This is a genomic window from Amycolatopsis sp. WAC 04169, from assembly GCF_003947535.1.
In the GTDB taxonomy this organism is placed as follows: domain Bacteria; phylum Actinomycetota; class Actinomycetes; order Mycobacteriales; family Pseudonocardiaceae; genus Amycolatopsis; species Amycolatopsis keratiniphila.
In genome coordinates, this window is sequence record NZ_QHJI01000004.1 from 335,794 (window position 1) to 451,136 (window position 115,343).

The window sequence follows — 115,343 nt, forward strand, 5'->3', positions numbered from 1 at the left end:
GCGACATAGCGTTCCTGCTGCACGTCCCACCGGCGCACCCAGTCCGCCGCGAGCTTCTCGTCCACCGGCCTCCCCTTCGTGATCTTGATCCTGTGTAGCACACGCCGGTCATGGGTTACCGTGTGCGCCACAACGTAAGAAGGTGCCCGTCGGGGGAAGCCGGTGTGAATCCGGCGCTGACCCGCAACCGTGAGCGGCCGTACGCCGTGAGCCGGACTGCCCGCCGGACACCGCCAACCCCAACTGTCGTGGAGTGCGGAGCGGGGTCCCGTTCACGTGCGGTCGCGCGCCCGGGACAGTGCTCGATGTCCCGGAGGTTCCTATGACGCGTCATCCGCTCACCCGTCGGAGACTGCTGGCGCTGGCCGCGCTCACGCCCCTGGCCGCCTGCGGGACCGCACCGGCGGCCACGGGCAGGCTGCGAGTGGCGTTCGCCGCGGGCGGGTCGAAGGAAACCCTCGATCCGGCCCAGGTTTCGCTCTTCGTCGATCAGGCGCGGGCCAAGGCGCTCTTCGACACGCTGGTCGCCTACAACGCCGACACCTCCTTGCGGCCACGGCTGGCCGAGTCCTGGGAGAGCGACGCCTCCGGTACGCGCTGGCGGATCCGGCTGCGGCAGGCGGCGTTCCACGACGGGCGTCCGGTCACCGCGGACGACGTGCTCTACACCTTCCGGCGGATCGCCGACCCCGCGCTGGCTTCCTCGTCGCGACAGTACTTCGCGAAGGTAGACTTCGCCCGCAGTAAAGCGTTGTCCCCCAAGGAAATCGAGCTAACACTGACCGCGCCCGACTTCGAATTCCCCTCGGGCTGGGGCGCTCCCGGCGCGGAGATCGTGCCCGCCGGGACGACGGATTTCACCGCGCCGGTCGGCTCGGGGCCGTTCCGTTTCGTCTCGTTCACGCCCGGCGGCCCGGCGGTGTTCCGCAAGAACGAGTCGCACTGGGACGGCGCGCCGAGCATCGACGAGCTGGAATTCGTGCCGGTCAGCGAAGAGACCGCGCGCGTCAACGCGTTGCTGTCCGGGCAGGTCGACTACGCCCACGACCTCGCGGCCGGAACCGCGGCCCGGCTCGCCGGTGACACACGTGTTTCGCTGCTCGAAGCCAAGGGAACGACGATGCAGGGCCTGATCCTGCGCCTGACCCAAGCCCCGTTCTCCGACCCCAGGCTGGTGCGCGCCGTACTGTCCGGAGTGGACAGAGAGGCTTTGAACCGCGTAGCGCTGGCCGGGCGCGGGGAGATCGGCAACGACCTGTTCGGCAAGGGACTTCGCGGGTATGCCGCGGACATCCCCCAGCGCCGTCGCGATGTGGACCTGGCCCGGTCGCTCGTCCGCGAGGCGGGCGCGGAGGGGCTGGCCTTCGCCGTCGAAACCAGCGACGTCGATCCGGGCTTCGCCACCGCGGCCACGGTGATTTCCCAGCAGCTCAAGGAGATCGGGCTCGCCGCCACGCCGAACACCCGCGGTTCGAGCACCTATTTCAGCGAGATCAAGACCAAGGGTGTCGCCGCGCTCACCCGCACGGCCACCCTGCCCGTCCCGACGTTCCTCAACCAGCGTTTCCGCACCCGCGGCTCGAACAACGTGAACGGCTTCGGCTCGCCGGAGTTCGACGCGCTGATGGATCGCGCCGCGGCCACCGCGGACGAACGCGCCAGGCTGGCGCTGTTCGGCGACGCGCAGCGGATCGTCCACGAATCCGGCGGGCTGCTCGCCTGGGGGTTCAGCACCTGGACGATCGCCGTGTCGAAGCGGGTTTCCGGGGTGGTGACCGCGCCACCGAACACCTTCGATTGGGCGCGGTTCGACCGCGCCCGGCTGTCCTGACGTGCGGGGGCACGCCGTCCGACGGCTGGGTTTCGCTGGGGTGCAGGCGCTGTTCGTGCTGGTCGCGACGTTCGCCGTGACCGCGTTGCTGCCCGGCGACGCGGCCTCGGTCGTACTCGGCGAACAGGCCACCGACGAGCAGGTGGCGACCGTCCGCCATCAGCTCGGGCTCGATCAGCCGCTCCTCGACCGGTTCGGGAACTGGCTTTCGGGGCTGGTCACCGGCGATCTCGGCCGGTCGCTCGTGACCGGCGCCCCGGTGGCCGACGAGATCGTCCGCCGCTTCGCCGCCACCGCGGTGCTCGCCGGGGTGACGCTGCTCGTGCTCGTACCGCTCGCGCTCGTCGTCGGGGTGGTCTGCGGGCTGCGCGAAGGATCGCGGATCGACCGCGTGCTCACGGCGGTCACGCTGTTCCTGCATTCGATCCCCGAGTTCGTCCTCGGGCTGCTGCTGGTCGCGGGTTTCGCCGTGCACACCGGACTGCTTCCGGCCACCGCGGCCGGAACGGACCCGACCGCGCGTCCCGAGGTGCTGGTGATGCCGGTGATCGTGCTGGTCGCCCGGCAGCTGTGCGACGTCGCCCGGCAGCTGCGGATCGGGATCGCCGAGCAGACCCGGGGGCCGGTGGCGGAGCATCTGCGCCTGCTCGGGCTGCCCGAACGCACCCTGGTGCTGCGGCACCTCCTGCCCGCCGCCGCGGCTCCCGCCGTGCAGCAGCTCGCCCGCGCCGTCGAAGGGCTGCTGACCGGCACGGTGATCGTCGAATCCCTGTTCGCGATCACCGGGCTCGGCACGGGTTTCGTCGAGGCCGTGCAAAACCGGGACATTCCGCAGGTGCAGGGCTACGTGCTGGTGTTCGCCGGCGTGGTCGTGCTCGGGAATCTCGCCGCCGATCTGGTCGCGCACCGGCTGACCCCGCGCCGGGAGCTGGTCACGTGGTGAGCCGGGCGCTCGGGTGGTCTCTGCTCGCGATACCGCTCCTGCTCGCGGTGGCCGGGCCGGTGCTCGCGGGTCCCGTCGTGTCGGTCGGCGCGCCCTGGCAGGCGCCGGACGCCGCGCATCCGCTCGGCACCGACGTCCTCGGCCGCGACGCGCTCACGGTGATCCTCGCGGGCGGGTTGCCCGTGATCGGCATGACCGTCGCCGCGCTCCTGCTCGCCTACCTGATCGGGGTTCCGCTCGGGCTCGTCGCGGCCGGGCGCGGACGGCGGGCCGACGAAACCGTGATGCGTTCCCTCGATCTCGTGCTGGCCTTCCCGTCGCTGCTGGTGCTCATGGTGCTCGCCGCGACCGGGCACCGCGGGCCCGGCGTGCTCATCCCGGCCGTGGCCGTCCTCCAGGTACCGGCGATCACCCGCGTGGTGCGCGCCGCGGCGCTGGCGCCCGGCTGCCGTACCGCCGTGGAAGCCCTGACCCTGCAAGGAAGATCGTGGTGGCGCATCCAGCTCGGATACGTCGCCCGGCACGTCACCGGGCCGGTCGCGACCGACGCCGGCACCAGGCTCGGCGTGGTGCTCTACCTGCTGGCGTCGGCGAACTTCCTCGGCCTCGGCCTGCCCGCCGACTCCCCGGACTGGGCCGTGGTCATCGAACGCAACAGCGAAGCCCTCTACACCGCGCCCGCGGTGGTCCTCGTGCCCGCCGCGCTGCTGATGGCGTTGTGCGTCGGCACGAACCTCGTCACCGACCGGCTGCTCGCCGCCCGGCGGGTGATCGCATGACCGTTCTGGAGATCACCGGGCTGTCCGCCCACGCCGGGGAAACCGTTCTGCTCGACGACGTCTCCGTGTCCCTCGAACCGGGAGGCGTCCTCGTCGTGCTCGGCGCGTCGGGTGCGGGCAAGACCACCCTGGGCCTCGCCGCGACCGGACGGGCGCGTCCGGGGATCACGCTGTCCGGTTCGGTCCGGACGGCCGGGGTCGTCGGCCATCTACCGCAGCAGCCGTCGGCGGTGCTGGACCCGGTCCGCCGCTGCGGACCGGTGCTGGCCGAACTCGCCGCGCTGCACCACCGTGGCCGCGCCGCGCGGCTGGCGGCGGCCCGCACCGCCCTGGCGGAGGCGGGACTGGAGCCGGAACTGTGGCGCCGGTTCCCGCATCAGCTGTCCGGTGGGCAGCAGCAGCGGATGGCGCTGGCCACCACCCTCGTGACCCGGCCCCGCCTGCTCGTGCTCGACGAGCCGACCAGTGGTCTCGACGAGGCGAACCGGGCCGTGCTCACCGCCAGGCTCATGGAGCTTTCCCGCTCCGGCACGGCGTTGCTGGTCCTGACCCACGACCTCACGCTGGCGCGTGCCCTGGACGGCGACGTCGCCGAACTCCGCGACCACCGGCTGCTGCCGTGTGAGGCCGTCCCCGACCACGCACGCCTCGACGAACCCGCGCCCGCCTCGCCGACGTCGCCGGTACTCGTCGTTCGCGGGCTCACGGTGCGCGCCGGGCGGACGCCGCTCATCGAGGACCTCGATCTGGAGCTGGCGGCGGGCAGCCGCACCATGCTCACCGGCGTCTCGGGAGCGGGCAAGACGACGCTCGGCCGCGCACTCGCCGGGTTGACCCCGCCGACCGCGGGCACGATCGAGGTCGACGGCGTGCGGCTCCCCCGCCTCGCCCGTCGCCGCGATCGCGCGCAACTGCGGGCTGTCCAGTACGTCCACCAGGACAGCCGCGCGTCCTTCGACGAGTTCCGCGGGGTGCTCGACCAAGTGGCCGACACCGCCCGGCTTCTTCGCGGACTCGGTCGCGAAGAAGCCCGGCTCGAAGCGACGGAGATCCTGGACGCCCTCGGCGTCGACCCGGCCGACCGCCGGCCCGGCCTGCTCTCCGGCGGCCAGCTCCAGCGCTGTGCCGTGGCCCGCGCGCTCCTGGCCCGTCCCAGGGTCCTCGTCTGCGACGAGCCGACGTCCGCCCTCGACGCGGCCAACCGCGCCCGGCTGTGGGAATTCGTGACCGCGACGGCACTCCGGCACGGCATCGCGCTGCTCGTGATCAGTCACGACACCGCGGCCGCGCCGTTCGTCGACGGCACGTTCACCATGGCCGGTGGACGTCTGGTCTGAGCCTTCGATCACGGCTGGGCGGGAAGGATGTGGCGTCCTTCGCGATCCGTGCTCAGGCACAACGAGCAGATCGTGCCGCCGGTCGCGGACGCGGCCACGTCGGGACGCTCGTAGGCCTCTCCGCAGACCTCGCAGTCGTAGTGGGTGCCGCTCGGATTGCCGTCTTCGTCCAGGATCGGTTCGGTGAGGCCGTCATCGGTGCGGCGCAGGTAGAAGCGCCCTCGGGTGAGGACCGCCATCAGCGGGGTCAGCACGATCGCGACCACCACCGCGACCAACGGCGAATACGGCCGGGGCCCGTCGCCGAAGAGTCCGAAGTAGACGGAGATGGACAGGAGCGAGGAACCCAGGAACGCGACGACACCGACCGGGTTGACCGCGAACAGCATGCCGCGCCGGAACTCCGGCTGTTTCGGCGAGAGCCCGAGCACGAACTTGTTGATCGCGATGTCGGTGGCGACGGTGACCACCCACGCCATCGCGCAGTTCGAGTAGAAACTCAAGATGCCGTTGAGGAAGCTGAACATGTCCGCCTCCATCAGGATCAGCGCGATGGCCAGGTTCACCAGCACGAACACCAGCCTGCCCGGATAGCGTTTCGTGATCCGGGTGAAGGAGTTCGTCCACGCCAGCGAGCCGGAATAGGCGTTGGTGACGTTGATCTTGACCTGGCTGAGCACCACCAGGACCAGTGCCAGCGGTACCACCAGCCACGACGGCATGACTTCGGTGAACACCCCGGTGAACTGCTCGATCGGCTCGACGGCCGCCGCCTTCCCGACCGCGTCGAGGATGTAGATCGCCATGAACACGCCGATCGCCTGCTTGATCGCGCCGAAGAACACCCATCCCGGCCCGGCCAGCACCATCGAGGTCCACCAGGCGCGCCGGTTCTCCGCCGTGCGCGGCGGCATGAAACGCAGGTAGTCGACCTGCTCGCCGATCTGCCCCATGAGCGAAAGACACACTCCGGCACCGAGCATGATCGCGGCCGTGCTCAGCCCGGCGCCGCCCTCCCCCTCGTAGGACAGCCACCGCTGGACCGAACCGGGATCCTTCACGACCAGGAACACCAGCGGGGCCACCATCAGCAGCAGCCACAACGGATTCGTCCAGCTCTGCAGCTTCGCCAGTACCTTCATGCCGTAGACGACCAGCGGGATGATGACCAGGGTGGACACGAGGTAGCCGAGCCACAAGGGCAGCGATATCGCGTACTTCAGGCCCTGCGCCATGATCGAGCCTTCGAGCGCGAAGAAGATGAAGGTGAAGCTGGCGAAGATGACGCTGGTGAGCACCGAACCGTAGTAGCCGAAACCGGAACCGCGGGTGATCAGGTCGAGGTCGATGTTGTATCGCGCGGCGTAGTAGGCCAGCGGGAACCCGGTCACGAAGATGATCACCGCCGCCAGGGCGATCGCCAGCAGCGCGTTGCCCGTGCCGTGGGTCAGGCCGATGCCGGCGCCGATCGAGAAGTCCGCCATGTAGGCGATCCCGCCCAAGGCGGAAGCGCCGACCACCGCCGGTGTCCAGCGACGGTACGTCCTCGGCGCGAATCGGAGGGTGTAGTCCTCGAGGGTTTCCTTCGTCGCGCCGAGGCCGACGGGCGCGGCACGGGTCTCCGATTCTTCGATGGTCATGGCCGAGGTCTCCTCCAGAGCGCCGGGGACGGAAGCCCGAAGCTACGAACGCCTCGTTTCCGACCGCCCGCCCGGTTGTGACGGCCGGGTTTCCGTGTGTTGCCGGATTTCGGCGCGGCCGTTAACAAACTCAGATCTGCGACTCGGCGAGCAGTTTCAGCGCGAGCGCTTTGAGTTCCGGGCTCGCCGTCGCGGCGTTGCCCGAGTCGAACGGCGGCCGCGGGTCGTATTCGACGGCGAGCTGGATACCGCGGGCGATCTCCTCACCGGCCAAAAGGGACGCGAGATGGAAAGCGAGGTCGATCCCGGCGGACACTCCCGCCGCGGTGACGACCTTGCCGACCTGAACGTAGCGCTCGGGCACGTAACGGACGCCGAAGGTCTTCTCCAGATAGTCCGCCGAAGCCCAGTACGTGGTGGCCCGCTCGCGGAGCAGCCCGGCCGCGCCGAGGATCAAGGATCCCGTGCACACCGACGTGGTCCAGGTCGTGTGCCGATGGATGCGGCGGATCCAGTCGAGCAGGACCGGGTTCTCCATGGCGGCGACCGTGCCGCGGTTGCCCGCGCCCGGAACCAGCAACACGTCCAGGCGGTGCACCTCGGCCACCGAGCGTTCCGCCAGCACCGCGACGTCACCGGTGTCCGTGCGCACCGGGCCCCGTTCCTGGGCGATCATCGTCACCGTGGCGCCGGGCAGCCGGGACAACACCTCGGCCGGCCCCGTCGGATCCAGCAGGCTGAACCCGTCGTAGAGCAGGATGCCGATCTTCGGTCCTTGGGTCTCCGCCTGAGCCGTGCCGGTGCCGAGGCCGAAGGCTGCGGCCGCCGCGACTCCGGCCAATACCGTCCTGCGTGTGGTCTTCGCACTGTCCATGCCGCGATTCTGGGGAGCTCAGGCGCCGATCGGGCGGGGCATGTCCTTCATCCTGCGAAGTGTGTCCCCGGTGATCCCGTAGTACTGGCGAAAAGCCGTCCGCAAGGTCTCCGACGAGGCGAATCCGCATCGCCGCGCGACCGCGGCCAGCGGCAACGCGGTGGACCGCACCAGCTGGGCGGCGGCTTCGGTCCGCGCCGTCCGCACGGTCCGGGCCGGGGTGCTGCCCAGCTGCGCGGTGAACAGCCGGTTGAGGTGCCGCGTGGTGACCCCGGCGCGGGCCGCCAGCGCCGACGGGCTCAGGTCTTCGGCGAGATGCGCGGCGATGTACCCCAAGAGGTCGCGCACGACCCGGTTGCCCGGCGGCGGGACGGCCAGGAACGTGCTGATCTGGGCCTGGTCCCCCGGGCGGTGCAGATAGGTCACCAGCTCGCGGGCGACCTCGCGGGCCAGCGTCGGACCGCAGTCGTCCTCGATCAGGGCGAGCGTGAGATCCAGCGCGCTGATGACCCCGGCCGAGGTGAACACGTTGCCGTCGCGGATGTAGAGCGGAGCCGAATCGACCGTCACCGCGGGGAACGTGGCGGCGAGCAATTCGCCGTATCCCCAATGCGTCGTGGCCCGCCGGTCGTCGAGCAGCCCGGCGGCCGCCAGCACGAAGGCGCCCGTGCACACCGAGGCGATCCGCCTGCTCCGCCCGGCCAGCCGCCGCACCTGGGTCAGCAGGCGCTCGTCCGCCGCGGCCGCGCCCGTTACCGCGCCGCCGACCACGATCACCGTGTCCACCCGCCCGGACACCTCGGCGAGCCGCCGGGCGCCCGCGAGCATGATCCCCGACGAACTCCGTGTCGTCCGCCCCTGAACCGTCGCCAGCTCGACGACATACGGTGGCGCGGCGCCGTGCGAGTTCGAGATCTCCAGTGCTCCGCTGGGACAGGCCACGTCCAGGATCTGCGCGTCGTCGAACGCGACGATCACCACCCGGCGCACCGCTTCCTTTTCGACCCCCACACGGAGAATCTACCCGGCTGCCCGCTTACCTCGGACGTAATCGACAGGGTGCCCCGTCTCGATGATCCTTTGGCCATGAAGGTTTCACGACTCTTGCCCGCCCTCGCTGCGGCCGTTCTGTCCTTTGTCGTTCTCGCGGCTCCTGCGAACGCCGGCTCCCTCGACCGGCCCGCGAACGTGGAGCGGTTCATGGACGCCTACCGCGCCTGGGGAAGGAACGCCCAGGATGTCGACGCGTACATGAACCTGTTCGTCCAAGACGGGACGGCGCGCTTGTGGGACAGCGGGCTCGAAACGCCGCGGGATTGGGCGGGCATCAGAAGCCAGATCGAAGGCGTGCTGAGATTGGTCCCGGACTACGTCTTCGTACCGGAGACCGTCGCCTCCGACCCCGACGGGAGGGTCGTGTTCATCGAGGCGCTGAACACCGGGACCGTCAAGGGGAAACCGGTCTCCTTCAGGACGATGCACCGGCTCGTCCTCGGCGATCCCGCCGCGGGCAAGGATCCGTCCCGGGTGCAGGAAGGCAGGCGGTTCTGGGACCAGGTCAACATGTTCCGCCCGGTCGAGGATCCGGCGAACCCGCTGCGGAACCTCTTCGCAGGGATCACCACGTCGGCGACCGACCCGATCCCGGCGATCCCCTTGCCGCCGCGGATCCGGCAACTGGCATGGAACCGGGAAGCGGCGGGGATCCTGGTCGCCGGGGTGGACGGCACGGCGACCCTGCTGGGTCCCGGCCTGACCGAGCCGATCTCCGGCCGCCGGGCGATGACCGAATACCTGGACCGGTTGTTCGGCGCCGTCCGCGACGTCGCGCTGGAGCAGCGCGCCACCGTGTCCGCGGACGGCACCGAATACCGGGAGTGGATCGGCACCGCGGTGGCACTGGGCGGCGCCGACCCGCGCACGATCTCCTTCAGCCTGGTCGAGCGGACGGTGAAGACGCCGACCGGCACGGCCTGGTCGCTGCATTTCGACACTTTGGACCTGATCGCTTCGGTCCAGACGGTGAAAGAACTGCGGGCCCGGATCTTCGGCTAGCTGTCAGAGATGGTCGGCCGGCGCGGTCACTGGCAACGCCCCATGCCACTGCCCGCGCCGGTGGATTCCAACGCCTCCTCGACCTCAAGCGCGGCCGGTCCAAGGGCTTCCGGCGCCGGTTCGTGTCACGCTGCCGCCCGGCGGCAGGTCGAGGACGTCGATCAGGGTCGGGTCTTCGTCGATGGCGTGGTGCAGGTGCCCGACCTTGCCGGTGCCGCCGTCCGCGTCGGAAGCACCGACGAGTTGCCACATCCCGTCGTCGGCGTCGTGCTGCACAAGCAGAATCGGCTCGCGGCGCTCGAATACCTCAACGGTCTGGACGCACAGGGTGCCCAGAAGCCAGTGCCGCATCCACCACGCCCGCCGATCGCGTCGCATGACCTCGTCGGCGACCGCCCAGACGAACGGCAGGTCCCCGTGGGCACGTGCCTCGTCCGCGGTCAGGTCCGGACCGCCCTGCGGTACCCGTTCGAACGGGTCACCGGTCAACGAGAACGCATGTCCGTCCTCGTGCGGGAAGATGACGGCGTGGAAGGTCCCGCCGCCGGGATTGCCCGCGCCGATCCCGACCGACAGGCAAGCGGCGTGCGGATCCGCGCCGGTGGTCCAGCCGAACGCGTACGAGGCCAGCTCGCCCCGCGGCCCGACGAACTCCCCGAACGCACGCCGGTCCGTCCCCTCGGTGGTTTCCGTCAGTACCAACGCACCCTCGTGCACCTGAATATCCACGTCCGCAAGGTAGGCGATGTCACCCGCTCACAGCGGTTCGGCCAGCAGCACGACCCGGTCGTGCTCCGGGTGGACCGGGCTTCCGTCTTCTTGCGTCATGAGAACCGGCTTTCCCAGCTCTCGGCCGATGCCCTGCCTGATCCCGTCGCCGTTTTCCGGCAACCGTCCGGGAATCACCTCTCGAAGCCGAGCCACGCGAACACGTCGCCATTTCCCGGCAACGGACTGGGCGGAGCGAACCGGAGAGCCGACCACGCACGACCGCCGCCGTCCGAACGGTTGCCGTTTCCCGGCAACGATCGCCCCACAAGCCCGCTCAAAACCCCAGAGTTCTTCCGCTCGATCTTCTCTGCCGCCTTGAGACGGAAGATTACGAGCCCCCTGGAACCGAACAGACCCGCAGCTCCACCAGCTCGGCATCGGGCTCGCGAAGGAGCACTTCGGCCGCTGAGGGCAAGGGCAGCGTCATGTCGCCCAGATCGATCCCGGCCGGATATCCCGGAGCAGCCATTTGATCGCGATCACCCGGACGCCGACCTGATCCGCCTTCATGTAACGGCTCCCCCAAACGCGACGACCTGCATGCAAGGTTCTCCCACGAAGGGGGCAGTGATGCGGCGACGGTGCTCACGAACGGCCTCTTTCGTGGTCGCCCTGGCGATCACTTGGACCACCGCGGGTTGCGACGACGAAACCGGGCAAGCCGTCGACCCCGGGTGCCCCGATGCCACGACCGGAAGCCGAGTTCCGTTGTCGATGATCGAAGGGCGGCCGCGGGACTTGTCCCAGCTGGTCATGTGCACCAACGCACGCGGAACCGCGATCTTCGTCGGCAACGGCACCAAGGTCGTCTGGCTGGTGCGGACGACCCCGAACGTCATGGCCGATCGACACGGCGGCGTACCCACGGACGTGCAACTCTTCCGCCTGTGGAGAGCGAAGAAGCTGTTATACGGAACGCCGCTCGAACCCGGCACCGCGTTGACCGTTCCCTTGCCTCCGGCACAGGTGACGCTCCAGATCGACGTCGTACTTCAACACCAGTGGGCGACGTTCGACATGCTGGGGAAAACGTTCTCGGCCGCCGGTGAAAACCTTCCCGAGTTGGTCAAGAACGACAAGTACAAGAACGCCGTGCGAAGTTGTCTCGAAGCCAGCACACGAATCGCCGACTACACCGCGGCGGCACGGTACGACACGGAGAAGTGGATCGATTCCCTTGGCTTGCTCACCGGCGGGGCCACTTGTGCCGCAGACCTCAAGCTCGCGGAGGACGAGCGGCAGCTCAAGGCCTGGCGCGAAGGTCGACGGCCGTTGCCGACGCTGAAACCGTCGACCTTCGCGCAAAACGCGAGATCGGTCTCGTCAGAATTCGACGACGTTCTCAAAGCGGTCGGCCAGATTCTGGCCAAGTAACAGGGGCGCCGTTGATCAATCCGGCGATCACGGCCATCTCCGCCGACGGGTCGACCACCGGCTGGATCACGATCTCACCGACCCCGGCTTCGGCCAATGCGGCCATGCGGAAGCGGAGGTCGTCCGGGGTCCCGACCAGGGTCAGGGTGTCCATCAGCGACGGCGTGATCAGGTCCCGGTCCGCCGGTGCGATGCGTTCGAGGTAGCCGGGGTAGAGCTTGGTGTACCGGTCCGGCGCGGTGGCCGTGGTGCCACGCCGGTCGAGCAGGCGGCGCACGGCGTCGCGTTCCTCGGCCCCGAGCCCACCGGCGACCGAAGGGGTGTCAGCGGCGAAGGCCAGCAACGACAACACGACGTGGCCCACCGCGTCCCGGGCCGGGTCGCCGTAGGGGTCGGCGCCGTCATCGAGGACGTGCAGCGCGGTCATCAGGTACGAGCCGGCCCGGGGTGTGCCTCCGCGAGCCGCGTGCAAGGCCCGCCAGGCCGCCGGATCGAGAAGTCCGAAAGAGACGAGGCCGGCATCGCGGCGGCCGGCGATCGCGGCGGCTTTCGGTCCCAGCGCGGCCACCACGAATTCGATCGGGTCGGCGGTGTTCACCGCCTGCCCGGCATGCAGGAACCGGACGTCGCGCACCCTGCCGCCCTCGCGGTACTCGACCGGGTGCCCGGCGCAGAGCCCTTGGAGCGCGGCGGTGAAAGCCTCCAGCTCGGCCGTCGTGGCCGGCGGCATGCCCAGGGTGCGCCGGGCGGTGTTCCCCGTGCCGACACCGCAGACGATCCGGCCCGGCGCCAGCGCGTTGAGGCTGGCGAACCCGCTCGCCGCGGCCAGCGCCGACCGCAACGCCGGTGACGTCACCCCGATACCGAGCTTGATGCGGCTGGTCACCCGCGCACACGAGCTCAGCACCACGAACGGATCACCGTGGACCATCGGCGTGTCGTACACCCAGAAGCTGCTGAACCCGAGTTCCTCGGCCCGCACGGCCAACTCCGCCACACCCGGATGAGCCGCGACCACGATTCCGGTCCGCACAGGACGCCCCCTTCCACCCGTGAATCCGAGCTTGCCAGAGATCGTCCCCGAATCGGTTACCGTGGCCTCATGCCCTCGCCTGATCGCCTCGCCGCTTTCGCGCTCGCGTCGTTCGTCCTGATCCTCATCCCGGGCCCCGCCGTGCTGTTCGCGATCAGCCGTGCCCTGGCCTACGGCCGCCGGACCGCGCTGATGACCGTGATCGGCGGGGCGCTCGGCAGCTTCGTCGCCGCCACGGCCGTCGCCATCGGGGTCGGCGCCATCATCCAGGCCTCCGCCGTGATCTACACCGTGATCAAGTTCGCCGGTGCCGCGTACCTGATCTACCTCGGCGTCCAGGCGATCCGGCACCGCCGGGCGCTACGGGAGGCTTTCGAGGCGCAAGCGGCCCCGATCAGCGGCGGGCGCACGCTGCTGCAGGGCTTCATCGTCGGCGTGACGAACCCGAAGGCGGTGGTGTTCTTCGCCGCGATCCTGCCCCAGTTCGTCGACCCCGCCGCCGGACAGGCCGGCCTTCAGATGGTGATCCTCGGCGCGGTGTTCGCCGTCATCGCCCTGGCGATGGACTCTGTCTGGGGTGTGGCGGCGGGAGCGGTCCGGTCCTGGTTCGCCCGCTCGGCACGGCGCCTGGACCTGGTCGGCGGAGCGGCCGGGCTCACCATGGTCGGGCTCGGCGTCGGCTTGGCCGTCAGCGGCCGCAAGGAGTCTTGACCTCCAGCGAACTGGAGATTCCATGCTGGACGCATGACGATCTGGATCTGTGGGACCTGCGGCGTCGAGCACCCCGACACCGCCGCACCTCCGGCCGGGATCTGCCGGATCTGCGCGGACGAACGCCAGTACGTCCGCGCCTCCGGCCAGTCCTGGACCACCGCGGAAGAGCTCGCCGCGGACCCGCACAAGCTGATCCACGAGCAGCCGGAGCCGGGCCTCCACCGCCTGCACCGCGAGCCGGAGTTCTCGATCGGCCAATGGACCTACGTCGTCCAGACGGATCAAGGCAATCTGCTGTGGGACCCGCCGAACGCCCTCGACGAGCCCCTGCTCGACAAGATCACCGAACTCGGCGGGGCGGCGGCGATCGTGGCGAGCCATCCGCATATGTACGGCTCGCAGGTGAGCCTGAGCCATCACCTCGGGAACGTTCCGGTCCTCGTGCATTCCGCCGACCGGGAGTGGGTGCGGCGGGAGGATTCGGTGATCCGCGAATGGCACGGCTCCGAAGAGATCCTGCCCGGCGTCACGCTCGTCGAAGCGGGCGGCCACTTCCCCGGTGCGGCGGTCGCCCACGTCGCCGCGAACGGCGGCTCGCTGCTCGTCGGCGACACCATCGTGCCGGTGGCCGCCGCGGGCTGGGTGACCTTCATGCGCAGTTATCCCAACCAGATCCCGCTCTCGGCCGGCCTGGTCGAGCGGCTCGTGGGCAGGCTGGAGCCCTACGAGTTCGACCGGCTCTACGCGCTGACAGGCGCCACTCTGCAGGCCGATGCGAAGGCCGCCGTGCGGCGCTCGGCCGAGCGCTACGTCGCGTGGGTCAGCGGGGCGAACGACCATCTCGGCTGAACGAATGCGATCCCGGCGGACGTCGGCGATGCTGTACGCGTGGAGTACGTGTCCCGAGTGCCGCGTCCGCCGCTGGACGGGCTGATCGACGACCTCTACTACCTGGAGGGAGCGCCGCCGTACGCCCGGCTGACGCTGCCTCCGTCGCCGTCGGCGTTGCTCATCGTCAACCTCGGTGACCCGTTTCGCATCCGCGCCGGCGCCGATATCGAGACGGCCGCGTACGCCGACGGCTGCGTGATCACCATGCCCACCCGTGCGTACGAGTTCGGCTACCCACACCGGACCACGTCCGTCGGCGTGCACTTCAAGCCGTGGGGGCCGTCGTCGTTCCTGGCGATGCCCGCGGCCGAACTGTGCGACCGGCCGGTGACGCTGGAGCAGGTTTGGGGACGGCCCGCCGTCGCCGGGCTGCGAGACCGGCTGGCCTCGGCGCCCGGCCCGCACGAGATGCTGGCGCTGCTGGAGGAGGAGCTGATACGACGGCTGCGCGAGACCTCCGGCCTGGAGCTGGTCCGCCATACGAGCGGCGTCATCGCGGCGACCGGGGGAACCGCGGCGATCGGCGACCTGAGCGCGGCGGCCGGGGTCAGCGGCACCCATCTGGCACAGCGGTTCAAGGAACTCGTCGGCGTCACGCCGAAACGGCTGGCCCGCACCCACCGCTTCACCGCCACCGTGTTCGGCATCGACCCCACCGGGCCGATCGACTGGGGCGAGGTCGCCAGTCACGCCGGCTACTTCGACCAAGCCCACTTCGGCCACGAGTTCCGGGCGTTCACCGGGCTCACGCCGACCCGGTACCTCGAAGTCAGGCGGCGGTTCCTGCTCGAACATCCCGGCCACGTGCTGGACGGCTGGCCACTCCCCGCCGATTGATTTCTTACAAGCGCGGCGGCCCGCGGCAGGCTAGTTTCGGCACCCTCGAAGCAGAGGAGGGCCCGTGGGCAAGGTGGTCATGTACAGCTCGGTGTCGGTCGACGGTTTCATCGCCGACGAGGACGACCAGCCGGGACCGCTGTTCGACTGGTTGACCAGTGGCGACGTCCCGTTGGACGACAGCGGTGTGCTCAAGGTGTCGCGCACGTCCTACGACCACACGCGGCCGTACTGGGACCGGATCGGCGTGACGATCGCCGGTCGCCGGGTCTTCGACCTGACGGACGGCTGGGACGGGAAGCCTCCGAGCGGGATCGACCACGTGATCGTCGTGACGCACCGGCCCGCCCCCGAAGGCTGGGACCCCGGCGCGCCCTTCCACTTCGTCGACGGCGTCGAGGCGGCCGTCGCCAAGGCGCGGGAGCTCGCGGGCGACCGTGTCGTCGAGATCGCGGCCGGCGACGTCGGTGGCCAGGCGCTCGCCGCGGGCCTGGTCGACGAGGTGCGCATGGACGTCGTACCCGTCGTCTTCGGCTCCGGCAGGCGCTTCTTCGGGTCGGTCCGCGCACAGCACCTGCTGGAGGACCCTGACGTGGCGATTCAGGGCAACCGGGTGCTTCACCTGAGCTACCGGGTGCGCCGCGACCACGAGGCGCGATAGGGGCCACGCCGGGTCGGTAGGGGTTGTCCGCCCGGACCGGCCGCCCGCACGCTCGGTGGGACGGGCGATCCGCCCGTCGCCGACGCAGGAGGTGGCCGGGTGGCGGACAACGACGAGGGACTCTGGGTACGCAGGTTCCATCCAGCGGACGACGCGCCCTACCGCGTCGTCTGTTTCCCGCACGCCGGGGGTTCCGCGAGCTATTTCTTCCCGGTCTCGCGGACGTTGAGCCCCGCTGCCGACGTACTCGCGATCCAGTACCCCGGACGCCAGGACCGGCGTCACGAACCGGGGCTCGCCACCATCGCCGAACTCGCCGACGGTGTCACCGAGGCGCTGCTGCCGTGGCTGGACCGGCCGACCGTCCTTTTCGGACACAGCATGGGCGCGTCCCTCGGCTTCGAGGTCGCCCGCCGGCTCGAAGCCGCTGATGTGCGACCGCACGCGTTGTTCGTCTCCGGCCGCGTGGCGCCCAGCCGCGCTCGCGACGAGACGGTCCACCGGCGCGACGACGCGGGACTCGTCGCCGCGGTGAAGGAACTCGGCGGCACCGACGCCCAGGTCTTCGAGGACGAAGCGATCCTGGAAATGGTGCTGCCCTCGATCCGGACGGACTACACCGCCGCGGAGACCTATCGATACACGCCGGGACCTCTGTTGCAGGCCCCGATTCACGCCCATCTCGGCGAAAACGACCCGAAAGCGACCGTCGGCGAGGTCCGCGACTGGGCCGCGCACACGTCCGGGCGGTTCACCCTGACCACGTATCCCGGCGGGCATTTCTATCTGAACACCCACGCCCCGGCCGTGATCCGGGCCATCTCGGACGCCTTGCGGCCGTCCGACCTCCATATCACCCAGTGAAAGGAGCCCTTCCGTGGTGCACATCAGAATCGATCCCACGGGATCCCGCGCGCGGTCGGCGGATCTGGAGTCCTACCAGAAGGTCGAAGACCTCACCCAGGACGTGAAGATCTGCGTCGACGGAGGCTACGAGCACTTTTCCCACGCCGGTGAGTTCCAAGAGGACGGTCATGAGGTCGTCGCCGTCTTCCGGTGGTCTGGCCGCACCAAGATCGCCGAGTGAGAGAAAGGGGAATCCCATGTCCGCGAGACTCTTCGCCCTCGATTCCTTGCAGACGTTCGACGAGCTCGAACACAGCGCGCTGGGGGTGGCGGAGTCCCTCCGGGAGCGCGGCGTGACACCCTCGACCAGGGTGATGCTGAAGGCCGGGAATTCGGCCGCCTACGTGACCACGCTGCTGGCCCTGATGCATGTCGGTGCGAGCATCGTCCTCGTCGACCAGCAGGAGAACGCCGCCGAGACCCAGCGGGTCTGCAACCAGGCCGGGGTCAAGATCAGCCTGGTCGACGAGGACGCGCCGTTGGTCACCGACGGCCCGCACACCCTGCTCTACGAATTGCTCGTCGCCGGGGCGTCACAGGCCACCCGCGATCCGGAGCTGCGGGTGGGCCCGTGGTGCGAGCTGCCGGACGGGCTGATCATGTACTCGTCCGGGTCGACCGGAGTGCCCAAGGGCGTGGTCAAGAACGGCGGGCGGTTCCTGAAGAACCTCCAGCGCAACGCCGACCAGGTCGGCCACCACTCGGGCGACGTGCTGATGCCGATGCTGCCCTTCTCCCATCAGTACGGCCTGTCGATGGTGCTGATCGCGTGGCTGGTGCGCTGTTCGCTCGTGGTTGCGCCGTACCGGCGGATCGACCGCGCGCTGCGGATGGCGGGCCAGTGCGGGGTGACCGTGACCGACGGCACGCCGTCGACCTACCAGAGCATCCTCAACATCGTGAAGCGCAATCCCCGCTACGGCCTCGATCTGGCTGGGGTGCGGATGTTCTGCAGTGGCGCCGCTCCCCTGGGCTCGACTCTCAGCGAAGACTACGTCGCCTGGTTCGGCCTGCCGTTGCTGGACAGCTACGGCAGCACGGAACTGGGCAATCTCGCGTTCGCGACGCCGGAGAACCCGGTCGGCTGCGGCCGCGCGCTCCCCGGGCACGAACTGCGGATCCTCGACGACGAAGGCAATCCGCTGCCCGCCGGGCAGACCGGCGAGATCGTGATGCACTGCCCCGACATGATGGCGGGCTACCTCGCCGCGGACGGCTCCCTGGAGCCGGCGGAGCAGGGCTGGCGGCACACCGGCGACTTCGGCTACCTGGACGAGAACGAGAACCTGTTCGTGGTGGGCCGCAAGTTCGCCGTGCACCGCAAGGGACACACGCTCTATCCGGAGATCATCGAGCACAAGGTCACCGAAGCGCTGTGCCCGGTCAAGATCATCGCGCTGCCGGACGAACGGCGTGGCTGCCAGCTGGCGTTCTTCGTCGAAGATCCGCTCGGCCACGACGGCAGGCACTGGCGTACGCGTATCGCCGAGGTGCTGCCGGAGTTCGAGCGACCGGACCGCATCCGGGTCGTCGAAAGTTTTCCGTTGAACCGCAACGGAAAACCCGACAAGAAGCGGATGACGGAACTGGCACTGACCGAATCGACCACATCGCCGAAAGCCGGCTGAGAACGTGACCGACGAACGCACCGCCCTGGTCTTCCCGGGTATGGCCCCCACGAGAAGCGGGGACGTGAGCCGGTTCCTGATGATCAACCGGAAGGCACGGGAACGGCTCGCCACGGCCGAGGACGTCCTCGGCCGTCGCCTGCTCGGCCCCGCCCGCGAAGACGGCGATGTGTACGACGAGGCCGCGCAGGTCGTCTTCATGCTGACGTGTCTTTCCCTCGCGGAGTGGGCCGAAGATGCCCTCGGGGTGAAACCCGAGCTATGCGCCGGGCCCAGTTTCGGTCAGAAGGCACTGACCGCGTACACGGGCGTGCTGCCGTTCGAGGAGACCGTCCGGCTCACCGCGGAGCTCTCGCGGTGCGAGGTGTCGTACTTCGAAAGCGACTATTCCGACGTCGTGACCCACTGTTTCGTCCGGACTCCGGAAGAGGGTTTCGCCGAGGTCCTGGCCGAGCTGAAGGACGAGTTCCACGACGTTTCGGGCGTCATCGACAAGGGCTTCTACCTGCTTTCGCTGCGGGAGAAGGACTTGGAGCGGGTGAAGGCACGGGTCCGGGCGATCGGCGGCTACTCGATGCACACCATGCGCCCGCCCGTGCACTCCACGTTCTTCGGTGGGTTGCGCCGGCGGGCCGAGGAGGAAGTGCTGTCCGGCTTCACTCTCCGCGATCCCGAACTTCCGGTGGTCGCGGATCAGGACGGTGCGCTCCTGGACTCGGCGGCGGGGGTGCGCCGGATGCTGCTCGACACCTTCGACCGGCCGATCGACTGGCCGTCGATGGTCGCGACCTTGGGGGAGCAGGGGGTGACCTCGTTGTGCTTCGCCGGGCCGGACAATCTCTTCCACCGGGTGGACAGCACGGTGGCGAATTTCGAGGTGCGGACGGTGACGCCGGGGATGGCTTTGAAGCCGCGGAGCCGCGTCTGAGGTTTTGTTGAGTGGGGAGGGTTTCGGACGTTGAGTGTCCGGAATCCTCCCCACTCGGCGTTTCGGGCTGAGGCCGGGGCAGCTTGATCAACGGAGGATCCGGGACGTTGAGTGTCCCCGATCCTCCGTTGATCAAGCTCCACGGCACACTCTCGCACCGGTCCTCACCACGGGGTTGCAGACGATGGCGCCGACTTCGATGTCGCCGGTGAACCCTCAGTTATCCTCGAACAGGCCTTTGAGACTGTGGTTCACATACGACGTCGGCGAATTGCCGTGGAAGTAGTCGGTGCCCACGATACTGGTCGTGGAGGATTTGGGACGTTGAACGTCCCAAATCCTCCACACTCGACTGTGCCGCGGGCGAAGGCTCCTTTCACCGCATCAGACGCGGCGAAGGGAGCCTTCAGCCCACCACCTGCTCAAGCGCGTGAAGGTCCCCTTCCCTCGGCTGAGCCGAGGGAAGGGGACCTTCACGCGCAGCCGTTACCCCAGCCACTCCCGGACGGCCTCGGCGGTCGTCCCGGCATGCCGCTCCAGCATCGTGAAGTGATCCCCCTCGACATCCACCGTGTCGTGCGGCAAGGCCCACCCGGACCGCCATTCGGCCCGGTCACGCCACGCTTCCAGCGGCTCCGATGCCCGCACGAGCAGGGTCGGCACATCGGTCGGCGCGGGCACGTAGTCGGCGAACAGGCGCAGGTAGGCGCCCATGGCAGTGAGCCGCGTGTCGTCCCCGAGGCCGCCGGTGAGCCGGTCACGGATGCCGTCCAACGCGTGCTCGTCCTGCGGGTAGACGTCGATCAGCACGAGCGCGCGCGGCGCGGAGCCCGCTTCCTCCAGGTGCCGAGCCAGCGCGTGGGCGAGCGGGCCGCCCGAGGAGTGGGCCACCAGGACCACCGGGTCAGCGCCTTCGCGGAGGATCGCGTCCGCCTGCGCGTGGAGAACCGCCTCGATCGAGTCCGGCAGCGGCTGCCCGTGGCCGAAACCGGGCACCGGAACGACGGAAACGTCCTGCACGTCCCGGAACGACGCCGCGAACCGCGCGTATTCGTGCGCCCCCGAGCCGGCCAGCAGGGAGGGGACGCAGACCAGTTCGGGGCCGGACGGGCCTTTCGCGAGCCGGACGGGTTGCAGGTTCTGTTCCCGTGCGGTTTCGACGGTGAACGACGGCCGGTAGCGCGAAGCCTGCGCGGCCAGCGCGACGAACTGCGCGACCTCGTCGAGTTCGATCGCGCGGACGAACATCGCGCCGAAGACGTCGGTGGCCGCGGGCGCCGGCTCGGCCTGGTCGGGGACCGAGAAATCACCGGAGATCCGTTCCGCGACGGCGAGCGGCGTCGGGTGGTCGAACACCAGCGACGGCGGGAGCCGCAGACCGGTCGAGGCCGCCAGCCGGTTGCGCAGGTCGACGGCCGTGAGCGAGTCGAAGCCGAGTTCGAGGAACGCGACGTCGGCGTCGATGGCGTCGGCACCGTCGTGGCCGAGGACGGCCGCGACCTGACCGCGCACCAGTTCCAGGATCTCCGCCTCGCGGCCCTCCGCGTCGAGTCCGGCGAGCCGTGCGCGGAACGCGCCGCCGCCGTCGGGCGCCCGCCGGGTACGAGCGCGGACGAGCCCGCGCAGCAACGGCGGCACCTCCTCGGCGCGGAGCGCGGCGAGGTCGAGCCGCATGGGGACGGTCAGCGTCCGCCCGGTGGCGAGCGCGGCGTCGAGCAGGTCGAGACCCTCCTCTGTGGACAGTCCGGTGAGTCCCGCCCTCGCCATCCGGTCGACGTCGGCGGAATCGGTCATGGCGCTGGTGGTCGCCCACAGGCCCCACGCCAGTGACGCCGCGGCGGCGCCGTCCGCCCGGCGGCGTTCCACCAGCGCGTCCACGAAAGCGTTGGCCGCGGCGTAACCGGACTGCCCCGGATTCCCGAAGACCCCGGCCGCCGAGGAGAACATCACGAACGGCGCGGCATCGGGCAAGAGTTCGTGCAGGTTCACCGCGGCGTCCACCTTCGGCGCGAGCACGCGGTCGAGCCGTTCGGCGGTCTGCGCGGTGATCAGCCCGTCGTCGAGGACACCGGCGGCGTGCACGACACCGGTCACCGGATGCGCGGCCAGCACCTGGCGCAGCGCCTCCCGATCGGCCGCGTCGCACGCGAGGATCCGGACCTCGGCACCCAGCCCGGTGAGTTCGCCCGCCAGCGCCGCCGCACCGGGCGCGGAAGCACCGGAACGGCTCAGCAGCACCAGCGAACGGACGCCGTGCGTCACCACCAGGTGTTTCGCGACGGCCGCGCCGAGGAGGCCGGTGCCGCCGGTGATCAGCACGACGTCGTCGTCGCTCCACGGCCGGGCCGGGCCGGGTTCCGGGACCCGGACGAGCCTCGGGACGAAGCCGACCCCGTCACGGACCACGACCTGCGGTTCCCCCGCGGGCAGCGCCGCCGGGACGTCGCCGTCCACGAGCACGAACCGCCCGGGGTGCTCGGACTGCGCCGAGCGCACGAGCCCCCACACCGCGGCCGTCACCGGATCCGGACGTTCGGTCGCGATCCCGCCTCGCGTGGCCACCACGAGCGGACCATCCCCTGGCTCGTCGAGCCACGTCCGGACACGTTCGAGCGCCGCACCCAGCACGGTGCGGAGATCCCCGGATTCGCAGTGCCACACCGTCGCGTCGTGGGGCTCGATCGCGCCCGCGGGCACCCAGTCCAGGCCGAACAGGGACTCGCGATACCCACCGAGACCGGACACGGACACCGGCCGCAGCAGCAGACCGTCCACGTCGGCGACCGGCAGGCCTTCACCGTCGGCGACGGTCAGCGCGACCCCGTCCGCCGCCGGCCGCAGCCGCACCCGCAGGGCAGTCGCGCCCCGCGACCACAAACGGACCCCGGAGAACGCGAACGGAAGCCGGAGTCCGTCCCCGTCTTCGGGAAGCACACCCAGCGCGATCCCGTGGAGCGCGCCGTCCAGCAACGCGGGATGCAGGCCGAAGGCCGGAGCGTCACCGGTCTGGGCTTCGGGCAGGTCGATCTCGGCGAAGACCTCGTTCTCGTGACGCCAAGCGGCGCGAAGTCCTTGGAACGCCGGGCCGTATTCGAGGCCCGCGTCCGCGAGTTCGTCGTACAGTGCCTCGACGCCGACGCGTTCCGCCCCGGCGGGCGGCCATTCCGCGAGCGGGGTGGGCACGCCGTCCGTATCGGGCAGCAGGACACCGGTGGCGTGCCGGGTCCACGGTTCGTCGCCGCGGCGGGAGTACACGCCCACCTCGCGACGGCCGTCGACGTCCGCGTCGCCGAGTTCGACCGAAAGCCGGACGTCCATACCTTCTTCGAGCACGAGCGGTGCTTCGAGGGTCAGTTCGTCGAGCAGCGCGCAGTCCACCTGAGCGCCGGCGCTCAGCGCGAGTTCCACGAAAGCGGTGCCGGGAACCAATACCGTCCCGGACACGGCGTGATCGGCGAGCCAGGGATGCGTCTCCAGCGAGATCCGGCCGGTGTACAGCAGCCCGCCGGTCCCGGGGACCGCGACGACGGCGCCGAGCAGCGGATGCTCCACGACCGTCTGCCCGAACGCCGACGCGTCCCCGGCGACGGTCCCGGCTTCCAGCCAGAACCGCTTGCGCTGGAACGGATACGTCGGCAGATCGACCCAGTCCGACGTCGGCAGGATCGAAGACCAAGCCGGGCTCAGGCCGTGCACATGGGCTTCGGCCAGCGACGCGACGAACCGCTCCGCACCACCCTCACCCCGACGCAAACTCCCCAACGCCACAGCATCTTCACTGATCCCAGGAACCAGCACCGGATGCGGACTCGTTTCCACGAAGAACCGGAACCCATCCTCCAGCAACCGATCCACCGTCCGCGCGAACTGCACCGTCCCGCGCAGATTCCGGAACCAATACCCAGCATCCAATTCCAGAAGCTCATCGGTCACCGTCGAATAAAACGGAATCACCGGCGCCTGCGGCGAAATACCCGCCAACGCAGACACCACATCCCGCTCGATCGCATCCACATGCGCCGAATGCGACGCGTAATCCACCGGAATCCGCTTCGCCCGCACATCCAGCAGCTCACACCGCTTGACCAGCGCCTCCAGACCCACGACATCACCCGACACCACCACCGCCGACGGGCCGTTCACCGCCGCCACCGACACACCCTCCGGCAACAACTCCCGAACACGATCCTCCGAGGCAGCCACCGACACCATGCCACCACGACCCGACAACGCCAGAATCGCTTTACTCCGCAAACACACCACACGCGCAGCGTCATCCAACGACAACGCACCCGCCACACACGCCGCAGCGATCTCACCCTGCGAATGACCCACCACGGCCGCGGGTTCGACTCCGCACGCCCGCCACAGGCGCGCCAACGACACCATCACCGCGAACAAAACCGGCTGCACCACATCAACCCGCTCCAACGCAGCCGCATCCGACAACACCTCGGACAACCGCCAGTCCACAAAGGACGACAAAGCCGCCTCACACTCAGCCATCGACTCCGCGAACACCGGAGCCGACAACAACAACCCCTCCGCCATCCCCACCCACTGCGAACCCTGACCCGGGAACACGAACACAGCCTTACCCGACTGCGCGGTGCCCTCGATCAGCAGGTTCGAGGGCTCTCCGGCGGCGAGCGCGTCCAGCGCGGCGCGCGGGTCACCGACGATGGCCGCCCGGTGCCCGAACAGCGGCCGCGCGGCCAGCGTGGCGGCGGCGCCCGGGAGATCCACAAAGGACCGAAGCTGCGCGGCCCTGGCACGCAAGGCCTCCGGCGTCCGCGCCGACAACAGCCACGGCGCCGCACCGGTCACCACCGGCTGCCGAGACTCGACCTCGGCCGCCGGGGCCGCTTCGAGGACGACGTGCGCGTTGGTCCCGCTGATCCCGAACGACGACACCGCGGCCCGGCGAGGACGGTCGAGTTCGGGCCACGGCCGTGCCTCGGCCAGCAACGAGACCGCGCCCGCGCTCCAGTCCACATGCGACGACGGGGTCTCCGCGTGCAGGCTCCGGGGCAGGGTCGCGCTTCGCAGTGCCTGCACCATCTTGATGATCCCGGCGACCCCGGCGGCGGCCTGTGTGTGCCCGAGGTTCGACTTGATCGACCCGAGCCACAGCGGCTGGTCCGACGGCCTGCCCTTGCCGTAGGTCGCGAGCAGCGCCTGCGCCTCGATCGGGTCGCCCAGGGTGGTGCCGGTTCCGTGCGCCTCGACGACGTCGACGTCCGCCGTCGTCAGCCGGGCGTCGGCGAGCGCCTCGCGGATCACCCGCTGCTGGGACGGGCCGTTCGGGGCGGTCAGGCCGTTCGACGCGCCGTCCTGGTTCACCGCCGACCCGCGCAGGACCGCCAGTACCGGATGACCGTTGCGCCGCGCGTCGGAAAGCCGTTCCACCAGCAGCATCCCGACACCCTCGGACCAGCCGGTGCCGTCCGCCTCTTCGGCGAACGGTTTGCAGCGGCCGTCCGGCGCCATACCGCGCTGGCGGCTGAACTCCACGAACGTTCCGGGAGTGAACATCACCGTCACCCCGCCGGATAGGGCGAGGTCGCACTCGCCCCGCCGCAGCGCCTGTGCGGCGAGGTGCAGGGTCACCAGCGACGACGAGCACGCGGTGTCCACGGTGAGCGCCGGACCTTCGAACCCGAAGGTGTACGACACCCGGCCGGAGGCGATGCTGCCGGAGTTGCCCGTGCCGAGGTAGCCGCCGACCTCGTCGGGGATCTCGGTCAGCCCGGAGACGTAGTCGTGGTACATCAGCCCCGCGAACACCCCGGTCCGGCTGCCCTTCAGCGAGCCCGGATCGATACCCGCCCGCTCGATGGCCTCCCACGACGTCTCCAGCAGGAGCCGCTGCTGCGGATCCATCGCCAGCGCCTCGCGCGGCGAGATCCCGAAGAACGCCGGGTCGAACTCGGCGACGTCGTGGAGGAAACCGCCCTGCGAGACGTAGCTCGTGCCCTGCTTGTCCGGGTCCGGGTCGTACAGCGCCTCGAGGTCCCAGCCGCGATCGACCGGGAATCCGCTGATCCCGTCGCCGCCGGTTTCGACCATCCTCCACAGATCCTCGGGCGAGGCGACCCCGCCGGGATAGCGGCAGGCCATCCCGACGATGGCGATCGGTTCGCTGCCCGCGGCTTCGGTCTCCTTTAGGCGTTTCCGGGTTTCGTGAAGATCCGCGGTGACCTGCTTGAGGAAGTACCGGAGTTTGTCCTCGGTGTCTTTCATTTCCGCCCCCAAGTCAGGAGATCCCGAGTTCCTTGCCGATGAATTCGAACATTTCGTCGTCCGAGGCGTCTTCGAGCCGATCCGCCACGGATTCGGTGCCCTCGCCCGGATCGCAGGCCGCGAGCAGGGCGCGCAGCCGGTCCTTGACCTTGCCGCGGATCGCGTCGTCCGGGCTTCCCCCGGCGAACGCGGCCTCCAGCCGGTCGAGTTCCGCCAGCACCCCCAGCGGCGGTGGCGCGTCCTCCACGACGATCTCCGCGCCGACCAGATCCGCCACCGCGGCGGTGGTCGGATGGTCGAAGACCAGCGTGGCGGGCAGCCGGAGACCGGTGGCCTCGTTGACCCGGTTGCGCAGTTCGACGGCGGCGAGCGAGTCGAACCCGAGTTCCGTGAACGCCTTGTCCGGATCGACCTGGTCGGGGCCGGCGTGCCCGAGCACACCGGCGACGTGCGTGGCGACGAGGTTCAGCAGTGCCGCGGCGCGCTCCTCCCCGGTCATCCCGGCCAGCTTCGCTTTGAGCGCGTCCCCGGTCGGTGAACCGGCGGTCTCGGCGCGTTTGCCGGTACCGCGGATCAGGCCGCGCAACAGGGGCGGGACGTCGGTGCCGAGGCCCGCCCGCACAGTGGCGAGGTCCAGCCGCATCGGCAACAGCACCGGTTCGGCCGCCGTCACCGCGAGGTCGAACAGCGCCAGTCCCTCCTCTGTGGACAGTGCGCCCGCGCCGGAGGCGGTCATCCGGTCCAGATCGCGTCCGGACATGGCGCCCGCCATCCCGTCACCGGCCCAGAGCCCCCAGGCGAGCGAGGTCGCGGGCAGCCCGTGTGCGTGACGATGCCGGGCGAGCGCGTCGAGGAAAGCGTTGGCCGCCGCGTAGTTCGCCTGCCCCGGATTGCCGAAGGTGCCCGCCGCGGAGGAGAACAGCACGAACTCGTCGACGTCTCCCGCCAGTTCGTGCAGGTTCACCGCGGCGTCGACCTTCGGCCGCAGGACGGCGTCGAGCCGATCCGGGGTGAGGCCGTCGAGGACGACGTCGTCGAGGACACCGGCGGCGTGCACCACCCCGGTCACCGGATGCTCCGCCAGAAGGCGTTGCAGCGCTTCACGATCGGCCGCGTCACAAGCGACCACCGCGACCTCGGCGCCCAGTCCGCGCAACTCGCCGACCAGCTCACCCGCGCCCGGCGCGTCCGGGCCGCGGCGGCCGGCGAGCACCAGCCGGGTCTTCCCGTGCGCGGTGACCAGATGCCGGGCCAGTGCCGCGCCGAGCGCGCCGGTGCCGCCGGTGATCAGCACGGCGCCGTCGGTCCGCGCCTTGCCCTCGGCGGCCGTCACGGCCGGTTTGACCAGCCGCGGCGCCTTCACCGTTCCCTCGCGCAACTCCAGCTGCGGTTCGCCGGAGGCGAGGGCGGGTAGCAGCACGCGGTACGACGCGTCCTGTTCGTCGAGGACCACCAGCACGAACCGGCCGGGATGCTCGGACTGCGCCGAGCGGACCAGGCCCCAGATCACCGCCTGCGCCGGTTCGCCGACGGCGCCGCCGGTGACCAGCACCAGCCGGGAACCGGCGAACCGGTCCTCGGCCAGCCACGCACGGACCAGGTCCAGCGCCCGCTGCGCGGCGGTGTGCGCGGCGGCGGCCAGCCCTTGGCCGTGGTCCGGCGCGCAGGACACGAAGACCAGCTCGGGCACCCGATCGCTCGCCTCGGCCAGCGCGGCGAGATCGGCGTGCACCTGCCCGCGATACCCGGCGGCGGTGAGCGCGGCGTCGAGTTTGTAGTCGTCGACACCGACGACGGCCCAGCTCGCGGCCACCGGGGCGGTGGGATCGAGCGGCACCGGCGCCCAGGCCAGGCCGAACAGCGACTCGTGGCTGCCCTGTCGCGCGCCGAGCTGCTCCAGTGACACCGGGCGCAGCGTCAGAGCGTCCACTGTGGCCACCAGCCTGCCGGTTTCGTCCGCGGCGGCCAGGGAAACGGCGTTCTCCCCCGCCGGGGACAGCCGGACCCGCAGGGCACGCGCACCGGAGGCGTGGAGCCGAACGCCGGACCAGGCGAACGGCAGGCGCACGCGCCCAGCTGCGACATCGGCCTCCTGCTCGCCTCCTTCGGCGAAGCCCAGCGCGTGCAAGGCGGCGTCGAGCAACACCGGATGCAGGCCGAAGCCTTCGGTCGTCGTGTCCTCGGGGAGGTCGACCTCGGCCCAGATGTCGTCCCCTCGCCGCCGGGCGGAGCGGAGTCCCTGGAAGACCGGGCCGTACTCGAGCCCGGCGGCGGCCAAGCCGTCGTAGAGGCCGTCGGTTTCGACGGTCTCGGCATCGGCGGCCGCCCAGGCCGACAGATCGAACGGCGCGCTCGCCGCCAGGGGTGACACGGTCCCGGTGGCGTGGCGAATCCAGTCGCCGTCGTCGGGGCGGGAGTAGACGTCCAGTGCGCGCCTGCCGGTCTCGTCCGGCGCGGCGGCGACGATCCGCAGCGCCGTGCCACCGTGGTCCGGCAGCACCAGCGGCGCTTCCAGGGTGAGTTCGTCGACGGCCGCGCAGCCGGTCAGCTCCCCGGCCCGCAACGCGAGCTCGACGAACGCCGTACCCGGGAGGAGTGTCGTCCCGGCGACGACGTGGTCGGCCAGCCACGGCTGTTCCTGCGCCGACAGCCTGCCGGTGAACAGCACCGCGCCGCTGTCCGGCGCCTCGACCGCCGCGCCGAGCAGCGGATGCCCGGCGGGCGACTGCCCCAGCCCGGTGACGTCGCCGACCGCGGGAGCGGCGGGCCGCAGCCAGAACCGCTCGTGCTGGAAGGCGTAGGTGGGCAGATCGATCTTCCGGCCGGGGAGCGCCTTCGCCCAGTCGACCCGGACGCCGTCGACGTGCAAGCGCGCGAGGGCGGTGGTGAACGACTCGACGTCGGACCGGCCGGCCCGCAGCGACGGCACGAACAGCGGAGCGTCCACTGTGGACTCGTTCGTGACGCAGTGCTCGCCGAGGGCGGTCAGCGGCGCGTCCGGGCCGAGCTCCAGGTAACGCCGGACGCCCTGCGCCTCCAGGGTCCGGATCGCGTCGCAGAACCGGACCGCGTCCCGTACGTGCCGCACCCAGTACTCGCTCGATCGCGCCTGCTCGCCGGTCAGCGGCTCCCCGGTCAGCGTGGACACCAGCGGGATCCGCGGTTCGGCGGCGGAGATCCCGTCGAGCACGGCGCGGAATTCGCCGAGCATCCCGTCCATGAGCGGCGAGTGAAACGCGTGGCTGACGGTGAGCCGCTTGGTCTTGCGGCCACGTTCGGCGAACCCGGCGGCCAGCGCGGTCACGGCGGCCTCTTCGCCGGAGACGACGACCGACACCGGGCCGTTGATCGCGGCGATCGACACGGTCTCGTCGTCGATCAGCGGCCGGATCTCCTCCTCGGTGGCCTGGACGGCGATCATCGCGCCGCCCGGCGGCAGCGCCTGCATGAGCCTGCCGCGCGCGGCGACCACGGTGCAGGCGTCCTCCAGCGACCAGACCCCGGCGACGTGGGCCGCCGCCAGTTCCCCGATCGAATGCCCGGCCAGGAAGTCCGGCCGCAGTCCCCGGCTCTCGACGAGCCGGAACAGCGCGACCTCGACGGCGAACATCGCGCACTGGGTGTACTCGGTGCGGTCGACCAGGTCACCGGCGATCGCCTCGCGCAGCGGACGGTCCAGCAGGGTGTCGAAACGCGCGCAGATCTCGTCGAAGGTTCGGGCGAACACCGGGAAGGCGGCGGAGAGTTCGTCGGCCATCCCGGCGCGCTGGCTGCCCTGGCCGGTGAAGAGGAACGCGAGTTTCCCGCCCGGTTTCGCGACACCGGAGACGAAGTCGCCCGGTTCTCCCCCGGCCAGCGCGGCCAGCGCGTCGAGCAGTCCGTCGCGGGCGCCGGCGGTGACCACCGCGCAATGCTCGAAAAGTCCCCGTGTGGCGAGTGTGTGTGCGACGTCGGCCAGCTCCGCCTGCCCGGTCAGCAACCGGGCACGCAACCTGGCGGCCTGCCCGCGCAGAGCGTCCTGCGTCTTGGCGGACAACGGGAAGGCGAGTACATCCGGCTGTCCGGCCGGCGCCCTGTCCCCGGCGCCGTCCGCTTCGAGGACGACGTGCGCGTTGGTACCACTGATACCGAACGACGACACCCCGGCACGGCGTGGGCGTCCGGTGTCCGGCCAGTCCCGCGTTTCGGTGAGCAGCGAGACGGCGCCTTCCGCCCAGTCCACATGGGACGATGGTTCTTCGACGTGCAGTGTCCTGGGCAGGACACCGTGGCGCATCGCCTCGACGATCTTGATCACGCTCGCCACCCCGGCGGCGGCCTGGGTGTGGCCGAGGTTCGACTTCACCGAGCCGAGCCACAACGGTTCTTCACGATCCTGGCCATACGTGGCGAGCAGAGCCTGCGCCTCGATCGGATCGCCGAGCGTGGTCCCGGTTCCGTGTGCCTCGACGGCGTCCACATCGGACGGTCGCAAGCCGGCCTGCGCCAAAGCCTGCCGGATCACCCGCTGCTGCGACGGCCCGTTAGGCGCGGTGAGCCCGTTCGACGCGCCGTCCTGGTTCACCGCCGTACCACGCAGGACGGCCAGCACCCGGTGGCCGTTGCGGCGGGCGTCCGAAAGCCGTTCCAGCAGCAGCATGCCGACGCCCTCGCCCCAGGCCGTGCCGTCCGCGGTCTCGGAAAACGCCTTGATCCGGCCGTCCGGCGCCATCCCGCGCTGGCGGCTGAACTCGATGAAGGTGTCTGGAGTGGACATCACCGCGACGCCGCCGGCCAGTGCCAGGCCGCATTCGCCCTGCCGCAGGGCCTGCGCCGCGAGATGCATCGCGACCAGCGAAGACGAGCACGCCGTGTCGATGCTGACCGCCGGGCCTTCCAGTCCGAAGGCGTAGGCGAGGCGCCCCGAGATCACGCTGCCCGAGTTCCCCGTGCCGAGGTAGCCCTCCAGATCCGCCGGGATCTCGGTGAGCCGCGAAACGTAGTCGTGGTACATCGCCCCGGCGAAGACGCCGGTCGCGGAACCACGCAGGGTGGCCGGGTCGATCCCGGCGCGTTCGAACGCTTCCCAGGACGTCTCCAGCAGCAAGCGCTGCTGCGGGTCCATCGCCAGCGCCTCACGCGGCGAGATCCCGAAGAACCCGGGGTCGAAGTCCCCGGCGTCGTGCAGGAATCCGCCGTAGCGGGTGCAGGAGGTGCCGGGCCGGGAGGCCTCGGGGTCGTACAGGCCTTCGATGTCCCAGCCCCGGTCCGCCGGGAACGGGGTGATGCCGTCGCGGCCTTCGCTGACCAGCCGCCAGAGGTCTTCCGGCGAGCGGACACCGCCGGGGAACCGGCAGGCCATGCCGACGATGGCGATCGGTTCGTCCACCGGCGCCGTGGTGACGACGGCGGCCGCCACCGTGCTGCCGGACAGTTCCTCCCGCAGGCGGGCGACCACCGCGTCGGAGTTCGGGTGGTCGAACACGAGGGTGGCGGGCAGGCGCAGGCCGGTCGCGGAGTTCAGCCGGTTCCGCAGGTCCACCGACGTGAGCGAATCGAAGCCGAGTTCGGTGAACGCCCGGTCCGACGGCACGTCCTCCGGGCCGGAGTAGCCCAGCACCGCGGCGACCTGCGTCCGCACGAGTTCGAGCAGCCGCGCGTCACGGTCCTCTTCGGACAGTCCCGCGAGCTGCCGCTTCCACGCCGACGCTCCCGCGGAGCGCCGCGCGGGCGCCTTGATCAGACCGCGCAGCAGCGACGGCACGTCGGAGCCGAGTTCGGCGCGGAGCGCGGCGAGGTCGAGCTTCATCGGCAGGACGACGCCGTCGCCAGCGGTGTCGAACAGGTGCAGCCCTTCTTCGGTGGTGAGGCCGGAACCGGTGAGCCTGGCGACGGCGGCGGAAGCGTCCATCCCGTCGTCGGTGTCCCACAGTCCCCAGGCCAGGGACCGGGCCGGAAGCCCGTTGGCCAGGCGGTGCTGTGCCAGCGCGTCCAGGAAGGCGTTCGCCGCGGCGTAGTTCGCCTGTCCGGCGTTGCCGAACGTGCCCGCCGCCGAAGAGAACAGGACGAACTCGTCGACGTCACCCGCCAGTTCGTGCAGGTTCAGCGCCGCGTCGGCCTTGGGGCGCAGGACGGCGTCGAACCGTTCGGGCGTCAGGCTGTCGATCAGGCCGTCGTCGAGGACGCCGGCCGCGTGCACGACCCCGGTGAGCGGGTGCCCGGGGTCGATCCCGGCCAGCAGCTTCGCGAGGGCTTCCCGGTCGGCGACGTCGCAGGACTCCAGGACCACGGAGGCGCCGAGCCCGGTCAGTTCCGCCAGCAGGTCCTTGGCGCCGTGTGCGGCCGCGCCGCTGCGGCTGACCAGCAGCAGGTGCCGCACCCCGTGTCCGGAGACCAGGTGACGGGCCAGCGATCGGCCCAGCGCGCCGGTCGCCCCGGTGAGCAGCACGGTGCCTTCCGGGTCGAAACGCGGTGTGGCACTGGCGGGCGCGCTCTTCACCAGACGCGGCGCCCAAAGCTTCCCGTCGCGGATGGCGAGCTGTGCCTCGCCGGTGGCGACGGCTCCGGCCAGGTCCGCTGGTTCGGTATCGGTGTCGATGAGCACGAACCGGCCCGGGTGCTCGGACTGCGCCGACCGCACCAGCCCCCAGACGGCGGCGCGGGCGAGATCTCGGGTGTCCTCCCCCGCCACCGACACCGCGCCGCTGGTCAGCACGACCAGTGGGGTGCCGGCGTTGCTTTCGTCCGCGAGCCAGGATTGGAGCGCCGCAAGCGTTTGCGCGGTCGCTTCACGCACGTCCGCCACACTGTCCACTTCGGACCGGACGGCGGGTGCGGTGTCCGCGGCACGGGCGCGGACCGGGACCCACTCCACCCGGAACAGCGAATCGCCGCCACCACCGAACGCGGCGGGGTCGACCTGGCGGACGGTCAGCCCGGCGACGGTCGCCACCGGTGCGCCCGTCCCGTCCGCGATCGCCAGGGAGAGCGTGTCGCCCGACCCGGTGAGCCGGACGCGCAGGCTCGTGGCGCCGAGGCCGGTGAGCGAGACGCCCGACCACAGGAAGGGCAGCCGTGCCCCGCCTTCGGTGCTCAGCGCGCCGAGACCGGCGGTGTGCAGGGCCGCGTCCAACAGGGCCGGGTGCAGGCCGAACCGGGCGGCGTCGCCGTGATGGCGTTCGTCGAGGTCGATCTCGGCGTACACGGTGGTGCCGTCGAGCCAGGCCGCGCGGACGCCTTGGAAGACCGGGCCGTAGTTCAGGCCCGTGTCGGCGAGCGCGTCGTACAGCCCGTCGACGTCGGCCTCCTCGGCGGCGGGCGGCCACGCCGTGAGATCGGCGGATGTGGCGCCGGTGTCCTCGGTCAGCGTCCCGACCGCGTGCCGGATCCAGGGCTCGTCGTCATCGGCGCGGGAGTGCACGCTGACCGCGCACGCGCCGGTGTCGTCCGGTTCGCGGACCCATACGCGCAGATCGACACCGCCGTGCTCCGGCAGGACCAGCGGGCTCTCCAGGGTGAGTTCGTCGAGGACGACGGGGCCGTGCCGTCGTCCGGCGGCGAGCGCCAGATCGACGAACGCGGTACCGGGCAGGAGCACGGTCTCCCCGACGGCATGGTCGGCGAGCCAGGGCTGGGCCGCGAGCGACAGCCTGCCGGTGAACACGGTCCCGCCGGAGTCCGGCAGGGTCACCGCGCCACCGAGCAACGGGTGCCCGGCGTCGGCCAGCCCCGCTGCGGTCAGATCGCCCGCCGCGGCACCCGCGTCGAGCCAGAACTCCGTGCGCTGGAAGGCATACGTGGGCAGATCCACCCGGCGGGCCCCCGCGGACAGCGGGCTCCAGTCGACGTCGGCGCCGTGGACGTGCAGCCCGGCGACCGCCGTCAGCAGCGTCGTGACCTCGGGCTTGTCGCGCCGCAGGGCGGGGACGACGACCGCGTCCTCCAGGCTGTCCTGCGCCATCGCGGTCAGGACACCGTCCGGGCCGATCTCCAGGAACCGCGTGACGCCCTCGGCTTCCAGGAACTTGACCGAATCATGGAACCGCACCGCGTCGCGCACATGACGGACCCAGTAGTCCGAAGTGGACACCTCCGCCAGGCCACCCGACACGATCGGGATCCGCGGGGGCGCGAAAGTCAGGCCCTCCACCACAGTGCGGAACTCATCCAGCATCGGCTCCATCAGCGGCGAATGGAACGCGTGACTCACGGTAAGTCGTTTGTGCTTGCGGCCCTCGACCACAGCGGCGACGGCGTCTTCGTCACCCGAGACGACGACCGACTCCGGGCCGTTGATGGCGGCGATCGACACCCGTTCCGTCAGCAGCGGCGTCACCTCCGCTTCGGTCGCCCGCAGTGCCACCATCGCGCCGCCCGTGGGCAGCGCCTGCATCAGGCGGCCGCGCGCCGACACCAGGGTCACCGCGTCGTCCAGCGACAGCACACCCGCGACATGGGCGGCCGCGATCTCGCCGACCGAGTGCCCGGCCAGGAATTCCGGCCGGACACCCCAGCTCTCCACCAGGCGGAACAGCGCCACCTCAAGCGCGAACAACGCGCACTGAGTGTTGGCGGTCTGGTTCAGCTCCTCGGCCGACAAGTCCCTGAGCGGCTGCTCGAACCGGGAGCAAACGTCGTCGTAGGCCGCGGCGAACACCGGGAAGCGCTCGGCCAGTTCACGGCCCATCCCGAGCCGCTGACTGCCCTGACCGGTGAACAGGAACGCCGTCCGGCCGGTGTGCCGCGCCGTTCCCCGGACGATCCCCTCGGCGGTCTCGCCGTGCGCGAGCGCGTCGAGGGTGGCGAGGAGACCGCCACGGTCACCGGCCACGAGCACGGCACGGTGCTCCAGGTCCGCCCGCGCCGTGAGGGACAGCGCGACGTCCGCCGCGGTCACCTCGGGAGCGGCCAGCAGGTGGTCGTGGAGGCGGGTCGCCTGCGCCCGCAACGCTTCCTCGGTCTTGCCGGACAGCGGCCACGGCGGGACGTCCGGGTTTCCGGACGGCTCGGTGGCTTCCGGCTCGACGGCCTCGATGATGGTGTGCGCGTTGGTCCCGCTGATCCCGAACGACGACACCCCGGCACGACGCGGACGGCCGGTGTCCGGCCACTCCCGCGACTCCGTCACCAAGGACACCGCGCCCTCGGCCCAGTCCACATGGGATGAGGGCTCGTCGACGTGCAGCGTCCGAGGCAGGACGCCGTGCCGCATCGCCTCGACCATCTTGATCACGCCCGCGACACCGGCGGCGGCCTGCGTGTGGCCGAGGTTCGACTTCACCGAGCCGAGCCACAACGGCTCCTCGCGATTCTGGCCATAGGTGGCGAGCAAGGCCTGCGCCTCGATCGGGTCACCGAGTGTCGTTCCCGTACCGTGCGCCTCGACGGCGTCCACATCGGACGGACGCAACCCCGCCTGCGCCAAGGCCTGCCGGATCACCCGCTGCTGCGACGGCCCGTTCGGCGCCGTCAGCCCGTTCGACGCGCCGTCCTGGTTCACCGCCGAGCCGCGGACCACGGCCAGCACCCGGTGCCCGTTGCGGCGGGCGTCCGAAAGGCGCTCCAGCAGCAGCATGCCGACGCCCTCGCCCCAGCCGGTGCCGTCCGCGGCCTCGGCGAAGGATTTGCACCGGCCGTCCGTGGCCATCCCGCGCTGGCGGCTGAACTCGACGAAGGTGTTCGGCGTCGCCATCACGGTCACGCCGCCGGCGAGCGCGAGCGAACATTCACCCTGCCGCAGCGCCTGTCCGGCGAGGTGCATCGCGACCAGCGACGACGAACAGGCCGTGTCGATGCTGACCGCCGGGCCTTCCAGCCCGAACGTGTAAGCCAGCCGCCCCGAGATCACACTGCCCGAGTTCCCCGTGCCGAGGTAGCCCTCGACGTCCTCCGGCACGGAGTTCAGCCGCGCCGCGTAGTCGTGGTACATCACCCCGGCGAAGACGCCGGTCTTGCTGCCCCGCACCGCGTGCGGATCGATCCCGGCGCGTTCGAAGACCTCCCACGACGTCTCCAGCAGCAACCGCTGCTGCGGATCCATCGCCAGCGCCTCACGCGGCGAGATCCCGAAGAACGCCGCGTCGAATTCGCCCGCGTCGTGCAGGAAGCCGCCCTCGCGGGCGTAGCTCTTGCCCACCTTGCCGGGGTCCGCGTCGTAGACGTCTTCCCAGCCCCGGTTGACCGGGAACTCCGAAACTCCGTCCCGGCCGGCGGCGACCAGATCCCACAGCTCTTCCGGAGAAGTGACACCACCCGGGTAGCGGCAAGCCATGCCGATGATCGCGATCGGCTCGTCGACCGGACCGGTGCGCACCGGCACGTCGGGTGCCACGGCGAGTCCGCTCCCGGCGAGCCCCTCCAGCAGGTGTTCGGCGAGCACGAGCGGGGTCGGGTAGTCGAAGACGAGGGTCGCGGCCAGCCGCAGGCCGGTGACCTCGGTCAGCCGGTTGCGCAGTTCGACCGCCGCCAGCGAGTCGAAGCCGAGCTCCTGGAACGGTTTCCCGGCGTCGATCGCCTCCGAACCGAGGTGCCCCAGCACGATGGCGACGTGCGTCCGCACGATCTCCAGCAGTTCCCGGCTCCGTTCGGCCGGGGCGAGCGCGGCCAGCCGGTCGGCGAGCGCGCCGGCCGAACCGGTGACGGCGGCACGGCGGGTGGGCCGGATCAGGCCGCGGAACAGAGGCGGCACGTCACCGCCGAGCCGCGCTCGCAACGCGGGCAGATCGAGCCGGATCGGGACGAGCGCGGCGTCGTCGAGCGCCGTCGCGGCGTCGAAGAGCGCCATACCGTCTTCTGTGGACAGTGCGGGAAAGCCCGGGCGAGCGGTGTGCGCGTCACCCATGCCGGAGGCCCACATCCCCCAGGCCAGTGCCGTGCCGGGCAGGCCGTTCGCCTGCCGGTGCCGGGCGAGGGCGTCGAGGAAGGCGTTCGCGGCGGCGTAGTTCGCCTGCCCTTCGTTGCCGAACACCCCGGCGGCGGAGGAGAACAGGACGAGTTCGGTGTTGCCGAGCAGTTCGTGCAGATGCACGGCGGCGTCCACTTTGGACCTCAGTACGGCGGTGAGGCGTTCCGCGGACAGGTCACCGAGGAGGCCGTCGTCGAGCACACCGGCCGCGTGCACGGCGAGGGTGATCGGCTGATCGGCCAGCAGCGCGGCGAGCGCGTCGCGGTCGGCGGCGTCGCAGGCTTCGATCCGGACGTCGGCGCCGAGCGCGGTCAGCTCACGGGTGAGGGTGTCCGCGCCGGGCGCCGCCGCACCGCGACGGCTGGTGAGCAGCAGCCGCCGGACACCGCGCGACCGGACGAGGTGCCGGGCGAGATCCGCGCCGAGCGCGCCGGTGCCGCCGGTGACGAGCACCGTCCCGTCGATGTCGCCGGGCTCGGCGGAGGCACGCGGGGCGCGGACGAGCCGGGCGCCGGACAGGACGCCTTCGCGGAGCAGGAGCTCGGGTTCTCCGGTGGCGACGGCGGCCGCGACGAGTTCGGGCGTGGGCTCGGTGTCGGTGTCGAGCAGGACGAACCGGTCCGGGAACTCCTCCTGCGCGGTGCGGACGAGACCCCAGACGGTCGCCTGCGCCGGATGCGGCACGGCGTCCCCGACGGCACCGCTGGTGAGGAAGACCAGTTTCGGGCCGCCGCTGTCGGCACGCACCAGTTCGAGTGCGCGGACCGCGGCCGCGTGGGCGTCACCGAGCAGGTCACCGGTGTACCCCGTGAACGAGGAGACGACGTGATCGGCGGCGGCTTCGGCGGGGATGGTGAGCGGCTGCCAATCCACCCGGAACAACGCGTCGCGCACCGGGTTCCGGGAGGTGAGGGCGCCGGACGGGACCGCGCGGACGAGGAGGCCGTCGGCGGTGAACACCGGCCGTCCCTCCGGATCCGCGACGGCGAGCGCGATCGTGTCCGGCCCCGCCGGGGTCAGCCGCACGCGGATCGTCGTCGCTCCGAACGCCCGCAGGCTCACGCCGGACCACGAGAACGGGAGCCGCGCCTCGGTGGCGTCCAGCGCGCCGAGACCGGCGGCGTGCAGGGCCGAGTCGAGCAGGGCCGGATGGATCCCGAACCGGGCCGCGTCGGCCTTCTCGGCGTCGGCAAGCTCGATTTCGGCGTAGACGGCCGATTCGTGGGTCCAGGCGGCGCGCACGCACTGGAAGGCGGGCCCGTAGTCGAGGCCGACCTCCGCGAGCGCGCCGTAGAGGCCGTCGATCGCGACCGGCTCGGCGCCTTCGGGAGGCCACGCGGCGAGGCTGAAGTCGGTGTCGGGGAAACCGGGGGCGAGGACACCGGTCGCGTGGCACGACCATTCTGCGTCGGCGGCCTCGGGCCGGGAGTGGACGCCGACCGTGCGCCTGCCGGTCTCGTCCGGCGCGCCGACGACGAGTTGCAGGCTGAGCGCGTCGTGTTCGGGCAGGACGAGGGGTTCCCGCAGGGTCAGTTCCTCCACGCTCCCGCAGTCGACCTTGTCCCCGGCGTGCAGGACGAGGTCGACGAAGGCGGTGCCCGGCAGCAGGACATGTCCCGCGACCACGTGCCCGGCCAGCCACGGCTGCGCCGCGAGGGAAAGCCGCCCGGTGAGCAGGACGCCGTGCGCGTCGGCCATCGTGACGACGGCGCCGAGCAGCGGGTGATCGGTGGCGCCCAGGCCCAGGCTCGCCGCGTCACCCTCGGCGTTCAGCGGGCCGTCCAGCCAGAAACGGCGGTGCTGGAAGGCGTACGTGGGCAGGTCGACGCGGCGGGCGCCGGCGAGCAGCGGCGTCCAGTCGACGGACGACCCGTGGACGTGCAGCGTGGAGACCGCGGCGAGCAGGGTGACGTCCTCCGCGCGGTTGCGGCGCGAGGCCGCGACGACGACCGCGTCCTCGGTGCTTTCCTGGGCCATCGCGGTCAGGACGGCGTCCGGCCCGATCTCCAGGAAGCGGGTGACCCCTTCGGTTTCCAGGAACTTGACCGAATCGTGGAACCGCACGGCGTCACGGACATGCCGGACCCAGTAGTCCGAAGTGGACACATCCGCCAGACCACCGGACACGATCGGAATCCGTGGCGCCGCATACGACAGACTGTCCGCGACCGCGCGGAAGTCGTCGAGCATCGGCTCCATCAGCGGCGAGTGGAACGCGTGACTGACGGCGAGCCGTTTGTGCTTGCGGCCCTCGAAGCGGGACACCACAGCGGCGACGGCGTCTTCGTCGCCGGAGAGGACCACCGACTCCGGGCCGTTGATCGCGGCCAGCGACACCCGGCCCGTCAGGAGCGGGACGACCTCGGCCTCGGTCGCCTGCAAGGCCACCATCGCGCCGCCGGTGGGCAACGCCTGCATCAACCGGCCTCGCGCCGAGACCAGCTTCACGGCGTCATCGAGATTGAACACACCTGCGACATGAGCGGCCGCGATCTCGCCGATCGAGTGCCCCGCCAGGAAGTCGGGCCGCACGCCCCAGCTTTCGACCAGCCGGAAAAGCGCCACCTCGAAGGCGAAGAGCGCGCACTGCGTGTTCGCCGTCTGGTTGAGTTCCTCAGTGGACAGTTCCTTGATCGGCCGTTCGAACCGGGCACAGACGTCGTCGAAGGCCTCGGCGAACACCGGGAAACGCTCGGCCAGTTCCCGCCCCATCCCTCGGCGCTGACTGCCCTGGCCGGTGAATAGGAACGCCGTCCCGCCGTCGGTGGCGACGCCGTGGGCGACCCCGGACGTGGTGGCGCCAGCGGCGAGGATGTCCAGTCCGGCGAGCAACTGATCCCGGTCGGCCGCGACGATCGCGCCCCGGTGCTCGTGCAGGACGCGGGTGGTGGCGAGCGACGCGGCGACGTCGGCGACACTCAACTCCGGCCTCGCGAGGATGTGCGAGCGAAGCCGCACGACCTGATCGTGCAGCGCGTCGGCGGTCTTGGCAGATAGCACCGCGGGCACGGCGCCGGTGGGCGGCACACCCGGGGTTTCTTCGCTCTCGGGGGCTTGCTCGATGATGGTGTGCGCGTTGGTGCCGCTGACGCCGAACGAGGACACGCCCGCACGCCGGGGCTGCCCGGTCTCCGGCCACTCGCGTGCTTCGGTGAGCAGTTCGACGGCACCGGCCGACCAGTCCACTTTGGACGACGGGTCCCCCGCGTGCAGGGTGCGCGGCAGGACCCCGTGCCGGATCGCCTGCACCATCTTGATCACGCCGCCGACCCCGGCGGCGGACTGGGAGTGCCCGATATTCGACTTCAGCGAACCGAGCCACAACGGCCGGTCCGCGGACTTCTCCCGGCCGTAGGTGGCGAGCAGCGCCTGCGCCTCGATGGGGTCGCCCAGGGTGGTCCCGGTGCCGTGGCCCTCCACGACGTCGATCTGTCCGGCCGAGAGCCGCGCGTTCTCCAGGGCCTGCCGGATGACCCGCTGCTGCGACGGGCCGTTCGGCACGCTGAGCCCGCTGCTCGCCCCGTCCTGGTTGACCGCGCTGCCGCTGACGACCGCGAGCACCTCGTGGCCGAGCCGCCGCGCGTCGGAGAGCTTCTCCACCAGGAGCATCCCGACGCCCTCGGCCCACGACGTGCCGTCCGCTCCGTCCGAATAGGACTTGCAGCGGCCGTCCGCGGCGAGCCCGCGCTGACGGCTGAAGTCGACGAACGTGTCCGGCGTGGACATCACCGCGACACCGCCGGCGAGCGCCATCGAGCATTCGCCCTGCCGCAGCGCCTGCGCGGCGAGATGCAGCGCGACGAGTGAGGACGAGCAAGCGGTGTCGATCGTCACCGCCGGGCCCTCCAGCCCGAAGGTGTAGGCGACCCGCCCGGAAACGACGCTGCCCGAGTTCCCGGTGCCGAGGTAGCCCTCGAGCTCCTCCGGGATCGCGGCGAGCCGGGAAACGTAGTCGTGGTACATCACCCCGGCGAACACCCCGGTCCGGCTGCCCCGCAACGAGCCGGGGTCGATGCCCGCGCGTTCGAAGGTCTCCCAGGAGATCTCCAGCAGCAGCCGCTGCTGGGGGTCCATGGCGAGCGCTTCCCTCGGCGAGATCCCGAAGAAGGCCGGGTCGAATTCGCCCGCGCCGTCGAGGAAACCGCCCTCGCGGCAGTACGAGGTGCCGGGCTTCTCCCCCGTCGGGTCGTACAGCGCGGACAGGTCCCAGCCGCGGTCGGCGGGGAACCCGGAGATCCCGTCGCGGCCCTCGGCGACCAGCTCCCACAGATCCTCCGGCGACCGCACGCCGCCGGGGAACCGGCAGGCCATCCCGATGATGGCGATCGGCTCGTGGCCGCGGTCCTCGGCCTCCTTCAGCCGTCGCCGGGTCTCCCGCAGGTCGGCGGTCGCGCGCTTGAGGTAGTCGAGGTACTTGTCTTCGTTCGCCACGGAAGGGTCTCCCAGTATCAGGCGGGTCAGGACGCGCCGAGTTCGTGATCGAGAAGGTCGAACAGTTCGTCCGCGGTGGCCGACTCCAGCGAGTCGTCGGCCTCGGCGGCGGGCTCGCCGGTCCACGCCGCCAGCAGGGTGCGCAGGCGCGCGGTGACCCCGGCGCGGTCCCCGTTCGCCGGGGCGGCGGTGGCCAGCAGCGCTTCGAGCCGGTCGAGCCCGGCGTGCACGGACGCGGTGGTGGCCACCCCTTCGGCGGGCAGTTCGGCCGCGAGGTGCCCGGCGAGCGCGGCCGGGTTGGGGTGGTCGAACACCACCGTCGTCGAGAGTTTCAGCCCGCTCAGCGCGCACAGCTGGTTGCGCAGTTCGACCGCGCTGAGCGAATCCATCCCGAGTTCGACGAAGCCCTTGCCCGGATCGATCGCCCCGGCGCCCGCATGGCCGAGCGCGGCGGCGACCTGCTCGCGCACCACCTCCAGCACCGCGTCGTCGCGTTCGGCTCCGGTCAGGCCCGCGAGCCTGTCCTGCAACACCGGTCCGGTGGGAGCGGACGCGGCACGCCGGGAGGTCGTCCGTACCAGTCCGCGCAGCAACGGAGGCAACATCGCGGGTTCCACGTCGCGGAGTGCGGACGGCGTCAGCGCCATCGGCAGGACCACCGGACCGGCACCCGACGCCGCTTCGAACAGGGCGAGCCCGGTTTCCGGGGTCAGCGCGGCGATACCGGTGCGGCCCATCCTGGCCAGGTCGGTGTCGCTCAGTTCGCCCGTCATTCCGCCGTCGGTCGCCCACAGTCCCCAGGCGAGCGACGTGGCCGGAAGCCCTTGGGAGTGGCGGTGGCGGGCGAGCGCGTCGAGGAAGGCGTTGGCCGCCGCGTAGTTCGCCTGCCCGGGATTGCCGAACGTGGCCGATGCCGAGGAGAACAGCACGAATTCCTCGACGTCACCCGCGAGCTCGTGCAGGTTCAGCGCCGCGTCGACCTTCGGCCGCAGCACCTTCGCCAGCCGCTCCGGGGTCAGCGAATCGACCAGACCGTCGTCGAGCACGCCGGCCGTGTGCACGACGGCGGTCAGCTCGTGCCCGGCGAGAGCCTCTTCCAGCGCAGCGCGGTCGGCGACGTCGCAGGCCTCGACGGTGACGTCGGCACCCGCGGCCGTCAGGTCCGCCACCAGGTCCTTGGCGCCCTCGGCCTCCAGCCCGCGCCGGGAGATCAGCAGCAGCCGGGTCACGCCGCGCGCGGCCACCAGATGCCGGGCCACCAGCGCGCCGAGCGCTCCCGTACCGCCGGTGACCAGCACCGTCTTGCCGGGATCGAGCGCGACCGAAGCGGCCGCGGCGGCCTTGCGGACCAGCCTCGGCGCGTACGCGACACCGTTCTCCAGCCGGAGTTCGGGCTCGTCGGCCGACACCCGGACCGGATCCCCGGTGGTCTCGGCGATACCGAACCGGCCGGGGTGTTCGGACGAGGCCGACCGGAACAGTCCCCGCACCGCGGCCTGGGCCAGGTCGGTACCGTCGGTCAGCAGGACGAGCCGGTGCGCGTCGAGTCGTTCGTCGGCGAGCCAGTCCCGCACCTGGCGCAGCGCCCACGCGGTCGCGTCGTGCACCGCCTCGGCCGTCTCCCCGGACGGGCAGACCAGCAGCGCGACTTCGGGCGTCTCGGCGGCAAGCAGTGCCGCGACGTCCACATAGGACTCTCCGGCGCCGACCCTGACGTCCTCTGTGGACACTTCCTCGGCGGGCACCTCGGTCCACTCGACGTGGAACAGCGAGCCGCTCCCCTGCCGGTTTCCGAGCTGCTCCGGCGAAACCCGGCGGAAGACCAGGGAATCGACCGTGGCCACCGGAGCGCCTTCGCCGTCGGCGAGCAGCAGCGAGATCGTGTCCGGAGCGGGCGAGGACAGCCGCACCCGCAACGTCCGCGCCCCGGTCGCGGCCAGCGAGACACCCTTCCACGTGAACGGCAGGAAAGGTCCCTCGCTGTCGCCCTCCAGCCGGAGCTTCGACGCGTGCAGCGCGGCGTCCAGCAGCGCGGGGTGGACGCCGAAGCCTTCGGCGTCACGGGAGCGGTCCTCGAGCAGCGAAACCTCGGCGTAGACGTCGTCCCCGGCCTTCCACGCCGCGCGCAGGCCCTGGAACAACGGCCCGTACTCGAACCCGGTGCCGTCGAGCCGGGCGTAGAAATCCCCGACCGGGAGCTCGGTGCCGTCCGGAGGCCAGCTGGCCAGATTCCCGCTCGCAGCAGGGGTTCCGGGGGCCAGGAGACCGGTGGCGTGCCGCGTCCACGGTTCGTCGTCGGCGGCGGACCCGGCACGGGAATGGATCTCGATCGTGCGCCCGCCGTCCTCGCCGGGCTCGCCGACGGTGACGTGCAGCCGGACGTCACCGCTTTCCGGCAGCGCCAACGGGGCTTCCAGGGTCAGCTCGGCGACGGTTCCGCAGCCGGCGCGGTCACCGGCGTGCAGTGCGAGGTCGACGAACGCGGTGCCGGGAAGCAAGGCCGTGCCGAGCACGACGTGCTCCGCGAGCCACGGCTGAGTCCGCAGGGAAAGCCTTCCGGTGAAAGAGATCCCGCTCCCGCCGGGCACCGGGACGGCCGCGCCGAGCCGCGCGTGCCCGGCCTCGCCGAGCCCGAACGCGGCCGCGTCGCCCGTGGTCGTGCCGGTGCTCGCCAGCCAGAAGTGCCGATGTTCGAAGGGATACGTGGGCAGCGTGACCCGGCTCGCCTGGACGCCGTCGAACACACCCGCCCAGTCGACCCCGACGCCGTGGACGTGCAGGCGGCCGAGCGTGGTCGCCAGCGCGGCGACCTCCGGACGTTCCCCGCGCAGGGTCGGGATCAGCACGGTGTCTTCGAGGAAGTCGTTGGCCATGGCGGAAAGGACACCCTCGGGGCCGAGTTCGACGAAGGCGCGCACGCCCTCGGCCTCGGCGAACCGGATCGCGTCGTGGAACCGCACCGCCTCGCGGACGTGCCGCACCCAGTAGCCGGGTGAGGCGATTCCGGGATCGGGGCGGCCGGTCACCGTGGACACGACCGGGATCCGCGGCTCGCTGAAGGAAAGCCCGGACACGACACGGCGGAAGTCCGCGAGCATGGGTTCCATCAGCGGCGAGTGGAACGCGTGGCTGACCACGAGCCGCTTGCTCTTGCGATCGGCGAACCGGTCCACGACAGCGACGACGGCGTCCTCGTCCCCGGACAGCACCACCGCTTCCGGTCCGTTGACCGCGGCGAGCGACACGCACTCGGTGAGCAGCGGCGTCACCTCGTCTTCGGTGGCCTGCAAGGCGATCATCACACCGCGGGACGGCAGGGCGCCCATGAGCCTGCCGCGCGCCTCGACCATCGTGGCCGCGTCCGGGAGCGACAGCACCCCGGCGACGTGCGCGGCCGCGATCTCACCGACCGAATGCCCGAGCAGCAGCGCGGGTTGGACACCCCAGCTCTCCAGCAGCCGGAACAGCGCGACCTCGACGGCGAACAGGGCACACTGCGCGAACGCCGTTTCGTGCACTCGCCCGGTTTCGATGACTTCGCGCAACGAGACCCCGAGGTGCGGGTCCAGATGGGCGCACACCTCGTCGAACGCGGCGGCGAACACCGGGAAGCGGGCCGCGAGTTCGGCGCCCATCCCGGGTTTCTGGCTGCCCTGACCGGTGAACAGGAACCCCGGCGCCCCGGCGGTGAGCGCGCCGCGCAGCACCGCCGCGCTCGGCGTCCCCTCGGCGAGGAGGGCCAGCTCGCGCAGACGGTCCGGCCCGGTCACCGCGGCCCGGACTTCCAGTCCCGCACGGGCGGTCGCCAGCGTGTACGCGATGTCGGAGTCGGCCCCGGGGTGCTCTTCCAGTTGCGCGCGCAGCCGGGAAGCTTGTGCCCGCAACGCTTCCTCGGTCTTGGCCGAGAGCACCCACGGCGCCCACGTGTCCCCGCCGGCGGGAGGCGCCGCGCTCTCCGGGACCTCTTCGATCAGCGTGTGCACGTTGGTCCCGCTGACACCGAAAGAGGAGACGCCCGCCCGGCGCGGACGTCCGGTGTCCGGCCAGTCCACCGGTTCGGTGAGCAGCCGGACGTCACCCGTCGTCCAGTCCACCTCCGTGGTCGGCGCGTCGACGTGCAGGGTCCTTGGCAGGACACCGTGCCGGATCGCCTGCACCATCTTGATCACGCCCGCCACACCCGACGCCGACTGCGTGTGCCCCAGGTTCGACTTGACCGATCCGAGCCACAGCGGGTGCTCGCGTTCCCCGCCGTACGCGGCGAGCAAGGCCTGTGCCTCGATCGGATCGCCGAGGCTGGTTCCGGTGCCGTGTGCCTCGACGGCGTCCACATCGGACGGTGCGAATCCGGCGTTCGCCAGCGCCTGCCGGATCACCCTCTGCTGTGACGGCCCGTTCGGCGCGCTCAGCCCGTTCGACGCGCCATCCTGGTTCACGGCCGAACCGCGCACCAGCGCCAGTACGGGGTGCCCGAGGCGGCGTGCGTCGGAAAGTCGTTCGACCAGAAGGATTCCGGCGCCCTCGGACCACGCGGTGCCGTCGGCGGCGTCGGCGAACGCCTTGCAGCGCCCGTCCGGCGCGAGCCCGCGCTGACGGCTGAACTCCACGAACGCGGCCGGGTTGGCCATCACGGTCACCCCGCCCGCCAGCGCCAGCGAACATTCGCCGCGCCGCAGGGCCTGCGCCGCGAGATGCAGCGCCACCAGCGAAGACGAACACGCGGTGTCGATCGTCACCGCCGGGCCTTCCAGCCCGAAGGTGTAGGAGAGGCGGCCGGAGACGACGGCGGTGGCGGTTCCGGTGAGGAAGTAGCCCTCGGTGCCTTCGGGCGCGTCGGCGGCATCCAGGCCGTAGTTCTGGAAGGAGGCGCCGACGAAGACGCCGGTCGCGCTTCCCCGCAGGGTCGCCGGGTCGATCCCGGCGCGTTCGAACGCCTCCCACGACGTCTCCAGCAACAGCCGCTGCTGCGGGTCCATCGCCAGCGCCTCACGCGGCGAGATCCCGAAGAACCCCGCGTCGAAACCGCCCGCGTCGTCGAGGAAGCCGCCTTCACGGGCGTACGTGGTGCCGAGGTGCGCGGGGTCCGGGTCGTAGAGCGCGTCGAGATCCCAGCCGCGGTCGCCGGGGAAGGCGGCCATCGCGTCCCCGCCGTCCGCGACGAAGTCCCAGAACTTCTCCGGATCCGTGATCCCGCCGGGGAACCGGCAGCTCATCGCGACGATCGCGATCGGCTCGTCGTCGGTCACCGCCACGGCCGGGGCGGTCGCGGTCCCGGTGACGTCGCCGGTGAGTTCGGCGACGAGGTGCCCGGCGAGCGCGGCCGCCGCGGGATGGTCGAAGACGAGGGTCGCGGGCAGCCGCAGCCCGGTGGCGGCGGCCAGCCGGTCGCGGACCTCGACCGCGGTCAGGGAATCGAAACCGAGGTCGCGGAAGGCCCGGTCCGGCTCGACGGCGGCGGCGCCACCGTGGCCGAGGACGGCGGCGGCCTGCTCGCGGACCAGGTCGAGCACGATACGGGCCCGGTCGGCCTCCGGGGCGGCGAGCAGTCCGGCGGCGAATTCGGAGCCACCTTGTCCCGCGGTGTCGGCGGACAGCGCCTCGCGGACCTCGGGCAACGCGTCCAGCAGCGGCCGGGGCCGGGCGAGGGCGAATCCGGGAGCGAACCGCGCCCAATCGACGTCGGCGACCGCGACGAAGGTCTCGTCGTGCGAAACGGCCTGGACGAGCGCGGACACGGCGAGCGCCGGGTCCATCGCGGCCAGCCCGAGCCGGCGCAAGCGGTCGACGTCGTCCTGGCCGGCCAGTCCGCTGCCGCCGCCCCACAGGCCCCACGCCACCGAGGTGGCGGGCAGCCCCCTGGCACGACGGCGTTCGGCGAGCGCGTCCAAGGCGGCGTTCGCGGCGCCGTAGGCACCCTGCCCGGCGCCGCCCCAGACACCCGCGTTGGAGGAGAAGAGCACGAAGGCGTCCAGTTCGGTGCCTTCGAGAAGTTCGTCGAGGTGCGCGGCACCGCCTGCCTTGGCGGCGAGCGCGTCGGCGAGTTCCGCCGGGCCGGTCTCGGCGAGCGACGCGGTGGTCCCGACCCCCGCCGTGTGCACGACGGCGTTCGGCGGATGCTCGGCCAGCACCGCGGCCAGTGCGTCACGATCGCCGACGTCGCAGGCGGCGAACGTCACCCGCGCACCGAGACCGGCGAGTTCGTCACGCAATTCCGCCGCACCCTCGGCCGCCGCCCCGCGCCTGCTGGTGAGCACCAGATGCCCGGCGCCGTTCCCGGCGAGCCACCGCGCGACGTGGGCGGCCACCGCACCGGTGCCGCCGGTGACCAGGACGGTCCCGCGCGGCCGCCATTCCGGCGCGACGGCGTCCCCGAGCGGCGCCCGCACGAGCCGCCGCAGGTAGACCCCGGACGACCGGACGGCGACCTGGTCCTCGTGGCCGGTGGCGAGCACCCCGGCGAGCCGGGCCGCGGCGCGTTCGTCGAGTTCCCCCGGAAGGTCGACGAGGCCGCCCCAGCGTTCGGGGTGTTCGAGACCGATCGCCCGGCCGAGGCCCCAGACGGCGGCCTGCGCGTTCGGGGACTCCGACCGGCCGACGGCGACCGCGCCGGTGGTGACGATCCACAATGGAGCGTCGAGGTCGGCGAGCTTGCGGACGAGGTCCGTGGTCGCGGAGAGCCCGGCGGGTACCACCGGGTGTTCCGGATGCGGCCGTTCGTCCAGTGCCAGCAGGGAAAGCACGCCGTCGACCGGCTCGTGCGGCAGTTCGTCATCGGGGCCCGCGAGCAGGACACGGGCACCGAGGCGGGTGAGCGCCTCCACGACAGGCGGCACCGGTCCGGGCGGGGCGACCAGCAGCCACGTCCCGTCGAGGGTGGCCGCAGCCGTCCCGGTGGCGGGGACCCAGTCGATCCGGTACCGCCAGCTGTCCACTGTGGACTTTTCGAGACCGGAACGGCGCCAGGCCGAAAGCGCCGGAAGCACCGCGTCCCAGGCTCCCTCCCCGGCGGGCACGGTGGCGTCGAGCGCGCCGGTGTCGGCCTGGTCGACGGCCGCCCAGAAGCGCAGTTCGGCCTCCGTCCCGCCCTGCCGGACGACGGCGGCGTCGAGCCAGTACGGCACCCGCTGGAAGGCGTAGGTGGGCAGGTCGACCCTGGTGGCAGTGGGCCACAACGCGGCCCAATCCGGACGGAGGCCGCGCACGTGTGCCTCGGCCAGCGACGTCAGAAACCGGCGGAGGCCGCCCTCGTCACGACGCAGCGAACCGAGCGCGACCGCCTGGGCGCCCCGTTCCTCGATGGTTTCGGTGACGCTGCCGGTCAGCACCGGATGCGCGCTGGTTTCGACGAAGAACCGGTGACCGTCGTCGAGCAGCCGCCGGACGGACCGGTCGAACCGGACGGTGGCCCGCAGGTTCCGGAACCAGTACTCCGGGGTCAGGCCCGCCGTGTCGAGGGGTTCCCCGGTCACCGCCGAGTAGAACGGCACCGTGGACGCGTGGTGCTCGACGCCGTCGAGCAGGCCGAGCAATTCCTCGAGGAGGACGTCCACCTGCGGCGAATGCGAGGCGTAGTCCACCGGGATCCGGCGGGCACGAACGCCGTCGGCCTCGCAGGCGGCGACGAGCCCGTCGAGCGCCTCTGGGTCTCCGGAGACCACGACCGACGCGGGTCCGTTGACCGCGGCCACGGCGATCCGGTCGCCCCACTCCGTCAGCCGAGGGAGCACGTCGTCGCGTCCGAGGGCGACCGCGACCATGCCCCCGGCACCGGAAAGCGCGAGGATGGCCTTGGCCCGCAAGGCGACGACCTTGGCGGCGTCGGCCAGCGACAGCGCGCCGGACACGTACGCAGCGGCGATCTCACCCTGGCTGTGCCCGGTGACCGCGTCGGGTTCGACCCCGCACGCCCGCCACAGCGCCGCCAGCGACACGTTGACCGCGAAGAGGGCGGGCTGGACGACGTCGACGCGCTCCAGCGCCGTCGCGTCGCCGAGCACGTCGGTGAGTTTCCAGTCCACAAAGGACGAAAGAGCGTGTTCACAGTCGATCATTGCGGCCCGGAAGACCGGCGAGGAGTCCACGAGCTCCAGTGCCATCCCGGCCCATTGCGAGCCCTGCCCGGGAAAGACGAACGCGACCTTGCCCGGCGGCAAAGCGATACCTTCGACCAGCCCTGCCGCAGGCGCGCCGGCAGCCAAGGCGTCGAGCGACGCTTCCGCATCGGCCACGACGACGGCGCGGTATTCCAGCGCGGCACGGGACGTCGCGAGCGAGAAGGCGGTGTCGGCTAAGGAGTCCGTCAGGCGAAGGTGTTCACGCAGCCGGGCGGCCTGCGCACGCAGGGCTTCGGCGCTCCGGGCGGACAGGACCAGCGGCGTCACCTCATCGCCGACCGGCGATTCGCCGTCGCGTTCGGCGGGCTCGATCTCCGGCGCCTGTTCGACGATGACGTGCGCGTTGGTACCACTGACGCCGAACGACGAGATCCCGGCGCGGCGCGGTTCGCCGGTTTCCGGCCACGGGCGGGCTTCGGTGAGCAGTTCGACCGCGCCCGCTTCCCAGTCCACTTTGGACGTCGGGGTGTCGACGTGCAGGGTCATCGGGGCGACCCCGTGCCGGATCGCCTGGACCATCTTGATCACGCCGCCGACCCCGGCGGCCGCCTGGGTGTGCCCGACGTTCGACTTCAGCGAACCGAGCCACAGTGGACGGGCGCGCTCCTGTCCGTACGCGGCGAGTAGTGCTTGCGCCTCGATCGGGTCGCCCAGGGTCGTTCCCGTGCCGTGCGCCTCGACGACGTCGACCTGGTGCGGCGCGAGGCCGGCGCTGTCGAGCGCCTGACGGATCACCCGCTGCTGCGACGGACCGTTCGGCGCGGTCAGTCCACTGCTCGCGCCGTCCTGGTTGACCGCGGTGCCGCGTACCACGGCGAGGACCGGATGCCCGTGGCGACGGGCGTCGGAAAGCCGTTCTAGCAGCAGGATCCCGGCGCCCTCCGCCCAGCCGGTGCCGTCGGCCGCGTCGGCGAAGGGTTTGCAGCGGCCGTCGGGCGCCATCCCGCGCTGACGGCTGAACTCCACGAAGGTCTCCGGCGAGGCCATCACGGTCACCCCGCCCGCCAGCGCGAGCGTGGACTCCCCGCGCCGGAGCGACTCGGCGGCGAGATGCAGCGCGACCAGCGAAGACGAACACGCGGTGTCGATGGTGACGGCGGGACCTTCGAGGCCGAAGGTGTAGGCGACCCGGCCGGAGGCGACGCTCCCGGCGCTGCCGTTGCCGAGGTATCCCTCGAACTCGCGCAGTTCCTCGGCGCGGGGGTCGAGCCTGGAGCCGTAGTCGTTGTACATCACCCCGGCGAACACGCCGGTCCGGCTGCCGCGCACGGAAAGCGGATCGATCCCGGCGCGTTCGAAGACCTCCCAGGCAGTCTCCAGCAGGAGGCGCTGCTGCGGGTCGACGGTGAGCGCCTCGCGCGGGCTGATGCCGAAGAACGCGGCGTCGAACTCGTGGGCGTCGTAGAGGAAACCGCCCTCGCGCGTGTAGGTCTTGCCGTGCCGGGCGGGGTCGGGGTCGTAGAGGGCCTCGACGTCCCAGCCCCGGTCGGCGGGGAAGCCGCCCACCGCGTCGGTGCCCGCGGCCACGAGGTCCCACAGCTGCTCCGGGCCGCGGACGCCGCCCGGGTACCGGCAGGCCATCCCGATGATCGCGATCGGCTCGTGCTCCCGCGCCTCGGCCTCCCGCAGCCGGGCCCGGGTCCGATGCAGGTCGGCCGACACCCGCTTGAGGTAGTCGCGCAGCTTCTCCTCGTTCAGCATCAGTAGCCAACCTCTTCGCGCCGGGAAAAACGAAATGCCACTCGAAGAAAAGCTAGGTGAGCTGCGAAGAGGCGGACAACCCCTAGCCGCCCCTACGTCCCCTTAGGGAATAGGCGACGACCAGGGGCACTTTCGAGACCGTATCCGGCCGGGGTGAAGGCTCCTTTCGCCGCATCAGACGCGGTGAAGGGAGCCTTCAGCCCACGCGCGTCCGGTCGATCCTCCGCCTGGGCCTGTGTCGCGAAAGCCACTTTCGAGACATGTGACGTCCCGAAAGTGGCTTTCGCGACATGCCGAAACCATTCTTACCACTCAAGAAGGTTTAAGCACATTGTCGATGAAGGCGAACATTTCCTCGTCGTCCGCCGATTCGAGTTTCCCGTCGATTTCCGCGGCCGGGTCTTCCCCGCCTTGGAGTGTGCCGAGAAGGGCCCGCAGCCGGGCGGCCAGCCGGGCCCGTTCGGCCTCTCCGGGGTCGGCCGCGGTCAGCGCGGCGGAGAACCGGTCGAGTTCGGCGTCGAGGCCCGGTCCGGCGGTCTCGGTGGCCAGTTCGGCCGCCAGGTAGGCCGCGAGCGCTCCGGCGTTGGGCCGGTCGAAGACGAGCGTGGGCGGCAACCGCAGTCCGGTCGCCTCGGCGAGCCGGTTGCGCAATTCCACCGCGGTCAGCGAGTCGAAGCCCAGTTCGAGGAATCCGCGGTCCCCGGCGATCGCGTCGGCCGACTCGTGCCCGAGCACGGCCGCCACCCGGACGCGCACCATCTCCTCCAGCAGCCGGACGCGTTCGGCCTCCGGCTTCCCGGCGAGGTCGCGTTTCAGCGCCTCGGCCGTGCCCGACGCCTCCCCAGCCCGTCGCGCGGGAACGCGCACCAGGCCGCGCAGCAGAGCGGGGATCTCGGCGGCCGGGCGGCCCCGGAAGGCGGTCAGGTCGATCTTGGCGGGGACGAGCAGCCCGTCCGAGCCGGCCACGACGGCGTCGAACAGCGCCAGGCCTTCCTCCGTGGACAACGCGGTGACACCCGCGCGGGCCATCCGGCGGACGTCGGTGTCGTCGAGTTCGCCGGTCAGCTTGCTGCGTTCCGCCCAGAATCCCCAGGCGAGGGACACACCGGGCAACCCCTCGGCACGACGCTGGAGCATCAGAGCGTCGGCGTAGGCGTTCGCCGCGGCGTAGCCCGCTTGCCCCGGGTTGCCGAACACGCCGGCCGCCGAGGAGAACGTGACGAACCGGCGGACCGGTCCGGCGAGTTCGTGCAGCACGCGGGCGCCGTCGGCCTTCGGCGCCAGCACGGTACCGAGCCGCTCCGGAGTCAGGCCGTCGACGAGGCCGTCGTCGAGCACGGCCGCGGCGTGCACCACCGCGGTCACCGGGTGGGCGGCCAGCAGCGCGCGCACCGCGTCCGGGTCCGCGACGTCGCAGGCCGCGACGGTGACCTGGGTGCCCAGCTCCGCCAAGTCCGCGACCAGGTCTTCCGCGCCCCCGCCCGTTCGCCCGGTCAGCACCAGTCCGCGCACGCCGTGCCGGACGGCGAGGTGCCGGGCCAACGCCTGCCCGAGCCGTCCGGTGCCACCGGTGATCAGCACGACGTCGTCGGGCGTCCAGTCCGGTTCGCCCGCGTCGGCGGCCGCCACCCGCGCGAGGCGGGGTACCAGCGGTTTGCCGTCGTGGACGGCGACCTGCGCTTCCCCGGTCGCCAAAGCGGTGCGGACCTCGTCCTCGGTCCGCGCGTCGATCAGCACGAACCGGCCCGGATGCTCGGCCTGGGCCGACCGCACGAGACCCCAGACCGCGGCCGTCACCGGATCCGGCGACGCGCTCGCCACCGCGCCCGAGGTGAGCACGACGGTCGTGGCCGTCGAATCGGCCTGGATCCGCTTCAGGACCTCCTCCAGAACCGGCCGCAGTTCGCCTTCGGGGCAGCGCCACACCACCGGCTCTTCCGGCGCCGGCCCCACCGGAGCGGGGACCCAGTCGAGCCGGAACAGCGAATCCCGGTGGCGTCCGAGCTGGGCCGGGGAAATCGGGCGCAGACCTAGCTCCCCGACGGTCAGCACCGGGGCGCCGGTCTCGTCGGCCACGGTGAGCGAGCCGCCGTCGGAGGTCGGGGTGAGCCGGACCCGGAGTTTCGACGCGCCCGTGGCGTGGAGGGTCACGCCGGACCAGGTGAACGGCAGCCGCACGGTCTCGTCCTGGGCCCCGAGCCCGAGGGTGTGCAGGGCCGCGTCGAGCAGGGCCGGGTGCACGCCGAAGCGGTCCGCCTCCTCCCCCTCGGGCAGGTCGACCTCGGCGAACACGTCGTCGCCCTGGCGCCAAGCCGCGCGCAGCCCCTGGAACACCGGACCGTAGGCGAGGCCGAGTTCGGCGAAACGGTCGTAGAGATCGGACACCGGCACTTCGACGGCGCCGGGTGGCGGCCACTCGGCGAGTGAAACCGTCGCGGGAGTGCCTGCGGACAGCGTGCCCTGACCGTTGCGGGTCCAGGGTTCGTCGGAATCCTCCGGCCGCGAGTGCACGGACACGGCACGACGGCCGCGCTCATCGGGCTCCCCGAGCACGACCTGCAGCGCGACGGGCCCGTCGAGGACGAGCGGCGCTTCCAAGGTCAGTTCGTCGACGCCGTCGCAGCCTGCCTCCCGCCCCGCGCGCAGGACGAGTTCGACGAACGCCGTCCCCGGCAGGAGCACGATGTCCAGGACGGCGTGGTCGGCGAGCCAGGGCTGGGTGTCCGGCGAGATCCGGCCGGTGAGGACGAGGCCGTCGCCGTCCGCGAGCGGCAGGGCGGCGCCGAGCAGCGGATGGTCCACCACCGTCTGCCCGAACGCCGACGCGTCCCCGCTCGCGGCGCCCGCTTCGAGCCAGAACCGCTTGTGCTGGAAGGCATACGTCGGCAGGTCGACCCGTTCGGCGGGCGGCAGCACGGCGGACCACGTGGGACTCAGGCCCTGCGTGTGGGCTTCGGCCAGCGAAGCGACGAACCGCTCCGCACCCCCCTCACCCCGACGCAAACTCCCCAACGCGATGGCATCTTCACTGATCCCCGGAACCAGAACCGGATGAGGACTCGTCTCCACGAAGAACCGGAAACCGTCCTCCAGCAACCGATCCACCGTCCGCGCGAACTGCACCGTCCCCCGCAGATTCCGGAACCAATACCCAGCATCCAATTCCAGAAGCTCATCGGTCACCGTCGAGTAGAACGGAATCACCGGCGCCTGCGGCGAAATACCCGCCAACGCAGACACCACATCCCGCTCGATCGCATCCACATGCGCCGAATGCGACGCGTAATCCACCGGAATCCGCTTCGCCCGCACATCCAGCAGCTCACACCGCTTGACCAGCGCCTCCAGACCCACGACATCACCCGACACCACCACCGCCGACGGGCCGTTCACCGCCGCCACCGACACACCCTCCGGCAACAACTCCCGAACACGATCCTCCGAGGCAGCCACCGACACCATGCCACCACGACCCGACAACGCCAGAATCGCTTTACTCCGCAAACACACCACACGCGCAGCGTCATCCAACGACAACGCACCCGCCACACACGCCGCAGCGATCTCACCCTGCGAATGACCCACCACGGCCGCGGGTTCGACTCCGCACGCCCGCCACAGGCGCGCCAACGACACCATCACCGCGAACAAAACCGGCTGCACCACATCAACCCGCTCCAACGCAGCCGCATCCGACAACACATCGGACAACCGCCAGTCCACAAAGGATGACAAAGCCGCCTCACACTCAGCCATCGACTCCGCGAACACCGGAGCCGACAACAACAACTCCTCCGCCATCCCCACCCACTGCGAACCCTGACCCGGGAACACGAAGACGGTCTTACCCGACTCGGCGGCACCGGTCACGACTCGTGCGGCGGGTTCGCCCTCACCGAGGGAACGCAGGCCGCCGAGCAGTTCGCCGAGGTCTTCGGCGAGTACGACCGCCCGGTGCGGCAACGCCGACCGTGTGTCGGCGAGGGCTCGCGCGATGGCCTTCGGCGCGGGCTCGCCGGTCAGATGTGCGGCCAGCTTCGACGCCTGGGCGGCCAAAGCCTCTTCACTGCGGCCGGAAAGCACGAACGGCAAGACCGCGGAGTCGAGCACACGAGTGTCCACAAGAGACTCGGCTTCGACGGCCGGCGCCTGCTCCAGGATCACGTGCGCGTTGGTACCGCTGATCCCGAACGACGAGACCCCGGCCCGGCGCGGTTCCCCGGTCTCCGGCCACGGCTGTTCCCCGGTCAGCAGGGAGACCTCGCCCGCTGACCAGTCCACATGCGACGAGGGAGCGTCGACGTGCAGGGTGCGCGGCGCGATCCCGTGCCGGATGGCCTGCACCATCTTGATCACTCCGCCGACCCCGGCGGCGGCCTGCGTATGCCCGATGTTCGACTTGAGGGAGCCCAGCAGCAGCGGGCGTTCCCGGTCCTGGCCGTAGGTCGCCAGCAGCGCCTGCGCCTCGATCGGGTCGCCGAGGGTGGTGCCGGTGCCGTGTCCCTCGACGACGTCCACCTGCCCCGGCGAGAGCCGGGCGTCGGCGAGCGCCTGGCGGATGACCCGCTGCTGAGCGGGGCCGTTCGGCGCGGTGAGCCCGTTCGACGCGCCGTCCTGGTTGATGGCGCTGCCCCGCAGCACCGCGAGGACCTGGTGGCCGTTGCGCTGGGCGTCGGAAAGCCGTTCGACCAGCAGCATTCCGACGCCTTCGCCCCAGCCGGTGCCGTCGGCCGCGTCGGCGAAGGCCTTGCAGCGGCCGTCGGCGGCCAGTCCGCGCTGACGACTGAAGTCGACGAACGCGGCGGGATGGGTCATCACGTTCACCCCGCCGACGAGGGCGAGCGTGCATTCCTCGCGACGTAAAGACTGCGCGGCGAGATGCAGTGCGACCAGCGAAGACGAGCACGCCGTGTCGACCGAGACCGCGGGGCCCTCGAGGCCGAGGGTGTAGGCGATCCGGCCGGACGCGACGCTGCTGAAGTTCCCGTTGCCGAGATAGGGCTCCAGCTCCGGCGGGATGTCGGTGAGCACGCCGGTGTAGTCGTTGTGGATGACGCCGGCGAAGACGCCGGTCCGGCTGCCACGCAGGGTCGCCGGGTCGATCCCGGCGCGTTCGAGCACCTCCCACGCCGCTTCGAGCAGCAGCCGCTGCTGCGGATCCATCGCCTGGGCCTCACGCGGCGAGATGCCGAAGAACGCGGCGTCGAAATCCCCGGCGTCGTAGAGGAATCCGCCTTCGGAGACGTAGGTCTTGCCCGGGGTGTCGGGGTCCGGGTCGAAGAGCCCGCCCAGATCCCAGCCCCGGTCACCGGGGAACTCCGACAGCGCGTCGGTCCCGGAGGCGACCAGGTCCCACAGCTGTTCGGGCGAGCGGACCCCGCCGGGGAAGCGGCAGCTCATCCCGACGACGGCGATCGGTTCGTGCCCGGCCTCCTCCAGCTCGACCAGCCTGCGCCGCGCGCGCCGCAGCTCGCCGGTCGCCCACTTCAGGTTCTCCAGCAGTTTCTCATCGCCCGACACGGGTCACGACCTTCCGAATTCCTTGTGCAAGATGTCGAACAGCTCGTCGGCGCTGGCGTCGGCCAGATCGCCGTCACCCTCGTCCTCGGCCGGGCCGCGGGCCTCGGTCCACCGGGCGAGTACCGCGCGCAGCCGGTCGGTGATCCGGTCCGCGGTCTCGTCGTCGGGGACCGCCGCGGCCAGCGCGGTCTCCAGCCGGTCGAGGTCGGCCAGCACAGCGACCTCGGGTTCGGCGCCCGCCGGTTCGCCCAGTTCCGCCAGCAGGTGCCGGGCGAGCGCGGCCGGGCTCGGCTGATCGAAGACCAGCGTGGACGGCAGCCGCAGCCCGGTCGCCGCGCCGAGCCGGTTGCGCAGCTCGACCGCGGTCAGCGAGTCGAAGCCGAGGTCGCGGAAGGCCAGCTCCGGGCCGACCTTGGCGACCGACGCGTGGCCGAGCGCGGCCGCGGCGTGCGAGCGCACGAGGTCCAGCAGGAACGGCTCCCGGTCCGCGGCGGGCAGTGCCGCCAGCCGCTGGGCGAGCGACGGTCCGCTGGTGGCGGCCGCTCCCGCGACCCGTTTGGCCGGAGCGCCCGCGAGAACACGAAGCAGGGCGGGCACTTCGGTCTGTCCTCGGAGCGCGGCGGTGTCCAGATGCACGGGCACCAGCGCCGCGACGTCCCGTTCCCCCGCCGCGTCGAACAGTGCAAGACCGTCCACAGAGGACAGCGGGCTGACGCCGGATCGCTTCATCCTGGCCACGTCCGCCTCGTCGAGGTGGCCGGTCATCGCGCTCCGCTCGGCCCAGAAACCCCACGCCAGCGCCTGCCCGGCGAGCCCTTCGGCCCGGCGGTGCTGGGCGAGCGCGTCGAGGAAGGCGTTGGCCGCCGCGTAGTTCCCCTGCCCGGCGGCGCCGAACGTCGCCGCGGATGAGGAGAACAGCAGGAACGCGGCCAGTCCGAGGTCGCGGGTCAGTTCGTGCAGGTGGACCGCGGCGTCGACCTTCGGGCGGAACACGGTGCCGAGCCGGTCCGGGGTCAGGGCCGGGATCAGCCCGGCGTCGAGTACGCCGGCGGTGTGCACCACGGCGGTCAGCGGATGCTCGGGCGGGACCGAGCCGAGCAGTCCGGCGACCGCGGCGCGATCGGCGACGTCGCAGGCCACGACGGTCACCGTGGCCCCGAGGCCGGTCAGATCCGCGACCAGTTCCCGCGCACCCTCGGCGTCGAGCCCGCGCCTGCTCGTGAGCAGCAGCCGCCGGACGCCGTGCGCGGTCACCAGATGCCGGGCGAACAGGCCGCCCAGCACGCCGGTGCCGCCGGTGATCAGCACCGTGCCCTCGGGGTCGAGGACGGCGGGCGGTTCCAGCACGATCTTGCCGGTGTGCTTGGCCTGGCTGAGGAACCGGAACGCCTCGGGGGCGCGCCGGACGTCCCACGCGGTGGTCGGCAGCGGCCGCACCACGTCCTTGTCCGCCAGCGCTAGGAGTTCGCCGAGGATCTCCTGGATCCGGTCGTGCCCGGAGTCGATCAGGTCGAACGCGCGGTAGGTGACGCCGGGATGGGCGGCCGCGACCTCGTCCGCGTCGCGGATGTCGGTCTTGCCCATCTCGACGAACCGCCCGCCTTCGCGCACCAACCGCAGCGACGCGTCGACGAACTCCCTTGCCAGCGAGTCCAGCACCAGGTCGACCCCGCGGCCGCCGGTCGCTTCGCGGATCTTGTCCTCGAAATCGAGGGTCCGGCTGGACGCGATGTGGTCGTCGTCGAAGCCCATCGCCCGCAGCGTGTCCCACTTCGCGGGGCTCGCGGTCACGTAGATCTCGGCGCCGAAGTGCCGCGCCAGCTGGACCGCGGCCATGCCGACCCCACCGGCGGCGGCGTGGATCAGCACGGTCTGCCCCGGCCGCAGCTCGCCGAGGTCGGCCAGGCCGACGTAGGCGGTCAGGAACGCGACGGGCGCCGAAGCGGCTTCGGTGAACGACCAGTCGTCCGGGACGGGCGCGATCAGCTTCCGGTCGGCGACGGCGACCGGGCCGAACGACGCGTCGAACATGCCCAGCACGCGGTCGCCCGGCGCCAGATCGGTGACGCCGGGGCCGGTCTCGGTGACCACGCCCGCGCCTTCGCCGCCGATGCCTTCCTGCCCTGGCACGAGCCCGAGGGCCACCACGACGTCCCGGAAGTTGAGCCCGGCCGACCGCACGGCGATGCGGACCTGCCCCTCGGCGAGCGGGGCCAGCAGATCGGGCCGGTCCCGTAGCACCAGGTTCTCCAGGGTGCCGCCGCCGAGGGTGTCGACGGTCCACGCGCGGCTGCCCGAGGGCGGGACGAGCGCGGTGTCGGCGGACGCCTTGACCAGCCGGGCGCCGAGCACCGTTCCGGCCCGCAGCGCGAGCTGGGGCTCGTCGAGCGCCAGCGCCGCACCCAAGACGGCCTCGGAACCATCGGTGTCGAGAAGACCGAACCGGCCGGGATTCTCCTCCTGCGCCGTGCGCACGAGACCCCAGACGGTCGCGTTGGCCGGGTCCGGCACCGGTTCGTCCGCGGCCACCGAGACCGCGCCCGAAGTGCGGAAGACCAGCCTGGCGCCGGAGAACCGGTCGTCGGCAAGCCAGTTCTGGACGAGCGCTAGCGCGTCCTTCGCGGCGGCGTGCGCGCCCTCGGCGAGGTCGCCGGTGACGGGTGCGCAGGTCGTGAGCACCACGTCAGGCGCCGGCCTTCCCGCGTCGAGATCGGCGGCGAGCTCCGCGAGGTCCGCGCAGTCTTCGCCGAGCACGACGACCGACGGTGTGACGGCGTCCTTTGTGGACAGATCCGTCCATTGGACCTGGAACAGCGAATCCGCCGGATCCCGGCGGGCACCGGCGAGCTGAGCCTCGGCCACCGGCCGGAACACCACGGAGCCGATCGAGGCGACCGGCGCGCCGGCGGTGTCGGCGAGGTCCACCGTCACCGCGTCCTCCCCGGCGGGGGAAAGCCGGACGCGCAGGCTCGGCGCGCCGACGGCCGACAGCGAGACCTCGTTCCACGCGAACGGAAGCCGCAGCCGTCCGTCGTCGGGGAGCAGCCCGAAGCCCAGCGCGTGCAGGGCGGCGTCGAGGAGCGCGGGGTGCAGGCCGAACGCGGCGGCCTCGGCGATCCGGTCCTCCGGGAGCGCGACTTCGGCGAACACGTCGTCGCCCCGGCGCCACGCGGCACGCAGCCCGCGGAACGCCGGACCGTAGCCGTAACCCAGTTCCGCGAGGCCTTCGTAGTGCCCTTCGAGGGAGATCGGTTCGGCTCCCGCGGGCGGCCACTGGGTCAGCTCCGCCACGGGTGTTTCCCCGTCCGCGGCGAGCAGGCCGGTCGCGTGCCGGATCCAATCCGTGCCAACGGTTTCGTCCCGGGAGTACACGGCGACCTCGCGGGTGCCGTCGTCACCGGATGCCCCGACGGTCACCTGCAGCCGCGCACTGCCGGATTCCCCGAGGACGAGCGGCGCCTCGATGGTCAGTTCGGCGATCCGGCCGCAGCCGGTGCGCTCTCCCACCGTGAGTGCCAGGTCCACGAGCGCCGCGCCGGGCAGCAGCAGGGTGCCGCCGACGGCGTGATCGGGCAGCCAGGTCTGGTTCCGCGCCGAGATCCGGCCGGTGGCCACCAGGCCGTCGCTGCCCGCCAGCGGGACGACGGCCCCGAGCAGCGGATGCCCGCCGTCGTCCAGACCGGCCTGTCCCGGGTCGGCGGAAGACCGCGTCCGCAGCCAGTAGTGCTCGTGCTGGAACGCGTAGGTCGGCAGTTCGACGCGGGATCCGGGAACCAACGCCGCCCAGTCCGGGCTGAGGCCGTGGACGTGGGCTTCGGCCAGTGAGGTGAGGAACCGGAGCGGCCCTCCCTCGTCCCGGCGCAGGCTGCCGACGGCGACGGCGCGTTCTCCCGCGTCCTCGGCGGTGTCGGCGATCCCGGTGACCAGGACCGGATGCGGGCTCGCTTCGACGAAGAACCGGAACCCGTCATCGAGCAGCCGCCGGACAGCCTGTCCGAAGTGGACGGTGCCACGCAGGTTCCGGAACCAGTACGCCGCGTCCACCACCGGATCGAGCGGTTCCCCCGCCACCGTCGAGTAGAACGGGATCTCCGGAACCCGCGGCTCGATCCCGTCGAGCGCGGCCAGGACGTCTTGTTCGATGGCGTCGACGTGCGCGGAATGCGACGCGTAGTCCACCGGGATCCGCTTCGCGCGCAGTCCGCCCGCCTCGCAAGCGGCCATGAGCGCGTCCAGGCCGGCGACGTCACCCGACACCACCACCGACGCGGGACCGTTCACCGCGGCGAGCGACACACCCTCGGGCAGCAGCTCGCGGACCCGGGCTTCGGGAGCGGCGACGGAGACCATGCCACCCCGGCCCGAAAGCGCCGTGATCGCCTTGCTGCGCAGGCAGACCACCCGCGCCGCGTCGTCGAGCGACAGCGCGCCGGCGACACACGCCGCCGCGATCTCGCCCTGGGAGTGACCGATCACGGCGGCCGGTTCGATGCCACTGGCACGCCACAGCCTGGCCAGCGACACCATCACCGCGAACAAGGCGGGCTGCACGACGTCGACCCGCTCCAGCGCGGTCGCGTCCGAGAGCACCTCGGTCAGCTTCCAGTCCACAGAGGACAGGAGCGCGGTTTCGCACTCGGCCATCGACTCGGCGAACACGGGTGCGGACGCCAGCAGCTCGACCGCCATCCCGGCCCACTGCGAACCCTGGCCGGGGAAGACGAACACCGCCTTCCCGCTGGTCGCGGTCCCGGTCACCACCGAACCCGACGGCTCGCCCGCGGCCAGCGCGGCCAACCCGGCGATCGGGTCCTCGCCGACGACGACCGCCCGATGCTCCAAGGTGGTCCGCGCGGTCGCCAGCGAATACGCCACATCCACCGGACGTTCGCCGGTCAGGAAGGACTTCAGCCGTGCCGCCTGCGCGGCCACGGCCTCGGGTTCCTTCGCCGACAGCGGCCAGGCGACGACGTCACCGAGCAGCCCTGGCGCAGGTTCGTCCCGTGTCTCGACCGCTTCGGCCTGTTCGAGGACGACGTGCGCGTTGGTGCCGCTCATCCCGAACGACGACACCGCCGCCCGGCGCGGACCACCGGTTTCCGGCCACGGGGTCGGCTCGGTCGCGAGCGCGACCCGCCCGGCCTCCCAGTCGACCCGCGAAGTCGGCGTGTCGACGTGCAGCGTGCGCGGCAGTGTCCCGTGCCGCATCGCGAGCACCATCTTGATCACCCCGGCGACGCCCGCAGCGGCCTGCGTGTGCCCGATGTTCGACTTGACCGAACCGAGCAGCAACGGCCGTTCCCGGTCCTGGCCGTAGGTCGCCAGCAGCGCCTGCGCCTCGATCGGGTCGCCCAGCGTGGTCCCGGTGCCGTGCGCTTCGACGGCGTCCACTTCGGACGGTTCGAGCCGCGCGTTCGCCAGCGCCTGGCGGATCACCCGCTGCTGCGAAGGACCGTTCGGCGCGGTGAGGCCGTTCGACGCGCCGTCCTGGTTGACCGCGCTGCCCCGCAGCACCGCGAGCACCGGATGCCCGTTGCGGCGGGCGTCGGAAAGCCGTTCCACGAGCAGCATCCCGGCGCCTTCGCCCCAGCCCGTGCCGTCGGCGCCGTCGGCGAAGGCCTTGCAGCGGCCGTCGGCGGCCAGTCCGCGCTGACGGCTGAACTCGACGAACGTGCCCGGCGTGGCCATCACGGTCACCCCACCGGCCAGTGCCAGCGAGCACTCGCCCTGCCGCAGTGCTTGCGCCGCGAGATGCAGCGCGACCAGCGACGACGAACACGCCGTGTCGACGGTGACCGCCGGGCCTTCGAGGCCGAAGGTGTACGAAACGCGGCCCGAGGCGACACTCGCCGAGGTGCCGGTGGCCAGATAGCCCTCGACCCCGTCGGGCACTTCCGCCGAACCGGACACGTACTCGTTGTCCATCACCCCGGCGAACACGCCGGTGCGGCTGCCGCGCAGGGTGGCCGGATCGATCCCGGCGCGTTCGAACGCCTCCCACGACGTCTCCAGCAGCAACCGCTGCTGCGGATCCATCGCCAGCGCCTCACGCGGCGAGATCCCGAAGAAGCCCGCGTCGAAATCGCCCGCGGTTTCGAGGAAGGCGCCTTGGCGGGTGTAGGAGGTGCCCCGGCGGTCCGGGTCGGTGTCGAACAGCCGCTCCAGGTCCCAGCCGCGGTCGGCGGGGAACTCGCCCAGCGCGTCCCGGCCCTCGGCCAGCAGTGCCCAGAGCCGTTCGGGGGTGTCGGCGTGGCCGGGGAACCGGCAGCTCATCGCGACGATCGCGATCGGCTCGTCGGCCGTCACCGCCGCCTGCCCGGTCTCGGGCCCGCCCTGCGCACCCAGGATGCCTTCGCCGATGTGGGCGGCGAGCGCCTCCGGAGTCGGGTAGTCGAAGATCAGCGTCGCCGGCAGCCGCAGCCCGGTGGCGGCGGTGAGCCGGTTGCGCAGTTCGACCGCGGTCAGGGAGTCGAAGCCGATCTCCTGGAAGGACCGCGTGGCCTCGACCGCGTCCGCCGCGGTGTGCCCGAGCACGGTCGCGGAATGGGTGCGCACGAGGTCGACCAGCAGCGTCTCCCGGTCGGCGGCGGGCACCGCGAGAAGCCGGTCTCGCAACGAGTCCGCGTCACCGGTGGTCCCGGCGGACGCGGCGCGGCGGACCTGGCCGCGGGCGAGGCCGCGCAGCAACGGCGGGAGCCCGTCCGCGCCCATCGCGGCGACGTCCAGGCGCATCGGCACGAGGACCGGTTCCGCCAGCGCGCCGGCGGCGTCGAAGAGCTCCAGACCGTCCTGTGTGGACAATGCGGCGGTACCGCTCTGGGCCATCCTGGCCAGCTCGGCCTCGCCGAGCGTCCCGCCCATCCCGCCCGTTTCGGCCCACAGACCCCACGCCAGCGACCGGGCAGGCAGCCCGTGCGCCGCGCGCCGGACGCTGAGCGCGTCCAGGAAACCGTTGGCGGCGGCGTAGTTCGCCTGCCCGGCGTTGCCGAAGACCCCGGCGGCCGAGGAGAAGACGACGAACTCGGCGAGATCCGCGCCGCTGGTCAGTTCGTGCAGGTTCAGCGCCGCGTCGACCTTCGGCCGCAACACCTTCGCCAGCCGCTCCGGCGTCAGCGAGCCGACGAGGCCGTCGTCGAGGACACCCGCCGTGTGCACTACGCCGGTCAGCGGATGCCCGGCCGGGATCCCGGCGAGGACGGCGGCGAGCGCGCCGCGATCCGCCGCGTCGCACGCCTCGACCGTCACCGACGCGCCCGCCTCGGTGAGTTCGGCGACCAGCTCGGGGACGCCCGGGGCGTCGTGGCCGCGCCTGCTGGTCAGCAGCAGCCGCCGGACACCGCGATCGCGCACCAGATGCCGGGCGAAGAGCGCGCCGAGGGCACCCGTTCCCCCGGTGACGAGCACGGTCCCGTCGGGATCGAGGGCGGCGGGCATGGTCAGGACGTTCTTGCCGACGTGCTTGGCCTGGCTGAGGAAACGGAACGCGTCGGGGCCGCGCCGGACGTCCCAGGCGGTGACCGGCAACGGCGTCAGCGCCCCGGCCGCGAACAGCTCCAGCAGCGCGGCGAGCATCTCGTGGATGCGCTCGGGTCCGGCGTCGATCACGTCGAAGGGGTGGTACTCGACGCCGGTCTCCCCCGGTTCCCGGATGTCGGTCTTGCCCATCTCGGCGAACCGCCCGCCCGGGGCCAGCAGCCGCAGTGACGCGTCGACGTAGTCGCCGGCCAGCGAGTTCAAGACGACGTCGACACCGCGTCCGCCGGTGGCATCGCGGAACTTCTCCTCGAAGCCTAGGTCACGGGAGGACGAGAGGTGGGTGTCGTCGAAACCGTTGGCACGCAAGGTGTCCCATTTGCCCGGACCGGCGGTGCCGAACACCTCGGCCCCGGCGTGACGGGCCAGCTGGGTCGCCGCCATGCCGACGCCGCCCGCCGCCGCGTGCACCAGGATCGACTCTCCCGCTTCGAGCCGCGCGAGGTCGAACAGGCCGTAGTAGGCGGTGAGGAACACGATCGGGACCGAGGCCGCCGTGGCGAACGACCAGTCCTCGGGCATCTTCGCCAGCGTCCGGTGATCGGTGACGACCTGGGGCCCGAAGCCGTTCGACATCAGGCCGAACACGCGGTCGCCGACGTCGAGGCCGGTGACACCGGGCCCGATCTCGGTGATCACGCCCGAGCCTTCGCTGCCGAGGGTGGCCGCACCGGGGTACATGCCCAGCGCGATCAGGACGTCGCGGAAGTTGAGCCCGGCGGCCCGCACCGCGATCCGGACCTCGCCCTCAGCCAACGGCGCGACTGCTTCGGGCGACGGCACCAGCGTGAGGTTCTCCAGGGTGCCGCGACCGGTGGTGTCCAGCCGCCAGGCTCCCTCGGGCGGGGCCAGTTCCGTGGACGAGGCTGTGGTGGCCAGGCGCGGGGTGAGTGCCCGGCCGTCACGCAAGGCGATCTGAGGCTCGTCGACGGCCAGGATCCGGCCGTCGGGCAGGGTCTCGGCGTCGACCAGCACGAACCGCCCGGGGTTCTCCGACTGCGCGGCACGCACCAGCCCCCAGACCGCGGCGTGCGCGAGGTCGGTCACCGCTTCGCCGTCGCCCGCGGCGACCCCGCCCCGGGTGTGGACGACAAGCGGACCATCCGGCTCGTCTTCGAGCCACCGCTGGACGATCTCGAGAACGGCGGCCGTCGTTTCGTGGACACGCTCGGCGGAGTCGCCGCCACGCGGCACCGAGAAAACGGACTCCGCGGGCAGGGCTTCGCCGGTCTCCGGGAGCGGGACCGGGCGCCAGGCGACCCGGTAGAGCGAGTCGTGTCCCTTGCGTGACAGGGCGTCGCCCGAGATCTCGCGCAGCGTCAACTCTTCGGCTGAGACGACCGGGCGGCCGGTGCCGTCGGCGACCAGGACCTCGAACCCGTCGGGACCGGACGGCCGCAGCCTGACACGGAGCCGGGTCGCGCCCGCGGCGTGCAGGCGTACCCCGGACCAGGCGAACGGGAGCCGCGTGCCGTCGTCGCCGCCCGCGAGGCCGAGGGTGTGGAGCGCGGCGTCGAGCAGTGCCGGATGCACGCCGAACCGGGCGGCGTCGGCGTGCTGCTCCTCCGGGAGTTCGACCTCCGCGAACAGGTCTTCACCCGCTCGCCACGCCGCACGGAGGCCACGGAACGCCGAGCCGTACTCGAGACCGGTGGCGGCGAGCCGCTCGTAGACGTCACCCACCGGGACGGCTTCGGCGTTCTGCGGCGGCCAGGTCGTCAACCCGGCCGGTTCGACGGCTCCGGCGGCCGAAAGCAGACCGGTCGCGTGCCGCTGCCAGCCGTCTTCGCCTTCCTCGCGCGAGTGGATCTCGACGGTCCGGCGACCGGTGTCGTCGGCCGCGCCGACCAGCGCGGACAGCTGGGTCGCACCGCGCTCGGGCAGGACGAGCGGCGCTTCGAGGGTCAGGTCTTCGAGGTGGCCGCAGCCCGCCTCGTCCCCCGCGCGCAGGGCGATCTCGACGAACGCGGTGCCCGGCAGCAGGACCACGCCCCCGACCCGGTGTCCGGCCAGCCACGGCTGGGCGTGCCCGGACAACCGGCCGCTGAGCAGGAATCCGCCGTCGCCCGGCAGTGCCGCGGCCGCGCCGAGCAGCGGGTGATCGGGAGCGCCGAGCCCGGCGGCGGTGACATCGCCCGCGGCGCCGCCCGCCGACGAGAGCCAGAAACGGCGGTGTTGGAAGGCGTAGGTGGGCAGGTCGATGGGCTTTCCACCGTCGAGCAGAGCGGTCAGATCGACGTTCACGCCGTGGACGTGCAGGCCCGCGACCGCCGTCAGCAGCGTCTCCACCTCCGGCCGGTCGCGCCGGAGTGCCGGAACGACGACCGCGTCCTCGGCGCTTTCCTTGGCCATCGCGGTCAGGACGCCGTCGGGCCCGATCTCCAGGAACCGCGTGACGCCCTCGGCTTCCAGGAACTTAACCGAATCGTGGAACCGCACAGCGTCACGGACATGGCGGACCCAATAGTCCGAAGTGGACACATCCGCCAGACCACCCGACACGATCGGAATCCTCGGCGCCGCGAACGTCAGGCTATCGGTGACGGCGCGGAACTCGTCGAGTATCGGCTCCATCAACGGCGAGTGGAACGCGTGACTCACGGTGAGCCGCTTGCTCTTGCGGCCCTCGAACTGAGAGATCACCGCGGCGACAGCGTCCTCGTCACCCGAAACGACCACTGACTCCGGACCGTTGATAGCCGCCAGCGACACCCGCTCGGTCAGCAGCGGCGTCACCTCGGCTTCCGTCGCCTGCAACGCCACCATCGCGCCGCCGGTGGGCAAGGCCTGCATCAACCTGCCCCGCGCCGACACCAGCTTGGCGGCATCGTCGAGGGAAAGCACGCCCGCGACGTGAGCTGCAGCGATCTCACCGACCGAATGCCCGGCCAGGAAGTCCGGCCGGACACCCCAGCTCTCCACCAGGCGGAACAGCGCCACTTCAAGAGCGAACAACGCGCACTGCGTGTTCGCGGTCTGGTTCAACTCGTCAGCCGACAAGTCCCTGAGCGGCTGCTCGAACCGGGAACACACGTCGTCATAAGCCTCGGCGAACACCGGGAAACGCTCAGCCAGCTCACGACCCATTCCGAGCCGCTGACTGCCCTGACCGGTGAACAGGAACGCCGTCCGGCCCTCCGTCGCGCGGCCGGTGACAGTGAGGTTCTCCAGCGCGCCCAGCAGGGTTTCCCGGCCTGCGGCCACGACGGCGGCCCGGTGCTCCAGGGCCGCTCGGGTGGTCGCCAGCGAGAAGGCGACGTCGGTCAAGGCGGCGGGCGTCTCGGCGAGGAAGTCCCGCAAGCGCAGCGCTTGGTCTTGCAGGGCCGTTTCACTCCCGGCGGACAGGACGAACGGCGCCGGGCCCTCACCGGATTCGGCGGCCTCCATCGGAGCGGGCCCCTGCTCCAGGACGACGTGCGCGTTGGTGCCGCTGATCCCGAACGACGACACCGCCGCTCGCCGGGGACGCCCGGCGTCCGGCCAGGGGCGCGCCTCGGTCAGGAGGGAGACCGCGCCCGCCGTCCAGTCCACATGAGACGAAGGTTCGGTGACGTGCAGCGTCTTCGGCAGCACCCCGCGGCGCATCGCCTCGACCATCTTGATCACGCCCGCCACCCCGGCGGCGGCCTGGCTGTGCCCGATGTTCGATTTGATCGATCCGAGCCACAGCGCGGCGTCCTCCCGGCCCTGACCGTAGGTCGCCAGCAGCGCTTGCGCCTCGATCGGGTCACCCAGCGTGGTACCGGTCCCGTGTGCCTCGACGGCGTCCACTTCGGACGGTTCCAGGCGTGCGTCGGCCAAAGCCCGCCGGATCACCCGCTGCTGCGAAGGACCGTTCGGTGCGGTCAGCCCGTTGGACGCGCCGTCCTGGTTCACCGCCGAACCCCGGACGACGGCCAGGATGCGGTGTCCGTTGCGCTCGGCGTCGGAGAGCCGCTCGACGAGCAGCATGCCGACGCCTTCGGACCAGGACGTGCCGTCCGCACCATCCGAAAAGGACTTCGAACGACCGTCCGGTGCCAAACCTCGCTGACGGCTGAAGTCGACGAACGTCTCCGGCGTGGCCATCACGGTCACCCCGCCGGCCAGCGCGAGCGAGCATTCGCCGCGCCGCAACGCCTGTGCCGCCAGATGCAGCGCCACCAGCGACGACGAACACGCGGTGTCGACAGTGACGGCAGGGCCTTCGAGACCGAAGGTGTAGGAAACCCGCCCGGACAGCACGCTTCCGGAGTTGCCGGTGCCGAGGTAACCCTCGACGTCGTCGGGAACGACCGTGGCGCCGGTGAGGTAGTCATGGTACATCTGCCCGGCGAAGACGCCGGTGTCGCTGCCCCGCAGCGTTCCGGGGTCGATCCCGGCCCGTTCGAAGGCTTCCCACGAGACCTCCAGCAGCAACCGCTGCTGTGGGTCCATGCCCAGTGCCTCACGCGGCGAGATCCCAAAGAAACCGGCGTCGAAATCGCCTGCCTCGTGGAGGAATCCGCCCTCGCGCACGTAGCTCTTCCCCGCCTTGCCGGGGTCCGGGTCGTAGAGACCGTCGACGTCCCAGCCGCGGTCGGCCGGGAAGAGCGAGATGCCGTCGCGGCCCTCCGCGACCAGCCGCCAGAGGTCCTCCGGCGAGGCGACCCCGCCGGGGTACCGGCATGCCATGCCGATGATGGCGATCGGCTCGTCGGCCGCCGTCGTGGGCCCCTGAACCGGGGCTTCGGGCGCGGCGCCGAACAGTTCGGCGGCGAGCAGCTCCGCGAGCGCCTTCGGGGTGGGGTGATCGAACACCGCGGTCGCGGGCAGCCGGAGCCCGGAAGCGGCGTTGAGGCCGTTGCGCAGTTCCACCGCGGTCAGCGAGTCGAAACCCAGCTCCCGGAACGGACGGGCCGGTTCGACGGCGCCGGCGTCCCGGTGGCCGAGTACGTCGGCGACCTGGCCGCGCACCAGCGCGAGCAGTTCCCGGTCCCGCTCCTCGGCGGGCAGCGACGCCAGCCGGTCACGCAGTTCCCGCGCGGCGGGGGCGGCCGACGCGGTCCGCCGGGACTTCCCGGCGAAGGCCCGCAGGAGCGGCACGTCCGTGACGCTCCCGCGCAGCGCGGGCACGTCGAGCCGCATCGGCACGAACAGCGGTTCGCCCGTCCCCACGGCGAAGTCGAACAGGGTCAAGGCGTCGCCGACCGGGAGCGGCAGCAGACCGGAGCCCGCCATCCGCGCGCGATCGGTCCCGGCGAGCGCTCCCGCCATCCCGTCGCCGGTCTCCCAGAGCCCCCACGCGAGCGAGGTCGCGGGCAGGCCCCGTTCCCGGCGGCGCGCGGCCACCGCGTCGAGGGCGGCGTTGGCGGCGGCGTAGTTGGCCTGCCCCGCACTGCCGAGCACCCCGGCCGCGGAGGAGAAGAACACGAGGTGGGCGTCACCGGCCAGTTCGTCCAGCAGGAGCGCGCCGTCCACTTTGGACCTCAGGACGGTTTCGAATCGGTCCCGAGTGAGATCGGCGAGCAGGCCGTCGTCGAGGACGCCCGCGGCGTGGACGACCGCGGTCAGCGGAACGCCGTCGAGCAATGCCGTCAGCTGGTCGCGATCCGCGACGTCGCAGGCGACGATCCGGGCCTGCGCGCCGAGGTCCGCCAGTTCGGCGGCCAGCTCGCTCGCGCCTTCCGCGGCGGGACCGCGGCGACCGGCGAGGATCAGGTTCCGCACACCGCGTCGTGTGACGAGGTGCCGGGCGAGTTCGGTGGCGAGCGCGCCGGTGCCGCCGGTGATCAGGACCGTTCCTTCCGGGTCCCAGCCCGGTCCGGTTTCGCCCCCGCGCACCGGGGTGAGCCGCGGGACACGGACCTCACCCTCACGCACGATGGCTTCGGTCTCGCCGGAGGCCACGATCCCGGCCAGCAGGCCGTCCGTGAGCGCGGCGGGGTCGTCGGCGTCGCCGAGCACGAACCGGCCGGGGTACTCCTCCCGCGCCGAACGCATCAGTCCCCAGACCGCCGCCTGCGCAGGATCGGTGAACGCGCCGCTGGTCAGGAACACCACGGGCCCCTCGCCCGGCTCCACGGCGAGCTCCCGGGCGTATGCCGTCGCATGCCGGACGTCGTCCATGTCCACAAAGGACTCAACTGTGGTTTCCCCGGCACCGGCGGGCACCGTCACCGGGGTCCAGGTGACGCGGAACAGCGAGTCGCGGGGAAGTGAGGCGGCCGCGGCTGCCGGAGCCCGCAGGCTGAGCGAGCCGACCGACAACACCGGCGCTCCGGCGGGGTCGGTCGCGAAAACGGAGACGGCACCATCGCCCGCAGGACTGAGGCGAACCCGGAGCACCGTCGCGCCGTCGGCGTGCAGGCGGAGATCCGACCAGGCGAAGGGAATCTCCAGCCCCCGCGACTCGCCGACGCCGATGGCGTGCAGGGCGGAGTCGAACAACGCGGGGTGGATCCCGAAGGTGCCAGGAGTGTCGTCCACCTGGACTTCGGCGAACACGTCGCCGTCGCGAGTCCAGACGGCACGGACACCCTGGAAGGCAGGACCGTAGCCAAGTCCTTCGGCTGCCAGGTCCGGGTAGAAGCCTTCGAGGTCGACCGGTTCCGCACCCGAGGGCGGCCACTCGGTCATCTCGTCCTGTGTGGACACTGCGGTACCGAGGTATCCGGAAGCGTGCCGCACCCAGACGTCGTCGTCCTCCGGCCGGGCGTGCACGGTGACCGAGCGCCTGCCCTGATCGTCGGCGGCTCCGACCGCGACCTGCAGCTGGACACCGCCGTTGCCGGGCAGCACCAGCGGCGCTTCCAGATTCAGTTCCTCGACGGCTTCGCAACCGGCCTCGTCGGCGGCAGCGAGCGCGAGTTCCGCGAACGCGGTACCGGGCAGCAGGACGTTTCCGTCCACGACGTGGTCGGCCAGCCACGGCAGCGTGCTCAGCGAGATCCTGCCCGTCAGCAGGATCTCGTCCTCGCCCGCCGGCCGGACCGCGGCGGCGAGCAGGGCGTGCGGCGACGCCTCCAGCCCGGCGGCGGAGACGTCGCGGTGAGCGGTACCGGATTCGAGCCAGAAGTGCTCGTACTGGAACGGATAAGTGGGCAGATCGACGCGCCGCGCACCGGCGAACAGCGGCGCCCAGTCGACGTCGGCGCCGTGGACGTGCAGTCCGGCGACCGCCGTCAGCAGCGTCGTCACCTCGGGGCGGTCCCGCCGCGATGCCGGAAGCACGACGGCGTCCTCGGCGCTTTCCTTCGCCATGGCGGTCAGGACCGCATCGGGTCCGATCTCAAGGAACCGGGTAACGCCCTCGGCCTTCAGGAATCCGACCGAATCGTGGAACCGCACCGCGTCACGGACGTGCCGGACCCAATAGTCCGAAGTGGACACGTCGGCCAAGCCGCCGGACACGATCGGGATCCGCGGCTCGGCGAAGGTCAGCCCCTCCACCACCGCGCGGAAGTCGTCGAGCATCGGCTCCATCAAGGGCGAATGGAACGCATGACTCACCGTGAGGCGCTTGCTCTTCCGGCCCTCGAAGTGGGACACCACCGCCGCGACGGCTTCTTCGTCGCCCGAGACGACCACCGACTCCGGGCCGTTGATCGCGGCCAGCGACACCCGGTCGGTCAGCAGCGGGGCGACCTCCGCCTCGGTCGCCTGAAGCGCCACCATCGCGCCGCCGGTCGGCAACGCCTGCATCAGGCGGCCACGAGCCGACACCAACGTCACCGCGTCGTCGAGAGAGAGCACGTCCGCGACATGAGCCGCCGCGATCTCCCCGACCGAATGCCCGGCCAGGAAGTCCGGCCGGAGGCCCCAGCTTTCGACCAGCCGGAAGAGCGCCACCTCGAAGGCGAACAACGCGCACTGCGTGTTCGCCGTCTGGTTCAGTTCCTCGGCGGACAGCTCCGCGATCGGTCGCTCGAACCGCGAAGATACGTCGTCGAAGGCTTGAGCGAACACCGGGAAACGCTCGGCGAGCTCGCGACCCATCCCGAGCCGCTGACTGCCCTGGCCCGTGAACAGGAACGCCGTCCCGCCGTCGGTCGCCCGTCCTTCCACCAAAGTGGCGGTCAGCAGATCGTCCAGCGTGCCGACCACGGCGGCCCGATGCTCCAGCGCGGTCCGCGTGGTGGCCAGCGAGAACGCGAGGTCCGCCGCGGTGACGTCCGAATCCCGGGCGAGTTCCCGGACGCGTGCCACCTGCTCGCGCAGGGCGGCTTCGGTTTTGCCGGACAGCACGAACGGCACCGGCCCCGCAAACGTAGACGGCGGTTCCTCTTCCGCGGTGGGCTGTTCGAGGACGACGTGGGCGTTCGTCCCGCTGATCCCGAACGAGGACACCGCGGCCCGCCGGGGCCGATCCGTCTTCGGCCACGGCTCGGCCTCGGTCAGCAGCGAGACCGCGCCTTCGGACCAGTCCACATGGGACGTCGGCGCGTCGACGTGCAGGGTCTTCGGCAGCACACCGTGCCGCATCGCCTCGACGAGTTTGATGATCGACGCGACCCCGGCCGCGGCCTGGCTGTGCCCGATGTTGGACTTCACCGAGCCGAGCCAAAGCGGAGTGGTCCGGTCCTGGCCGTAGGTGGCCAGCAAAGCCTGCGCCTCGATCGGGTCGCCGAGCCGGGTGCCCGTGCCGTGCGCCTCCATGGCGTCCACATCGGACGGTGCGAGCCGCGCGTTCGCGAGTGCCTGCCGGATGACCCGTTGCTGGGAAAGACCGTTGGGCGCGGTGAGCCCGTTCGAGGCGCCGTCCTGGTTCACCGCGGATCCGCGCACGACGGCGAGGACGCGGTGCCCGTTGCGCCGGGCGTCGGAGAGCCGCTCGACGAGCAGCATGCCCGCGCCTTCACCCCAGGCGGTGCCGTCGGCGGCCTCGGCGAACGCCTTGATCCGCCCGTCCGCCGCGAGCCCGCGCTGACGGCTGAAGTCCACGAATGCCGCCGGGTTGGCCATCACGGTCACCCCGCCCGCCAAGGCCAGCGAACATTCACCCTGCCGCAACGCCTGTGCCGCCAGATGCAGCGCCACCAGCGAAGACGAACACGCCGTGTCCACCGTGACCGCCGGACCTTCGAGCCCGAAGGTGTAGGAAACCCGCCCGGAGGCGATACTCGCGAAACTCCCGTTGCCGAGGTACGGCTCGAGATCCGCGGGCGGCGTGCCCGCGATGGCCGAGTACTCGTTGTGGATGACGCCCGCGAACACCCCGGTCCGGCTGCCCCGCAGGGAATCCGGCGCGATCCCCGCGCGTTCGATCGCCTCCCAGGAGATCTCCAGCAGCAGCCGCTGCTGCGGGTCCATCGCCAGCGCCTCCCTCGGCGAAATACCGAAGAACGCCGGGTCGAACCGGGCGGCGTCGTGCAGGAAACCGCCTTCCCGGACATAGCTCTTGCCCGGTTTGCCCTGCTCGGGGTCGTAGAGCCCGTCGAGGTCCCAGCCGCGGTCGACCGGGAATCCGGTGAGGCCGGTGCGTTCCCCGGCGACCAGATCCCACAGCTCCTCCGGCGAGCGGACCCCGCCTGGGTAACGGCAGGCCATGCCGATGATCGCGATGGGCTCGCCGGTCAGGCGCCGGTTCTCCCCGCGAAGGCGGTCGGCTTCCTTCAGCGCCGCCCGCAGGGCCTCGACGACCTTGTTCTCGGATGTGGACATCGCAGCTCCAGGGTGTTTCACGTCAGGCGGGGTCGGAAGCGTCGAAAGCGAGTGCGATCAGGCGGTCGGCGTCCATCTCGTCGATGTCCGCGCCGTCGGTCGACTCGGTGGGGCGGTAGCCGGGGTCGGCCAGCCGGGTCAGCAGGTCCAGCACGCCGGCTTCGCGGAGCCGGTCGGCGGGCACCGAGGCGAGGACCGCGCCGATGCGGGCGACCTCGTCGGCGACGGCGTCTTCGGCGGGTGCCAACCGGTCGCCGAGGATTTCGGCGAGCGCGGTGGGCGTCGGATGGTCGAACACGACGGTGGCGGGCAGCCGGAGGCCGGTCGCCGCGTTGAGCCGGTTGCGGAGTTCGACCGCGCTGAGCGAGTCGAACCCCAGCTCCCGGAAGGCCTGCCGGACCCCGACCTGCTCCGGCGAGCCGAAGCCGAGCACCGCGGCGACGTTCGCGCGGATCAGGTCCAGCAGGGCCCGGCCGCGGGCCGCGGGGGCGAGCCCGGCCAGCCGGTCGGCGAGCCCGTCGGTCTGGGCTCCGGTGTCCGCGGCGGCCCGGCGGACCGGCGCCTTCACCAATCCCCGCAGCAGCGGGTGCACCTCCTCGCCCCGCAAGGCGGCGAGGTCGATGTGCATCGGCAGCGGCGCCGGTTCGTATCCGGCACGGGCGGCGTCCAGCAACAGTAGTCCGTCCTCAGTGGACAGAGGACTCATCCCGGAACGCTTGAGCCGGGCGAGATCCGCTTCACCCAGGTGGCCGGTCATCCCGCTCAGCCGGGCCCAGAAACCCCACGCGAGCGAGACCGCGGGCAGTCCCTGCGCACGGCGGTGCCGGGCGAGGGCGTCGAGGAAGCTGTTCGCGGCGGCGTAGTTGCCTTGTCCGGCGTCGCCGAACGCGCCGGCGGCCGAGGAGAACAGGACGAACTCGGCGAGGTCCGCGTCGCGGGTCAGTTCGTGCAGGTTGACCGCGGCGTCGACCTTCGGCCGCAGCACCTTCGCCAGCCGCTCGGGGGTCAGCGTGGCGACGAGGCCGTCGTCCAGGACACCGGCGGCGTGCACCACCCCGGTCAGCGGATGCTCGGCCGGGACAGTGGCGAGCAGGGCGGCCAGCGCCGTGCGGTCGGCCGCGTCGCAGGCGGCGATGGTGACCGACGCCCCGGCCGCGGTCAGTTCCGCTTCGAGTTCCGCCATCCCGGCCGCCACACGACCCCGGCGGCCGACGAGCAGCAGGTGCCGGACACCGCCCACGGTGACCAGATGCCGGGCGACCAGCGCGCCGAGTGTCCCGGTGGCGCCGGTGATCAGCACCGTCCCGTTCTCGTCCATTGTGGACGGGATGGTGAGCACGTTCTTGCCGATGTGCTTGGCCTGGCTCATGAACCGGAAGACCTCGGGTGCGCGGCGCGCGTCCCACACCGTCGGCCGGGGCACCGTGAGAGACCCGGCACCGAACAGCTCCAGCAGTTCGGCCAGGATCTCGCCGATCCTCGGCCGTCCGGCGTCGAGCAGGTCGAACGCGCGGTAGGTGACGCCGGGATGCGCGGCCGCGACCTCGTCCGCGTCACGGATGTCGGTCTTGCCCATCTCCACGAACCGGCCGCCCTCGCCCAGCAGCCGCAGCGACGCGTCGACGAACTCCTTGGCGAGCGAGTCCAGGACGACGTCCATCCGGCCGAACCGGTCCTCGAAGTCCAGCGTGCGGGAGGAGGCGATGTGCTCGTCGTCGAAACCGAGGCCCCGCAGCACTTCCCACTTGCCGGGGCTCGCCGTGGCGAACACCTCGGCGCCGAGGTGGCGGGCCAGCTGGACCGCGGCCATGCCGACACCGCCGGTCGCCCCGTGGATCAGCACCTTCTCCCCCGGCCGGAGCCCGCCGAGGTCGACCAGCCCGTAGTAGGCGGTGAGGAAGACGACCGGCAGTGCCGCCGCTTCGGCGAACGTCCAGTCCACGGGCATTTCCGTGACCGTCCGCCGGTCGGCGATCGCGACCGGGCCGAACGCGCCGTCGAACAAACCGAACACCCGGTCGCCCGGTTTCAGGCCGGTGACGCCGGGACCGATTTCGGTGACGATGCCCGCGCCCTCGCTGCCCATCACCGCGTTGTCCTCGGGATACATGTCGAGGGTGATGAGCACGTCGCGGAAGTTGATGCCGGCGGCCCGGACCTGGATCCGGACCTCGCCGTCGGCGAGCGGCCGGGCGGCCGCGGGCGCCGGGACGAGCGCGAGCGCTTCCAGCATGCCGCGACGGGGCGCGTCCAGCACCCAGGGACCTTCGGGCGGGGCCAGCGTGCCGTCGGCGGAGACCTTGGCGAGCCTCGGCACGAGCAGTTCCCCGTCGCGCCACGCGAGCTGCGCCTCACCGGTGGCCAGCCCCTCGGCGAGCAACGTCGGCGGGAGTTCGGCGTCGCTGTCGAGCAGGACGATCCGGTCGGGATTCTCGGCCTGCGCGGACCGGACCAGGCCCCAGGCCGCCGCGGCCGGCAGGTCGCGGACGTCCGCGCCGCGGGTGTGCAGCACCAGCCGCGCGTCGGCGAACCGCTCGTCGCCGAGCCAGGTCCGGACCAGGTCGAGCACCCGGGCGGCCGTGCGATGGACGCTCTCGGTGAGGTCCCCGGCCTCGGATCCCACCGGCACCAGCACCACGTCGGGGATCTCGGTGAGCGCGGTCAGGTCGCCGTCGGACAGGACGGTGACGGTCGGCGTCTCGACGGCTTCCGGCGTGGCCGCCGGAGCCCAGTCGACGCGGAACAGCGAGTCCGGACGCCGGACTCCCGGCAGGGCGGCTGGCCGCGTGACCAGGCCTTCGACGGTCGCGACCGGCGCTCCCGCCGGATCGGCCGCCGTCACCGCGACGGTGTCCGCCCCCACGGTGAGCCGGACCCGCAGGGCGGTGGCGCCGACGGCGTGCACGGTGACCCCGGTCCACGCGAACGGCAGTTCCGCGCCGTCGCCGGACCGGACGGTACCGAGGGCGTGGAGGGCGGCGTCGAGCAACGCCGGATGCAGGCCGAACCGGTCCGCTCCCTCGGCGTCGGGCAGGACGACCTCGGCGAAGACGTCGGAACCCAGGGTCCAGGCCGCTCGCAGCCCCTGGAACGCCGGGCCGTAGCCGTAACCCTGCTCCTCGGCGTCGGCGTAGAAGCCGTCGAGGTCGACGCTCGTCGCGCCGGCGGGCGGCCATTCGGTCAGGCCCTCTCCCGGGGTTTCCTCCGAAGTCAGGAAGCCGGACACGTGCCGCACCCAAGTGTCGTCACCGGATTCGGCCTGGGAGTGCACGGTGACCTCGCGGCGTCCGTCCACTTCGGACCCCAGGACGACCTGGACGCGGACGCCGCCCTGCTCGGGAAGCGGCAGCGGGGCTTCGAGGGTCAGCTCGTCGATCCGGCCGCAGCCCGCGTGGGTTCCGGCCTGCAACGCCAGCTCCACGAACGCGGTACCCGGCAAAAGCACCGTGCCCTGCACCGCGTGGTCGGCCAGCCACGGCTGGGCGGCCGTCGAGATCCGGCCGGTGAGCAGCAGGCCGCCGGACCCCGGCAGCGCGGTCGCGGCGGTGAGCAACGGATGCCCGGTGGCGCCGAGACCGAATCCGGCGGCGTCACCGGGTTCCCCGGCGTCGGTGAGCCAGAACTCCTGATGCTGGAAGGCATAGGGCGGCAGGTCCACCCAACCCGCCTCGGGCAGCAACGCGGCCCAGTCGGGGCTGAGGCCGTGGACGTGCGCCTCGGCCAGGGAGGTGACGAACCGGGTCGGTCCGCCCTCGTCACGGCGAAGACTCGCGAGCGCGACGGCGGGCACGGCGGCCTCTTCGACGAGTTCGGTCAGCCCGGCGACCAGCACCGGATGCGGGCTCGTCTCGACGAAGAACCGGAACCCGTCCGCGATCAGCCGCCGCACCGCCTGGTCGAACCGGACGGTGGCCCGGAGATTACGGAACCAGTAGGCCGCGTCGAGCGTGGTCGTGTCGATCGGCTCACCGGTGACGGTCGAATACATCGGTAGCTCGGCTTCGCGCGGCGTGATTCCTTGTAGCGCCGTCACGACCTCCTGCTCGATCGCGTCGACGTGAGCCGAGTGCGACGCGTAGTCCACCGGGACCCGCTTCGCCCGCACGTCGAGCAGTTCGCACCGCTTGAGCAGCACCTCCAGCCCGGCGACGTCACCGGACACGACGACGGAAGCCGGGCCGTTCACCACGGCCACGGAAACACCGTCGGGCAACAATTCCCGGACGCGATCCTCGGAGGCCGCGACCGACACCATCCCGCCCAGTCCGGACAGCGCCAGGATCGCCTTGCTGCGCAGGCAGACCACGCGTGCGGCGTCTTCCAGCGACAGCGCGCCCGCGACATACGCGGCCGCGATCTCGCCCTGCGAATGCCCGACCACGGCGGCGGGTTCGATCCCGCACGCCCGCCAGAGCCGGGCCAGCGACGCCATCACCGCGAACAGCACCGGTTGGACGACGTCCACCCGCTCCAGCGCCGCCGCGTCGGACAGGACATGCGTCAGCTTCCAGTCCACATGGGACAGCAGCGCGGCCTCGCAGTCGGCCATCGCCTCGGCGAAGACGGCCGACGATCCCAGCAGGTCCACCGCCATCCCGGTCCACTGCGACCCCTGGCCGGGGAAGACGAAAACGGCTTTGCCATTCTCGGCGGCCCCATCGACCACGTGGGGCGCGGGGATGGCGTCGGCCAGCGCGCGCAGCCCGGCGGTCAACCCGGCGCGGTCGCCCGCCACCACCACGGCACGGTGGTCCAGCGCGGACCTGGTCACCGCGAGCGCGCGGGCCACCGCGGGCAGGGAGACGTCGTCGGCGAGGTGCCCGGCGAGCCGGTCCGCCTGCGCGGCCAAGGCCGCGGACGTCTTTCCGGACAGGACGAACGGCAGCACGTCCCCACCGAGCGGTGACGTGTCCGAAGTGGACTGTTCGACCGGCTCCGCCTGCTCCAGGACGACGTGCGCGTTGGTCCCGCTGATCCCGAACGACGAGACCGCGGCGCGCCGGGGCCCGCCGGTTTCCGGCCAGGCGACGGGCTCGGCCAGCAGGGACACGTTCCCGGATGTCCAGTCGACCTTGGTCGTCGGCGTGCCGAGGTTGAGCGTGCGCGGCAGCACACCGTGGTGCATCGCCTGCACCATCTTGATGATCCCGCCGACGCCCGCCGCGGCCTGGGTGTGGCCGAGGTTCGACTTCAGCGAACCCAGCCACAGCGGCCGGTCGCGGTCCTGGCCGTAGGTGGCGAGCACCGCCTGCGCCTCGATCGGATCACCCAGCGGCGTCCCGGTGCCGTGCGCCTCCACGGCGTCCACATCGGACGGTTTGAGACCGGCGTCCGCCAAGGCCCGGCGGATCACCCGTTGCTGCGACGGCCCGCTCGGTGCGGTGAGGCCGTTCGACGCGCCGTCCTGGTTGACCGCGCTCCCCCGCACGATCGCGAGGACGCGATGGCCATTGCGGCGGGCGTCGGAAAGGCGTTCCACCAAGAGCATCCCGACGCCTTCGCTCCACACCGTGCCGTCGGCGCCGTCCGAAAAGGACTTGCAGCGGCCATCGGGGGCGAGGCCGCGCTGACGGCTGAAGTCCACGAAGACCTCAGGCGTGGCCATCACGGTCACCCCGCCAGCCAGCGCCATCGAGCATTCACCGCGCCGCAAGGCCTGCGCGGCCAGGTGCAGTGCCACCAGCGATGACGAACAGGCCGTGTCGATCGTGACCGCCGGGCCTTCCAGCCCGAAGGTGTAGGCGACCCGGCCGGAGTGGATGCTGGCCGAGGTCCCGTTGCCGAGGTAACCCTCGACGTCGTCGGGTACGCGGTTCAGCCCGGTCGCGTAGTCGTGGTACATCACCCCGGCGAACACGCCGGTTCCGCTGCCGCGCAAGGATTTCGGGTCGATCCCGGCCCGTTCGACGGCTTCGTGGGAGATCTCCAGCAACAGCCGCTGCTGCGGGTCCATCGCCAGCGCCTCCCGCGGTGAGATCCCGAAGAAGCCGGGATCGAACTGCCCGGCGTCGTGCAGGAAACCGCCCTCGCGCACGTAGGTCGTGCCGCGGTGGTCGGCGTCGGGGTGGTAGACGCCGTCGGTGTCCCAGCCGCGGTTCTCGGGGAACCAGGTGATGCCGTCGTTCCCGTCGGCGACCAGGCGCCACAGGTCGTCGGGTGTGCTCACCCCGCCCGGATAGCGGCAGGCCATGCCGATGATCGCGATCGGCTCGTCGGCTTCGACCGGAGCAGGCTCGGCCTGGACCGGGGCGGATCCGGCGGCGAGGAAGGTCGCGACCGCACGCGGGTTCGGGTGGTCGAACACCAGCGTCGGCGCGATCTTCAGCCCGGTGGCCGCGATCAGCCGGTTGCGCAGTTCCACGGCGGCGAGCGAATCGAAGCCGACCTCGGTGAACGCGCGGTCCGGGTCGATCGCGTGGGCGTCCGGGTGGCCCAGTACGGCGGCGACCGTCGTCCGGACGAGGTCGAGCAGGGCCGCCTCGTCCAGTCCGCCGCGCGGCGCGGCCGAGGTCGCCGAGCGGGTGACCCGGACGAGTCCGCCGAGGACGGCCGGAAGTCCTTCGGCGGTGGCGCGGGCGCGCAACGCGGCACGGTCCATCCGCATCGGCAGCAGCACCGGCCGGTCCGCAGCCAGCGCGGCGTCGAACAGCGCGAGGCCGTCCACTTCGGACAGTGCGCGCTGGCCGGAACGCTCGATCCGGCGCAGCCCCGCCTCGTCGAGCCGTGCGCCCATCCCGGTGGCCCACAGGCCCCAGCCCAGCGCGGCGCCGGGGCGGCCTTCCGCACGGCGGCGGAGGGCGAGCGCTTCGAGGAAGGCGTTGGCCGCCGCGTAGTTGGCCTGCCCCGCGCCGTCGAAGGTGGCCGCGGACGAAGAGAACAGCACGAACGCCGACAGGTCGAGGTCCCGGGTGAGTTCGTCCAGGACGAGCGCGCCGGTGACCTTCGGCCGCAGGACGGCCGCGAGCCGCTCGTGGTCGAGCGTGGTGATGGTCGCGTCGTCGAGCACACCGGCGGCGTGGACGACCGCCGTCACCGGGTGCTCGGCGAGCAGTGCCGCGACGGACTCGCGGTCGGCGATGTCGCAGGCGGCGACGGTGACGTCGGCGCCCAGCGCGGTGAGGTCGTCGACGAGCGGGCCCGCGGCACCGCGTCGGCTCACGAGAAGCAGGCTGCGTACCTCGTGCCGCTCGACCAGATGCCGGGCCAGCAGCCCGGCGAGACCGCCGGTCCCGCCGGTGATCAGCACCGTGCCGCCGGTGGTGAACGACGCCGGGGCCGGGCTCGGCACACGCGTCAGCCTGGGGACCAGCACCACGCCGTCGCGGACGGCGAACTCGGGTTCGCCGGAAGCCAGACCGGCGGCGAGGCCGTCTTCTCCCGTGACGTCGGCCAGCACGAGCCGGTCCGGGTGTTCGGCCTGCGCGGAACGCACGAGCCCCCATACGGCGGCCGCGGCGGGATCAGGGTTTTCGGTGGCGACGGCACCGTCAGTGAGCAGCGCCAGCCGGGCCGGGGCGAACCGGTCGTCGGCGAGCCACGTCTGGACGAGGTCCAGCACGCTTTCGAGAGTGGTGCAACGGACCGCGACGACCGGTGGCACGTCGTCGACGGCGGTGAGGTCCGGATAGAGCCGGTACTCGGCGGCGCCCGGCGTCCCGGGAAGCGAGATCCAGTCGACGCCGTAAAGCGCGCCGTCCTGCGCGCGGGGCGCGGCGGCAAGGGGACGCAACGCCAAGGATTCCACCGACGCGACGGGTTCGCCCGCGCCATCGGCCACTTTCAGGGACACCGAGTACGTCCCGGCTTCGGCACCCGCGACGTGGTTCTCGAGCTTGACGCGCAGAACGTCGGCGCCGCGCGCGTGCAGCGTCACGCCGGACCACGCGAACGGCAGTGCCGCGGGGCCGCCACCGCCCCCCGAGCCGAGTTCGAGCACGTGCAGGGCCGCGTCCAGCAGCGCCGGATGCACGCCGAACCCGCCCTGGGTCTCCGGCACGGCGGCGACCTCGGCGTAGAGGTCGTCACCGGACCGCCACGCGGCGCGCAGGCAGCGGAACGCCGGCCCGTAGTCAAGGCCGGAATCGGCGAGCCGGTCGTAAAGATCGGAAAGGTCGAGGGGCTCACCGGCGGGCGGCCACGCGCCGAAGTCGGGTGCGGGCGCCGCGGCGCCGAGCGTGCCCGAAGCGCAGCGCGTCCACTCGTCGTCCTCGGTGTCACGGAAGAAGATCAGCAGCCTGCTGTCCCGGACCGACACCTGAACCTGAACGCCCGACTCGGAAAGCATCAACGGCACTTCCAGGGTCAGTTCTTCGACGCCGCCGGCCCCGGCGAGCTCCGCGGCCCGTAGCGCCAGTTCGAGCAGCGCGGTACCCGGCAGCACCACGTCACCACCGACGACGTGGTCGGCGAGCCAGGGCTGGGTGAGCGGGGACAACCTGCCGGAAAGCAGCAGGGCACCGTCTTCGGCCGTGGTGACCGAGGCCCGCAGGAGCGGATGCCCGGTGTCGCCCAGACCGTAGGCGCCGGGATCCCCGGCGGTGTCCTGGTCGATCAGCCAGTACCGCTGGCGCTCGAAGGCATAAGTCGGCAAATCGGCCCTCGGGTGCTCGCCGAACACCTGAGGCCAGCCGAGTTCGGTGCCGCGGACCCACAGCTCGGCCAGCGACGCGGCGAGCGCCTCCGCCTCCGGCCGCGAGCCGCGCAGGCTCGGCACGAGCGCCGGTCCCTCGCCGTCGAGGACTTCGGCGGCCATCGGCGTCAGCACCGCGTCCGGGCCGAGTTCCAGGAGCACGTCGACGCCGAGTTCGTCCAGCCGCCGCACGCCGTCGGCGAACCGCACCGGGCGGCGCACGTGCTCCACCCAGTATTCCGGTGCCGTCGCCTCGGTGAGAAGCTCACCGGACACAGTGGATACCAGCGGGATCGCCGGCTTCCGGAAGGTGAGGATCTCGGCGAACCGGCGGAATTCGTCGAGCATCCCGTCCATGTGGTGCGAGTGGAAGGCGTGGCTCACCTTGAGCCGTTTGGTCTTGCGCCCGGCGAACGCCGCGGCGAGTTCCTCGACCGCGGCCTCGTCACCGGAGACGACCACCGACCGCGGGCCGTTGACGGCCGCGATCGCGAGGCGGTCGCCCAACAGCGGCAGGATCTCGTCCTCCGTCGCCTGCACGGCGAGCATCGCGCCGCCCTCGCGCGTGTCCTGCATCAGGCGTCCCCGCGCGGCGACGAGCGCGGCGGCGTCGGAGAGCGAGAGCATGCCGGAGACGTGCGCGGCGGCCAGCTCGCCGATCGAGTGGCCGGCGACGTAATCGGGGCGCAGGCCCCAGTGTTCGTACAGCCGGAACAGCGCGACCTCGACGGCGAACAACGCGCACTGCGCGTATTCGGTGCGGTGCAGCAGGCCGGCTTCCTCGGTGCCCTCGTCGGCGAAGGCGATCTCGGCCAGCGGCCGGTCCAGTTGCAGGTCGAGATGCCCGCAGGCGTCGTCGAAAGCGGCGGCGAACACCGGGAACCGGCGGTGCAGTTCGCGGCCCATCCCCGCACGCTGGCTGCCCTGGCCGCTGAAGACGATCCCGATCCGCGCCGTCCCGTGTACCAGGTTCGGCAGAGCTTCACCGGTGGCCAACGCGTCCAGCCCGGCCAGCAGTCCCGCGCGATCGGCGGCCGTCACCACGGCCCGCCGCTCCAGGGCGGACCGGGTGGTGGCGAGCGCGGCGGCGACGGCGGGGAGGTCACTGTCCGGCAGGGCTTCACGCAGCCGGGCGGCCTGACGGCGCAGGGCCTTCTCGTCGCGGCCGCTGACGGGGAACAGCCAGGTGGGCCACGCTTCCGGCGCCCGCTCCGGCTCGTCCTCGGCGGGGGCCTGTTCGAGGACGGCGTGCGCGTTGGTCCCGCTCATCCCGAACGACGACACCGCCGCGCGGCGGGGCGCCCCGGTCTCCGGCCAAGCCGCGGTCTCGCCGAGCAGTTCGACGGCACCGGACGACCAGGCGACCTTCGGGGTGGGTTCGTCGGCGTGCAGAGTCTTGGGCAGCACACCGTGCCGCATCGCCTGCACCATCTTGATCACCCCGGCCACCCCGGCGGCCGACTGGGTGTGCCCGATGTTCGACTTGACCGAACCGAGCAGCAGCGGGCGTTCGCGGTCGCGGCCGTAGGTGGCCAGCAGTGCCTGCGCCTCGATCGGGTCGCCGAGAACGGTACCGGTGCCGTGTGCTTCGACGGCGTCCACTTCGGACGGTGCGAGCCCGGCGTTCGCCAGCGCCCGCCGGATCACCCGCTGCTGCGCGGCGCCGTTGGGCGCGGTGAGACCGTTGCTGGCGCCGTCGGAGTTGATCGCGGTTCCGCGGACGACGGCGAGCACCCGGTGCCCGTTGCGCCGGGCGTCGGAAAGCCTTTCCAGCACCAGCATCCCGACACCTTCGGACCAGCCGGTGCCGTCCGCCGCGGCGGAGAACGGCTTGCAGCGCCCGTCCGGCGCGAGCCCGCGCTGACGGCTGAAGGCGAGGAAACCGCCGGGGCTCGACATCACCGCGACGCCACCGGCCACCGCGATCGGGCACTCCCCCAACCGCAGCGCCTGCCCGGCCAGATGCAGGGCCACCAGCGACGACGAGCACGCGGTGTCCACGGTGACCGTCGGTCCCTCGAACCCGAAGACGTACGAGACGCGGCCCGACGCGACGCTCGCCGCGTTACCGGTCAGCAGATAGCCTTCGAGACCTTCTTCCGCACCACCGAGACGCGGTCCGTACTCCTGGGTCTCCGCGCCGACGAACACGCCGGTCGCACTCCCCCGCAAGGTGGCGGGATCGATCCCCGCCCGCTCGAAGGCCTCCCACGACGTCTCCAGCAGGAGCCGCTGTTGCGGATCCATCGCCAGCGCCTCACGCGGCGAGATCCCGAAGAACCCCGCGTCGAAATCCCCTGCGCCGTCGAGGAAACCGCCTCGCCGGGTGTAGGTCTTTCCGGGCACCCCGGGGTCGGGGTCGTACAGCGATTCCACGTCCCAGCCGCGGTCGGCCGGGAAGTCCGACGTCGCGTCCCCACCCTCGGTGACCAGCCGCCAGAGGTCCTCCGGCGAAGCGATCCCACCCGGATAACGGCAAGCCATACCGACGATCGCGATCGGCTCGTCGTCGGCGATCGCCTGGTAGTCCTCGATCTCGGCCACGGCCTCACCGGCGAGCAGATCACGCAGATGACCGGCGAGCGCCGACGGCGTCGGGTGGTCGAAGACGAGCGTCACCGGCAGTTCCAGCGCGGTGGCCGCGGAGATCCGCCGGTGCAGTTCCACCGCCGCGAGGGAATCGAACCCGAGTTCGGCGAAGGGCGTACCGGGCGCGGCCGTCCCCGCCCCCGGCTTCGCCTCCAGCACCGCTTCGGTCTCGGCGACGACCAGCGCGGCGAGCGCCCGCCGCCGCTCCCCGTCCGGGGTTTCGTCGAAAGCGGCCAGCACCGTGGCCCAGTCCGGCCGAACACGTCGAGTTCGCAGAATCAGTTCGTCTCGCATGGTCCGCATTTCGGGTTCGAGGATGGGATTCCGAAGCTAGTGCGGGAACGGACCCCTTTCGCACCCCTACGTCCCCCTGTTCACGGTCGGGCGCGGGGTGGGGGCAGGGGTCGGCGCGGCGGCGGCGTCGGGTCTGGGCGCACGTCGCGAAAGCCACTTTCGCGACGTGTGACGTCCCGAAAGTGGCTTTCGCGACACCCTGCCCGGTATCCGACTGGGCCGAAGGCTCCCTTTACCGCATCACACGCGGTGAAGGGAGCCTTCAGCCCACAGCCGAGCCCATCACCCGCTGCATAGAAGTCAGCGCCCGAGGAGCTCCGCCAGTTCCCGCTTGAGGATCTTCCCGCTGGGCCCGAGCGGCATCACGTCCAGGAACTCCACCCGGCGCGGATACTTGTAGGCCGCGACGCGCTTCTTGCTCCACGCCACCAGTTCCGCCGCCAGCTCCGGCCCGGGCGCCCGATCGGAAGCGGCCACCACGACGGCGCAGATCTCCTCGCCGTACCGCTCGTCCGGCACGCCGACGACCGCGACCTGGGCGATCGCGGGATGCCGGGCCAGCACTTCCTCGATCTCGCGTGGATATACGTTGTAGCCGCCGCGGAGGATCATGTCCTTCTTGCGGTCCACAATGGACAGATAGCCGTCGTCGTCGAGGAAGCCCAGGTCACCGCTGCGGAACCAGCCGTCCACGATCGCGGCCGCCGTCGCCTCGGGGCGGTTCAGGTAGCCCGCCATCACGTTGTGGCCCCGCACGACGATCTCGCCGACCTCGCCCGGCGGCACGGGTTCGATCCGGTCTTCGGTCTCGGCACGCACGATGGCGACGTCCACGCCCCAGATCGGTTTGCCGACGGTGCCCGCGCGGGTCGGCCACGCGCGCTGGTTGTAGGCCACCACGGGCGAGGTCTCGGTGAGGCCGTATCCCTCGTAGATCGGGCAGTCGAACACGGCCTCGAACCGCTCCAGCAGCGCCACGGGCAGCGACGAACCGCCGGAGAAGGCCCGGTCGAGTTTGGGCCGCCGCGGCTCGTCCTCGGCGGCCTCCAGCAACGCGACGTACATCGTCGGCACGCCCATGAACAGCGAACAGTTCTGCTCCACCATCAGCTCCAGCGCCTGGCGCGCGTCGAACCGCGACATCAGCACCATCGTCGCGCCGGCGCGGAAACAGGTCGCCATCCCGCAGATCTGGCCGAAGGTGTGGAACAGCGGCAGGCAGCCGAGCAGCACGTCGTCGGCGTGGAAGTCGAACGGCGACAGCATCGTGGTGGAGACGTTCAGCACGATGCTCAGGTGGGTCAGCATCGCGCCCTTGGGTTTGCCGGTGGTCCCCGAGGTGTAGAGGATCAGCGCGAGGTCCGCGGGTTCGCGCGGTTCGTACCGTTCGATCTCGGCCGCGTCCCCGGCGAGGACGTCGAGGCGGACGCGGCCGGTGTCGGAGTCCTCCAGCATCGTCAGGACTTCGACACCGGCCGCATCGGCGGCCTCGCCGCCCTGCTCCAGCAGGGCGGCTCCGCAGATCAGCACCCGGGCGTCGCAGTCGCTGAGGATGTAGTGGATCTCCTCCGCGACGAGCAACGTGTGCACCGGCACGACGACCGCGCCGAGCGCCAGCGCGCCGAAGTAGACCATCGGGAACTCCGGCGTGTTCGGCAGGAGCAGCACGACCCGGTCGCCGGCGGCGACCCCCTGGTCCCGGAGCGCGGAGGCGTACCTCTTCGCCCCGGCCCAGAGTTCCCGGTAGGAGAACGGTTCCCCGTCGAACACGAGCGCGGGGTGGTCCGGCCGCCTGCCCGCCGAATCGGCGAGGACGGCCGTGAGGGACAAGGACACCGGACTCCCCTCTCAGCCGCGCGGCAGGCCGAGATCCAGCCAGATCTGGTCCAGCGCCTCGACCATTTTCTGCACGTCGCTGCCGGTGTGCACCGCCGACGGGGCCGTGCGCAGGATCTCCTGTCCGAACGGGACACTCGGCGCGTTGATCGACTGGATGTAGATCCCGTGCCGCTGCAACAGGAGTTCGTGCACCTTCTTGCACAGCGCGTCGTCGCCGACCAGGATCGACACGATATGCGACTCGTCCGAGAGGAACGGGATGCCACGCTCGGCGAGCAGTTTGTGCAGCAGCTGCGCGTTGTCGGCGAGGATCTCGCGCTCCCGCTCCGACGAACGCAGGTGCCGGACGGCGGCGAGCGCTCCGGCGGCCACGGCGGGCGGCAGCGCGGTGGTGAAGATGAACGATCGCGAGTGCGTGCGCACGGCGTCGATCAGCGCGGCGGGCCCGGCGATGTATCCGCCGGTGGTGCCGAAACCCTTGGCCAGCGTGCCCATCACGACGGTGAACTCGTCGGCGATCCCCTCGCGCGCGGCGATCCCGGCGCCTTCGGGGCCGTACATCCCGACCGCGTGCACTTCGTCCACATAGGTCATGGCGTCGTACTGCTTCGCCAGCGCGGCGAACTCGGCCAGCGGCGCGATGTCGCCGTTCATCGAGTAGACCGACTCGAACACGATCATCTTCGGCCGGTCCGCCGGGGCGGCGGCGAGCAGCTCGGCCAGATGCGCGACGTCGTTGTGGCGGAAGATCTTCTTCTCCGCGCCGCTGTGCCGCAGCCCGTCGATGATGGAGGCGTGGTTCTTCTCGTCGGAGAACACGATGCAGTCCTCGGGACGGCCCGCCAGCACGGTCAGCGAACCGTCGTTGGCGGTGTAGCCGGAGGTGAACAGCAGCGCGTCCTCTTTGCCGTGCAGTTCGGCCAGTTCGCGTTCCAGCGCCACGTGGTAGTGGTTGGTGCCCGCGATGTTGCGCGAACCGCCCGCCCCGGCGCCGAATCGCTCGACGGCCTCCTTCATCGCGGAGAGCACGTCCGGGTGCTGGCCCATGCCGAGGTAGTCGTTGCTGCACCAGACGTTGATCTCGGCGACCGCTTCGGCCTCCTCGTACCGGCTGGCCGCCGGGAACCGGCCCGCCTGCCGCCCGATCTCCAGGAAGTCGCGTTTCTGCAGCACTTCGCCTTGCAGGGTGCGCTGGAAGGACTCCAGGTAGGTGGTCATGACGTCAACTCGCTCTCTGGCTCGGCGTGGCTGGACTTGGTGGCGGGTTTCGCCTCTTCGCGGAGGCGGAGCTTGTCCGGCTTCCCCGCGTCGGTCAGCGGAAGCTCGGCGCGGAGCCGGATCTCCGCCGGCACGTGGCTCGGGGACAGCACCCGCGCGACGTGCGCGGCAAGGTCGGCGGGATCCACGTCCCTGCCGCGGCGCGGCACCGCGATCGCGTGCATGTACTCGACGTTGTCCTCGTCGGCGACCCCGAACACCGCGGCCTGCGCGACGTCCGGATGGGCCAGCAGCGCGTTCTCGACCTCGGCCGGATACACCTTGATGCCGTTGGTCTTGATCATGTCGGCGAGCCGGTCGACCAGGTACAGGTAGCCGTTCTCGTCGAGGTAGCCGACGTCGCCGGTGTGCAGCCAGCCGTCGATGAGGACCTTCGAGGTCAGGTCGGGCCGCTTCCAGTAGCCGTCCATCATCATCGGCGACCGGACACAGATCTCCCCGGTCTTCCCGGCGGGCAGCTCGTGCCGCACGTGCGGATCGCGGATTCCTACCTGGACGAACGGGACCGCCTTGCCGACCGTGGTGAGCAGTTCCGGCTTCAGGTGCTCTTCCGGCGACAGCGCGGCGATCACCCAGCTTTCGGTGGTGCCGTAGATCTGGATCAGCTTCGCGCCGAACACCTCCGCGGCCCGGGAGAGCCGCACCGGGGAGGCCGGGCTCCCGCCGTAGTACAGCTCGCGCAGGCTGGAATGGTCGGTGGTGCCCAGTGCCGGATGGTCGAGCAGGTCGTAGAGCTGCGGGGTGGCCAGGTAGACCCGGTTGACCCGGTGGCGTTCCACGGCTTCGAGCACGGCGCCGGCGTCGAACCCCTCGTGCAGGACGATCATCCCGCCGGAGGCGACCGCGTCGTCCACTGTGGACGAGACGGAATGGCTGAGCGGCGTGGTCACCAGCATCGTGCAGCGTTCGGTCATGTGCCGGGCCTTGGTGACCACCGCGCCCAGCCCGCCGAACCCGCGGCCGATGCCCTTGGGCCTGCCGGTGGTCCCGCTGGTGTAGGTCAGTACGGCGGTGCCCTCGGCTCGCGGCTCGACCTCGCTCGCGGTCCCGGTGAGGTCGGCGACGTCGTCGCCGAAGTCCCCGAAAGCCGCCAGTGCCGCCGGTTCCGCCATGGCGTCGCGGATCTTCCTGGCCCGGTCGAGGTTCGCCGCGTCGGTGAGCAGGACGGTGGTTCCGGTGTCGTCGACGATCTCGACCTGCGTGGCGACCGGGAGTTCGTCCAGCGGATCGGCGGCGTTGATCCCGCGCAGGTGCACCACGGTGGCGCCGATCAGGTTGGCGGCGTACCGGCCGATCAGCGTCGCCGGGCTGTTCCCCACGGTCAGCAGGGCCACCACCCCACCCTCGCCGGTCCCGCGGTCGCGCAGCGCGGCGGCGGCGCCGGTGATCGCCGCGGCGAATTCCGCCGACGTCAGCGCTTCGTCGCCGTAGCGCAACGCGATCTCGTCCGGGCGGGTGGAAAGCACGTCCAGCAGCTGGCTGACGTAGTGGTCGATCTGCACCGCGCTACTCCGTTCCCGCGGCCCGGCCGGCGAGCTCTTCGAGATGGGCCACGGCGGATTCCACGCCCGGCATGGTCAGGCTCCGCCGCTGGGCCCGTGCGACGGTGGCCGCGATCGTGGCGTCGGCCAGCACCGCGCGGCAGGTCTCGGCGACCGCCTCCGGCGTGGTGGCGGGGATCTGCTTGCCGAACCCGAGCTCCTCGATGCGGCGCGCGTTGTGCGGCTGGTCGCCGAACTGCGGCAGCGTGGCCATCGGGACTCCGGCACGCAGTGCCTCGCGGATGCTGTTGTACCCGGCGTGGGTCAGGAACAGCTGCGCGCATTCCAGCAGCAGCGGCTGCGGCATCCGTTCGACGACGAGCACGTTGTCGCCGACCGCGACGTCGCCGATCGGGAACCCGGCCGTCGCCACCACCGCCGAGCAGTCCACACTGGACAGTCCTTCGATCAGGGCGCGGACCGTGACGTCGGGGTCTTCCATCTCCTCCGGCGGGTCGATGCCGAACGCCTTGAACGCGCCGAGCATGGGCAGCGCGGTGCCGACCGAGGCGAGCACCAGCGGCCGGTCCGCGGGCATCGCGGCGATCTCCGGCGGCAGGACCTCACCGGTGGCCACCTCCGACGGCTGGCGGTAGGTGAACGGCGCCGGCAGATCGAAGGCGGCGAACGACGTATCGGCGGGCAGGCAGTCGAACCGGCCGTAGCGGTGCACCATCCCGGCGTCGGGTTCGGCGGCGAGCCCCAGCTCCTGACGGCGCTCGTTCAGCGGCTCCACCAGGCCCGCCGGGTCGATCAGATTGCCCGCACCGGACGGCGCGCTGATGTAGGGGACGCCGAGCTGCTCGGCGACCAGCGCGCCGGACAGCTCCGCGCCGTCGCGCAGCACGATGTCGGGCTGGAACTCCTTGGCCAGTGGATAGAGCTTCTGGTAGGCGGTGGTGACGTGCGGGCCGCTCGCGGTGGCGATCAGCTGTTCGCGCGTGTCCAGCACCCGGCGCGGGGTCCCGGCCGCTTCGGCCTCCTGGCGTTCCTGGACCATCCGCCCGATCGCCTCGACCATCCCCGGGAGCACCGGCTCGATCCGCATCAGCCCGGGTTCGAAGACGTCGGCCAGTTCCGGCGGGGTCACGACGAGCACTTCGTGGCCCGCCTTCGCCGCCGCCCTGGCCAAGGGCAGCACCGCCCGTGCGTGGCCCTGCGAGCCGGTCACGGTGCACAAAACCCGCATGGGGTCCACCTTTCTTTTCTGTCCTTTGAGGACGGTCAGGGAACGGGATCGAGGGACGGCGTGCGCACCGGGTCGACCGGGGGCCTGCCGAAGCCGCGCCAGGCGATGCCGGCCCGGCTGAGCGCGTCGGGGTCGAGGTGGTTGCGGGTGTCGACGATGACCGGTCCTTCGAGCAGGCCGGCGATCCGCGGCCAGTCGAGGGCACGGAACTGCGGCCAATCGGTCAGCAGGACCAGCGCGTGCGCGTCCTTCGCGATGTAGTAGGGGTCGTCGACGACCCGGACGCCGGGGATCGGCGGTTCGGCGCCGGTGAGACCGGGGTCGTATCCGGTCAGCTCCGCGCCGCGCTCGGCCAGCAGCCGGGCGACCCTGAGCGCCGGGGAGTCCCGGAGGTCGTTGGTGCCCGCCTTGAAGGTCAGCCCGAGCAGGCCGATCCGCAGGCCGGTGAGGTCCGCGTCCGCGTCGAGTCCACAGGCGACGGCGATCCGTTCGACCACCCGGGACGCCTGTTTCGCGTTCCCGGAGATGACCTCGTCGAGCAGGCCGAACTCGAAACCCGCGACCTCGGCGACCTGTTTGAGCGCCATGGTGTCCTTGGGCAGGCAGGAACCGCCCCAGCCCGGCCCCGGCGAGAGGAACGTCGGGCCGATCCGGCGGTCGTAGCCCATGCCTTCGGTGACGTCGCCGATGTCGGCGTCGAGCCGCTCGCACAGTTCGGCGATGGCGTTCACATAGGACAGTTTCGTGGCGAGGAAACAGTTGGCGGCGTACTTGACCATCTCCGCGCTCGCCGCGTCGGTCAGCACCGTCGGGGCGCCGAGCCGGGCGTAGAGCGCCGCGACCCGTTCCGCCGGGCCGCGGGTGTCGGAACCGACGACGATCCGGTCCGGGTTGAGGAAGTCGTGGACGGCGGTGCCCTCGCGGAGGAACTCCGGATTGCTCACCACCGCGACGTCGTCCCGGCCCAGCAGCGCGGCGACCCTGGCCGCGGTCCCGACCGGCACGGTCGACTTGTTCACCAGTACGCAACCCGGCGAAAGCACGTCACGGATCTTGGTCGCGACGTCGATGACGGCCGACAGATCGGCCATCCCGCCCTCGCCCATCGGGGTGGGCACGCAAAGGAACACGGCCTCCGCGGTCTCGACGGCCTCCGCGGCCGACTCGACGAAACCGAGCCGTCCGGCGGCGATTCCCTCGGCGACCAGACCGGGCAGGCCCTTTTCCAGGATGTCGACTTCACCGCGTTCGAGCCGGGCCAATTTGCCGCGATCGGAATCGGTGCATCGGACCCGGTGCCCGAGCGAGGCGAGACACGCCGCGGTGGTCAGCCCGACGTATCCGGCGCCGACGACGGCCACTTGGTAGGAATGCAACGTGAGACACCTTTCAGTCGGCGAAATCCGGCTCCGAATTCCGGGAAAGGGGATTCGGAAGCGAGAGCCGATCGGGCCGGGAATCGGCGGTCCGGCCGATGAACCCGACAGTAGGATCGGCCTCGAAGCGCCAACAACCCCTAGCGACCGGTGCCCACCCCTAATCGCCTGATCCCCGGTTCGGGTGGACCGGGGAATTCCACCCGGACGTCAACCCGTGGTTGGTCGCCGCGGCGGGTCCTGGCTCCTACGCTCGTGATCGATACCGAACGAACCGGTCGCCCACAGCCGAGGAGAGTGCGCAGTGGACACCAGCACGCTGATCAACATCGCGGTCGCCATCGCCGTCGTCGTCTACGTGATCTACCAGCGCATGAGCTGGAAGCCGCTGGAGAACGTGGAGATCTGGGGCGGGCCGCTCACCCTGGTCGCCATCGGGGTCATCCAGATGCGGCATCTGGACACCACCATCAGCGTGACCGACATCGTCTTCCTGGGCGCGGGCCTGCTGGTCTCGCTGCTGGGCGGCGCCGCGATGGGCGCGATGACGCAGTTGCAGCGGCGCGGCGACAAGGTCTACCAGCGGATCGGCGCGCTCGGTCTCGCCGTCTGGGTGGGCCTGCTGCTCGTCCGCGGCGTGCTCGGGGTGATCGGGCACTTCGCCGGCGCGACGCTGACCTCCGGCGGCGGCACCATCCTGCTCTCGCTGGGCGCGAACCTGATGGCGATGACGCTCGTCCTGTCCGCCCGCCTCGGCGGTGCCAAGGTCCCCGGCGGCAGCCCGCAGCGCTGACCCCGGACCGCGAACGCGACGTCGGATCGGGCGAACACGTGTGATCCGACGGACGACACAGGTGATTGAGTGGACGACACGCGTGTCCAGGCGGACGCCCAGTCGTGGATGTCGCGAAAGCCACTTTCGCAACCTTCAAGGTTGAGAAAGTGGCTTTCGCAACGTCGTGGGCGCTTCACCGCCGCCGGACCGCGGCGGTCACCACCTCGGCGAACTCCTCGGGACGCGCCTCCGGAAAACCGTGCCCACCAGGGAAGACCTGGAGATCGAACGGGCCGGTGGTGTACTCGTGCCAGGCGCGCGCCTCGTCGAGGGACACCGTCGGATCGCTGTCGCCGACGAGCACCGTGACCGGGCAACGCAGCGGCGGCGCGGGCTCGGGCCGGTATGCGGCCAGCGCCCGGAAGTCGGCCCGGATGGCCGGGAAGGTGGCCTTGAGCAGTTCCGCGTCTCGCGCGCCCGGCGAGCCGGCGTCGCGCAGCGAGTACAGCTCGGCCACGAGGTCCTGATCCGGCAGCAGGTGGAGCCCGGCGGCGCCGGACCGGGACGGGGCCGGGCAGCCCGACACGATCAGCGCGACCGGGCTCCCGGTCAGCGCCTGCTCCAGCCGTCTGGCCACCTCGAAACCGACGACCGCGCCCATTCCGTGGCCGTACACCGCGAACGGCGCGCCTTCCCAGAGCGCGAGCGCCCCGGTGACCCGGTCGGCCAATTCCCCGATGTCTTCGGCACACGGTTCCGCGACCCGATCCTGACGTCCCGGATATTGCACCGCGTGCACTTCGATCCCCGGCGCGAGCGCGGCGGAAAGCGGGAAGAACGCATTCGCGGCCGCACCGGCGTCGGGCAGGCAGATCAGACGCGGTACCGACGGTCCTCCGGGCCGGAAAACACGGACCCAGTCCCCGGCATCGCCGCTTGGAGCGGTCATCGCAGGATTCCTCCGGAAAGGATGGGAATTGTTCGGCGGAGGGGCGGGAGACCGCTTTCTTTCGCCTCGGCGAACACTAGCCGGACGCTTCCTGCGGAAACAACCGCGCGAGAGCGACCTCCTACCAACGGTGACGGTATTTCCACCCTCGGAATGATCACCCGCGAGCAAAAAACCGTCGTGGCCCTACGATCGTCGTATGACCGACGCAGTGTCCGACGAGGTCGAGGAACGTCGTTGGCGATGGGCCGCGCCCGCCGCCGGAACGGCGCTGCTGGCCGTCACCCAGATGACCGCGACCGTGCCGGACGGCGCCGGCTGGCTGTGGGTGCTCTACGCGGTGTCGTCGGCGAGCTGGTTGCTGTGGATCGGCATCAGCGAGCGCTTCCCCCGCGCCGCCCTGCTCCCGCTCGGCGAACAGCGCGCGGTCCCCGCCTTCGGTACCGGCGCCGCCACCGACGGCACCGCCGTGATCATGACCTGCATCACCCTCGCCGCGTTCGCTTCACGGCTGGAGCCGAGCACCGTCGCGATCATCGCGCTGATGGTCTTCGACGCCGCCGCCATCGTGGCGTCCAGCCTGCTCGGCCACCGTCCTTCGGAGGCGTGGCTGGGGGCGCTCGGCGCGGTCGTCATCGTGGTCCTCGTCGGATTCACCCGCCGCGGTCATCTGACCAGGGTCGCGCAGGCGGAACGGTTACTGCACCAGGAACGGCTGGCGCACACCCGGGGCGTGCGCGCGGCGACGCTCGACGAGCGCACCCGCATCGCCCGCGAGATCCACGACGTCGTCGCCCATTCCCTCGGCGCGCTGCGGGTCCAGCTGGAGGTGATGCACACCCTGCTGGTGGAGGAGAACGACACCGAAGGCGCCCTGCGTTCGCTCGCGCTGTCGCGAAGTCTCGCCGACCAAGGGCTCAGTGACGTCCGGGACGCCGTGGCGGCGCTGCGCGAGGACGTCCGCGCCCTGCCGGACGCGCTGACCGAACTGGTGCGGACCTTCGGCCGCGAACACGACACCCCCGCGGACTTCACCATGCTGGGCGAGCACCGCGATCTCCCGTCGGCGCAGACGATCGCGCTGCTGCGGATCTGCCGGGAAGCCCTGACGAACGCGGCCAAGCACGCCGCAGGTGAAGCGGTGAGCGTCGAACTGGAGTACCCGCCGGACGAGGTCCGGCTGCACGTCCGCAATCCCCTCGCCGCCGCACCGGACCCCGGGCACACGCCGGGCTACGGCCTGACCGGGATGCGCGAACGGATCGAACTCGTCGACGGCACGCTGGTCACCGGGCCGGACGGCCGGTTCTGGGACGTCACCGCCCGGGTGCCGGGCTAGTCCCGCACGTAACCCGCTTGGTACGCGTAACGAACCGCCTGCGCCCGATCCCGGCTCCCCGTCTTGGCGAAGATCCGGTTGATATGGCTCTTGACCGTCGTCTCGCTGACGAACAGTTCCGCGGCGATCTCCTTGTTGCTCCGCCCCGCCGCGATCAGCGTCAGCACATGGGCTTCCCGCTTGGTGAGCTTCGCGTCGTCCTCCGGCGGCGGCGCCGAAGCGGGCGCGGGCGTCAACGCGGCACCGAGCACCCGCCGCTGCACCTGGGGATCGAGCAGGGCCTGCCCCGCCGCGGCCGCGTGCACCGCCCGCCCGATTTCGTGCTTGTTGGCCGATTTCGTCAGGTATCCCAACGCTCCGGCCTCCAACGCGCGCAGCACCCAGTCGTCGTCGGCGTAGGTGGTGAGCACGACGACCTCGATCTCCGGATGCCGTTCCTTGATCCGCCGGGTCGCCTCGACGCCGTCGCACCGGGGCATGGAGAGATCCATCAGGACGACGTCCGGGCGCAGTTCCCCGGCCAGCCGCACGGCGACCTCGCCGTCGGGCGCCTGGCCGACCACGGTGATCCCCGCGACCGTCCCCACCAGCAGGGCCAGTCCTTCGCGTACCGCCGCCTGGTCTTCGGCGATCACGATCCGGACCGGGGGCACTTCTTCGACCATATCCGCATCATCTCCTGCCCTCACCGGTCCGCGCCACACGGCACTCCACCTCGAGGTGGACGCCGATCTCCAACCGGATTCCCACCCGCACGCCGATGATCGGCCCGGCCGCTCGCCCTAGATTTCGGGACAACCGGCATCGAACTGCCGGATGGGGAGTCTTTCGAAGGAGTTTTGATGAGTGAAGCCATGCGAAACGCCCTCATCCTGAGCGGCGTACTGCTGGCGCTGGTGCTGTTCACGCACATCGGTCGCCACAAGGCCCACCTGGTCATCCTGATCCTGCCGTTCTTCACGTGCGCGCTGGTGGGCTGGGCGGTCCTCTACGACCTCAAGCTGACCACGCCGAACACGATGGCCGGGCTGGTCGGCATCGCGGCGGGTGTCCTGATCGGCTGGGGATTGCTGAAGGGCACGAAGGTCGAGTGGGACCAGGAGAAATCCGCCGTCTACACCAGGGCGGGCTGGGTCTACTTGGGACTGTGGCTGTTCGTCCTGGTCGGTCGGCTCATCTTCGTCTACACCCTCGAGCACAGCCACTCGTTCGCGGCCGACTTCGGCAAGTTCCTGATGGACACCGGGATCGACGCCGGCGGCGTCTCCGCCTTCTTCGTCACCATGGCGCTGACGATGGTCATCTTCCGCACCGCCGGGGTCTGGGTCTACCGGGCCAAGGTACTCAGGCAGGCTCAGCGAACCCCCAGCTACGCGAGCTGAGCACTGTCTCGCCTGCCCGGTCCGTCGACTACCCCCCAGTCGCCGGACCGGGCCTCGGCCCGTTCAGGACTCGGGCAGTTCGATCGGCGCGATATGGTCGAAGACGTCGCCGGGTCCGGGATTGCGCGGGTCGGTGGCCCCGCCGAGATGACGCAGCGTCCCCCACACCGCGTTGAGCGCGCTGGTGACCGCCCCTTCGGCGAAGCCGCCCATCCACGAGATGTCGTCACCGGCGAGGAACAGGCCGCGCTGGGCGGCAGGAAGGTCGTCCTGCCGGAAATGGGTGAACAGGCGGCGCTGGTAGCGGTACTGCCCCGGCAGGTTCGCCTTGAACGCGCCTTGGAAATTCGGCTCGTTCTCCCACGTGACGGTGACCGGGTCGCCGGTGATGTGGGAACGGATGTCGACACCCGGGTAGATGTCGGCGAGCGCGTCGAGCGCGAGTTCGAGGCGGTCCGCCGGGCCGAGGGTCGCGAACTTGAGCGAATCGTCGTTCCAGGTATAGGAAAGGCACAGCGCGGCAGGCGAATCCGGTCCGTCGTCGAAAAGGTAGACGCTGCGCGGGGTCCGGTCGGTCAGGGTCATCCCCATCAGTTCCTCGCCGGTGCGGGGATCGACGTCGTGCCAGAACGGCCGGTCGACCGGGACGAACAACTTCGAAGCGCCCATGTAGTGCGTGCGTTCCAGCGCGGTCCAGACGTTCGCGGGCAGCAGCGGGCGCACGCCGGCGATCTTGGTGAGCAGCACCCGGTGCTGCGCGGTGAAGACCACGGCCGGATAGGTCCGCACGTCACCGTTCTCGTCCTCGACGGCGAATCCGTCCACCGCAGGGCGCAACCCGAGTACGGCGGGACGCGGCGATCCGTCGTGCAACGACGCGACCGACGTCCCGGCCGGCCAGAAGCGTGCCGAAGCGGGTGCGTGCTCCCACAGCCGCCGGGGAAGTTGCTGGCAGCCACCGATGATCTGCCGCGGCCCCTCCTCGACGCCGGTGTAGATGACGCGGAGGATTTCCAGCACGGAGTTGGGGAAATCGGTGTCCCAGCCGCCGGTGCCGAAGCCGACCTGGCCGAAGATCTCACGATGGCGGAAGGAGGCGAACGCCGTCGACCGCGCCAGGAAACCGTAGAAGGACTGGTCGTCGAGTTCGGGCAGCAGCCGGTTCCAGATCGCCTTCACCATGGCGGTGTCGCGCATCCGGATGGCGTCGCGCATGGTGGACAGATCGGCCAGTTCCTGCAGGGCCTTGTGCCAGGCGTCGTCGACTTCGTGGAACACCGACGGGAGGTCCGCCGGGGTCCGCGCGCGGTAGGTCACCCCGTCGAGGTTGATCACCGTGGTGGAAGTGCTGCGGGACAACGGGTTCGCGAACGGCTTGGTCTCCAGGCCGACCTCGTCGATGTACCGGTACAGGGTGGTGGCCGAGGGCGGGAACCGCATCGCGCCCATCTCTGCGACCGCGCCGTCCTCGCCCGCCAAGGGGATCGAGCGCATCCGCCCGCCGATCTGGCCCGCTTCGTAGACCACCGGTTTCAGGCCGAGGCGCAGCAGTTCGTAGGCCGCGACCACACCCGCTATCCCGCCGCCCACGACGGCGACCTCCTGGCCGAGGCGGTCCGGCGGCAGCTCACCGAGGCCGGCCGGATGCGCGAGCCAATCGTCGTAGGCGAAAGGGAAATCGGGGCAGAGAGTGGTCAGCGGGGGCGCGAAATCGGCTGCGGTCATCGTGGCGGATCTCCCTGGTCATCGGGGCCACACTGTCTCGACCGAAACGTACGACGGGGTCCGGCGCGGACCAACCCCTCACTTTCCCCTACTCGCCCCTAGTCCATTTTAGACAGCCGCGGGCGCCGCATCCGCCGTGCGAAGCGACTTTTCCAGCCCACGACCGGCGGAGCGGCGCCGGTACCAGACGGTCCAGACGACCACGCCGGTGATCGCGGTCAGTTCGATCGCGGTGGACAGGCCGACCATCACCGACGCGGGCAGCGAGTAGATCAGGACGAGCCGGGCGGCGGACTCGGCGACCAGGACCACGCCCCAGCCCGCGGTGGAGACGCGGTGCAGTTTGCGGAACTCGGGTTCCGCGGCGTAAAGCCGGTCCCAGCCCAGACGCCGAGCCGGGGTGAGCGCCCGGATCCGGCGGGAGATGAAGAAGGTCACCGGTTTCCCGAAGACGAGGCTGCCGAGGAAGGCGATCCCGGCCAGGCCGCTGGTGAAGGGATCCTTGGCCAGCAGCAGGCGTTCGTCCCCGCTCACCAGGGAGACCAGCAGGGTCACCGCGCAGACTCCGAGCACGAACACCCCGAAGCCGTCGACCTTGCGTTCCTTGACCGCGACGGCGAGCACGAGGACGCCGATGGCGATCGTGGCCGCCACCAAGGCGGATCCGCTGCTCCACCCGAAGGCGAGCAGCGCGTAGTAGACGACGACCGGCACGGTGACGTCGGCGATCAACGAGACGAGCGAGCGCCTGCGCGCGCCACGGCCGTCGGTGTCCTGGTTCTTCGTTTCCCCCGGCATGTGAAGTTCCTATCACGGGGAAACCTCCCGTGCGGAGAACTTCACCCCCTATTCCAGAACCCCTATTCCCGACGTCAGTGCCGTTCAGTGGTCAAGTCACCCCCTGCATTTCGGCTACCGGACCAAGATCACCGATACCGTGGGCTTGAAAGGACTCGCGTGACCGTAGGAGATATACCAGAATGCAACGGAACTTCAAGGAATTCAAGATAACGGTGGACCCGGTCAGGGACGACTTCCTCCGGGCGAAGGGGCCCGGCCAGCGCAACCTCCTTCTCGGCCGCGCGGTGTTCGAGTTCGCCAGCGATCTGGAACATCTGGACACCATCCAGCAGGAATTCGTCGACGGCTCGCACCGGCCGCTGATCCGCCGGAACTGGCAGGACAGCACCGCTGACTACAGCGATCCGACGCAGCTGCTCATCCAGGGCCAGCAGGTGATGCAGAACTGGGAACGGCCGCTGATGAAGGTACTGGCGGAAAACGCCGCGGCGAACGGCGGGGATCTGCTCGAAGTCGGTTTCGGGATGGGCATTTCGGCCACCTACGTCCAGGACGCGGGCGTCCGGTCGCACACCCTGATCGAAATCAACTCCGAGGTGAAGGCGGAGTTCGAGAAATGGCGCGCCCAGTGGCCGGACCGCGATATCCGGCTGGAACTCGGCGCCTGGCAGGACGTGCTCGGCGGCCTCGGCCAGTACGACGCGATCCTGTACGACACCTATCCGACCGACGAGCGGGAATTCGCCAGGACCCTCGGCCCGAAGGCCATCGTGCTGGCGGCCGAATTCTTCGAGCACGCCGCCGCCCACCTTCGTCCCGGTGGCGTCTTCTCCTATTACACCAACGAAATCGACTCACTGAGCCGCGCGCACCAGCGCGCCCTGCTCGAACATTTCAGCTCGTTCCGGGTGGAGGTCGTCCGGGACCTGAAGCCGCCGGCCGACTGCACCTACTGGTGGGCGGGCACGATGGCGGCCGTGACCGCCGTCAAGTAGACGGGACGACGAAGGTCTCCTCACCCGAGCCGGGTAAGGAGACCTTCGTCGTGTTCAGGCGCTGTTGACGACCGAAACCTGGAGCCACGACGGGAGATCCCGGCGCCGGTTCACGTCCAGTTTGCGGTAGACGCGGGTGAGATGCTGTTCGACCGTGCTCACCGTGATGTAGAGCTTGCTCGCGATCGCCCGGTTCGTGTGGCCGAGGGAAGCGAGCCCGGCGACCCGTCGCTCGGCCTCGCTCAGCGACTCGACGAGCTCGCGTTCGACGCCCGACGCGGCGATCTCCGCCGCGGTGGCCACCGGCTTTCCCTCGTCGCCTGTCCCGTCGAGACGCAGATCCCGGCAGATCACCTCGGCGTGGCAACCCTTCGCGATATGCCACGCCTGCCGGGCCACCGTGCGCGCGCGGCCCGATTCGGCCAGCGTGTAGTGCGCGCGGCTGAGATCGCCGAGCGCGCGGGCGAGTTCGAGGCGGATACCGCCCGCCTGGAAGATCTTCACCGCTTCACGCAGCAATTCCGGCCGCTTCTGCGGTTCGGCGATCTTGGCCTTGAGCCGCAACGAGATTCCCCGCACATGCGACGTCGAGCCGGCGAGCTTCGCGAGTTGCTCGTCCAGCAGGGACTTCGCCTTCTCCGGCATGCCGAGCCGGAGGTACGCCTCGGCCGTGTCGCCGCGCCAGGGCACCAGCACCGGCAGGTCGAAATCCCAGCTCTTGCTGAGTTCCCCGCACAGGACGAAGTCGCCGAGCGCGGCGTGCACCCGGTCGGTCTCCAGGTAAAGCCTGCCGCGGGCGCGCAGGTAGTGCAGGCCGAACCGGGTTTGCAGCATCGAGGCGGGCACCGGCTGGTTGATATGCGCGGCCGCCTCCTCGAACTTGCCCATCCCGACGGCGGCGAGGCACAGCGTCGCCAGCGGGACTCCGACGGCCACGCCCCAGCTCTGCGGCGTGATGAACGTCAAGGCCGCCTTGGCCTGCTTCTCCGCCGTCACCAGATCTCCCTGGCGCAGCGCCATTTCCGCCCTGGCGGCGGCGAACACGGCCTGCCAGCTGGGCGCGTCACAATCGGCGGCCTCCTGCTGCAGCAGCTCGCACCACGGCACCGCCTTGTCCAGCCGGTCGGCGTAGATGAGCGCGAACAGCGCGCTACGCACGGATTCGACCATCGTGTCGCCGAGCTGGATGCTCTTCAGCACGTTCTCGGCCGAGGCGATCGCGTCGTCGTCGGGGCCGTTGGTGACGATCCGGCTCAGCGCCATCGCCGCCTGGACGTTGGGGTCGAAGGATTGCGCGGGAACGCGGTCCTTCACGGCCGGGGCAGGCAGCTTGTCGCGCAGAACGGGATAGGAACAGAGGATGAACAGCCGGGTGATGCGCAGTTCCGCCTCGGTGCGATCGTCGGCCGAAGGCTCCATGACGGCGAGCTTGTCGAGCACCTCGCCCGCTTCCGCGGTGCGGCCGTGCCACAGCAGGAACCGCACCAGGATGGCGGCGGCCCGCACCGGGAGCTGCCCGGCGAGGAAGATCTCGTAGAGGTGGTCCGTGTGCACGGCGCCGATGGCCGGGTTGTTCCGCCATTCCAGACCGGCGAGCTGAGTCACCATCTCGACCTCGAGCGCCTCGTCGCCACACGACCGGCAGGCCAGCTTCAGGCATTGGACCGCGAACGAGGTCCGGTTGTCCACTTTGGCCAGTTCGGCCGCGGTGCGCAGCACGGGTACCGCCCACGGCCGCTCGGCCCGGTCGGCGGCGACGAGGTGGCGGGCCACGTCGAGCGCGCCGGCGCCGTCGTGGTGCAGGAGGGCCGCGGCGCGCTCGTGCAGCCGCGCGCGTTCCGCGACCGGGACGTCGGCCAGCACCGCGGTCACCGTCATCGGATGCCGGAACCGGCCCGCGTCGAGCAGGCCGACCTGGTGCAGGAGGGTGATCGCGCGGCCGGCGGTGCGCTGGTCCATCCCGGCCACCCGGACGGCGAGGCAGACCGTTTCCCCTTTACCCAGCACCGCGAGGACACCGGCGAGGGTCCGGGTGTCCTGGTCGCCGCGCTGGAGGCACGCCGCCACCGCCTGGCAGTAGTGATCGCCGGGGATCGGCCGGGTCTCGGGCGCGAGGGGTACGCCCGAGGCACGGAGATCTTCCAGGAGTGCCTGAGCCAGCAACGGATTCCCGCCACTGAGCTCGTGCAGGCCCGTCACCAGGGTGTCGTCCTGACCGGGCGGGACGAACCGGGCCACCTCTTCGCGGCCCAGCGGCTTCAGCCGGATCCGGCGGCAGTGCGGGAGCCGGAGGTACTCGGCGCCCAGCAAGGGCAAGGTCTGCTTGGCGGACAACGACTCCGTCAGCACGATGAGCACTTTCATCGTGCGCATGCGGCGCATGAGGAACATCAGCCAGTGCAGCGACGGGGTGTCCACATGATGGAAGTCGTCGACCAGGACCACGACCGGACGGCTCGCGGCGAGCTCGCGCACGAGCTCCAGCAGGTCGAGCATCAGATGCGTGCTGGGCCGCCCGGTCAGCCCGGACTGCTCGGCCCGCGTCAGCAAGTCCGCGGCCTTCGCGCGCAGATCTCCCGAAAGTGCCGGGCCGCGGAAAAGCTGGAACAGCGCGGTGAACGGGAGATCCTTCTCCGCTTCCACGCAAAGCGCGCTCATCACCGTTGCTTCCGCTTCAGCGCATTGTTGCCCGAATGCGTGCAAGAGTTCACTTTTCCCGCTCGCGGCGGTTCCGGTGACCACCGCCGCGACGGCGTTCCCCTGTTCGGATTCCGTCAAGAAGTCTCGCAGGACCAGCAGCTCCGCACGGGGATACGCCCCCGCGCGGACGTCGCCGTCCACTCTGATCACTGATTTCACGTGCATTCTTCGTCGCCCCCATGGCAAACCCGCAATGTGGAGTCCGGCGGGCGGACCGACGTCGTCCGTTCCACACAGGAACTCTTGCCGAGGAGCCTAGAGGACGTCACCCTATCGTGTCGACCCAAGAGAACATATGAGAGGTTAGTCCGTTTTCCTCAGTGGATGACCACTGTGGACGAAGCGAAAACCCAGGCACCACAAGGACAACGGGTGTCGCCGAAGGCGTCAGTCCTGTTTGGACCCACGCTCGCGCATGGCCTGCTGATCCCGCCAGACCACGTCGAGGAGGTTCTTCACCAGTTCGCGGCGATCGGTCGTCAACTCGCCCGCGCGCATGGCCATCAGGCGCACCTCGTCGGTTTCGGCCAGCTCCCGCAACCGCGCCTGTTCCGCGCGCAGATACTCCAGCTGCCGGTCCACCCGGTCGCTCACGTCCTCGTTGAAGAAGTACGTGACCGGGACGCCGAAGAAATCCGCCAGCCCCTGCAGGTGCTTGAGCGTCGGGTTGTCCTTCTTTCCCTTGCGCAGCTGCCAGACGTAGCTCTGGGAGATCGTCACACCCTCGGCGGTGATCGCGGACGCGACCTCTTCGTACGTGAACTCGGTTCCGTTGCGCCGGGTGACGTGCGCGAACAGATGGTCGAGTTTTTCGGCCAGGCTCCGGCCTGGCCCGTCCTGCCGGGACATGCTGCCTCCCAAGAACACCGCCGAGTTCCTCACGAACCCGTGCCGCGCTGCCATATGGCGGTGCAGGTCCCCCCGAGTACCGGAGTATAGGTGCCCACCTCCCTTTCATCAACTGACGTGAATGGGTCCCTCCCGGTTCCGTACAACTGAGGAAAAAACGGACGATCAGGCGCGCAGGGTCTTCGACAGCGTGACGAGCTCCCCGACGTCGGCCTCGACGTCCGGCCCCTCGGGGCGCGCCACCGCCACCGCGGTTCGCGAGGTCGGCCGCTCCCCCGCCCGCAACCGGGCCAGTGCCTCACGGAAGACCTCGGGCGAAACCCGCTCCCGGCGTTCGACGAAACCGCAGTCGGCCAGGTACGGGCTCAGCCGGACCAGTCCGTCACGGATCTCGACGACTCTTCGCCAGTACCGGCGATGCATCCGCCAGAACGCGAGCTCCTCCAGCCATCCGCCGCGTTGCCCGGCGTACAGCGCGTCACCGGGGAACACGTCGTGCAGGTGCTCCCACAGCGGTCGCAGATCCTCGTACCGCCGCCGGTGCCGCAGCCAGAGCCTGGCGGCGGCGAGCACGGCGAGCAGCCCGACCAGGGTGATCCCGGCCATGAACAGGATGATTCCCACGTGGACCAGCACGGCCGTCGCGACCGGAAGGGACGGCGGCACGTCGCCGCCGGACCAGCGCACCAGGATCGTGCCGAACCGCGCGACCGAGGTCACCGCGAGCGTGATCAGGCCGCAGGCGGCGATCCGCAGGCCCCAGCGGACCCGGAGCGGGGTTTCCCCGGCGTCACGCAGGGCCCAGGTCGCCGCCTGCACCGTCGTATAAGTGCCGTACGCCGCGTCGACCAGGAAGAAGAGCGCCACCCCCGGCTCCGTGACGACCGCCGGCAGCGCCGCGCCGACACCGAAGGCCTGCTCGCGGGACGCGGCCGGGACCACGAACATGGCCACCGCCAGGGCCGCGCAGACCAGCAGCAGCAACCAGGCGTCGAGGGCCACCCGCCGCCGCGAGCCACCCGCGGAGAGCAGGAAGAAGACCAGCAGGCAGAACAGGCTGGCGTCGAGCAAGGCCGTCTGGACCAGGCGGAAGGTGGCGACGTCGAGCGTCCCGCCGGTGAACTCGTGCAGCGCCACCATGCTCGAGGGCGCGGTCAGCAACCGCAGCACCAGGCAGCCGACCAGTGCCCAGATCGCCGGGTCGCGCGGCGATCGCGCCAGCCGGAAGGAGAACCACACCAGCGCCGCGATCACGAACTCCTTGGCCAGGCTCACAGCCAGCCCCGCGCCTCGCCGAGGACGTGCCGCATCCGCCTGGTCCGCGACGAACCCGGCCCGTCGAGCAGCCGGACGACCAGGGAACGTTCGAGCAGGAGGGTGGCGATCGTCTCGGCCTCCCGCTCCCGGACCGAGTCGTACTGCGTTCTTTTCAACAGCCTCCGAATAACCCCCGGATCGAGGTCGGGCATGAACCGGGACCATATTTCCTCTTCGTCCGGTTCCGCCTGATGTCCGGAGAGGATATGCCCCAGCTCATGCGCGATGATGTGCTCTTGGTGTATCCGGGTGGTCTCCGACTGGAAGACGATGTAGTCGCCGGAAGACGCGCTCAGCCACGCTCCACACGGGCCGGGAACCTCCATCGGGAACGCGACGAGTTTGATCGGCCGACCTCGGCTTTCCCCGATGCGGCGGCAGAGTTCGGCCATTTCGACCGGCCCGTCGATCCCGACCTTGACCAATTCTTTACGCAGGCCGCGACGAAGTTTCCGCTCACCGGCAATGGTCTTGACGAAACCATGAATCGCTTTCACCCGACCCCCAGGACCACTCGATACCCACGGGTCCACGGCGACCCGCAGCGAAGAAGGAAATGCTGCACCACAGTTGTTTCGCATCCCCAGATGACGCGGACTTCACATCCGAAACGCCAGACCCTCGCGAGCAACCAGCGGCAGGCTAACACGAGTGATCAGCACGTGTCCGCGCATCACCTGAACGGATCAACTCCGGAAAATATCCACCTCGAACACGTGGCGAACAGCAGGAAGAGCCCTCGTCTCCAAAGCGGGAACAAGGCCGCCACCACCTACTCCGCGTCCGTTGTCCGGACACCAATGTCCCTATTGGCACTAGGTAATCGATCGATTGCGAAGCGTCAGTCCCACCCCTTTGACATCGACATCCCAGCCACCGGACGAACACCGTTGGGAAGCCGCGAACGCAAGGGCCAATCACACCACAACCTCACCCGGCCGCGTAAACGCGTCAATTCTTCGTATGGGCCGCAAAAGAATCGAGAAGATGCGGGGACGGCGATAGTCTTGAAGCCGCCGAGGACTTCGACAAGGAAAGCAGGCGCGATGAAGGAGCCACTTTACCGTCGCGTGAATACCAGGGCCAGGCACGTTCACCACGACCACGGCGGGGACTACCGGCATCAGCGCACCACGAAGAGCGAAATCTCTTCCGACCTGACGCGCGGGCCCATGGGACGACGGGCGCGCCGGGGCCTGGACTACACGCCGTTGTTCCGGTTCCTGCTCGGCAAGGTCGGCGAGGACTGGGACGCGGTGCGCGACGAAGCCGCCGCCCGGCTCGACTCCCCCGACCCGATCCACTGGCTCGTCGCCCGGCAGCCGCACGAACGACGCGACTACGTGCGGATCGGGGAGGCCAGTTACTACAGCGGTCTCTACGTGGACGACGAGAACCGACTGCGGGCCGTCGCCCCCGAGCTGGGTGCCGACGATCTGGAGCCGAGCTGCCCGTGCTGCACCCACACGTTCAACGGTGTCCGGTTCGGCCGGAAGTACCGGGAGCCTGAGCACTGATGGCGTTCTTTGAGTCTACTTAGGACAGAATGCTCCGGCGGCGGTCTGCCTTCGAGCCGAGAGGTTCAGCGCCCCCAATGTGGCATTGGGGACACTGAGCGTCTCCAATGCCACATTGGGGACATCACATGCTGCGACGAAGGTCGGCTTCCCTTGTGGCAGAAGACCTCGGCAGGCAAGCCCGGCGCGTCGGATCCCTCATCAGCGGTGTCCAGCGTCATCCCGAAGCCAAGCCTTCAGCCCACGTTGCGAAAGCCACTTTCCCAACCATCAACGTTGCGAAAGTGGCTTTCGCAACACGTCACCTTTCCTTCACCTCTCGGCAAACCGAACGGCCCTCCCACCCGCGATCACTTGCCGCGACCGCCGGACGACCGGCAGTTTTCCCGTTACGGCTTCCCTGGCGCCGATCCCGTCCGTAGCGTCCCGCACTGGCTGATTCGCCGCATTCGACGAGAAAGGGAACGTCGTTGAGAAGATTGATGATCATCCTGTTCGGCGTGGCACTGGCCTTGAGCGGCACTCTCGTGGTCACCCCGTCCGCGCAAGCCGCGACGGCACGGAACGGCGTCTGCGAAGACGGTGAGTTCTGCTTGTACTACAACAGCAATCAACAGGGATCGGTCAGCGATTTCGACGCGTCCGTCGGCAACTACGGCACGGGTTCCGACTGCTATCACTTCCTCGGCGCGGGCGCCGGGAAGGGCCTGTGCGTGAAGGGCAACGCGGCCTCGGTGTGGAACCGGCGGGACGCGGTCGTCACCGTGTTCTTCAAGAACGGCTGGACGGGCCCGATCGACTCGTTCACACATGGCGTCAAAGGAAACTTGACCTCGACGTACAACGAAAACGCCGGGCACCTGCTCGGTCTGGTGGGCAACGACTGGCTGGAAACCGGGCTCTACCACAGTGACGCCGGCCGCATCAGCTCCTATTTCGACGGCTACGTGAGCACGTCGGGCAGGCATGAAGGGATCGACTTCGCCCGCGGCTTCGGCGCTTCCGTGTTCTCGATGACCCAGGGCCACGTCATCAGGAAGACCGAAGGCAGCAACGGCAGCGGAGGCCTGTCCACGTTGGCGATCTACAACCGTGACCAGGATTTCACCATCATCTACCTGCATCTCAACCCGTCGAACGGGCTCGCGGTCGGTGAATTCGTCAGCCGCGGCCAGCAGATCGGCACCGAGGAGTACCGCGGCGCCAGCTCCGCGCACACGCATGTCGAATACCGGCCGGGCAGGCACGAGAGCGCGTCGGACAGCACCGGCGATCCGGTTCTCGACAACCCGAGCCCCTCGATGTTCTGGCGGAACCACGGCTACAACATCTGCTGCGGATGACGCCGTCGAGCCCGTTCTGCTCACCCGAGCCGAACGGGCTCACCCGGTGAACCGGCAATTCTTCGGTGAAGTTTCCGGTTGTCCCTCCCCCGCCGCCTGCCGACCATGATGCGGCATCGCTGAGCGAAGCGGAGGACGCCAGTGACTCAAGGTGTTCACACAGGACCGACCCTGCCCCGATACCTCGTGAGGATGGCCGACGTCGACCCCGCGCCGGAGCCGATGAGCCCGGCGGACGAGGGGCCGGTCCGGTTCGGCAGCTTGCTGCGGAGCCATCGGCACAGCCTCGGCACCACCCAGCGGCTTCTCGCCGCCCGCTCCACCGTCAGCGTCCGGGCGATCAGAGACCTCGAAAACGGCCGGGTCTGCAGGCCCCGCCGCGACACGGTCCGGCTCATCGCGGCCGGGCTCGGCCTGTCCGGCCAGGCCCGCGCCGACTTCGAACGAGCGGCGCGATCGGCCACCGGCACGCCCGCGCCGGAGGCACACCGCGAGAGACCGGTATGAACCATCCGTTGGCAGCGGCGATGGCCCGTTTTCGACCAATTTCGATCAAAGTCGTGGCCGAAGTACCGTTTTTCGGCGTCGCACCCGCTCTAACATCCGCGAAATGGACCGTGGGGCGAGTTCACTGCTGGGTGAGTCACGACGGGACGCCGGGCTCACGCAAGAGGAGCTGGCGGAGCGCACCGGGTTGACGGTGCGGAGCATCAGCAACATCGAGCGCGGCCGCGTCGCCCGGCCGCGGCGCCATTCGGTGGAGGCGCTGGCGCTGGGGCTGGGACTCCAGGGCGAGCAGGCGAGCCGGTTCGTGCGGCACTACTGCCCGGACGCGGTGTCACCTGCGAGAACACCGGTCGTTTCGGTGCCCGCGCAACTGCCTTCGGGGATCACGTCGTTCATCGGGCGGCAGCGGGAGATCGACGCGCTCGACGCCATCCGCGGCGAGAGGGCCGGCGCGGGTGTCGTCGTGGCGGTGCTGGAGGGCATGGCCGGGGTCGGCAAGACCTCGTTGGCCGTGCAGTGGGCGCAGCGGGTCAAGCAGGACTTCCCCGACGGGCAGTTGTTCGCGAACCTGCGCGGGTACGGACCGGGGGCGCCCGCCGATCCGGGTGAGGTGCTGCGGTCGTTCCTGCGGGCGCTCGGCGTGCCGGTGGCGGACGTGCCCGCCGACCTCGACGACCGGGCCGCGTCGCTGCGCAGTGTGCTGGCCGGCCGTTCGGTGCTCATCGTGCTGGACAACGCCCGTTCGGCGGACCAGGTCCGGCCGCTGCTGCCCGGCCACGCGGGCTGCGCGGTGGTGGTGACGAGCCGCGCGGCCCTGCACGGGCTGACGATCAGCGCCGACGCGCACCGGGTGCACGTGCCGCTGCTGACCGAACAGGAGTCCTTCTCCTTGCTCGACCGGTTGGCGAGCAAGGGACGAAGATTCGCCGACCGCACCGCGCTCGCCGACATGGTGTCCGGATGCGGCGGTCTGCCGCTCGCCCTGCGCATCGTCGGCGAACGGCTCGCGCATCACCGGAACCTGGCGAACGTGGCGTCCTCGATGCGTTCGGCCGGGAACCGGCTCGCCGCACTGACCACCGAAGAGAAGACCACCTCCCTGCCCTCCGTGCTGTCCTGGTCCTACGACGCGCTGCCCGGCGACGTCGCCTCGGGCCTGCGCCTGCTCGGGCTCCACCCCGGCCCGCACTGGGACATCGCCGCCGCGGCGGCACTGCTGGGCACGGATCCGCCGGAGACCGGCGGGCTCCTCGACGCGCTCCTCGACAGCCACCTGCTGCTCGCGCACCGCGCGGACGGCCGGTTCGAATTCCACGACCTGGTGCGCGACTACGCGCGCGGCCGCGCCGAGGAGGAACCGGCGCAGCGGAGAGCGGCGGCCCGGCGGCGCCTCGCCGAGCACTATGTGGCCTGGGCGGCCGACGCGGCCGCGTCGATGGGGGCGGGCGATCCCAACCGAAGACCGTTGCTCACCCCGATCGCCGAGAACGTCCACTTCACCGGCGCCGAAGACGCGGCGACCTGGCTGGCGGCGGAACTTCCCACCTTGATCGCCATCGCGGAGCAGTCGTCGGCCGACGGCGACGCCTACGCCCGCGACCTCTCGACCGTGCTGTGGCAGGTGCTTCGGGTGCACGGTCACTACGGCGCACTTCGCACACTGCACCGTCTCGCGCTCGCCGAAGCGCAACGGGCCGGCGACGCCATCGGCATCCAGCAGGCACTCGTCGACCTGGCCTCGATCTGCGCCAGGCTCGGCCATTTCGACGAGGCGGTGACACATCTGACCCGCTGCCTCGACGTCGACGGCAGCCCTGTCGTCACCGGCCGCGCGCTGAACATCCTCGGCACCGTGTACGGGCAACTGGGCCGCTACGCCGACGCGGCGGACCACTTGAGCAGGGCGGTCACGGTGTCCAGGGAGACCGGCGACCGTCTCAACGAGGGGCGCGCACTGTCCAACCTCGGCTTCGTCCACGAACGCCGTGGGGACCTCGATGCCGCTCTCGACTGCTACCGGCAGTGCCTGACCAACGCCCAAAGCATCGGCGACCGGCTGAGCGAGGCGATCGCGCTGCACAACCTCGGGGACGTGTACCGCGCGCAGGGCCGGTGGACGGAGGCCCGCGACCACCTCGACCGGTCGCTGACGGTCAGCCGGGCCGAGGGTCACCGGGAGGCCGAAGGGTACGCACTCGCCTATCTCGGGCTGGTGCACCTCCGGCAGGGCGACGCGGCAACGGCGCGCCGGCACCAGGAGGCCGCGCTCGAGATCGCGGTGGCGACGGGCATCCAGCCGTTGGAGACCCTCGTGCACAACGGGCTCGCGGACAGCGCGCTGGCCTGCGGCGACCGGCAGGCCGCGCTCGCGCACTACACGCGCGCCGCCGGTCTCGCCCGGCTCACCTCCGAACCGCACGAGGAGGCCCGTGCGCTGACCGGGATCGCCGCGGCCCACGACGAGGTCGGTGCTCCGGACAAGGCCAGGCCGTACCGCGAACGCGCGCAGTCGCTCTACGAGGCGATGGGCATCGCGATGGTTCCTTTGTGACCGGAAGTTGCCGTCCGCGCAGTTTCCGGTCGGGTTTCCTGGTCCGGACGCCGTCCCGGAAGTTCAATCTGCCGAGGTCGGCGAACTCCGGCCGGGTCACGAGGGGATTCAGCGGTTGCGGGCAGATCTGGGCGGGTTCGAGCGGGTACACGAGGCGTTCGAGGCGCAGGCGAAAAGGACACCCCACCGCTGTGCGCTCGTCGCAGGCGACGAACGGCTGAGCTACGCCCGGCTGGACGAGATCGCGAACACCGTCGCGCACGCGCTGCTCCGTCGTGGGGTGGCCCGGGGTGACCTCGTCGGTGTCTGCCTGCGCCGCGGCCGGTGGCTGGTACCCACCCTGCTGGGGATCCTGAAGGCGGGCTGCGCGTACGTCCCGCTGGACCCGGCCGCTCCCCCGGCCCACGGCGCGTCGGTCGTCGCGGACTCCGGGCTGTCGCTGGTGGTGGCGGACGAACCGGATCCGGCCGCGCTCGCGGACGCCGACGTGCCGGTGCTGGCCGTCGGGGACGTCGTCTCCGCGCCCACGACCGCCCCCGCCGTCCCGGGTTCCGGCACGGATCTCGCGTACGTGATCTACACGTCCGGCTCCACCGGCAGGCCGAAAGGTGTCCAGGTCGAGCATCGCAACGTGCTCGCCTTGCTGGCGTGGGCGGCCGCGACCTACACCGACGACGAACTGCGGGGTGTGCTCGGCGCTGCGTCGGTGTGCTTCGACGCGTCCGTCGCCGAGGTCTTCCCGCCCCTGGTGACCGGCGGGGGCCTGGTGCTCGCCGAGAACCTGCTCGCGCTGCCCGGGTTGGCCGCACGGGACGAGGTGACGTTCGTGCAGGGCGTCCCGTCCGTACTGGCGGTGCTGGCGCGCACCCCGCTGCCGCGTTCGGTGCGGACCGTCGCGATCGCGGGCGAGGCACTGCACCGGTCCCTGGTCGATCGCCTCTACGCCAACGAGGGCGTACGGCGGATCGTGAACTGCTACGGCCCGACCGAGGCGACGGTGAACTGCTCGTGCCACGAGGTCGGCCGGGACGAACCGGGCGACCCGCCGATCGGCACCCCGCTGCCCGGCGCCGCGTTCTCGGTGCGGGACGCCGACGGTCGCGTGCTCGGCGACGACGAGGTCGGGGAACTGTGGGTCAGCGGGGCGCTCGTGACCCGGGGCTATCTGGGGCAGCCGGAGCTGACCGCCGAGAAGTTCGTGGTCGACTCCGGCGGTGTCCGGCACTACCGCACCGGTGACCTGGTCCGCGCCCGCGACGGCGTGCACCACTTCGTCGGCCGCGCCGACGACCAGGTGAAGGTGCGGGGTTTCCGCATCGAACCGGGACAGGTCCAGGCGGCGCTCCTCACCCACCCGGCCGTCGGCAACGCGTTGGTGCTCGCGCCCGCCGACGAGCACGGGGAACGCCGGCTCGTCGGGTTCGCCGAACCGGCCGGTGATCCGGTGACCGAGCAGGAACTGTTGCGGTGGCTGCGCTCGCGGCTGCCCGCGCATCTGGTGCCGTCACGGATCGCCGTACTCGACGCGATCCCGCTCGGCACGACCGGGAAGGCGGACCGGACCGCGCTGGCGGCGTGGGTGTTCGACCGCGAGGACGTCGAGTACGTCGCCCCGGGCACCGAGGCCGAGCGGCTGGTCGCCGAGGCGGTCGCGGCCGCGTTCGGGCTGCCGGGGATCGGTGCGCACGACCGGTTTTCCGAGTCGGGCGGGCATTCACTGGCCGCGGCGCGCGCGGTCGCGCGACTGCGGGAAGACACCGGCCGGGTGGTGACGCTGGCCGAGTTCCTCTCCGACGGCACGGTGGCGGCGGTCGCGCGGCGGCTCGCGGACGCCCCGGCCGCGGCGCCTTCCTTGCCGCTGGAGGAAAACCCGGGGGCCTTTCCCTTGACCGGCATCCAGCGGGATCTGTGGACGCTCGCCCAGCTCGGCTCGACCGGCACCGCGACGACCGTCGCCTGGCGGCTTCGGCTGCGCGGCCGGGTCTCGGAACCCGCGCTGCGGGCCGCCGCGGACGCGCTCGTCGCACGGCACGAGGTGCTGCGCGGCACGATCGGTGACCACGACGGCGAACCAGTCATGGTGGTGGGCCCGCCCGTGCGGGTTCCCATGGACGTACACGACCTGCGCGGACTTGCCGACGCTGATCGCCGGGCCGGCGAACTGGCCGCGGCCGCCGCCCGGCACGCTTTCGACCTCACCGTCGACACGCCACTCCTGCGGATCACGCTGCTCCGCCTCGCCGACGACGTGGCCGATCTGGTCGTCGTGTCCGACCACATCGCGACCGACGGTGCGTCCATCGGCGTGCTCATGGCGGAACTGGCCGGCGCATCGGCGGCTTCCTTCGCGCAGGTAGGCGCGGTGGCATCGCGGGAATGCGCACTCTCGCGGGTGCCCGGTGAACGGGACCGGCTGGCGGCGTACTGGTCGGAACAGCTGGCGGGCGCGACCCCGCCGGACGCCCTGTTCGACCGCACCGCGCACGGCCGGCGGCGCTTCGGCGGGGAACGGATCAGCACTCCCTTGCCCGAGTCGCTGGGATCGGCGGTGCGGGCGCTGGCCGAATCGACCGGGGTGACGCCGTTCGCGGTGTACCTGTCGGCGCTGGGACTGCTGGTCGGCGAACTGGTGCGGGGCCAGGACGTGCTGCTGGGGATGGCGGCCGCGTACCGGGACCGGCCCGAGCTCGAACACACCGTCGGGCCGCTGGTCGACGTCCTGCCGGTGCGGTTGCGGCTCGACCCCGGCACGTCGTTCCGCGATCTGCTGCGCTCGGCCATGACCACGGCGGCGCGCGCCATCGACCATCGTGGGCTGCCCAGCGGTGAACTCGCCGGGCTGTGGGGCGGCGACCGGCCTGCCGGAGTGCCGCTCACGCCCGTGTCGATCGCGGTGCAGCCGGACGGTCTCCCGCTGTCGGTCCACGGACCGGACACGCGGCTCGACCTGCTCGGCGAGCTGCCGACCGGCGGCAGCCACAACCCGCTGACGGTGTTCGTGAACACCCACGCCGACGGCACCGAGCTGATCGTCGAGCACGACCCGTCGTGGCTCGCCCCCGACCGCGCCCGCTGGTTCTCCCGTTCCCTGCTGCGTTTTCTGCACATAGCGGTGTCCACACCGGACACTGCGCTCTCCGAACTGACAGTGGCGTCGGACGGCGAACTCGCCGAGCTGACGAGGTGGGGCACCGGCCCCTCGCTGCCCGCCGACGACGCGAGTGGGGTGCCGGACGCCGTGTGGCGCACCGCGTCGCGGACACCGGACGCGGTGGCGGTGTCGTCGGAAGACGGCCAGCTGACGTACGCGGAACTGGTGGGGCACGCGGACCGGATGGCGCGCGTGCTCGCCGCGTCCGGGGTGACGGCGGGTGACACGGTCGGGGTGTGCCTGCCGCGCGACGAGTTCCTTCCCGCCGCGCTGCTCGCCGTGTGGCGGGCGGGTGCGGGGTATCTGCCGCTCGACACCGGGCAACCCGTCGCCAGGCTGGCCCAGCTCGCCGATGAGGCGGGGCTGCGCGTCGTGCTCACCCGTGGCGGCGCCGAGCCGATGGCGGCGGAGGTCGCCGACGCCGTGCCGGGCTTGCGCGTGGTCAGTGCCGACCGGGCCGACGGGGTGACCTTCGAGCCGGTGCTGCCGGACGGCGACGCGCTCGCCTACGTGCTGTACACCTCGGGGTCGACCGGGCGGCCCAAGGGGGTCGAGATCAGCCACGAGAACCTGCACGCGTTCATCCGTTCCCGGGGGCTCCTCCCGGGCATGACGCGCGACGACGCGATGCTCGCGGTCGCGCCGCTCGCCTTCGACGTGTCCGCCGAGGAACTGTGGTGGCCGCTCACCACCGGCGCGCGCTGCGTCGTCGCCGACCGCGACACCGCCGTCGACGGCCACGAGCTCGCGCGGCGGATCGCGGGGAGCGGTGTCACGGTCGTCGATCTGACCCCCACGAGCCTGCGGATGCTGCTCGCCGCGGGCTGGACCGGCGACCCCGAATTGCGGCTGCTGCTCGGCGGCGAGGTGCTCGACCCGGATCTCGCCGCGCGGGCCCGGCCGCTGGTCGGCGAGCTGTGGAACGGCTACGGCCCGACGGCGCGCTCGGTCGCGGCGACCGCGCACCGGGTCACCGAGCACGACCGCGACCGGGTCCCGATCGGTTCGCCGACGCCGGGCGCCCGGCTGTACGTGATGGACGAGGCGGGCAGGCTCGCGCCGCCCGGCGCGATCGGTGAGCTGTGGATCGGCGGCACCGGTGTGGCGAGCGGCTATCGGGCGCGGCCCGAACTGACCGGGTCCGCGTTCGTCGCCGACCCGGTGCGGCCGGGCGAACGCTGCTACCGCACCGGTGACCTCGTCCGGTGGCGCCCCGACGCGACACTGGAGTTCGTCGGCCGCGCCGACGACCAGGTGAAGGTGCGCGGCAACCGGTTCGAGCCGGGCGAGATCGAGTCCGTCCTGCGTGGACTGTCCGATGTGGACGACGCGGCGGTGACGGTGGCCGCGGACGGCGTGGACGCGCACGTGATCGGCTATCTCACTCCCGCGACCGTCGACACGGCGGCCGTCGAGCGACGGCTGCGGCGGGTGCTGCCCGCCTACATGGTGCCGACTTC

At 71.2% G+C, this 115,343-nt stretch carries 50 protein-coding genes and 1 riboswitch (2 of these 51 only partly in view); of the genes, 23 read left to right on the plus strand and 27 right to left on the minus strand.

Going from position 1 to position 115,343, the window contains the following annotated elements; translation table 11 throughout:
* A protein-coding gene (locus DMC61_RS10880; RefSeq protein WP_125688919.1) for a trans-aconitate 2-methyltransferase crosses the window boundary here: on the minus strand, positions 1-65 show its start. The gene continues 679 nt to the left of window position 1, outside the view; only the first 65 of its 744 coding nucleotides appear in the window; it begins with the start codon at positions 63-65; the stop codon falls past the left edge of the window.
* Positions 66-123: 58 nt separating this feature from the next.
* Positions 124-239: riboswitch (cobalamin riboswitch) on the plus strand.
* An 83-nt stretch (positions 240-322) separates the two neighbouring features.
* Between DMC61_RS10880 and DMC61_RS10885 the strand changes: the two genes are divergently transcribed.
* The 4 genes from DMC61_RS10885 to DMC61_RS10900 are packed head-to-tail and all read left to right on the plus strand — an operon-like array spanning position 323 to position 4,890.
* The gene (locus DMC61_RS10885) at positions 323-1,831 is read left to right on the plus strand and encodes an ABC transporter substrate-binding protein (RefSeq protein WP_125688921.1); all 1,509 of its coding nucleotides are present in this window, start codon (positions 323-325) and stop codon (positions 1,829-1,831) included.
* Position 1,832: 1 nt separating this feature from the next.
* Entirely contained in the window at positions 1,833-2,774 is a 942-nt protein-coding gene (locus DMC61_RS10890) for an ABC transporter permease (protein WP_125688923.1), read from the plus strand.
* Positions 2,768-3,553: an ABC transporter permease gene (locus DMC61_RS10895; RefSeq protein ID WP_125688925.1), complete on the plus strand. Its 786-nt coding sequence runs from the start codon at positions 2,768-2,770 to the stop codon at positions 3,551-3,553. The genes DMC61_RS10890 and DMC61_RS10895 overlap by 7 nt, the downstream gene beginning before the upstream one ends.
* On the plus strand, positions 3,550-4,890 hold the full coding sequence (locus tag DMC61_RS10900) for an ABC transporter ATP-binding protein (RefSeq protein WP_125688927.1): 1,341 nt from the start codon (positions 3,550-3,552) through the stop codon (positions 4,888-4,890). The genes DMC61_RS10895 and DMC61_RS10900 overlap by 4 nt, the downstream gene beginning before the upstream one ends.
* 8 nt (positions 4,891-4,898) lie before the next feature.
* Here the strand turns inward: DMC61_RS10900 and DMC61_RS10905 are convergent, their stop codons facing one another.
* The 3 genes from DMC61_RS10905 to DMC61_RS10915 form a co-directional block, all read right to left on the minus strand.
* On the minus strand, positions 4,899-6,530 hold the full coding sequence (locus tag DMC61_RS10905) for a cytosine permease (protein ID WP_125688929.1): 1,632 nt from the start codon (positions 6,528-6,530) through the stop codon (positions 4,899-4,901).
* Positions 6,531-6,660: 130 nt separating this feature from the next.
* On the minus strand, positions 6,661-7,404 hold the full coding sequence (locus DMC61_RS10910) for a DJ-1/PfpI family protein (protein WP_125688931.1): 744 nt from the start codon (positions 7,402-7,404) through the stop codon (positions 6,661-6,663).
* Positions 7,405-7,422: 18 nt separating this feature from the next.
* A complete protein-coding gene (locus DMC61_RS10915) occupies positions 7,423-8,385 on the minus strand; it encodes a GlxA family transcriptional regulator (RefSeq protein WP_125689414.1) in 963 nt (320 codons plus the stop codon).
* Positions 8,386-8,490: 105 nt separating this feature from the next.
* On the opposite strand from DMC61_RS10915, the gene DMC61_RS10920 reads away from it, so the two are divergent.
* A complete protein-coding gene (locus tag DMC61_RS10920; RefSeq protein ID WP_125688933.1) occupies positions 8,491-9,459 on the plus strand; it encodes a nuclear transport factor 2 family protein in 969 nt (322 codons plus the stop codon).
* 84 nt (positions 9,460-9,543) lie between these two features.
* Here DMC61_RS10920 and DMC61_RS10925 read toward each other — a convergent pair whose 3' ends face one another.
* The 3 genes from DMC61_RS10925 to DMC61_RS41130 form a co-directional block, all read right to left on the minus strand.
* Positions 9,544-10,188, minus strand: a complete 645-nt coding sequence (locus tag DMC61_RS10925) for a hypothetical protein (protein ID WP_233594765.1) — start codon at positions 10,186-10,188, stop codon at positions 9,544-9,546.
* Positions 10,189-10,215: 27 nt separating this feature from the next.
* Complete coding sequence (locus DMC61_RS41125) at positions 10,216-10,383, minus strand: hypothetical protein (protein WP_158634081.1); 168 nt, start codon at positions 10,381-10,383, stop codon at positions 10,216-10,218.
* Between the two features lie 175 nt (positions 10,384-10,558).
* Positions 10,559-10,699: a hypothetical protein gene (locus tag DMC61_RS41130; RefSeq protein ID WP_158634082.1), complete on the minus strand. Its 141-nt coding sequence runs from the start codon at positions 10,697-10,699 to the stop codon at positions 10,559-10,561.
* Positions 10,700-11,067: 368 nt separating this feature from the next.
* Between DMC61_RS41130 and DMC61_RS10930 the strand changes: the two genes are divergently transcribed.
* Positions 11,068-11,604 (plus strand): hypothetical protein, encoded by a 537-nt coding sequence (locus tag DMC61_RS10930; RefSeq protein ID WP_125688935.1) that lies wholly within the window; start codon positions 11,068-11,070, stop codon positions 11,602-11,604.
* Here the strand turns inward: DMC61_RS10930 and DMC61_RS10935 are convergent.
* Positions 11,573-12,637 (minus strand): LLM class flavin-dependent oxidoreductase, encoded by a 1,065-nt coding sequence (locus DMC61_RS10935; protein ID WP_125688937.1) that lies wholly within the window; start codon positions 12,635-12,637, stop codon positions 11,573-11,575. The two genes, DMC61_RS10930 and DMC61_RS10935, sit on opposite strands and share 32 nt — an antisense overlap.
* A gap of 69 nt (positions 12,638-12,706) precedes the next feature.
* Between DMC61_RS10935 and DMC61_RS10940 the strand changes: the two genes are divergently transcribed.
* The 8 genes from DMC61_RS10940 (at position 12,707) to DMC61_RS10975 (ending at position 19,202) form a co-directional block, all read left to right on the plus strand.
* Positions 12,707-13,348 (plus strand): LysE family translocator, encoded by a 642-nt coding sequence (locus DMC61_RS10940; protein WP_125688939.1) that lies wholly within the window; start codon positions 12,707-12,709, stop codon positions 13,346-13,348.
* 33 nt (positions 13,349-13,381) lie between these two features.
* Positions 13,382-14,200, plus strand: a complete 819-nt coding sequence (locus DMC61_RS10945; RefSeq protein ID WP_125688941.1) for a hydrolase — start codon at positions 13,382-13,384, stop codon at positions 14,198-14,200.
* A 57-nt stretch (positions 14,201-14,257) separates the two neighbouring features.
* A complete protein-coding gene (locus DMC61_RS10950) occupies positions 14,258-15,079 on the plus strand; it encodes a helix-turn-helix domain-containing protein (RefSeq protein WP_125689416.1) in 822 nt (273 codons plus the stop codon).
* A gap of 64 nt (positions 15,080-15,143) precedes the next feature.
* A complete protein-coding gene (locus DMC61_RS10955; RefSeq protein WP_125688943.1) occupies positions 15,144-15,740 on the plus strand; it encodes a dihydrofolate reductase family protein in 597 nt (198 codons plus the stop codon).
* A gap of 99 nt (positions 15,741-15,839) precedes the next feature.
* The gene (locus DMC61_RS10960; protein WP_125688945.1) at positions 15,840-16,604 is read left to right on the plus strand and encodes a thioesterase II family protein; all 765 of its coding nucleotides are present in this window, start codon (positions 15,840-15,842) and stop codon (positions 16,602-16,604) included.
* 13 nt (positions 16,605-16,617) lie between these two features.
* On the plus strand, positions 16,618-16,827 hold the full coding sequence (locus tag DMC61_RS10965) for a DUF5988 family protein (protein ID WP_125688947.1): 210 nt from the start codon (positions 16,618-16,620) through the stop codon (positions 16,825-16,827).
* Positions 16,828-16,843: 16 nt separating this feature from the next.
* Positions 16,844-18,274, plus strand: coding sequence for a class I adenylate-forming enzyme family protein (locus DMC61_RS10970; RefSeq protein ID WP_125688949.1), 1,431 nt, complete (start codon positions 16,844-16,846; stop codon positions 18,272-18,274).
* A 4-nt stretch (positions 18,275-18,278) separates the two neighbouring features.
* On the plus strand, positions 18,279-19,202 hold the full coding sequence (locus DMC61_RS10975; protein ID WP_125688951.1) for an ACP S-malonyltransferase: 924 nt from the start codon (positions 18,279-18,281) through the stop codon (positions 19,200-19,202).
* Positions 19,203-19,688: 486 nt separating this feature from the next.
* Here DMC61_RS10975 and DMC61_RS10985 read toward each other — a convergent pair whose 3' ends face one another.
* The 11 genes from DMC61_RS10985 to DMC61_RS11035 form a co-directional block, all read right to left on the minus strand.
* A complete protein-coding gene (locus DMC61_RS10985; protein WP_125688953.1) occupies positions 19,689-25,445 on the minus strand; it encodes a type I polyketide synthase in 5,757 nt (1,918 codons plus the stop codon).
* Between the two features lie 13 nt (positions 25,446-25,458).
* Positions 25,459-40,758, minus strand: a complete 15,300-nt coding sequence (locus DMC61_RS10990) for a type I polyketide synthase (RefSeq protein WP_125688955.1) — start codon at positions 40,756-40,758, stop codon at positions 25,459-25,461.
* Between the two features lie 26 nt (positions 40,759-40,784).
* Positions 40,785-50,576, minus strand: coding sequence for a type I polyketide synthase (locus tag DMC61_RS10995; protein WP_370456400.1), 9,792 nt, complete (start codon positions 50,574-50,576; stop codon positions 40,785-40,787).
* Between the two features lie 309 nt (positions 50,577-50,885).
* Positions 50,886-56,093: a type I polyketide synthase gene (locus DMC61_RS11000; protein WP_125688959.1), complete on the minus strand. Its 5,208-nt coding sequence runs from the start codon at positions 56,091-56,093 to the stop codon at positions 50,886-50,888.
* A 3-nt stretch (positions 56,094-56,096) separates the two neighbouring features.
* Positions 56,097-73,247, minus strand: coding sequence for a type I polyketide synthase (locus DMC61_RS11005; RefSeq protein ID WP_125688961.1), 17,151 nt, complete (start codon positions 73,245-73,247; stop codon positions 56,097-56,099).
* 22 nt (positions 73,248-73,269) lie between these two features.
* Entirely contained in the window at positions 73,270-84,705 is an 11,436-nt protein-coding gene (locus tag DMC61_RS11010; RefSeq protein WP_370456401.1) for an SDR family NAD(P)-dependent oxidoreductase, read from the minus strand.
* A gap of 354 nt (positions 84,706-85,059) precedes the next feature.
* Positions 85,060-86,595, minus strand: coding sequence for a long-chain fatty acid--CoA ligase (locus DMC61_RS11015; protein WP_125688965.1), 1,536 nt, complete (start codon positions 86,593-86,595; stop codon positions 85,060-85,062).
* Positions 86,596-86,607: 12 nt separating this feature from the next.
* Positions 86,608-87,816: a 5-aminolevulinate synthase gene (gene hemA / locus DMC61_RS11020; protein ID WP_063270874.1), complete on the minus strand. Its 1,209-nt coding sequence runs from the start codon at positions 87,814-87,816 to the stop codon at positions 86,608-86,610.
* Positions 87,813-89,378, minus strand: coding sequence for an AMP-binding protein (locus tag DMC61_RS11025; RefSeq protein ID WP_016333294.1), 1,566 nt, complete (start codon positions 89,376-89,378; stop codon positions 87,813-87,815). Before DMC61_RS11025 ends, hemA begins: the two co-directional genes overlap by 4 nt.
* A gap of 4 nt (positions 89,379-89,382) precedes the next feature.
* Positions 89,383-90,606, minus strand: a complete 1,224-nt coding sequence (locus tag DMC61_RS11030; RefSeq protein ID WP_125688967.1) for a glycosyltransferase — start codon at positions 90,604-90,606, stop codon at positions 89,383-89,385.
* Between the two features lie 35 nt (positions 90,607-90,641).
* Positions 90,642-91,982, minus strand: a complete 1,341-nt coding sequence (locus DMC61_RS11035; RefSeq protein WP_125688969.1) for a UDP-glucose/GDP-mannose dehydrogenase family protein — start codon at positions 91,980-91,982, stop codon at positions 90,642-90,644.
* A 304-nt stretch (positions 91,983-92,286) separates the two neighbouring features.
* On the opposite strand from DMC61_RS11035, the gene DMC61_RS11040 reads away from it, so the two are divergent.
* Complete coding sequence (locus DMC61_RS11040; RefSeq protein ID WP_158634083.1) at positions 92,287-92,775, plus strand: hypothetical protein; 489 nt, start codon at positions 92,287-92,289, stop codon at positions 92,773-92,775.
* 175 nt (positions 92,776-92,950) lie between these two features.
* On the opposite strand, the gene DMC61_RS11045 is transcribed toward DMC61_RS11040, so the two are convergent.
* Positions 92,951-93,706 (minus strand): thioesterase II family protein, encoded by a 756-nt coding sequence (locus DMC61_RS11045; RefSeq protein WP_125688973.1) that lies wholly within the window; start codon positions 93,704-93,706, stop codon positions 92,951-92,953.
* 199 nt (positions 93,707-93,905) lie between these two features.
* Here DMC61_RS11045 and DMC61_RS11050 point away from each other — a divergent pair, with 199 nt between their 5' ends.
* Positions 93,906-95,045, plus strand: a complete 1,140-nt coding sequence (locus tag DMC61_RS11050) for a sensor histidine kinase (RefSeq protein ID WP_125688975.1) — start codon at positions 93,906-93,908, stop codon at positions 95,043-95,045.
* Here the strand turns inward: DMC61_RS11050 and DMC61_RS11055 are convergent.
* Positions 95,042-95,710: a response regulator transcription factor gene (locus DMC61_RS11055; protein ID WP_125688978.1), complete on the minus strand. Its 669-nt coding sequence runs from the start codon at positions 95,708-95,710 to the stop codon at positions 95,042-95,044. The two genes, DMC61_RS11050 and DMC61_RS11055, sit on opposite strands and share 4 nt — an antisense overlap.
* A 177-nt stretch (positions 95,711-95,887) precedes the next feature.
* Here DMC61_RS11055 and DMC61_RS11060 point away from each other — a divergent pair, with 177 nt between their 5' ends.
* Positions 95,888-96,427, plus strand: coding sequence for a DUF1453 family protein (locus DMC61_RS11060; RefSeq protein ID WP_063270881.1), 540 nt, complete (start codon positions 95,888-95,890; stop codon positions 96,425-96,427).
* Between the two features lie 63 nt (positions 96,428-96,490).
* Here DMC61_RS11060 and DMC61_RS11065 read toward each other — a convergent pair whose 3' ends face one another.
* Positions 96,491-98,152 carry an NAD(P)/FAD-dependent oxidoreductase gene (locus DMC61_RS11065; RefSeq protein ID WP_125688980.1) on the minus strand — a complete coding sequence of 554 codons (1,662 nt, stop codon included), beginning with the start codon at positions 98,150-98,152 and terminating at the stop codon, positions 96,491-96,493.
* A 108-nt stretch (positions 98,153-98,260) separates the two neighbouring features.
* Positions 98,261-98,950, minus strand: a complete 690-nt coding sequence (locus tag DMC61_RS11070) for a VC0807 family protein (RefSeq protein ID WP_125688982.1) — start codon at positions 98,948-98,950, stop codon at positions 98,261-98,263.
* Between the two features lie 182 nt (positions 98,951-99,132).
* Between DMC61_RS11070 and DMC61_RS11075 the strand changes: the two genes are divergently transcribed.
* Positions 99,133-99,948, plus strand: a complete 816-nt coding sequence (locus tag DMC61_RS11075; RefSeq protein WP_016333284.1) for a class I SAM-dependent methyltransferase — start codon at positions 99,133-99,135, stop codon at positions 99,946-99,948.
* Positions 99,949-100,002: 54 nt separating this feature from the next.
* On the opposite strand, the gene DMC61_RS11080 is transcribed toward DMC61_RS11075, so the two are convergent.
* The 4 genes from DMC61_RS11080 to DMC61_RS11095 all read right to left on the minus strand — a co-directional run bounded on the left by DMC61_RS11080 (position 100,003) and on the right by DMC61_RS11095 (position 105,311).
* Positions 100,003-102,813 (minus strand): AAA family ATPase, encoded by a 2,811-nt coding sequence (locus tag DMC61_RS11080; protein ID WP_125688984.1) that lies wholly within the window; start codon positions 102,811-102,813, stop codon positions 100,003-100,005.
* 222 nt (positions 102,814-103,035) lie between these two features.
* Entirely contained in the window at positions 103,036-103,497 is a 462-nt protein-coding gene (locus DMC61_RS11085; RefSeq protein WP_043848035.1) for a helix-turn-helix domain-containing protein, read from the minus strand.
* 165 nt (positions 103,498-103,662) lie between these two features.
* Positions 103,663-104,772, minus strand: coding sequence for an MAB_1171c family putative transporter (locus DMC61_RS11090; RefSeq protein WP_125688986.1), 1,110 nt, complete (start codon positions 104,770-104,772; stop codon positions 103,663-103,665).
* Positions 104,769-105,311, minus strand: a complete 543-nt coding sequence (locus tag DMC61_RS11095; protein WP_125688988.1) for a hypothetical protein — start codon at positions 105,309-105,311, stop codon at positions 104,769-104,771. Before DMC61_RS11095 ends, DMC61_RS11090 begins: the two co-directional genes overlap by 4 nt.
* A 549-nt stretch (positions 105,312-105,860) precedes the next feature.
* On the opposite strand from DMC61_RS11095, the gene DMC61_RS11100 reads away from it, so the two are divergent.
* The 5 genes from DMC61_RS11100 to DMC61_RS11120 all read left to right on the plus strand — a co-directional run.
* The gene (locus DMC61_RS11100; RefSeq protein ID WP_125688990.1) at positions 105,861-106,331 is read left to right on the plus strand and encodes a hypothetical protein; all 471 of its coding nucleotides are present in this window, start codon (positions 105,861-105,863) and stop codon (positions 106,329-106,331) included.
* A 470-nt stretch (positions 106,332-106,801) separates the two neighbouring features.
* Positions 106,802-107,674, plus strand: a complete 873-nt coding sequence (locus DMC61_RS11105; RefSeq protein ID WP_233594767.1) for a peptidoglycan DD-metalloendopeptidase family protein — start codon at positions 106,802-106,804, stop codon at positions 107,672-107,674.
* Positions 107,675-107,866: 192 nt separating this feature from the next.
* The gene (locus DMC61_RS11110; RefSeq protein ID WP_125688992.1) at positions 107,867-108,181 is read left to right on the plus strand and encodes a helix-turn-helix transcriptional regulator; all 315 of its coding nucleotides are present in this window, start codon (positions 107,867-107,869) and stop codon (positions 108,179-108,181) included.
* A gap of 103 nt (positions 108,182-108,284) precedes the next feature.
* On the plus strand, positions 108,285-110,732 hold the full coding sequence (locus DMC61_RS11115) for a tetratricopeptide repeat protein (RefSeq protein WP_125688994.1): 2,448 nt from the start codon (positions 108,285-108,287) through the stop codon (positions 110,730-110,732).
* 115 nt (positions 110,733-110,847) lie between these two features.
* Positions 110,848-115,343, plus strand: the 5' portion of a protein-coding gene (locus tag DMC61_RS11120) for a non-ribosomal peptide synthetase (protein ID WP_158634085.1). 3,436 nt of this gene lie beyond the right edge of the window; 4,496 of the gene's 7,932 nt are visible here — the first part of the coding sequence; the start codon lies at positions 110,848-110,850; the stop codon falls past the right edge of the window.

Coding starts and splice junctions, on each gene's coding strand:
- DMC61_RS10910 (WP_125688931.1), bottom strand. CDS start 7,404: ATGGACAGTGCGAAGACCACACGCAGGACGGTATTGGCCGGAGTCGCG.
- DMC61_RS10885 (WP_125688921.1), top strand. CDS start 323: ATGACGCGTCATCCGCTCACCCGTCGGAGACTGCTGGCGCTGGCCGCG.
- DMC61_RS10940 (WP_125688939.1), top strand. CDS start 12,707: ATGCCCTCGCCTGATCGCCTCGCCGCTTTCGCGCTCGCGTCGTTCGTC.
- DMC61_RS11030 (WP_125688967.1), bottom strand. CDS start 90,606: ATGCGGGTTTTGTGCACCGTGACCGGCTCGCAGGGCCACGCACGGGCG.
- DMC61_RS11050 (WP_125688975.1), top strand. CDS start 93,906: ATGACCGACGCAGTGTCCGACGAGGTCGAGGAACGTCGTTGGCGATGG.
- DMC61_RS10900 (WP_125688927.1), top strand. CDS start 3,550: ATGACCGTTCTGGAGATCACCGGGCTGTCCGCCCACGCCGGGGAAACC.
- DMC61_RS11065 (WP_125688980.1), bottom strand. CDS start 98,152: ATGACCGCAGCCGATTTCGCGCCCCCGCTGACCACTCTCTGCCCCGAT.
- DMC61_RS11085 (WP_043848035.1), bottom strand. CDS start 103,497: ATGTCCCGGCAGGACGGGCCAGGCCGGAGCCTGGCCGAAAAACTCGAC.
- DMC61_RS11110 (WP_125688992.1), top strand. CDS start 107,867: ATGGCCGACGTCGACCCCGCGCCGGAGCCGATGAGCCCGGCGGACGAG.
- DMC61_RS10905 (WP_125688929.1), bottom strand. CDS start 6,530: ATGACCATCGAAGAATCGGAGACCCGTGCCGCGCCCGTCGGCCTCGGC.
- DMC61_RS11115 (WP_125688994.1), top strand. CDS start 108,285: ATGGACCGTGGGGCGAGTTCACTGCTGGGTGAGTCACGACGGGACGCC.
- DMC61_RS11045 (WP_125688973.1), bottom strand. CDS start 93,706: ATGACCGCTCCAAGCGGCGATGCCGGGGACTGGGTCCGTGTTTTCCGG.
- DMC61_RS10970 (WP_125688949.1), top strand. CDS start 16,844: ATGTCCGCGAGACTCTTCGCCCTCGATTCCTTGCAGACGTTCGACGAG.
- DMC61_RS11055 (WP_125688978.1), bottom strand. CDS start 95,710: ATGGTCGAAGAAGTGCCCCCGGTCCGGATCGTGATCGCCGAAGACCAG.
- DMC61_RS11075 (WP_016333284.1), top strand. CDS start 99,133: ATGCAACGGAACTTCAAGGAATTCAAGATAACGGTGGACCCGGTCAGG.
- hemA (WP_063270874.1), bottom strand. CDS start 87,816: ATGACCACCTACCTGGAGTCCTTCCAGCGCACCCTGCAAGGCGAAGTG.
- DMC61_RS11005 (WP_125688961.1), bottom strand. CDS start 73,247: ATGTCCACATCCGAGAACAAGGTCGTCGAGGCCCTGCGGGCGGCGCTG.
- DMC61_RS10945 (WP_125688941.1), top strand. CDS start 13,382: ATGACGATCTGGATCTGTGGGACCTGCGGCGTCGAGCACCCCGACACC.
- DMC61_RS10985 (WP_125688953.1), bottom strand. CDS start 25,445: ATGAAAGACACCGAGGACAAACTCCGGTACTTCCTCAAGCAGGTCACC.
- DMC61_RS10920 (WP_125688933.1), top strand. CDS start 8,491: ATGAAGGTTTCACGACTCTTGCCCGCCCTCGCTGCGGCCGTTCTGTCC.
- DMC61_RS11100 (WP_125688990.1), top strand. CDS start 105,861: ATGAAGGAGCCACTTTACCGTCGCGTGAATACCAGGGCCAGGCACGTT.
- DMC61_RS11060 (WP_063270881.1), top strand. CDS start 95,888: ATGAGTGAAGCCATGCGAAACGCCCTCATCCTGAGCGGCGTACTGCTG.
- DMC61_RS11070 (WP_125688982.1), bottom strand. CDS start 98,950: ATGCCGGGGGAAACGAAGAACCAGGACACCGACGGCCGTGGCGCGCGC.
- DMC61_RS11080 (WP_125688984.1), bottom strand. CDS start 102,813: ATGCACGTGAAATCAGTGATCAGAGTGGACGGCGACGTCCGCGCGGGG.
- DMC61_RS10930 (WP_125688935.1), top strand. CDS start 11,068: ATGGCCGATCGACACGGCGGCGTACCCACGGACGTGCAACTCTTCCGC.
- DMC61_RS41130 (WP_158634082.1), bottom strand. CDS start 10,699: ATGGCTGCTCCGGGATATCCGGCCGGGATCGATCTGGGCGACATGACG.